Below are 115,343 nucleotides of genomic sequence, written 5' to 3' on the forward strand. Positions count from 1 at the left end.
GCTGCCGCAACTCCGTCTTTGTGGTCCTGAGCGGACAATCTTGAGCGTGCCATATCCACGCTAAGCGACACAGTACACATGTTCGAGAGCGCGGGTTCAGGCCAGGGAGCGGGCGAGGTCACGGCGGGTGTCGTGACACCCGCGCCGCGACCCGGACCCGACGCGCCCGAGCCCGCCGCATCGTCGGTCGAGCCGCTGGGAGCGACGCCGGTGACGGTCGCGGCGAGCGTGGACCTGGTGTTCGCGGCCATGATCGCCGAGCTGCTGGTGCGCCCGTCCGCGACCACCCACACCCCGCCCGCCACACCCCGCACCCCCGGCACCCTGTCCGGCGCCAGACGACGACGCCCACCGGCCTCGGGGGCCCCGGACTGGGCCCCGGGCGGGATCGCGGGCATCCTGGACGCCCACACCCCCGGCATCGACCTGACCACCCTGCTCGACGACCTCGACCCCGCCCACGTGTCCGACACCGCCCTGATCGAGATCATCGCCGCCTGGGAACGCACCAGCTCCTGGGCCGCGGCCCGCCAAGGCGACGCCATCGCCGAGCTCGCCGCCCGCCGCACCACCAGCCGCACCCTGGAGTTCACCGGCGACGAGATCGCCGCCCGCCTGGCCATGACCCGCACCGTCGCCGAAGCCAAGGTCACCCTCGCCCAAGCCCTCACCGCCGCCCCCGAGGTCCACACCGCCCTGACCACCGGCACCATCGACACCCGCAAAGCGATCATCCTCACCGAAGACACCGCCCACCTGCCCCGCGACCACGCCCGCGCCCTGCAAAGCGCCGTCCTGCCCGACGCCGGCGACCTCACACCCCCCGCCCTGCGCAACCGCCTACGCCGCACCGAGCTCACCACCAACCCCGCGGCCACCACCGACCGCCACACCCGCGCCGCCGCCGGTCGCCGCGTCACCCTGACCCCCGCCAACGACGCCATGGCCTGGCTCACCGCCTACCTGCCCGCCCCCGACGCCACCACCATCTACGACGCCCTCACCGCCCTGGCCACCACCACCGCCCCCCGCCCCACCAGCACCAGCAGCACCGGCGGGACCGGGTCAGGTGGCGCGGACGCGCCCGGCGCCCCCGGCGACGACCGAGGCATCGACGCCCGCCGCGCCGACGCCCTCACCGACGTCCTACGCACCGTCCTGGACACCGGCCTGACCCTGACCGGCACCCACCTGGCCACCACCCACCGGCGCCGCCCGCACCTGAACGTCACCGTCGCGGCCACCACCCTGCTCGGCCTGGACAACACCCCCGCCGAGCTCGCCGGCTACGGCCCCATCCCCGCCCACCTGGCCCGCCAGATCGCCACCGACGCCACCTGGCGGCGGATCCTGACCGACCCCACCACCGGCGACACCCTCGCCGTGGGGACCTGCACCTACCGCCCCGGCGCCGACCTGACCCGCACCATCGCGACCCGCGACACCACCTGCACCTTCCCCGGCTGCCGCACCCCCGCCTACCGCTGCGACCTCGACCACCTCACCCCCTACGACCACACCCTCCACCCCGGCAGCGACCACCTCACCGGTCACCCCAGCCATCCACCCCAGACCCGGTGCGAGAACCTGCACACCCTGTGCCGCCACCACCACCGCCTCAAGACCCACACCAACTGGGACGTCTACCGCGACCCCACCACCGGCACCACCCACTGGACCGCACCCACCCAACACCGCTACGCCCGACCCCCCACCCCCGCCGCAAGCCCCACCCGCGCCGCGACATCCGGCGCACCCGGCGCACCCGGCGGCAGCCCGCCAGGATCCGAACCACCCGCCTCCGAACCGCCCGCCTCCGGACCACCGCGCCACGACCTCGGACCACCACCACCGTTCTGACGCGAGAGCCGATCTGCACTTCTGCGCTCTCGCCCCAGCACGGTGAACCAGCCCCAGCACGGTGAACCAGGGAGATCCCAGGACCGGTCACCGTGGGTCAGAACGGGACTTACCCCGCAGGATGACTGATACTCATCGACATGAGTGCACCCTTACCTCGGGAGCCGAGCGCGACGCCCGGCGCCGACGATCCCCGACCTCCAGCACTCTCGCCAGAGGTCTCGGCCACCCCCACGGTGCTCGCGGCAGTGGCCGGAATCCTCGCGGCGGCGACGACCCTCGGCGTCGCACAGCTGATGTCGGCTCTCGTCTCCCCCGACGCATCACCGTTGGTCGCCGTCGGCGGGGCCTTCATCGATGCGACGCCTCCGTGGCTCAAGGACTTCGCCGTCGCGACGTTCGGCACGGCCGACAAGCTCGTGCTGCTGATCGGCATGGGCCTCGTGATCACGGCCCTCGCGGCCCTCGCGGGCGTGCTCGGACGCCGCCGATGGTGGCTCGGGGCCGCGCTGGTCGTGCTCCTCGCCGGGGTGGGCGCCGCCGCTGCCGCACTGCGGCCCGGCGCCGGCACGCTCGCACCGTTGCCGAGCATCGCCGGCGCCGCTGCCGGGCTGTACGCGCTCCGGGCGCTCCTCGCGCGCATCCCCGAACCGGCGCCGTCGTCGAGATCCACCGCCGCGTCGGACTCCTCCGCCGCGTCGGACACCTCCGCCGCATCGACCACCACCCCCGGTGGCTTCGACCGCCGCTCGTTCCTGACCGCCGCGGTGGTCACGACGGCGATCGCCGCCCTGGCTGCGGTCGGCGGTCAGCTCCTCAGCCAGGCCACCCGGACGGTTCAGGCCGCCCGCGCCGCGATCCGACTCCCGGGCGCGGCCCGACCCGCTGCCGCGCTGGCACCCGGGGTGGAGGTGGACGTCGTCGGCGTCACGTCGTTCGTCACTCCGAACGACGACTTCTACCGGATCGACACCGCCCTCCTTGTCCCCCAGGTGGATGTCGAGAGCTGGTCGCTCCGAGTGCACGGCCTGGTCGAGGAGGAGGTCGTCCTGTCGTTCCAGGACCTGCTCGACGCCGAGCTCGTCGAGTCCTGGGTCACGCTCACCTGCGTCTCGAACGAGGTCGGCGGGACCCTCGCCGGCAATGCGAAGTGGCTGGGCCTCCCGGTGCGCGAGGTGCTCGCCCGCGCCCGACCGACGGCCGATGCCGACATGGTGCTCTCGACCAGCTCTGACGGGTTCACCGCCTCCACGCCGCTGGGCGCGCTCACCGACGACCGCGACTCCCTGCTCGCGATCGGCATGAACGGCGAGCCGCTGCCCATCGAGCACGGCTTCCCGGTCCGCATGATGGTGCCCGGCCTGTACGGCTACGTCTCGGCGACCAAATGGGTGGTCGACCTCGAGGTGACCCGCTTCGCCGACCGGCGGGCGTACTGGACCGACCGCGGTTGGTCAGCCGAGGGTCCGATCAAGACCGCGTCCCGGATCGAGGTGCCCCGGCCCGGCGCCTCGGTCTCCGCCGGACGTGTCGCGGTCGGGGGCACCGCGTGGGCGCAGCACCGCGGGATCACCCGGGTCGAGGTCCGGGTGGACGACGGCGACTGGGCGCCCGCCACCCTGGCCACCGAAGCCTCGGTCGACACCTGGCGGCAGTGGTCCTACGCGTGGGACGCGACGGCCGGGGATCACACCCTCACGGTGCGGGCGACGGACGGGACCGATGAGGTCCAGACGAGCCAGACGGCTGCACCCGCCCCCGACGGCGCGAGCGGCTGGCACTCGGTCGACGTGTCGGTGAGCTGACCCGCACGCGGCGCACCGGCACCTCTCAGAGCAGCGACCAGCGTCGGTGCGCTGACCTCGACTCAGAGCGCGGCGCCTCAGAGCGCGACGGCTCAGAGTGCGGCGACTCCGGGCGCGCCGGTCGGCTCGGGCGCTGCCACGTCGCGGACCCAACGCCCGTCCTCGGCCCGGAACCCGACGCGCGCGTAGTAGTCCTGCGGGTCGGCGATGTCGGACGGTGCCACGAGGCGCCGGAAGCCCGCCTGCGCGAACACGCCGCTGCGGCGGTAGACGAACTCGCCCGGGGTGAAGTCGCGGAACCGTTTGGTCACGTAGTCGAGCTCGACCTGCCCGACGCCGTCCCCGGCGTCGCGCACGACGACGACCCCGACCATCTCGTCGCCCCGCAGCACAAGGAAGGCCAACCGACCGGGCACGCCCTGCTCCCACGCGAATCCCGGCTGGAAGGTGCGGATGTCGGCGAGGTTCACCCCGAGCACGTGCGCCAGATACGCATCGGTCGGCTCGACCTCGACGACCTCGTACGTCGCCTCGTCGTGCCGCTCACGCTGCAGCCGGATGAGCCAGTACACGTCGATGATCGCGATCACGCCGTTCATCGCCACGAACGGCCAGATGCTCAGCGCCGCGTTGTACCCGGTCGCGAGCACGGCTCCGACCAGGTTCAGCACCCGGAAACGCAGGACACGTGCTTGGGCGAGGGAGGCGACCACGAGGGCCGAACCCAACCAACCGATGACTTCGAGCCAGACCATGCCAGGGAGCCTAGTCTCGGCGGCTAGCCTGGCCGAGCCCCGGCGACCTCGACGGCGCGCCACGGTGCACGAAGGAGCGAGTCATGCGGGTGGGCATCATCGGTCTGGGATCGATCGCGCAGAAGGCCTACCTGCCGGTCCTGGCGTCGTTGCCGGGGGTCACGCCCGTGCTGGTCACGCGGGACCCCCGCACGCTCGCCGCGATCGGGGACGCCCACCGGATCCCGGACCGGTTCGGGTCGGTCGACGACGCGATCGCCGCCGGTCTGGACGCCGCGCTCGTGCACACCCCGTCGCCCACGCACCCCGAGATCGCCTCGTTGCTGCTCCGTGCGGGCGTGCCCGTCCTCGTCGACAAGCCGTTGGCCACCCGGTACGAGGACGCCCGCGACCTGGTCTCGCTCGCCGCCGAGCTCGACGGCTCGCTGATGGTCGGGTTCAACCGCCGATACGCGCCCGCCTATCGGGCCCTCGCGGACTGGTCGGACGCCGACGTCGTCACCCTCACCAAGCACCGCGCCTCGGCTCCGGGCGTCGCCCGCGACATGGTCTTCGACGACTTCATCCATGTGATCGACACTCTGCGGTTCCTGGTCCCGTCCACCCTCGCCGATCTCGTGATCACCACGTCCGTGGCCGACGACGGCCGCTGCCGCCGTCTCGCGGTCCAGTTCACCGGGATCGACGACCGGCTCGCCGTCGGCGTCATGAGCTGGACGGCCGGGCTGACCGACGAGGTCCTGGACGTCATCGGCGACGGCCGCCGGCGACGGGTCACGGACCTCGCCGACGTCGAGGACCTGGTCGGCTCCGCGCGCCTCACCCGCCGCGACGGCTGGGCGCCCGTGGGCCGGCTCCGCGGCTTCGAGTCGATGGTCGAGACCTTCCTCGCCGCCGCCCGCGACGGTCGCCGTCTGGACCCGACGGACGCCCTCGTGACCCACGAGATCTGCGAGCGCGTCGTGCACCACGCCACCCGGCCGGGGCGTGGTGACGCGGCCGGGCCCGAGTAGGAACGCCGGCGAAGCCTTACAACGAGTGCCGAGGTGTCGATGCTTTAGCCGACAGTCGCACACTTGACGGAAGGTCACCATGGACGCCCGCCGCCGGAACCGCACAGCCGCGGCCACCACCGCGATCGGGATCCTCGGAATCCTCGCCGCCTGCAGCAGCACCGCGCAGGCGAGCCCCGTCGTCGTCGTGCACGAAGCCACCCTGGCGACGCTGTCGAACCTCGAACCTCCCACCGCGGCCGACGTCGCCCTCACCGTGGAGCGGGCCGACGGCACTCTCGTCCAGCTGAGCATCCCGCAGCTCGAGGCACTGCACACGGTCTCCGCCGAGCTGTACGAGCCCTTCCTCGACACCCGGGTGACGTTCCAGGGCGTACCCCTGCGGGATCTGTTCGCGTTCCTCGAGATCCCCGCGTCCGCCACCCAGCTGCACACCGTCGCCCTCAACGAGTACGAGGTCTACCTCCCGGTCTCGATCGCGGACGACCCCGAGGCGATCCTCGCCACCCGGGCCGACGGCGAGCTGATCCCGCTCGACGAAGGTGGACCGACCCGCGTCGTGCTCACCGACGACCACCCCCAGGCACATGACGAGTCCCTCTGGATCTGGAGCCTGAAGATCCTCTCGATCCCATGACCGCCGAGCCATCGCCCAGTGCACCCTCGACCACTGCCCCATCGCCCAGTGCACCCTCGACCACCGCGCCATCGACGATCAAGCCGTCGACGATCAAGCGGGGCGGCTGGTTCCGACACCAGCACGTGTCACCCCTGCAGGCGTTGTTCGGTGTCGGTCTGGTCCTCATCGGGTCCGCGACCCCTGCACTCGTCCTGTGGGACTACTCGGGCCTCAGCTCGACGGTGGAGAGCTTCGGCATCGCGCAGAACGTCACCGGGGTCCTCGCCGACGCGCAGCGCGACACGTTGCTGACGGTCATCGCCCTCGACGCGCTCGAGGAGGACCTGGCGGACGACCAGGCGGACGACGACGGCACGACGATCGGCACCGTCCAGGCGCAGGTCGCGTTCCTCGGTCAGCAGCTCAAGGTGCTCGAGTCGCAGGTCCTGACCTCCAAGAACGCCCCCCGGATCCGCCAGGCCGTGCAGGCCCAGGTCGCGCTCAGTGACCGGCTCGACCAGCTCACCTCGACCGACGACCCGCCCGATCGCGAGGCCGTCCTGGCGGCGCTCCCGGCGATGAAGCAGGACGCGACGCTGGCCCAGAGCGCGCTGCGTGGCCTGTACGGGGAGTACGAGAACGCCTTCTACGGTGACCTCTCCGACCAGCTCGGGGCGGGCCGCGGCCGGCAGGTGGTGATCTTCGGGTTCGCGCTGGTCTCGCTCGCGTTGGGCGCCGGCCTGGCCTGGTCGCTCCGCGCGAGCGTGCGCCGCGACTTCGACCAGGCCTACGACCTGCTCGCCCGGGAGGCGGCCGAACGCACGCTCGCCCAGGACGCTCTCGGGCGCAGTGAACGACTGTTCCGCGCGCTCGTGCAGGAGAGCCGCGACCTCACGCTCATGCTCGACGGCGACCTCCAGGTCACCTACGCGAGCCCGTCCGCGGGGCTCCTGCTCCGCGAGTCCCGGCGGGGGTCGAGCACCACGTCCCTCCTCGATCTCGTGCACCCGAGCGCCGCCGTGTTCGTCGCCCAGGCGGTCCAGCAGTGCCTGACGGAGCCGGGTCGGAGCATCCAGCTCGATCTGCCGTTGCTGCTCGACCCGCCGTTGCCGGTGTCGCCGCAGCTGGACCCGTCGCAGCTGGACCCGTCGCGGCTGGACCCGTCGCGGCTGGACCCGTCGCAGCCGGACCCGTCGCAGGTGGACCAGTCGCAACCGGACCAACCCGGCGCAGCCGGCGTCGTCGCCCCGGACCTCGCGCCGCCCGACCACCACTTCGTCGTGCAGCTGACCAACCTCCTGGACGACCCCGCGATCCGCGGGATCGTCGCCAACGCGCACGACGTCACCGACCGCACCCGCCATGCCGCCGCGCTCGAGCACCTCGCCTACCACGACCGCCTCACCGGCCTGCCGAACCGGCTGAGCCTTGAATGCGACCTCGAGGTGCTCGACGTCCGGTGCTCCGGGGCGACCGTCGTCGTGCTCGACCTCGACGGGTTCCGCGTGGTCAACGAGCGGATCGGCGAGGACGACGGCAACGGCCTGCTGCGCGACCTGGGCCACCGGCTCGCGTTGCTGGCCGACTTCTCCGCCTTCCACCTCGGCGGCGACGTGTTCGCCCTGCTGGGCGCGACGGCACTCGACGGCCCGGCGGTGGAACGCCTCGTCACCGAGGTTCGCCGCCAGGTGGCGGCCGCGGGCACCGAGAAGCACAACCTGCAGCTCAGTGCCGGGATCGGGGTGGCGATGGGGTTGCTCGCGACGGTGCACGGGCACGAGGTGCTCCGGCACGCCGACTCGATGGTCCATCAGGCGAAGCTGCAGGGCGCCGGTCGGCTCGTCGTGCTCGACGAGGCGCGCACCCAGGCCGCGGCCGAACGCAGCGCGGCGGCCGAGAAGCTGTCGCACGCGCTCGAGCGCAACGAGCTCGAGGTCTACTTCCAGCCGATCGTCGACGCCCAGAGCCGGCAGTGGGTCGCGGTCGAGGCTCTCCTGCGCTGGCACTCCCTGGACGGCTTGATCTCCCCCGCGACGTTCATCCCGATCGCCGAGCAGACGCGTCTGATCCTGCCGATCGGCCGCTGGGTGCTTGCCACCGCCGCCCGCGAGGTCGTCCGCGTCCGTGCGATCACCGGGCTGCCGCTGCGCGTGAACGTCAACGTGACGGCGTGCCAGCTGCAGGAGACCGACTTCATCGAGCACGTGCTCACGGTCCTGGCCGAGACCGGCCTCGAGGCCGACGCCCTCGTCCTCGAGCTCACCGAGTCCGCCGTGCTCGACGACCCCGAGGCGGCGGTCACGATGCTGTCCCGAGCACGAGCCGCCGGGATGCATGTCGCGCTCGACGACTTCGGCACCGGCTACTCGTCCCTGAGCCACCTCCTGCAGCTCCCGGTCGACATCGTCAAGGTCGACCGCTCGTTCCTGCGCAACGTGACCACCTCGGCGCGTACCCGGCAGCTGCTGCACGCGCTCGTCGACCTCGCGCACCAGCTCGACATGAGCGTCACCGTCGAGGGGGTCGAGTCCGAGGACGAGAACGCCGCCGTCGTCGAGGCGGGCTGCGACACGATCCAGGGCTTTCTGCTGGCGCGCCCCATGCCGGTCGCGGCCCTGCTCGCCCTGGCCGCGGAGAACCTCGCCCCCCGACCGGTCGGCGCGCTCCCGGTCGGCGCGCTCCGAGGGGTGGGCGCCGACGCTCCGGGCACCCCCAGCCCGTGGTCGTCCCAGGTCCCCGGCCCGGCGACCCCGCGCAGCACCGCCCGGGCTGTCCCGCAACCTAGCGCGTCTCGGGCACCATGAGGATCGAGCCGGACGGGCACTCCGCCGCGCAGATCCCGCAGCCCTTGCAGTAGTCGTAGTCGATCTCGAACCGCTTCCCCGTCCCGAGCTTGATCACCGCGTTGTCGGGGCACACGCCGTAGCAGTTGTCGCACTCGAAGCAGTTGCCGCACGACATGCAGCGACGCGCCTCGTAGGCCGCCGTCTCGGCGTCGAGCCCCTGGACGACCTCCTCGAAACCGGTCGTGCGCCGGGCCGCCTCAAGCCGTGGGCGGACCGCGTGCGGAGCGTCGGCGTAGTACCAGGTGTTGAGCGCGGCGTACTCGGCCAGCGGGGCCTCGTCGGGCTCGACCAGCGCCGTGGCGCGCAGCCAGGCGTCGATCGCCCGGGCCGCCTTGGCCCCGTGCCCGACGCCGACCGTGACGGTCCGCTGGGCAGGCACGGCGTCCCCGCCGGCGAAGATGCCCGGGTGCCCCGTCATGAACGACGAGTCCACCTCGACGGAACCGTTCGTGAGCGTCAGGTCCGAGACGCCGTCGAGCAGCGACAGGTCGGTCTCCTGCCCCAGGGCCAGCACGAGGGAGTCCGCCTCGAGGTCCTCGAACTCGCCGGTCGGCTGCGGGAAGCCGGTCTCGTCGAGCTCCATGCGCTCGACCCGCAGGTGCCCGGCATCGGCGTGCGCGACCGTCGACAGCCACTTCACCACGACACCCTCCTCGATCGCCTCGGCCATCTCGGAGTCGTGCGCGGGCATCCGGTCACGCGTGCGCCGGTAGACGATCACCGACTCGCTCGCGCCGAGCCGCTTCGCGGTGCGCGCGGCGTCGACCGCGGTGTTCCCTCCCCCGTAGACCACCACGCGCCGGCCGAGCAGCGGCGGGTCGCCCTGCGCGACGTCGTGCAGGAGCGAGACGGCGTCGACGATCCGGGCCGCCTCCGCCGCCGGCACGTACGCCCGCTTGCCGATCTGGGCGCCGACCGCGACGAACACGGCGTCGAAGCCCTCGGCGAGGGCCGCGGTCATGTCGTCGACCCGGGTGCTCAGCTCGAGCCGCACGCCGGTGGCCACGATCCGGGCGATCTCCGCGTCGAGGACGTCGCGTGGCAGGCGGTAGGCCGGGATGCCGTACCGCATCATCCCGCCGGGCAGCGGCGACGTGTCCCGCACGGTGACCTCATGGCCCAGACGCCGCAGCTGATAGGCGGCCGAGAGACCCGTCGGCCCCGCGCCGACCACGAGCACCCGCCGCCCGGTCGTCGTCGCGGGCACAGGCAACGCCCAGCCCTGCTCGATGGCGTGGTCGCCCAGGAACCGCTCGACCGCGTTGATCCCGACCGCCTCGTCGAGGAAGCTGCGGTTGCAGGCCGTCTCGCACGGGTGGTAGCAGACGCGCCCCATGATCGCGGGGAACGGGTTGGCCTCCACGAGCGTGCGCCAGGCCTGCTCGTACGAACCGTCCTCCGCGGCGTAGAGCCACTTCTGCGGGTCCTCCATCGCCGGGCACGCGTGCGCGCACGGCGGGGTGAGGTCCACGTACACCGGCCGCTCCACCCGCCAGGCGCCCGTGTGGTTGGCCAGGCTCGAGCCGACGTCGAGCGTGATGGCGAACGGCTTCTCCATCAGAGCACCTCCTCCACAAGTCCGTACCGGGCGATGTTGCGGTCCGCCATCGCCTGCAGCCGGTCGATCACGTCGTCGCGCCGCACCGGCGAGAACAGGTGCTTGTACCGCCCCTGCAGCGTGAGGTACTCCTCGACCGGGACCTGGTGGCGGATCTTGCGCACCGAGGTCACCTCGCCGCGCTCGGCCTCGAAGACCGGGAAGTGCCCGCTCTCCGTGGCCAGCCGCGCGATCTTCACGGTGTCCTTCGACGCCGAGCCCCAGCCGAGCGGGCACGGGACCAGCACGTGCAGGTAGCGCGCGCCGTGCATCCCCATCGCCTTGTCGACCTTGGCCTCGAGGTCACGCAGGTCCGCGACGGTGGCCGTGGCCACGTACGGGATCTCGTGCGCCACCGCGATCCGCGGCACGTCCTTGCCCTGGCCGAACACGTTGCCGGGCTCGTCGCCGACGGCCTGCGTCGTCGTCGTGCGCGCCGCGGGCGGGGTGGCGCCGGAGCGCTGCACGCCGGTGTTCATGTAGCCGCCGTTGTCGTAGCAGATGTAGAGCACGTCGTCGTTGCGCTCGAACATGCCCGACAGGCACGCGAAGCCGATGTCCACGGTCGCGCCGTCGCCGCCCTGCGCGACCACCCGCACGTCGTCCTTGCCGGTGGCTCGCAGCCCCGCCGCCACGCCGGTCGCCACGGCCGGGGCGTTGCCGAACAGCGAGTGCAGCCACGCCACGCGCCAGGAGGTCTCGGGGTACGGGGTCGAGAAGACCTCGAGGCAACCGGTCGCGTTCACGGTGACCATCCGGCCCTGCGCGGCGCGCATCGCGGCGTCGAGCACGTACCGCGCGCCGAGGGCCTCGCCGCAGCCCTGACAGGCGCGGTGACCCGAGGTCAGCGAGTTCGCCCGGCCCTGCTCGGACTGCGCGCTGCGCAGCTCGGGGTCGAGCAGCCGGTTGCCGACGGCGAAGCTGCCGACCTGGTAGAACTTCACACCGGTGGAGCTCATGTCCGCACCTTCCTTAGGTCTGGGGCAGGACGTCGGCGAACCGGTCGACCGGGTGGAGCCGTCGCAGCTCCCGGTCGACGACGCCGGTGTCGAGGTCGAGGAAGGTCAGCGCGGGCAGCTCGTCGCGCACCGCCCGGCCGAGCATCTCCCGCAGCGACGTCGTGGTGATCGGACGCCCACCCAGTCCTGCGATCACGGTGCGCTGGCTGATCTCCGTGCCGGTCAGCGCGATCCGGACGTCGCCGGCGACGATGCCGCCGGCACCCACCGCGAGCGCCCGCTCGATCACGACGACCCGGCGGGCCCCCTGGACCGCAGCGTGGGTGGCCTCGTACGGGAACGGCCGGAAGGACGTGACACCCAGCAGCCCGACGCTGACGCCGTCGGCGCGTTCCGCGTCGATCACGTCCTGCAAGGTGCCGAACACCGACCCCAGCGCGATGACGATCGTCTCGGCGCCGTCGGTCCGGTAGCTCCGGAGGAGCCCGCCCGAGTCCCGGCCGAACTGCGCGGCGAACTCGGCCGCGACCCGGGGGATGACGTCCAACGCCTCGAGCTGGCGCATGTGCGCGAGGTAGCGCACCTCGGTGAACGCCTCCGGTCCGACCATCGAACCGATCGACACCGGGTCGTCCGGGTCGAGCAGCTGACGCGGCGAGTAGGGAGGAAGGAAGGCGTCGACGGCGTCCTGCTCGAGCACGTCGACCCGCTCCGTGGCGTGGGTCAGGACGAAGCCGTCCATGCAGACCATCACCGGGACCGACAGCTCCTCGGCGATCTTGAACGCCTGGACGTGCATGTCCGCGGCCTCCTGGTTGCTGGTCGCGTACAGCTGGATCCAGCCGGAGTCGCGCTGCGACATCGCGTCGCCGTGGTCGTTCCAGATGTTGATCGGTGCCCCGATGGCGCGGTTCGCCACGGTCATGACGATCGGCAGACCCATCCCGGAGGCGTTGTAGACCGCCTCGACCATGTACAGCAGGCCCTGGCTCGCGGTCGCGGTGTACGAACGCGCACCGACCGCGCTCGCCCCGATGACACCCGACATCGCGGCGAACTCCGATTCCATGTTGACGTACTCGCACCCGCGGAGCTCACCGCTCTTGACCATCCGGCTGAGCTCTTCGACGATGTGCGTCTGCGGTGAGATCGGGTACGCGCAGATCACCTGCGGTCGGCTCGCGGCGACGGCGACCGCGACGGCCTTCGAACCCTCAACCTGCTGCAGCATGCGCGGTCTCCTTCACGACGAGCTGGTACGCGGCTTCGGCTGCCGCCGTGTTGGACCGGGCCAGCGGTCCGGCGAAGCGCTCCTCGAGAGCCGCGATCACGCTCTCGAGCGAGATCAGGCCGGTGAGGGCAGCGAAGGCACCCAGCAGCGGGACGTTGGGCACGGGCCGGCCGACGTGCTCCATGGCCAGCTCCGACGCGGGCACGGTCACGAGGTGCCCGGCGGGCAGCGCGGCGGCCGCCGTCCCGAGCCCCAGCTCACCGGGGCTGCGCATCGTGTTCAGCAGCAGGAAGCCGCCCGGGACCAGCCCGTCGAGCACATCGACCCGGCCCAGCAGGGACACGTCCTGGATGATCAGCGCGTCGGGCGCGGCGACCGGTTCGTGCGACCGGATGGGCGTGTCCGCGATGCGGCAGAAGGACACGACCGGGGCGCCGGTGCGCTCCGAGCCGAAGCTGGGAAAGGCCTGCGCGTGGCGGCCGGCACGGAAGGCGGCGACCGAGAGGAGCTCGGCAGCGGTGACCACGCCCTGTCCGCCCCGCCCATGGATGCGTACCTGGAACATGCCGATCACCGGCCCCTTCGCCTCTTCCAGCGAACTCCTCGAGAGTCGGGGCTACGCAGGACCTAGGTCCCTGGGCGAGCGGACGGCACCTCCGGTAAAGACGATCTCCGGTGGGCCAGATCTCACGACTCGGTGGCCGCGAGGTTGATCTCGATGCTCCGGGACCAGGCCGCGATCTCGTCCCAGTCCCGGAAGTCGCCGACCGCAGCACGCAGGGCGCGCACGAGGGCCCGCTCGCCGAACGAGAGCTTCTCCTTGTCGATCCGACCGGCGAAGGTCCGGTGGTCGCGGGCCCCCGTCACCTCGAGCGCGTGCGCCGCGTCGATCGCGTCCTCCGCGGGGGTGAGCGGGTCGCCGATCGGACCGGACGAGAACAGCCACACCGGGCGGACGGCGAGCTCGGGGGCGAGTCGCGCGGTGAAGTCGCGGGCCTCCTTGAGCCAGTGCCCGGCATACACCGCGCTGCCGAGCACGACCACGTCGACCCCCTCGAGGTCGGCCACCTGCTCCGGCGGTCGCACGTCGACGTCGTGCCCCGCCTGGGTGAGATTGCGTGCGATGGCGGCGGCGATCTCCGCGGTCGAGCCGTGCTTGCTGGCGGCCGCGACAAGGATCTTCATGGCTCGGTTCCCCCTCGATTGCTGTGTCCACCACCACGTTCCCAGGTCGCCCGCCGTGGCGCGACCGGCGTGCACCCAGCCTCACGCACGGCCCAGCGTCACACGGCACAAGGTCCCTGGATCCCCCGCAGCGGTCGCCCTAGCGTTGAGCTGTCTGGACCGTGAACTTGCCCGGGAGGTGTCGCGGTGGCCGCCGTCGTGGTCGAGGGTCAGCGCACAAAGGCGAGCTGGCCGCTGCGCCATTTCCGCGGGGAAGCACCGTGACCGGATCGGCCGCTCGACTCGACCTGCTCGTCGCGGCGGCTCGACCCGGACCCCCCGACCAGGTCTGTCGGCACCGGGCGATCCTGGTCGGCGCCGAGGCGCTCGTGGCGCTCGGCGGGCTCGCCGGGACGGTCCAGCTGCTCACGGGCACCGTGACCCCGCCGGTCTCCGATCTCGAACCGCTCGGGCGGTCCACCTGGGTGCTGCCCGGGGTGTGGCTCTTCGCGACGGTGGCCGTCCCCGCCTCCGCGGCCGGGTGGCTGGCCTGGCGCCGCGCGCCGCTGGCCCCGCCCGCCGTGCTCGTCGCCAGCGGCACCCTCGCGCTCGAGCTGGTGGTGCAGATCCCGTTCATCGGGACGAACGTGCTTCAGGCCGTCTTCGGCGCGTTCGCCGGGGGCCTCGCCGGGCTTGCCCTGGACGCCCGGCGGGCGGGCTGGTGGCCCGCGGGCTGGTGGCCGGCGAGCGGGATCGGCTAGTCAGCCGAGGGGCCACGCGACCTCCGTCCTCCAGCCGTCCGGGTCCGCGCGGTCGGGTCCGACCAGGTAGGCCTCACGCGGGTCGTCCCCGAGCCTGAGGTGGTGGTCCTCGACCCACTGCCCGATCGCCCGGTACGCCGTGCCGATCCGGTCGTACCGCCCCTGGTGCAACGTCGTCACGGCCCGCACCGGCGGCAGGAGGCGGGCGGTGACCGCGCGGGACCGGTCGACCGGGAGCCAGGCTCGAACCGGCAGCGCGAGCTCGGCGTCGACGTGGTCGGGATCGAAGCCCTCGCCGTGGTAGATCGTCATGGCCGGAGCAGCGAGCGCGCCGCCATTCCTGCTCACGTGCTGGCGAAGGAGAGTGAAGGCCGCCCCGGAGGCGGCCGGGAGCTCAGGCAGCGCACACCGGACGCGGGTCGAGATGAGGATCATCTCGGGCTTGTCCTCGATCGACAGCGTCCGTCCGGTGAGCGGGCCGAGATCGTCCAGGAGAGCGTCGAGCTCGATCAGCACCTCCTGCCGACGGGCCAGCTCGTCGGTGAGCCGACCCCGGTGCTCGACGAGCCTGGCGCGCACCGCAGCCGGGTCGCCGTCGCCGACGATGGCCCGGACCTGCTCCAGCGGCACGTCGAGAGCCCGGAGCGTCCTGATCGCGTGCGCGTCCGCAGCCTGCGTGGCGCTGTAGTAGCGGCGGTTCGTCGTGGCGTCGACGACGGCCGGTACCAGCAGTCCCTGGTCGTGGTACCGCCGCAAGGTGCGCACCGACAGTCGGCTGACCCGAGAGAAGTCCCCGATCGGGAGCATGCCGCGCATCTGCCAAGAGTAGGTGCGCGGCAGACCCGTCGGTGGGCCGACAGACCGGGGTTGTACCTCTCCCTGCGGGAGGTCGGATGCTGGGTCCATGACCGATCAGTCCGACCATCCTGCACACGGGGTCGCCAGCTCCCGCCTCTCCCCGTCGGTGGAGCCGTTCGCCGGCTTTCGCTCGTTTCGGACCCACCATTGCGTGACGGGTTCGATGCGCCACATGTACCAGCTCATGGGGCGTGACATGAGTGAGGAGCTGCTGCTCGGGCTCGGGGCCGGCGTCGGCTTCATCTACTGGCAGCGCACGGGCCAGCTGCCCTTTCTCGGCGGCAGGGCCAACACTGGACGCCCGAAGGAGGAAGGCCTCGAGCCACTGGCCGGGCGGCGCACCGGAGTAGTCGTCACCCGACACGCCACATCCAGTGCCCGCACGGCGCAGTCCGCGCTGGTCGCGGACCTGTCGGTCGGCACGCCGGCGATGCTGCAGGTGGACATGGGCCTGCTGCCCTACTTCGACTTCCCCGTCGAGTACCACTTCGGCGGACACGTGGTCGCGGTGGTCGGGTATGACGAGCCGGGGCGCACGGTGCTGGTGTGCGACCGCGACACCACGCTGCATCCCGTCTCGCTGGAGTCCTTGGCCGCCGCCCGTGGTTCGCGATTCCAGCCGTTCCCGCCGAAGCATGCGTCGTGGACGTTCGACTTCACCCACCAACGGGCGCCGCGGCCCGACGAGGTCTGGGAGGCGATCAGCGAGGGCGCCAAGGCCATGCTGGAACCACCGATCAGCAACCTCGGCATCCGTGGCATCCGCAAGACCGCCGCGATGCTGCCCCGGTGGCCGTCCCTGCTGGGTGTCGAGCTTCTGCCGGACGCCTGCTTCAACAGCTACCTCATGATCGACGCGATCGGCGGGACCGGTGGTGGCCTGTTCCGCACCATGTACGCCCAGTTCCTCGACGAGGCGGCAGCGATCACGGGCGACCCCGCACTGCCCGCGCTCGCCGCCGAGTTCCGCGTGGCGGGCGACCGGTGGCAGGAGGTGGCCGACCTGTTCCGCACGGCGCACCGGTCGACGGATCCCGCCGGGCCCCTCTCCGAGATCCCACGGCTGCTGCGTTCGATCGCCGACCTCGAAGAGGCCGCCTGGGCAGACCTTCGTGCCCTCGGCCGGGCGTGAAGGCGAGCATTCCGGCCGAGGATGCAGCGCTGCCGGGCGAGGGCGGCGTCGTCGGGGAAGGTCAGCGCTGCCGGGCGAGGGCGGCGCCGCCCGGCGAGGTCAGCGCTGCCGGGAAAGTCAGCGCTGCCGGGAAGGTCAGCGCTGCCGGGCGAGGTTCGAGACGGTCCGCGGCGGCCAGGCCGAGCAGGCGACCCACGCGTTGATCGCGTCCGCACTGAGCTCGGGGCACGCGATCCCCACGTGCCAGGCGTCGTCGAGCGCCTCGGGGGTCGTGGCACCGTCGGCGCGGCCGCCCGAGCGCTCCAGCTCACCCTGCAGGGCGAGCCGGTAGGCGAACCGCAGCTCGCCGGACTGGGACCGCGTGCCCGAGACGGTGATGATGTGGCACCGCAGCGCACCGGACCGCACGGGCCTGCCCGCGTCGACGACCTCGGCGGACCGTCCCATCGACGCGACCAGGATCTCGGCGTGCGCCAGCTCCGGCCGCAGGAGGTCGCTCGTCGCCCACGGGATGCTGACCGCTGTCGCGTCCACGGTCGGCACGAGCCGCGCGACCGTCATCGCGCCACGCAGGTACTCCCGCGCGAAGGCCTCGAAGAGCGGCGTCGGTGCCTCGTCGAGGGCGCCGTACAGGTGCACCAGGCGCAGGTCTCGCCGGCGGGCAAGGCAGGACCCCAGGGCGACGTCGACCACTTCCGCGTCGTCGGCTCCCCCGTCCAGGACGGCCACGACCACCTTGCGGGCCCGGACCCGACGCGGCCGCAAACGCCCGAGCGCCGTCGGTGTCCCGGTCTCGAACCGGACCGACCCGGGACGGCGCTTGGTCGCGGTGATTGCAGTCATTTGCCCAGTAAACGGCGGTCTCTTAAAGGGTGCAAGAGGGACGAAAGTCCTAGCAATGCCGGCTCGCACCGGCACGCGCTCACTGGGGCGTCGGACCACCGAGCGGCACCCGCCAGGTGAGAACGGTCCCACCACGAGGGGCAGCCTCGAGGCGGAGCGAGCCCCCGGACCGCACGGCCCGGGCCTCCATGTTGGCCAGCCCGCTGCGCCGGACCACCTCGCTCGGCAGACCGATGCCGTCGTCCTGGATCTCCACGACGAGCTCGTCGCCGACGCTGATCCGCACGATCGCCGAGGTGGCATGAGCGTGCCGCGCCGTGTTGGCGAGCGCCTCGCGCACAACCGCCACGGCGTCTTCGCCGAGGTCGCGCGGGACGACCGCCGTGACGCCGTCGGTGCGCAGCCGGGGCAGGAAGCCGAGCGGGACGCGCGCCTGGACGACCTCGGCGTCGATCTGGTGGCGGAACCCGAGGCCGTCCGAGCTCGACCTCCCGAGCCGGAAGATCGCCGAACGGATGTCCTTGATGGTCTCGTCGAGCTCGTCGACGGCGACGTCCAGCCGCCGGGCGACGTCGGCCCGCACGTCGTCCTGCGCGATGGCCTGCACCGACAGCCCGATGGCGAACAGGCGCTGGATCACCATGTCGTGCAGGTCCCGGGCGATCCGCTCCCGCTCCTCCAGCACCGCCAGGCGCGCACGGTCGGCCTGCGCGGCGGCCACGTCGAGCGCCAGCGCGAGCTTCTCCGCGAAGCCCGCCACCATCGCGAGCTCGACCAGCGGGCTCGTGGCCGCCCCGTCGTACGGCCACCCGAGCAGCAGGGCGCCGATCCATCGGTCACCGCTGCGCAGGGGGACGGCGAGCAGCCAGGTCGGTCCCGGCCGGTCGAGCGCCGCGCCGTCACCGATCGCCAGCACCGGCTCCGCTCCGCGCAGCGCCACGCCGGGGCCGTCCTCCGGCAGGTCGGCGGCGTGCGTGTACAGCGCGCCGATCGTCGCCCCGGTGATGTCCCTGGCCCAGGCGACGACGGCCTCCACCGCCCGGTCGAGGGGGAGCTCGCCGGTGAGCGCCGCGGTGCTGGCTGCGGCCGCCTCCAACCAGCGCTCGTGCTGCCGCGCGAGCCGGTAGGTGCGCGCGTGGTCGACGGCGACCCCGGCGGCAGCGGCGAGCGCGATGACGGTCTCCTCGTCGCCGGGCGTGAAGTCGAGCACGACGCCGTCGGCCCCTTGCTTGTCGGTGAGGTAGAGGTTGGCGTAGACCTCGCCCGAGGCTCGCACGGGCAGCCCGAGGAACGAGCGCATCCTCGGGTGGTGCGGCGGGAAGCCGACGGCGGCCGGGTGCGTCGCCAGGTCGTGCAGGCGCAAAGCGTGCGGGACGTCCACGAGGTGACCGAGGAGCCCGTGGCCGCGGGGCAGCGCACCGATCGCCTGCCGGGTCGGGGGGTCGATGCCGCGGCTGACGAACTCGCGCAGGGCCCCGTTCTCCCCGAGGACCCCGATCGCGCCGTAGCGCGCACCGGTCAGCTGGCACGCGGCGGTGACCAGCCGTTCCAGCACGATCGCGAGGTCGAGCTCCGAGGAGACCGAGACGATGGCCTCCATGAGGGCGCGCAACCGCGCATCACCGAGCGACTCGGGGGGCGTCGACCGGGGCTGACCGGGCTCCATTCCTCCGAGCATAGGGTCCGCAGGGCCGGCCAGTGGTGACCTTCGACTCTGCCTGGGTGGGCCATTTCGGAGCCACCATCAAGCGATGAGCACCGTTCGGGTCTTCATCCTCGATGACCAGGAGGTCGTGCGCACGGGGTTGAAGCAACTCATCGAGCGGGCCGAGGGGCTCGAGCTGGCCGGGGAGGCCGGCACCGCGGCCGAGGCGGTCGCCCTGATCCCCGCCCACCGGCCCGACGTCGCGATCCTGGACGCGCAGCTCCCGGACGGTTCGGGGATCGAGGTGTGCCGGCAGGTCCGGTCGCTCGATCCGGGGATCCGGGCCCTGATCCTCACGTCGTACGACGACGACGACGCCGTCCTCGCCGCGGTCCTGGCCGGCGCCGCGGGCTACGTGCTCAAGGACATCCGCAATCTCGACCTCGTGGCGCGCATCCGCGCGGTGGCCGCGGGCCGGGCCGTGATCGATCCCGACACCGTCGCCCAGGCGCAGGCTCAGCTCCGCAGCGGTCGCGGCACGCTGCGCGGGATGACCCTGACCCCCGACGAGCGGCGGGTCCTGCGGCTGATCGCCGACGGTCGGACCGATCGCGAGATCGCGGCGCGGCTCACGCTGAGCGGCGCGGCGGTGCGCGGCCACGTCGCGAACGTGCTCGACAAGCTGGGCACCACGCGGGGCAGGTACGGCATCGACGGCACTCCCGCAACGACCAGCACGGCCGGCATTGGCGGCCCGACCGGCACTCCCGCCACTCCCGCCACTCCCGCCACTCCCGCCACGGACGAGACCGTCGAGCGGGCGCGCTAGCCGGCCGCGTGCGGGTACGCCGGTCCGCGGTGCTGGAACGACAGGATGTGCGGGTTCTGGATCACCCCGGCGCGGATCTCCACCGCACGCCGCATCGTCTCGTCGTCGTCCCACACCGCGGGGCCGGCGAGGGCCGAGCCGAGGTACGGGAGCAGCGCCTCGCTGATCTCCCAGCTGGCGGAGTCCCACAGGTAGGACGGGCTGTGATCCACCGCGTAGTAGTGCAGGTCCCGGCCGAGGTCGACCGTCGGCTGCTCGAACGTCGTGGCGTGCGCCCAGCTGAAGCCCATCCCGTCGTCGCAGGAGACGTCGATGATCAGGCTGCCCGGCGCGAACGCGTCCAGGTCCCCGGTGTCGAGGAAGATCAGCGGTGCATCCGTGTCCTGCAGCACGCAGTTGACGACGATGTCGTGCTCCGCGAGGAACTGGGACACCGGGACGAGCCCCGCGTCGGTGAAGGCGCGACCACGCTCAGGCCGCACGTCGTCCCGCTCGAAGTGCACGATCCGGGCCGAGTGGATCGGCGCGCCCACCGCGGTCACGCCGCGATGGGTGAGCACGTCGACGTCGTGCACGCCATGGGCGTTCAGCGCGGTCACCGCGCCGCGGGCGGTCGCGCCGAACCCGATCACGACCGCGCGCAGCCGGCGCCCGTAGTCCCCCGTCGATCCGATGGCCGCGAGCGCGTGCAGCACGGAGCAGTAGCCGGCGAGCTCGTTGTTCTTGTGGAACACGTGCAGGTTGAACGAGCCGTCGTCCGTCCAGTAGTTCATGGCCTCGAAGGCGATCAGGGTGAGCCGCTTGTCGATCGCGAGCTGGGTGAGCGCCGTGTCCTGCACGCAGTGCGGCCAGCCCCACAGGGTCTGCCCGTCGCGGAGCTCGGCGATGTCGCTCAGCAGGGGCTTCGCGAGCACGACGACGTCGCACCGCGCGATGAGCTCCGCCCGCGGGAGCAGCCCCGCGACCAGCGGCACCAGCTGCTCGTCCGGTACCCCGAAGCTCTCCCCGTACCCGCGCTCGAGGAACAGGCGCGCGCGCACGTCCGGCGCGATCCGGTCCAGGTGACGTGGGTGGATCGGCAGCCGGCGTTCGTCGGCCTTGCGCGAGCGCGAGAGGACTCCGAGGCTTCGTTGCTCCACAGGTAGCACCTTACGTTTGGGCGCGCGGTTTCGTCGGTGAAATACCGGCCCAGCCCTTCGGACCCTACTCCCCCCGTTCAACCACCAGTTCAGGTGTCGAACTAAACCGGTTTGACAACCACGGCTCAGAGGGCGTCTACTGAAGTCAGCAACGTCGCTGGAGGTGAAATGCCTGCATCGACCGGGACCTCGCTAAGGACATAGGCGATGCCAGAAATCATCGAGCCCGTCACACAAAAACAAGCCCGCCCCACGATCAATGACGTGGCCACTCTCGCCGGCACGTCGAAGGCGACCGTATCTTTTGTCATGAATGGCCGGCACAATGTCGCCGCCGCCACCCGTGACCGCGTTCTCGCCGCAGCGGCCGAGCTCGGCTGGACCCCCAGCCAGCAGGCCAGGTCGCTGTCGAACTCCCGGGCCTACGCGATCGGGCTCGTCTTCGCCCGCCCGCCGGAGACCCTCGGGTCCGACGCCTTCTTCGCCCGATTCATCGCCGGTGTCGAGTCCGCGCTCGCCGACGCCGACCAGTCCCTGCTGCTCCGGTTCGTCGCCGACCCGGCGGCGGAGCAGGACGCGTACGGCAAGCTGCGCACGCACGGCCGGGTGGACGGGGTGGTGCTCACCGACGTGCGCCACCACGACTCCCGGATCGCCTTCCTCGCGGACCTCGGCCTCCCGGCCGTCACCCTCAACCGCACCGACGCCCCCTCGCCGTTCCCCGCCGTCAGCCTCGACGACGAGCGCGGGACACGGGACGCCGTCGACTACCTCGTCGGGCTCGGGCACCGCCGCATCGCGTACGTCGGCGGACCCGAGATCTACCTGCACTCGACCCGGCGCCGCCTGGCGTGGCAGGGGGCGCTCGAGACGCACGGCCTCGCGGCGCACGTCTGCATCGAGACCGACTTCTCGGCGTCGAGCGGAGCGCGGGCCGTGCACGAGGTCCTCGCGCTCCCCCGCCACCAGCAGCCGACGGCGATCATCTACGCCAACGACTCGATGGCGATCGCCGGCGTCGTGGCGGCCCGCCAGGCGGGGCTCCGGGTCCCCCAGGACCTGTCGATCGTCGGCTTCGACGACGCCGAGCTGTCCGCCCACATCAACCCGCCACTGACCACGATCCGCTCCGACTCCTACGGGTGGGGCCGCACCGCGGCCGAAGTCCTCCTGCAGTTCCTGCACACCGGCGACAAGCCACCCGAGCGGATGCTCCCGCCCGCCGAGCTCGTGATCCGGCAGTCCGCCGGGCCTTGCCTCGGGGGTGACGACTGACCGGACGGCACCACCGCGCAGCCTCTCCTCGGCCACGCGTCTCGCTCTGACGCTTGTTCCTCAAGCGCTCGTCTCACATGAAGGTGCGCAATGAAGCGACCCCTGGTAGTCCTCACCGCCACGCTCGCCGCCGCGGGCATGCTCGCCGCCTGCTCGGGCGGCACCACCACCCCGAAGGGCGCCGACGGCACCGCCGCGAGCGGCCCGATCAAGATCTGGTACTCGAACAACCCCAACGAGGTCGCGTGGGGTGAGCAGGTCGTCGAGGCCTGGAACGCCGACCACGCCGACGAGCAGGTGACCGGCCAGGAGATCCCGGCGGGTCGCTCGTCCGAAGAGGTCATCGGCGCCGCCATCACCGCCGGCAACACCCCGTGCCTCATCTACAACACGGCGCCGGTGGCCGTCCCGGGGTTCCAGAAGCAGGGCGGCCTGGTCGACCTGTCCACGTTCCCCGACGGGGCCGAGTACATCGAGGCCCGCACCGGCGAGGCCGCCTCGCAGTACGTCTCCGCCGACGGCGACTACTACCAGATGCCGTGGAAGAGCAACCCGGTGATGTTCTTCTACAACAAGGCGATCATGACGGCGGCCGGGGTCGACCCCGAGAACCCGCCGCTGGCCACCTATGACGAGTTCCTCGACACCTCGCGCAAGATCGTCGCGTCGGGCGCGGCCACGTACGCGATCTACCCGTCGCCGGCGTCGGAGTTCTACCAGTCCTGGTTCGACTTCTACCCGCTGTACGCGGCCGAGTCCGGCGGCACGCTGCTGGTGGAGGACGGCGCCTCGACGTTCGCCGGCGAGGAGGGCACGGCGGTCGCCGACTTCTGGCGGACGATCTACGACGAGAAGCTCGCGGGCAACGAGCCGTACACCGGTGACGCGTTCAACGACGGCGTCGCGGCGATCGCCAGCGCCGGGCCGTGGGCCGTCGAGTCGTACGGCGACATCGACTGGGGCGTCGCCCCGATCCCCACCTCGACCGGCACGGCCCCCGAGGAGACCTACACGTTCGCCGACTCGAAGAACGTCGGCATGTACAGCTCGTGCGAGAACACCGGCACGGCGTGGGAGTTCCTCAAGTTCTCGACGAGCGAGGAGCAGGACGGCACTCTCCTGGAGACGACCGGCCAGATGCCGCTCCGCGCGAACCTGACCGACGCGTTCCCCGACTACTTCGCGACCAACCCGGACTACACGACCTTCGCCGACCAGGCGAACCGCACGGTCGACGTCCCCAACGTCGAGAACTCGGTCGAGGTCTGGCAGACGTTCCGCGACGCCTGGACCAGCGCGGTCATCTTCGGCGAGGACGAGATCCCGTCCGCGCTGAAGGACGCCGCCGGCACCATCGACGAGCTCGCCGTGAAGAAGTAGGCCGACACCCTCATGTCCACCGGAACTGACGTACGGGCGTCGGGACCGCAGCGCGCAACCGCTGCGGCCCCGGCGCCCGGCGGGCGGCGCCGATCGCGCATCGAACGCGCGCTCGGCCGCCACCCCATGGGACTGCTCCTGGCGGCCCCCTACGCGATCTTCGTCGCCGCGGTGTTCGTCTACCCGCTCGGGCTCGGCGTGTGGATGTCGTTCCACGACTTCTACTTCACCGCCCCCGGCGTGGACGTCGCGAAGCCGTTCGTCGGCCTGGACAACTACGCCACCGTGCTCTCGGACCCGGACGTGCGCGCCTCGTTCGTGCACGTGGCCGAGTTCCTGGTCATCAACGTGCCGCTCACCGTGATCCTGTCGCTGCTGCTCGCCACGGCCCTGAACAGCGCGATCCACTGGCGCGGCTTCCTCCGCGTGTCCTACTACGTCCCGTACATCGCCGCGAGCGTCGCGATGGTCACCGTGTGGATGTTCATGTTCAACTCGGGCGGCATCGTCAACCAGATCCTCGGGCCGCTCGCACCGGATCCTGCGTGGTTGGTCAACAAGGCGTGGGCCATGCCGTCGATCGCGCTGTACGTCACCTGGAAGCAGCTCGGGTTCTTCATCCTGCTGTTCCTCGCCGCGCTGCAGAACGTCCCCAAGGAGCTGAACGAGGCCGCCTCGATGGACGGCGCCACCCGGTGGCAGAGCTTCCGGGCGGTCACCATCCCGGCCGTGCGGCCCGCCACGACGCTCGTGGTCCTGCTCGCCATCATCACGGGGGCGAACCTCTTCACCGAGCCCTACCTGCTCACCGGCGGCGGCGGCCCGAACGGCGCCTCCACCACCCCCGTCTTCCTGCTCTACCAGCAGGGAATCCAGCAAGGAAACCCCGACATCGCCTCGGCGATCGGTGTGCTGCTGGTGGTCGGCGTGCTTCTGGTCACCTACGTCAGCCGCAAGATCACCGAGAGGGACTGACATGACCACCACTCAGAAACAATCCCCGGCGATCCTGAAGAATGATGCGGGAAGCACGTCGGGAAAGCGTCGGTCACGTACCCGCCAGCTGCTCCCGATGGCCCTTCTTCTGGTCGGGGCGGTCGGCTTTCTGTTCCCGTTCTACTACATGATTGTCGGCGCCCTGCAGGAAAAGCGTGACCCGACCCTCGCCGGGGCGCTCCCGTGGCCGTCGAACATGACCCTGAGCAACTTCACCGACATCAACGAGTCGATCGACCTCGGCCGGTCGCTGCTCAACTCGGGGATCTTCACCGGCGCCGTGGTGCTCTGCACGCTCTTCTTCGGCGTGCTGGCCGGCTACGCGCTGGCGACCCTGAGCTTCCGCGGTCGCGGGCTGCTGTTCGCCGTCGTGCTGCTGCTGCAGGCGGTGCCGTTCCAGCTGCTGATGGTGCCGCTGTACGTCCTGCTGGTGCGCGGCTTCGGGCTGGGCGACTCCTACCTGGGCATGATCCTGCCGTTCGCCATCAACTCGGTCGCGGTGCTGATCTTCCGCCAGTTCTTCCTGCAGGTGCCCCGCGAGATGTTCGACGCGGCCCGGATCGACGGGGCCGGCGAGTTCCGCATCCTGCGGTCGATCGCGGTGCCGCTGGTCAAGCCGGCGATCCTCACGGCCGCACTCGTGACGTTCATCGGCCCGTGGAACGAGTTCCTGTGGCCCTTCCTCATCACGAAGGAGCAGAGCCTGCAGCCCCTCGCCGTCGCGGTCGCCAACTTCACGCAGACCGGCGCCGCGTTCCATGACAACCCGTTCGGCGCCATCCTCGCCGGATCCACCGTGCTCGCCGTCCCGGCGGTCGTGCTGTTCATCGTGTTCCAGCGGCACTTCACCGCCACGGACGCCTCCACCGGAGTAAAGGGCTGACCCCATGCGCACTGACAACCTCGTCCCGTACACGCTCACCCGCCTCGGCGTGATCATGACCCCCGAGGAGGGCAACCCCCTCGAGGCCGAGGGGGTGCTCAACCCCGCGACCGGGCACACGCCCGACGGCACGCTGTACCTCCTGCCCCGCCTGGTCGCCACGGGCAACGTGTCCCGGGTCGGGCTGGCCAAGGTCGTCCTCGACGGCGGCGTCCCCGTCGGCGTCGAGCGCGAGGGTGTCGTCCTGGCGCCCGACGCCGGCTGGGAGCGCGGCACCGGCTCGGCCGGGACGGAGGACCCCCGGATCACCTACATCGAGGCGCTCGGGCTGCACGTGATGTCCTACGTGGCCTACGGGCCGCTCGGGCCGCGGCCCGCGCTGGCGGTGTCCGAGGACCTGCGCGAGTGGCGCCGGCTCGGGCCCCTGCACTTCGTCTACCAACCGGAGCTCGACCTCGACCTCAACCTGTTCCCGAACAAGGACGTCGTGTTCTTCCCGGAGCCCGTGCCGGGTCCGGACGGGGTGCTGTCGTTCGCGATGCTGCACCGCCCGATGTGGGACCTGGGCTGGGTCCGCGACGGCGAGGGCGTGCACCTCCCGGCCGGCGTCACCGACGAACGCCCGGGGATCTGGATCTCCTACGTCCCCGTCACCGACGTGCTCGCGGACATCGCCAACCTCGTCAACCAGCACACGAGCACGCTCGTCGCGATGCCCGAGTTCCCGTTCGAGGAGCTCAAGGTGGGCCCCGGGCCGGCTCCGATCAGGGTGCCGGAGGGCTGGCTCCTGATCCATCACGGCGTGCGGGGCATGCTCGTCAAGGGCGTCGACCAGCAGGCGGGCGTCAACTACGCCGCCGGGGCGATGATCCTCGACGCGAACGACCCCTCGAAGGTCGTCGCGCGCACGAGCGAGCCGATCCTGGCGCCGGAGACCGCGGACGAGACGTCCGGAATCGTGCCGAACGTCGTGTTCCCCACCGCGATCGAGGAGATCGACGGCGTCCGCTACGTCTTCTACGGCATGGCCGACAGCAAGATCGGCGTGGCACGCCTCGACCGAGTGGCGTAAGCACTGTCTCAGGGGTTTCGCGCTTCATTCGAGGAGGACCAATCGTGTACATGCTGACGAACCCGTGGCTGCGGTACGCCTGGGGATCCGTGGACCTGCTCCCGGCCCTGCTGCACCAGCGACCGGACGGGCGCCCGGTCGCCGAGATCTGGATGGGTGCGCACGCGGCGCTCCCGTCGTCGATCGAGATCGGCGACCGGGAGGTCGGGCTCGACGAGTTCGTCGAGGGCAGCCCGGACGAGGCGCTGGGGGCCGAGGTCGCGCGGCAGACCGGCGCGCACCTGCCGTTCATGCTGAAGTTCCTGGCCGCGGGCCAACCGCTGTCGCTCCAGGTGCACCCGACCCGCCCCCAGGCGGAGGAGGGCTACCGGCGCGAGGACGCCGCCGGCATCCCGCTGAACGACCCGGCCCGCAACTACCGCGACCGGGAGCACAAGCCCGAGATGCTCTACGCGCTGACCCCGTTCGACATGATGTGCGGCTTCCGGCCGGTCGAGGTCATCTCCGAGCTGCTCAAGGGCCTGCACGTACCGGACCTCGATCCGATCGTCGGGCACCTCGACGCCAGCGACCCCGCCGAGGCGCTGCGCTCGGCGCTGACCGCGCTGCTGACGGCCGAGCCCACGGTCCAGCAGCACGTCACGGCCGCCGTCGTCGCCAGCGCCCTGGCGCACCGCGACGAGCGGCCCGAGTACAGCCTGGTCGTCGAGCTCGCGGAGAGCTTCCCGCACGACATCGGCATCGTCGCGTCGCTGTTCCTCAACGTGCTGCGGGTCGAGCCCGGCGAGTCGGTGTTCATCGGCCCGGGCATGATCCACTCCTACATCCGGGGTCTGGGCCTGGAGCTCATGGCGACGTCGAACAACGTGCTCCGGGCCGGGCTGACCGCCAAGCACGTCGACGCCCCCGAGATGCTGCGGCTTGTGAGCTTCGCATCCGGGGAACCCGAGCGCCTGCGCCCGGCCCCGTCCGGCGGGGCGACCGTCTTCACCCCGCCGGTGACGGACTTCGCCCTGTGGGCGTATCTCCCGGCTGGACCGGACGACTTCGGCACCCGCGTCTCCCTGATCCCCCCGGCGTCGGGCGCCCGCATCGCGGTCTGCTGCGCGGGGCACTGCACGCTGACCTGCGGGGACCAGCGGCTGGTGCTGCAACCCGGCCAGTCCGCCTTCCTCCCGGACGCGGACGGCGCGATCGAGATGACCACCACCGGCACGGTCGCGGTGGCCTACGCGCCCTGACCGGTCGCGGATCGCAGGTCCGCACCAGTTCCGCACGACAGCAGGCCCGCAAGACAGGTGAGGCCCCTCCGCCGGAGGGACCTCGCGTCGCGCACGCCCAAAAAGACAGGTCAACGATGACCGCACGATCGCACGCCACCGCCCGTCCGCGTCCCCATACCCGCACCGTGACCGCCGTGGGGCTCGCCGTCGCGATGCTCGTACCCGCCCTGGCGACGGGCGCCGACGCCGCTCCAGCGGCGCCGGTCGGCTGGGCGACGAGCGACGTCGGCCCGGCACCGGACGGTCAGCTGACCAACCTGGCCCACCTCGACTTCCTCGGGGACACGGTCTCGCCGCCGGCGCTGGCCGGTCACACGACCTACCGGCTCGACACCGAGCCGGACCTCGGGGTGCTGTGGACCTACGCCGACCGGCGCGACGGCGGCGTGTACGAGCGGGTCGGCGGCGGGCCGCACGACACCGCCACCGACACCTGGGCCCAGGGCGCGTTCAACACCGACGACCTGGCCCGCGCAGCGGTGGTGTACCTGCGCCACTGGAAGCTCGACGGCGACACGCACAGCCGGGACGCCGCGTACCAGCTGCTGCGCGCGGTGACCTACATGCAGACGACCGCGGGGGCCGACGCCGGCAACGTGGCGCTGTGGATGCAGCCGGACGGCTCGCTCAACCTCAGCCCGGTCCCGGTGGAGCTGCCCGACCCTAGCGACTCCGGCGAGTCCTACTGGCTGGCCCGCACCGTGTGGGCGCTCGGCGAGGGCTACGCGGCGTTCGCCGTCGACGACCCGGAGTTCGCCGCGTTCCTCGGCGACCGGATCGATCTCGCGCTGACCGCGCTCGAGCGCCAGTCCCTGAGCCGGTACGGGACCTGGGACGTGGCCGACGGCGCCCGCGTGCCGACCTGGTTGATCGTCGACGGCGCCGACGCCACCGGCGAGGCCGTCCTGGGCCTGAGCGCCTTCGTCGAGTCCGCCCCGGCCTCGACGCTGACCACCCGCGCGGCCACGGCGGTCGCCCGGTACGCCGAGGGGATCGCCGCGATGTCCAGCGGTGACTCCACCACCTGGCCGTACGGCGCGATCCTGCCCTGGACGCACTCGCAGTCGATGTGGCACGCCTGGTCCTCGCAGATGCCCGCCGCCCTGGCGCGCGCGGCCGACGCCGTCGGCCGCCCGGACCTGCTGGACGCTGCGGTCACCGACGTGGCCGGGTTCACGCCGTATCTGCTGACCGCCACCGGCCCGATCAACGGGTGGATGCCGTCGCCGTCGGACACCACCCAGATCGCGTACGGGGTCGACTCGCGCGTGCAGTCCTTGCTCGCGGTCGCCGACACGACCGGCCGGCCGGGCCTGGCCCAGCTCGCCGGGATCTCCGCGTCCTGGTACTTCGGCGCCAACCGCGCGGGTGCGCCGATGTACGACCCGGCCACCGGCGTGACCTTTGACGGGCTCAACGGCGACGGCGTCGTCAACCAGAACTCCGGCGCGGAGTCGACGATCCACGGGCTGCTGACGATGCTCGCGCTGGACGCCCACCCCGACGCCGCCGCGACGGCACGGTCCGCGACCTCGCTGGTCGACCTCAACGGGGTGCAGGTGGTCGAGGCCGAGTCCGCGACCCTCAGCGGCGGCGCCGTCACCGCGCCGGCTCCGTCCGCCTGGACCGGCGAGTCGCTCTGGAGCGCCGGCAGCTATCTCGAGCTCGCCACCGGGGCCCGCGCGGCGTGGACGCTGCCGGCCTCCGACCAGCCCCGGGTCGTCCAGGCGGTGGTGGACCTGCACGCCGCCACCCCCACGGGCACCGGTGCCGCGCGGCTCGACTGGTCGACCGGTCGGACCTCGCTCGGGACCGTGGACCCCGGTACCGGCGGCGACCAGGGCGTGACCGAGGCGCCCGGTGCCCTGACCCCCGTCAGCCTGCCGCGCGAGCTGCCGGCCGGCGCCACCGCGCTGAGCGTGGCGGTCCGCCGCGGCGCCACCACCGGTGCCCGCGTGGACGCGCTGCTGCTCAAGCCGCGCGTGTCGCACCTCGTGCTCGACGGCCCCCACGGCGGCACCGCCCTGGTGCAGAACGCGGGCTCGCGCACCGAGGCCGCAAAGGTCGCGCTGCCGGGCGGCGGCAAGGCGACCGTGCGCTCGTACGACGCCACGGGCACGCTTCGCCAGGAGAGGACCATGCGCGGCGCGGTGCTCACGGTCCAGGTCCGGGCGGGCGGGTTCACGGTGCTCACGCGCTGACGCACCGGCGTCCCCCGCCCGGCGGAGTACGGTCGCCTCACTCGGTCCGCCACCCATCCCGGACCCTCTGCTGGAAGAAGAATCGTGACTCGAATCGCTGTGACCGGGGCCTTCGGGAAGGCTGGACGGGCCATCGTGGCGGACCTGCTGGCGCACGGGTACGACGTCACCGCGTCCGACGTCGTCGGGCCGGCGGGGGCCGACAGCCCGCTCGGGGTCGAGATGGTCCATGCGGACCTGACCGACTACGGGCAGGCCATCGAGGTCCTCGCCGGCGCGGACGCCGTCGTGCACGTCGCCAACATCCCCTCGCCCGGGCGCGCGACCGCGCCCGAGACGTTCGCGCAGAACGCGACGATGAACTCGAACGTGTTCCTAGCCGCGCAGCGGCTCGGGCTCGAGCGCGTCGTGTGGGCGTCGAGCGAGACCACGCTCGGGCTGCCGTTCGACGTGCCGCCGCGGTACGCACCGGTGGACGAGGCGCACTTCCCGCTGCCGACGTCCACGTACGCGCTGTCGAAGGTCATCTCCGAACAGCTCGCCGAGCACATCTCCGCCTGGTCCGGGATCCCGTTCGTCGGGCTGCGTCTGTCCAACATCTTCCGGCCGCAGGACTACGCCCAGGTGCCGTCGTTCCAGGGTGACGCGACCCTGCGCCGCTGGAACCTGTGGGGGTACATCGACGTGCGCGACGCCGCCACGGCGTTCCGGCTCGCGCTCGAGGCCGACGTCACCGGGTCGCACAACGTGATCATTGCCGCCGCCGACACGATCATGGACCGCCCCTCGGCGGACCTGCTCGCCGAGGTCTTCCCGGGGGTTGCCCTCACCCGCGAGATCGGAGAGTTCGAGACGCTGCTCGCGATCGACGGCGCCCGCGCGCTGCTGGGGTTCGCCCCCGCGCACTCCTGGCGGGACGAGGTCTAGGCGCTCGACGAGGCCTCGGCACGAGCCTGGGCGCGTCGAGGTCAGGCGCGCGCCGGGGCGTCGTCCGCGCTGACCACGAGCACCGCCACCGCGGTCGTGATCGGGATGGCGAGCACGAGCCCGATCGACCCGACGAGCGTGCGGACCACCTCCTCGGCGATCTCCCCGCTGGTGAGGGTGTCGACGAACGAGTTCTCGAGCATCGCCACCAGCAGGAGCAGGGGCAGGGCGGCCCCGACGTACGCGAAGGCGATCGTGTAGACGGTCGAGGCGATGTGGTCGCGGCCGATCCGCATCGCCCGACCGAAGAGCTCCCGCCGGGACGCCCCAGGGTTCGCCGCGCGCAGCTCCCAGACCGCGGACGACTGCGTGATCGTCACGTCGTTGAGCACCCCGAGCCCGGCGAGGATCAGCCCGCACAGGACCACGCCGCGCAGGTCGACGTCCGGCGCGTACGACGGCAGCATCAGCGCCGACTCGTCGGAGAGCCCGGTCAGGTGCGCCGCGCCGGAGGCCCAGTAGCCGATGCCGCCGGTGACCGCCAGGCCCACGACGGTGCCGAGCAGCGCCGTCGTCGTCCGCGCCGAGAAGCCGTGCGCGACGTACAGCACGACGAACATCACGCCCGACGCCGTGACCAGGCCGACCGCGAGCGCGTTCGAGCCGGCGAGCAGCGCCGGCAGGGTGAACGCGGCGATACCCGCGAGCGCCAGGCCGAGGCCGACCAGTGCGGCCAGGCCCCGCCAGCGCGCGACGGCGACGACGAGCACGGCGTAGCAGATCGCCAGCAGCCCGATCGGCGCCGTCCGGACATGGTCCATGAAGATGTAGGGGCTGCCGTAGCCCGCCGCCTCGGCGATGTACATGACCTTGATCCGGTCACCGGGACCGAGGCCGGCGGCGAGGTGCTCGGGCGGGACCTGGACCTCGACGAGGTCGCCGCCGTCGTCGAGCCGCGCCGTCACGCCGGCGACCCCGTCGGTGATCCCGTCCACCGGGACGCCGACGACCTCGGCGCGCACGAACTGGCTCCCGGACCCCGTCACCGGGATCGTGCCGACGACGGAATCACCGCGCGGCCACAGCGTGACCGCGCCGAGGATCGTCGCGAGCAGGATGGGCAGGAGCGCGGCAGCGAGCAGGAGGCGCACCCGGCGCGACGCGCGCGGGGCGGGGCCGGGGGCGTGGGCATGGGCATGGCCCTCGGGGGCGCGCAGGTCGGTGTCAGACATTGCCGACAAGCATTGCCCGGGGCCGGTTCGCCGGGCCGCAGGCGCGATGGTGTGTCGTGGTCGCGGGCATCCCCGCTCGGGCCGCGGCGATTCGGCATAATCCGTGGTGAACCCACGACACCGCGGAGGTCCCCATGGTCACCAGCCGACGGCACATCGCCCTCGTCGCGCACGACAACAAGAAGGTCGAGCTGTTGCGCTGGGCCGAGTTCAACCGGGGCACCTTGAGCAACCACGAGCTCTACGCGACGGGCACCACGGGAACGATGCTCGAGTACGAGCTGGGCCTGCCGGTGACCCGTTTCCTGTCCGGCCCGATCGGCGGGGACCAGCAGATCGGCGCCCGGATCGCGGAGGGCGTCATCGACATGCTGATCTTCTTCTGGGACCCGCTCGAGCCGCAGCCGCACGACCCCGACGTCAAGGCCCTGCTGCGGATCGGCACGGTCTGGAACGTGCCGATGGCCTGCAACGTCGCCTCCGCCGACCTGATGATCTCGTCGCCGCTGCTCGAGAACGAGTACGAGCGCACCCGCCCGGACCACAGCCCGCGCGCCTGGGACGGCACCGCTCCGGAGCCGGAGATCCCCGAGCCGTCCTGACGGTGCAGCCGCCCGCCCATTCCTCGGCGCGCGGGGGCCATTCATGGTATTGATCCAAAGATCCAAATTCGGGCGTTGATGACATTTCGGGAAAGGCGCTGGACCGGCTGGAGTTTTTGACCCCGTGACTCACATCACGCGCTAAGTTGACTCATAGTTCAGACCCCGCGCTCCCGAAAGAGGCCTCCTCATCAACGTCACCCTGTCCCGGACGATTGCTGTGACCGCGTGCGCCGCCCTGGCCCTGACCCTCGCCGCGTGCGGCGGCGGCAGCGACGACCCGGCCAAGGGCTCCGGCGCCGCGGCGGACGCCCCCGTGGGCCCCCTCGACGAGTACTTCCAGAAGATGTACGGGGGCGGCGGCGAGGCGGCCGACGACGAGAAGATGATGGCGGACTCCAACGCCCAGATGGTGAAGGTGGAGGAGCTGGCCGCGGCCTGCATGGCAGAGGAGGGGTTCGAGTACCTCCCCATCGACTACTCCGCCTCGATGACCCAGGGAATGAGCTCCGACGAGCTCGACGTGGAGTGGGGCACCAAGGAGTTCGCGGAGCAGTACGGGTACGGCGCCACGACCGACCCGGGCGGCTACCAGGCGGCCTCGATGGAGGCGAACGCGGACGGGACCGACGAGATGGTCGACCCCAACCAGGAGGCCGTGGAGGCCATGTCCGAGACCGAGCGGACGGCCTTCTACGCGGCCCTGTACGGCGAGCAGACCATGGACCCGGAGGCCGATCCCGAGGAGATGCAGGAGTACAACTGGGAGACCGCGGGCTGCCAGGGCAAGGCCCAGCACGAGGTCTACGAGGGCGGGCTGGAGGCCGACGCGTTTGCCGGCCTCCAGGAAGACATCACGGCGATGTACGACGCGGTCCAGGCCGATCCGCGCCTGGCCGACGTCAACGCCGAGTGGGCCTCCTGCATGGCCGATGCCGGCTTCGACGGGTTAGCTGCCGTCGGGGACGGGGAGACCTCGATCTACGACGAGGTCAACGTGCTGCAGGAGGGGCTCTACGCCGACGTCGACCCGGCCGTCGAGATGACCGAGGAGCTCAACGCGCAGATGCAGACCGACCTCCAGGACAAGATGGCCGAGATCACGCCGCGCGAGATCAAGACGGCGGTCGCCGACTTCGGCTGCCGCGAGGACGTGGACTTCGACGACGTCAACCAGAAGATCAGCTTCGAGCTCCAGCAGGAGTTCGTCGACGCGCACAAGGCCGATCTCGACGCCTGGCTCGCGGCGACGACCGCGTCGAAGTCCTGACGACGTGCGGCTTCCACGCCTGTCGGGTTCCACCCGCACGATCTGGCTGATGGCCGTCACCGCGGTCATCGCACTGGTGGCCGGCCTCGGCCTGAGCCGCCTGATCACCTCGCCGGCCGAGGCAGCCGCGAACGCCGCGCCTCCGACGGCCGGTCCGATCACGGTCCCGGTCGAGCGACGCGTGCTCGCGACCGACGTCGTGCTGCGCGGTGACGCGGTCTACGAGGACCCGGCGAGCATCACGCTCGAGACCGGCGACCTCGGCGGTCCGGCTGTCGTCACGGGCCAGGTCCCCGAGGTCGGCGCCACGCTCAACGCCGGCGACCTCGTGCTCGAGCTGGCCGGGCGGCCGGTCATCCTGCTGCCCGGCGACCTGCCCGTCTACCGGACGCTGCGCGCCGGGGTGTCCGGACCCGACGTCGTGCAGCTCAAGGCCGCGCTGGTCGCGCTCGGGATCGATCCCGGCGATCCGTCCTCCCCCGCGTACGACGCGGCCACCGCCGCCGGCGTCGCCGCGCTGTACGCCCGAGCCGGCTACCCGGCGCCGTCGGCGGGCGAGGAGGCCGAGCTGGCCCTCGCCGGTGCCCGGGACGCCACGCGGGCCGCCGACGACCAGGTCGCCAGTGCCGAGCGGGCGCTCACTGCGGCCAAGGCCGGCCCCGGTCAGGTCGACCTGGTCACCAAGGACAATCAGATCCGGGTCGCCCAGCGGGCCCTGGCGGACGCCCAGGAGCTCGTCGGACAGGTCGATCCCGACACCGGCCGACCGATGGTCACCGCGAGCGAGATCGCCAACCTCACCGATCAGGTCACCGCCGCCTCGGTCGACCGCGATGCCCTGCTGGCACCGGCGGACACCTCCGAGGAGCGCGCGGCCCTCACCGCCGCCCAGCGCGCCCGGACGGAGGCCGGCACGGACCTGACCACCGCGCAGCGCAACGTCCTGACGCCGCTGCCCTCGAGCGAGATCGTCTACCTGACGTCCATCCCGCGCCGGGTCGACTCCGTCGAGGTGCACCGGGGCTCGACCGTCGCCGGCACCGCGGTGATGAGCGTGTCCGGCGCAGCACTGCAGATCGCCGGCAGCGTGGTGGCGTCCGACGCCGACCTGATCGCCGTCGGGACGGTCGTGGCGATCGCGCTGCCCGGAGGCGACGAGGTGCCGGGCACGGTCGTCTCGATCGGCGCCCCGGTCGAGGGCGCCGACGCCGACGCCGCGGCCGAGAAGGCCGATGCGAACCGCACGCGCGTCATCGTCGTCCCTGCCGAGCTCACCGAGCCGCAGCGCGCCGAGCTCCAGGGCGCGAACGTCCGGATGACCATCCGGGTCAGCGCGACCGACGGCGAGGTCCTCGCCGTCCCGACCGCCGCCCTCACCGCCGGACCGGGCGGGGAGGCCCGCGTCGAGGTTCTCGCCGACGACGGCACCTCGACGCTCGTGACCGTCGAGACCGGCCTGGCCGCGGACGGGTTCGTCGAGGTCACCTCGACGGCGGCGGCGCTCGCCGAGGGCGACCGCGTCGTGGTCGGGGTCACCGGCAGCACGACCGAGGACGAACCGGAGGACGAACCCACGAGCGCCGACTCGGACGCGCCGTGAGCGTGGTCGACCTCCTCGGCGATCCGGTCCCCGGGGACCACACCGAGGAGGCGGGCGACATCCGGGTCGGCGGCACCGTCGCGCCGCCCGTGATCGAGCTGCGGGCCCTGACGCGCACGTTTGCCGGCACCCCGCCGGTCCTTGCGGTGCGCGGCGCCGACCTGCGCATCGCGGCCGGGGAGTACGTGTCCGTGATCGGTCCGTCCGGATCGGGCAAGTCCACGCTTCTGCACATCCTCGGCCTGCTGGACCGCCCGACCTCGGGCGACTACCTGTTCGACGGCGTCCCCACCGGCGCCGCCTCCGACGCCGACCGCGCGGCCCTGCGGGGTGGCCGGATCGGGTTCGTCTTCCAGGCGTTCCACCTGCTGCCCCACCGCACCGTGCTCGACAACGTGCTGCTCGCCACCCTGTACAGCGGCGTGCCCCGCCCCGAGCGTCGACCCCGGGCGCTGGCGGCGCTCGATCGGGTCGGGCTCAGCCACCGGCTCGACTTCCTGCCGATCGTGCTCTCGGGCGGGGAACGTCAGCGCGTCGCGATCGCGCGGGCCGTGATCTCCTCGCCGCACGTGCTGCTCGCCGACGAGCCCACCGGCAACCTCGATGCGGCCACCTCCGGCGGTGTCCTGGACCTGTTCGACGAGCTCCACCGGGACGGCCTCACGCTCGTCGTCATCACGCACGACGCGGGCGTCTCCGCCCGCGCGCAGCGCCGGATCCGGATCGACGACGGCACCCTGACCGAGGTCACCCGATGAGCCGGCTCGAGCCGGCCCGCGTCCGCCGCCCGCGCCTGCGCCTGCCCCACCTCCGCCTGCGCCTGCGCCTGCCGAGCGTCCGCCTGCCGCGCCTCCGCCTGCCGCACCTGCCGCGCCCCGGCCGTCTGCGCCGCCGCGGGTCGGACGCCGCGGCCCTGGGTTCCGCCCGCGACCGGTTCGGGCTGCGCGACCTGATCGCCGAGGCCGCCTACGGCGTGGGCGCGCGACCGGGGCGGCTGGTCCTGACGATCATCGGCACCGTCCTCGGGGTCGGCTCGCTCGTGGTCACGGTCGGCCTCGCCCAGACCGCCGCCGGGCAGATCGCCCACCAGTTCGACGCCGTCGCCGCCACCCAGGTCGTCGTCGAGCCCGCCACCGCCCGCACCCAGGGCGGCAGTCGCGCGATCGGGTCCATCCCGTGGGACGTCGCCGACCGCCTCGAACGGATCGCCGGGGTCGAGGCCGCCGGCGGCATCGCCGCGGTCGACGTCGCCGGCGCCGAGATCACCGCCGTGCCGGTCAACGACCCCTCCGCCGCTCCCCTGGCTGCCCCCAAGGTCCTCGCGACCACCCCGGGCCTGCTCGACGCCGTCCGCGGCACCATCGTCACCGGCCGCTACTTCGACTCCGGCCACGACGAGCGTGCCGACCGGGTGGTCGTGCTCGGCGCCCGGGCCGCCACGCGCCTGGGGGTCAACCGGGTCGACCGTCAACCGTCGATCTTCATCGGTGAGCGCCCGTACACCGTGATCGGCATCATCGACGGCGTCGCCCGGCGCACGGACCTCCTGGACGCGGTCATCCTGCCGGTGGGCACCGCTCGCGTGGACTTCGCCCTGGCCGGCCTCGACCAGGCCCAGGCCACGATCGCCGTCGGCGCCGGGCCGGTCGTCGCCGACCAGGCTCCGCTCGCCCTGGATCCGAACAGCCCGGAGAACATCGAGGTCCAGGTCCCCCCGGACGCCTCGGCCGTCCGCACGAGCGTCCAGGCCGACATCAACGCGATCTTCCTCGCGCTCGGCGCCGTCGCGCTCCTCGTCGGTGGCCTCGGGATCGCCAACGTGACCCTGCTCAGCGTCCGGGAGCGCACCGGTGAGATCGGGCTGCGCCGCGCTCTGGGCGCCAGCAAGGCGGACATCGGCCGGCAGTTCCTGGTCGAGTCCGTCGTGATCGGCCTGCTCGGCGGGCTGATCGGCTCGGCGACCGGCGTCGCCGCCGTCATCCTCGTCTCGCTCGCCCAGGGCTGGACCCCGATCCTCGACACCGTCGTCGTGCTCGGCGCGGCCCTGCTCGGCGGCGTGATCGGCCTCGGCGCCGGGACCTACCCGGCCCTCAAGGCGGCCGGGGTCGAACCCATCACCGCCCTGCGCGGCGGGGCGTGAGTCACAACCCTGCGCGGCGGGGCCTGAGTCACAACCCTGCGCGGCGGGGGGTGAGCTCCACCGGGTAGACCGAGCGCCGCCCGAAGCCCCGGGCGAGGAGTGGTCCGCCGACCCCGAGGACGAGCACGTACGCGCTGGCCAGCGGCCCGATCTCGGTGTAGCCCGCGAGGATCGCCAGGCCGGCGATGAGGATCGAGAACTCGCCCCTCGCCACCAGCGAGACCCCGGCGCGGACCCGGCCGCGCCTGCCCACGCCGTCGCGCCGCGCGGCGTACCAGCCCGTCGCCACCTTCGTCCCGGCGGTCACCACCGCGAGCGCGAGCGCCACGGGCAGCGCGGGCAGCACCTCGGTCGGATCGACCCGGAGCCCGAACGACAGGAAGAAGATCGCGGCGAACAGGTCGCGCAGGGGCGTCAGCACGGCGCGGGCCCGACGGGCCGTCTCGCCCGGGATGGCAAGTCCCACGAGGAACGCACCGACCGCGGCGGACGCGCCGAGCAGGTAGCTGAACCCGCCGACCAGGAGGGTCAGCCCGAGCACGCGGAGCAGGATCTGCTCGTCGTCCTCGTGCTGGATCAGGCGGCCGAGGTGGTCGCCGAACCGGCGGACCAGGACGAGGAGGGTCACCACCACGGCGACGGCCAGGACGGCGCCGGCACCGGCCCGCCCGGGGGTGCCCCCCGCGAGCAGGACCGCGAGCACCGGGAGGTAGACCGCCATCGCGAGGTCCTCGAGCACGAGGACCGACAGCACGGCCGGGGTCTCGCGGAACGCGGTGCGCCCCAGGTCGCTGATCAGCCGGGCCACGATGCCCGACGACGAGATCCAGGTGATCCCCGCGAGCGCGAGGCAGGCCTGCCACGGGAACCCCAGCAGCACGCCCGCCAGGTACCCGGGTGGCGCGTTCAGGGCGAAGTCGACCGCACCGCTCGGGCCGTGCCGGCGCATCGAGGCGGTGAACTCGGCCGCGGAGAACTCCAGCCCGAGCAGGAGGAGGAGCAGCAGCACCCCGATCTCCGCGGTGGTCTCCACGAACGGTGCGGTCGCCGCGACGCTCGCCACGCCGCCGTCGCCGAGGAACAGCCCGGCCAGGACGAACAACGGCACCGGGGACAGCCCGACCCGCCGCGCCGCCGTGCCGAGCACCCCGAGCAGGAGCAGCAGCAGTCCCAGTTCGACGAGGAAGCCACCGACCTCGCCCATCGGGTCAACCGGAGACGATCCGGCGCACGCCGTCGATGGCGGTGTCGGTCCCGATGACGACGAGCGCGTCGTCGCCCAGCAGGATCTCGCTCGGGATCGGCGAGGCGATCACGCCGTCACCGCGCACGATCGCCACGACCGACGCCCCGGTCAGGGTGCGGGCACGAGTGGCGCCCAGCGTCTTGCCCGCGAACCGCGAGCCGACCGGCACGGCCACGGTTGCCGCCGCCAGCCCGGGGATCTCACGGGTGAGGTCGGCGAAGCGTTCGGTGATCCGTGGTGCACCGAGGATCTCCGCGACCGTGTCGGCCTCCTCGCGGGAGAACATCGCCACCGGCAGGGCGGCGTCCGGATCGGCACGCCCGTACCGGACGAACTCGAACCGGCCATCCCGGTGCGCGACGACGCCCATCCGCATCCCGGCCTCGGTGTCGAACTCGTAGCGCACGCCGACACCGGGCAGCAGGATCTCGGTGACGTCCATGGGTCCATCTTGCCGGTGCGGCTACTGCCCCGCAGCCGTCTGGGACGGCCCGTCGCGGTGCCCCACCTCGGCGAGGGCCGCTGCCTCGGGCGCGGCGCGGACCAGCGCGGCGGGCTCCGCCGGGGACAGCGCGGCGGCGTCCACCGCGAGCCCGGCTGCTTCCTCGGCGGCGTCCTCGGCTGCGGACTCGGCGGCGGCTTCGGCGTCCGCTGCGCGGTGCGGTCGGTGGGCGCGCCGCAGGAACACGCCGGGCACGTGCGGCCGCTGCCGGGTCCCGCGCCGCAGCGGGGCGCCGAGGAACTCTCCCAGGGTCACCCCGGCCGCCAGGGAGAGCCCGATCAGCGCGGCACCGAGCATGTTCGCGGCTCCCGGGCCGAGCGCCGACGTCGGCTCGTTGACGAGCTGGAACAGCGCACGGTAGATCGCCATCCCGGGCAGCAGCGGCACGATGCCGCTCACCGAGATCACGATCGGCGGCACATGGATACGCGGCCCGAGCGTCTCGGCCAGGAAGCCGATCAGCAGGGCGGCGACCGCGCTGGCGACCGCCGGGCCGACGCCGATCTCCCGGATCACGAAGTAGACGATCCAGGCGGCCCCGCCCGCGCCGGCCGCCGCGGCGGCCGCTCGGGGCCGCGCGTACTGCGCCATGCTCCAGGCGCCGGAGATCACGACCGAGGCGAGCACCTGGACGACGAAGGAGCCGTTGGCCTGCTGGTTGTCGGTCATCACCAGCTCGACACCGGCCCGGCGAGCGACGTCGAGCACCCCACCGACGCCCACGACGATGCCCAGGGTGAGCACGACGACCTCGAACGTGCGCCCACCGGCCGTGACGGGGAACCCGCTGATGGCGTCCTCGGCGGCGCCGACGAGCGAGGTCCCGGCCAGCAGCACGACGATGCCGGACGCGACCACGAGCGACGGCGGCAGGTCGACGAACCCGACGGGGAGCCGCGGGACCAGGACGTACAGGCCGACCGCGACGAGGGTGGCGATGGCCGCCCCGATGCCCTGCAGGAAGAACGGCGGCAGCCCCCACCGGTCCAGCGCCCAGATCGCCCGGTCGATGACGGCGGTCGTCGCGCCGGCCACGACCGCGACGGCGGGCCCACCACCGAGCAGGACGGCGACCGCGGCCGCGAGCACGGCGAAGAACAGCGTGACGACCCAGCGCCGGTAGGCGTGCGGGGCCTCGACGATCTCGTCCAGCGCGAGGTGGTGCACCTTGAGCCGGCCGAGAGCCTCGTCGATCGGGATGCGCTCGGCGCCGATGTCACGGCTGAGCTGCATGACACGTCCGAGGCGCCCGTAGTCGAGGCCGCTGATGCGCGCCACCCGCATGAGGGTGATCGGGAACGTCCCGGGCCCCCGGTCGTACGAGATCGTGATGGAGGTGAAGGTGACGTCGGCCTGGCACCCGAGCAGCCCGAACGCGCGCGCGGTGCGGTGGATCGCGGCGGTCACGTCGGCGGCCGAGGCGCCGAGGGCGAGCATCGCCTCGCCGAGGCGGAGCGCCAGCTCGAGCGCCCCCTGGACGACGGCCTCGTCCAGCCCCGCGTCGGTCGCGCGTCGACCGACCTGCGCGCTGGGGAGGCGGCCGAGCACCTGCCGGGTGAGCTTTCTGACACCTGCGGCGCCACGCATCCCTCCGGCAACAACCACTGCCTGATTCTAGCCGGGCGTACCGGCCTGGCCGACGCGCGCGATCGCCCGGCGAGAAGGGCGGACACTGGTGGCGTGCCATGGCGATCGGCGACGCGGACCTCGCGCGCGGCGCCACGACGAGAGGTCCTGATCACCGTGATCCTGTGCGTCCCCGTTACCAGCAACGGCCAGGTCGACCCTCGATGGGGCAAGGCCGACCGGGTCGCGGTGGCCGACGTGGTCGACGGCCAGATCGCGACCTGGCAGGAGATCGAGACCTCCTGGAGCCGCCTGCACGACGAGGGCACCCCCGGCTCGCACCATGCGCGGGTGGTCACGTTCCTGCGCGAGAACAAGGTGGAGGCGGTGGTCGCGAACCACATCGGGCAGGGGATGGTGCGGATGCTGGCGACGATGCAGCTGCCGGTGCACCTCGACGCAGCCGGCGACGCGCGCGCGGCGGTGCTCGCGGCGGCCGGCTGATCGGCGACTGGCCGATCGGCCGCCGGCCGGCCGCCGGCTGGTCGGTGGCTGGTCAGGCCGACGACTGGTCGCGCGCCGCAGCGGGCCGGGCCACCCGGGCCCCCGCCATGATCGCGACGACCAGGGCGATCCAGTCGACGACCAGTCCGGCTGCCGCGCTCGACGCGGACGGCAGGAGCGCACCGCAGCTCACGACCACGGCCCCGAGCAGCACGCGGTGCCACCAGTCACGGTCCAGGAGCACCCCGGCCGCGGCCGCGACGAACGCGGCCGCGGCGACCAGGCACAGCACCCCGACCGCCAGCCCGGCCGGCGACCCGGGGGTCGGGCTCACGTCGGCGAACCGCAGCCAACCCGGCTCGCCGAGCCGCCACAGCAGCACGACCCCCACGAGGTGCATCAGGCCGTGGCCTGCCAGCGCCGCGGCCCCCGCCCGCCGGCCGATCATCAGTCGGAGGCGACCGCGTCGAGCACGGGCAGGCGGGCGGCGCGCAGGGCCGGCCACAGGGCGGCCAGGACCCCGACGACGGCAGCCAGCGCGAGCATCGCGGTGAGCTGGGCCCACGGGATGACCAACGTGGTGAGCCCGGAGTCGGCGAACACGGTGGGCATGACCGCCGCGACGCTCACCCCCACGACCACGCCCACCACGGTGCCGAACACCGCGGTCAGGACGCTCTCGATGGTGACGATCCCGGCAAGCTGGAGCCGACCCAGGCCCACGGCGCGCATGAGCCCGATCTCGCGGGTCCGTTCGATCACCGACAGGGCCAGGGTGTTGACGATGCCCAGGATCGCGATCACGATCGACAGCCCGAGCAACGCGTACAAGATCACCAGGATCTGGTTGACCTGGTTGGCGAGCTCGGCGGCGAAGTCCTCGGCGTCGAGCACCGAGAGCACCACGTACGGGGCGGCGACCTCGACGAGGTCGGCCCGCAGGGCCCCGAGCCCGGCACCAGGCGCGGCCGTGACCAGGAGCATCTCGACGGTCGTGTCGGCCGGCCGGATGACCTGGGCGAGCAGGGCGTCGGAGACGATGATCGGTGCGCTGATCATCTGGGTGTCGATGATCGCGCCCACCGGGGCCGTCACCGACCCCGCCTCTGCGGCCAGGGTGACCTGGTCGCCGACCTGCCAGCCGAGATCCTCGGCCGTCGCCTTCTGCACCGCGAGCTCGCCGTCCGCGAGGGTGGCCAACGAACCGTCGGTCACGTCGATGTCGACCGTGCGCCCGAACGCCTCCGGGGGGAGGGAGACCACGATCATCGACTCCGCCGCCGTGGTGGCTTCGCCCGGTCCGCTCACGTGCGCGGAGCCGTAGCTCGCCTCGTCGACGGAGCCGACCGTGGCCAGTCCCCGGACGTCCGCGACGGCACCGCTCGGTACCGCCTGCGTGGCCGACTGCACGGAGAAGTCGGAGATCCAGCCGTCCTCCACGATGGCGCGGGTGGAGGCGGTCGCCGAGGCGGCCAGGACCGAGGCGGCCCCCACCAGGGCCATCCCGATCATGAGCGCGCCGGCGGTGTTGGCGGTGCGCCGCGGGTTGCGGATGACGTTGCCCCGGGCCAGGCGGCCCAGCGGTCTGACCGCCGCGACGAACACCGCGGCGAGCACGCCGAGCGTGTGGCGTGCGATGACCGGTGCCAGCACCAGCACGCCGACCACCAGCCCGCCGGCGCCGAGCCCGAGCATCGTCGCGCCGTCGGTCTCCGGCCGCACGAGCGCGGCGAGGAGCGCGGCCGCACCGGCAGCCACGATGACCGTGCCGGCGATCGCGCGCACCCGCAGGGACTTGTCCGTCGTTGCGACGTCGTCGCGCATGGCCTCGACCGGCGCGGTCAGGGCCGCCCGCCGCGCGGGCAGCGCGGCCGCGACGATGCTCACCACGGTGCCGATGACCAGCGAGATGACCACGGTGCCGGCACTGAGCGGGATGCTCCCGGACAGGTCCATGCCCATCTGCTCGAACGCGATCCGCAGCAGCGAGACCAGGCCGAGCCCGGCCGCGATCCCCAGCGCGGACCCGAGCAGGCCCACGACGGCGGCCTGGATGAGGATCGAGGCGAACACCTGGGACGGGGACGCGCCCACCGCACGCAGCAGGGCGAACTCGCGCATGCGCTGGCGCACCGACATGGAGAACGTGTTGGAGATGATGAACGCCCCGACGAACAGCGAGATCCCGGCGAAGACCAGCATGAACGTCTGGACGAACCCGAGCATGCTCTCGATGTCGGTTCGGGCCTGGTCGCGCATGTAGTCCCCGGACACCGCCTCGGCGCTGCCGGCGGACAGCACGGGGGCGAGCCGGTCGACGAGGCTCGTCTCGGACACCCCCGGGGCGGCGTATACGGAGATCATGGGCACCTGACCGTCCGCCGCGAACACCGCGGTCGCGGTCGGAACGTCGAGGAACACGATCGTCGCCCCTGCCATCGGCGCGCCCATCGAGACGTCGGCGACGACCGTCACGTCGCGCACCTCGCCCCCGAGGACGACCTGGGTGAGGTCCCCCACCGCCAGCCCGGAGGACGCGAGCGTCTCGGACTCCAGGGCGATCTCGTCCGCCGACCGCGGCAGCCGGCCCGCCACGACGGTGACCGAGGGGTCGTCCGGGTCGAGCGCCGTCCCGAAGCTGGGCGCCTGCGTGCTGGTCACGGCGGTGCCGTCGGAACCGACCAGCACGATCGCGCCGGAGATCTCGGGCAGGGCCAGGTCGACCCCGTCGATGTCGGCGAGGGTCGGCGCGAGCGAGGCCGGGATCAGGTTGCGGGTGTCGCCCACGTCGGAGGCGGCCGACAGCTCGCTGCCGCGCACGTACGCATCACCGGTCATCGAGCTGTCGACGATGCCGCTGAAGGTCGAGGACATCATGGTGCGCAGCGAGAACGTGCCCGCCACGAAGGCCACCCCGAGGGTGACGGCGAGGACCGACAGGATGAACCGGACCAGGTGGGCGCGGATCCCGCGCAGGGCCACGCGGCCCATCAGTGACCGACCGAGGTGGCAGCCACGCCCGACTCGTCGTCGGCCGCGAGGTCGTTCGCGCCGAGCGAGCCGAGGACCTCCAGGACCGAGGCCTGGGTCGGGTTGGTGAGCTCGCCGACCAGCAGGCCGTCGGCGAGGAACAGCACCCGGTGCGCGTAGGTCGCCGCCCGCGGGTCGTGGGTGACCATCACCACGGTCTGGCCGAGGTCGTCCACCGACCGGCGCAGGAACCCCAACAGCTCCGCGGAGGACTTCGAGTCCAGGTTCCCGGTCGGCTCGTCGGCGAAGATCACCGCGGGCTTGGCCACCAGCGCCCGAGCGCACGCCACCCGCTGCTGCTGCCCCCCGGACAGCTCGTTCGGGCGGTGGTGCAACCGCTTGGCCAGCCCGACGGCGGCCACGATCGCGTCGAAGTGGGTCCGGTCGACCGGGCGGCGGGCGATGTCCAGCGGCAACGTGATGTTCTCCGCCGCCGTCAGCGTCGGGACCAGGTTGAACGCCTGGAAGATGAACCCGAGCCGGGTGCGCCGCAACCGCGTCAGCTGCCGCTGGTTCATCCGGCCGACGTCCTCGCCGTCGATCACCACGGTGCCCGCGGTGACCGTGTCGAGCCCGGCCATGCAGTGCATGAGCGTCGACTTGCCCGACCCCGACGGCCCCATGATCGCCGTCAGCTCCCCGCGCACGAAGTCGACGTCGATCCCCGCCAGCGCCTGCACGGCGGTGTCCCCGGAACCGTAGGTCTTGACCAGGCCACGCGCGGAGGCGATCACGGACCCGCGTCCGGCCGGTTCGCTGGCGGACCGGCCGTCCGTCTGGGTGTCGCCGGCGAGGAGTGCGGTGCTCTGCGTGGTCATGCTCGTCCTGTCTGACTCGGTGCTGCGCGAGAAGGTGGGCGTTCTGTGGTGCCTTGACGAGCATGTCGAGTGACCGACCCGCACGGCATCGGGGATGGCCCTGACCCGACCCTGATCTCTCCCTGAGTGCGACCTGGGGATTCCCTGTGGGTCATACGTCCCGACCCGAGGATCCCCTACCCGCGGTACAAAGAGCACGGCAATTTCTGCGCGAGGCAATGACGCCGCAACACCTGGGAACGAAAGGGACAGATGGTTCGACGCCCACCCAAACGATGGGAGTATTTGGCGCAGCCCCCCGGTACCACGCCCGCGCGGCCCGGACGTGAAACAGCTGGAGATGACGTGCGAGACCTGGCCCCTGAGATCTGCCGACAGCGACTCGTCGTCGAAGGGCTCTGCCGCGAGCCGATCGACGCCGCTTCGATCACCGCGTACCTGTCGACCCTGTCGAAGACGATCGACATGGTCGCGCTGATGGAGCCCGTGACGCACCAGTCCCCGCTCTACGGGTGGGCCGGGTGGATCCACTGGGAGACCTCCGGCGCGCACTTCTACGCCTGGGACGTCCCCCGCCTGTTCTTCAGCGTCGACGTGTACGCCTGCAAGGCCTTCTCCGCCGCCGCCGTGGTCGACCTGACCCGGGAGTGGTTCGAGGCGACCGACGTGGTCTTCAAAGAGTTCTGATGGCGGCCGAGACCCGGATGTACTTCGGCGCGCAGGGCGCACTGCTCGCCTCCGCCCGGGAGTGCGAGGCCGAGGTGTTCCTGCGGTGGTTCGGCAACACCCGCGAGCAGCTCGACGCGGAGTACGGCCCGTACGAGGACAGCTCCGTCTTCCTCGTCATCGCCGACTCCCACGACGAGGTCCTCGGTGCGGTCCGGCTGCTCGTCCCCGGGGGCGCGGCCGGGCTCAAGACGCTCACCGACATCGGCGACGAGCCCTGGGGTGTCGACGGGACGCGCGCGAGCGCCGCGGTCGGCCTCGACCTCGGGACCACCTGGGAGATCGCGACCCTCGGGGTGCGGCGCGGCACGGCGGCGAGCGGGCTGCGGCTCTCGCTCGCGCTCTACCACGGCCTGATGACGGTGGCCCGCGCGAACCGGGTGACCTCGTTCGTGGCCATCCTGGACGAGCGGGTCCGCCGCCTGCTGGGGTCCGTCGGGATCGTGATGCGCGCGCTGCCGGGAACGAGCACGGCGGCCTACCTGGGCTCGGCGTCGAGCACCCCGGTCTTTGCGCACTTCACCCCCATGGTCGAGAACCAGCGTCGCCAGTTCCCCGACTCCTACCGCCTGGTCACCCTCGGGATCGGCCTCGACGGCGTCGCGGTCCCGAGCCTGGCCGGCTTCCGGCTGGGTTCTCGTGGGTCCGCGGCTCCGGTCGGGCAGCCGGTGGCCTCTCCCCTGGCCGTCCTCGCGGCGCGATCAACCCTGGTCGGGCGCAGCTGACCAGCCGGTCCCTCTGCCCCGGGTCCGTCCGGGCTCCGACCGGCGCGCCGTGCCGGGAACGGCATCGAGCCCGTCGAGGCCGGGGACTCCGTGCTCGGCGCACCAGCGCCGCACCCAGGCCGCCACCTCGTCAGCAGGCATCGGCCGGGCGATCTGATACCCCTGGAAGACGTCGACCCCGAGCGGGATCAGCTCCGCCGCCGTGGCCGCATCCTCGACGCCCTCGGCGACCAGCCGCAGGCCGAGTGCGTGCGCCATGTGGGTCGTGGTCTGCACGATCATCCGGCTCCGCTCGTCGGTGACGACCGTGGAGACGAACGACCTGTCCATCTTGAGCTCCTGCACCGGCAGGTCCCGCAGGTAGGCCAGCGACGAGAACCCGGTGCCGTAGTCGTCGATGGACACCTGGACGTGGTGCGCGCGCAGGTCGTACAGCGCCTCGCGCGCCCGCTCGGGGTCCGACAGGAACGAGTCCTCGGTCACCTCGATGAGGATGCTGTCGCCCGGCAGCCCGGCATCGTCGAGCGCCTGGAACAGCACCGGCAGCAGCTGATCGCCGATGAGCTCCGGCGGGGCGCAGTTCATCGCCACCCGGAACGTGAACCCCAGGTCCACCCAACGACGGGTGTCGGCCAGCATGCGGCGCAGCACCGTCTCCGTCACCGCCGGCATCAGACCGGACCGGCGAGCGTCCGGCAGGAACGCGATCGGCGAGAGCAGCCCCTCCGTGGGGTGCTGCCAGCGGACGAGCGCTTCCATGGCCACCACCTGGCGGGTGCGCGCGTCCACCTGCGGCTGGTACCAGACGACCAGCTGGTCCTCGGCGATCGCCTGGCGCAGGTCCTCGCCGCGCCGCAACCGCTGCCGCGAGAAACCGTCCTGGGAGGTGTCGAAGTGCAGCACCCCGGCCCGGGAGTGCTTGGCCTCGTACATGGCGATGTCGGCCCGGCGCAGCAGCTCGGTCGAGGAGGTGTCGGCCGCTTCCCGGACGGTGATGCCCACCGAGGCATCGATCGAGAGGTCGATCGAGTCGACCCGCAGCGGGGACTGCAGCACGACGCGCACCAGCTGCGCGATCTCGAAGAACCGGAGCTCGTCATGACCGGGAGCGAGCAGGGCGAACTCGTCCCCTCCCAGCCGAGCGACCAGGACGTCCGGGTCGAGCGCAGCCCGCATCCGGTTCGCCAGGGTCTTGAGGACCTCGTCACCGACGGCGTGGCCCAGGCTGTCGTTGATGTCCTTGAAGCCGTCGAGGTCGAGCAGCATGAACCCGAGCGGAGACCCGTCCCGCAGGGCCTCGTCGGCCGCCGCGAGCAGGGCCCGGCGGTTGGGCAGCCCGGTCAGCTCGTCCGTGAGCGACAGCCGCATGGCCTCGGCCGCCCCCTGCGCCTCGCGCAGCGCGAGCATCATGCGCGCCCCGGCGCTCACGAGCGTGACGATCGCCGGCAACATGATGTAGATCCCGATCCCGCCCGGAGGGTGCAGGACGAGCACGGTGACCGCGAGCGCACCGGCGACGGGGAGCACCCCCATGTTCTGGCGCTCGATGGGGCGGGCCACGATCGGCGTCGGGCACGAGATCGCCCCGCTGACGATGGCGATGAAGCTGAAGCCCCAGATCGCGTCGAGCAGGAGGCTCGAGGAGTACGAACCGGCCGAGAGGCTGGAGATGAACGTGGTGTCGGCCGCCGCCAGACCGAGGAAGCCCGCAGCCAGGGTGAGGGTGCGTCGGGAGTGATCACGCATCCGCAGCATCATCTGGGCGAGCACGAGGGTGGCCAGGATCAGGTCGATCAGGGGGTAGAGGATCGCGAGGAGCAGCTGCAGACCGCCCCGCGAGAACGTCCCGGACAGCGGGGTGAGGAGCGCGAAGCCGGCCAGGCAGATCGCGGCCCCGCAGACCACGGCCGCCTCGAGCCAGACCGCGGCCGTCGGCAGGCGTCGGCGGGGCACGTCGAGCAGGAGGAACGCCGCCATCCCGAGGTACGAGGCCAGGTAGAGGACCTCGCCGGGTGCGGGGAACGTCACCGCCGTCACTGCCTGGCTGGCGCTGACCATCGCGGCGCCGCCGGCCCACAAGGCGATGCCCGCCGCCAGGAAGAGGAGCGAGAGCCGCCGGCTCGGGTGGTGGACGGCCGCGACGAGCAGGCGCACGAACTGGGCGACGAAGAAGAGGGTCAGCGTGATCGCCACAGCCGATCGGACCTGGCTGCTGTCCTGAGAACCGGGCAGGGAGAGGATCCACACGGAGCCCACCCCGACGATCCACCAGACGGCGGCACCGAGCCCCCGGATCGTCCCCGCTGCGGCCGAACGGGGAGCGACGCCTCGTGGGGCCATCGACAACTCCCTAGTCTGCGGCCTTCTGCGAACCAGGCTCGAGCGGTCGACGCGACTGCGGCAACCATCATTCACATCGGTATGCGAACCGTCGACTTGAGCCTTCGCCCGCGACGTTCGCGCCGCGAGCCTACCTGCGGACCGACTCAGGTCACCCGCGCGTCGATTCGACCAGGTCGGCCCGCCGCCGGCGGCGATCGGCCTGTTCCGCCGGATCCGGGACGGGCACGGCCGCGAGCAGGGCCCGCGTGTACGCGTGCTGGGGCGCATTGAGGACCGCGGCGGTCGTGCCGACCTCGACGAGCCGCCCGGTACGCATCACCGCGACATCGTGCGCGACGAGGTCGATGACGGCGAGGTCGTGGCTGATGAACAGGCAAGCGAAGCCCATCTCGGTCTGGAGCTGCTGGAACAGGGCCAGCACGGTCGCCTGGACCGACACGTCGAGGGCACTGGTCGGCTCGTCGGCGATCAGCAGGTCCGGCCCCAGCACGAGCGCCCTGGCCAAGCTGACGCGCTGCCGCTGGCCGCCGGAGAGCTCGTGCGGGAAGCGACGGGCGAAGGACGCGGGCAGCTCCACCGCCTCGAGCAGCTCCGCCACCCGGCGTCGGCGGGAGGCGTCCGACCCCACCGCGTGCACCGAGAGCGGTTCGGAGATGGCTGCCCCGACGCTGGACCGCGGGTTCAGCGAGGCCGACGGGTCCTGGAACACGAACCCGAACCGCCGACGCAGGTCCCGCAGCACCCGGGGCGAGGCGGTCCGCAGATCCGTGCCGAAGACCTCGATGCTGCCGCTCACGGCCGGCACCAGGCCCACCGTGGTGCGCCCCACCGTCGTCTTGCCCGATCCGGACTCGCCAACCAGGCCGAGCACCTGGCCGGGCGCGATGGTGAACGAGACCCCGTCGACCGCGCGCAGACGGGGGGCCCCGAGCCGACCGGCGAACTCCACCACGAGGTCGCGGACCGCCAGCGCCGGGATCGAGGGCGGCACGACGACGGGCGGACCGGGAACGGAGGTGACGACCGCCGGGCCAGGAGCGGCTGCCACGGCGGCCGGGCCGGGATCGGCGCTCAGCGACCGGCCCTGGCCCAGGTGCGGGACCGCGGCGAGCAGCCGGCGCGTGTACGGGTGCGCGGGAGCAGCGAAGATCTGCGCGACGGAGGCCTCCTCGACGACCTCGCCGCGGTACATCACCACGACCCGGTCGGCCAGGTCGGCGACCACGCCCATGTTGTGGGTGATCAGCACGATCGCGGTGCCGAGGCGGTCGCGCAGGTCGCGCAGCAGCTCGAGGATCGCAGCCTGGACGGTGACGTCGAGAGCCGTGGTCGGCTCGTCGGCGATGATCACCTCGGGCTCGCACGCGATTGCGATCGCGATCATGACGCGCTGCTTCTGTCCGCCCGAGAGCTGGTGCGGGTACGAGTGGATGCGGCTGGCCGCGTCCGGGATGCCCACGAGCTCGAGAAGCTCGACGGCGCGGGCGCGGGCGGCGCGGCGGGACATCGGCCGGTGCACGCGCAGGGCCTGCACGACCTGCCAACCCACGGTCCGGACCGGGTCCAGCGAGGTGGCGGGCTCCTGGAAGATCATCGCGATCCGGTCCCCGCGCACCTTGCGCATCGACTCCCCGCGCAGGCCGGTGAGCTCGACGCCGTCGAGCTGGGCCGACCCGGCGACGGTGGCCGTGCCGGGCAGCAGCCCGAGCAGCGCGCGCGAGCTCACCGACTTGCCGGACCCCGACTCCCCCACCACGGCGACGATCTCGCCGGGGGCGACGGTGAAGCTGACCTCGCGCACGGCGCGCACCGGGCCGGCGTCGGAGGCGAACGTGACCGAGAGCCGGTCGAAGGCGAGCACGGGCCGGGCCGGGCCGGTCGAGGCGGTGGGGACGGCGGGCACGGTCGGGGCGGTCATCGACCGGCCTCCTCGGTCAGCGGGGCCCCGGCGGCGAGGCCGTCGGGATCCGGGTCGAGCGGGCTGTCGTGGGCCTGGCGGGGTCCGCCGTCGGCCACGCTGGGGGCGTCGTCGGCCACGATCTCGGCCTCGTCCGCCGTGGTGGCACCCCCGCCGCGGGTGCGGAGCATCGGGTTGAGGATGTCGTTCAGGCTCTCCCCCACGAGCGTGACGCCCGTGACCACCAGGACGATGGCCAGGCCGGGGTACACCCCCGTCCACCAGATGCCGTTCGAGGTGTCCGACAGCGCCTTGTTGAGGTCGTACCCCCACTCGGCGGCCGACGACGGCTCGATGCCGAAGCCGAGGAAGCCGAGCCCGGCCAGGGTGAGGATCGCCTCGGACGCGTTCAGGGTGGCGAGCACCGGGATGGACTGCGAGACGTTGGGCAGCACGTGCCGGAAGATGATCCGGCGCGGCCTCGCCCCGGTGATCCGGGCGGCGTCGACGAACGGCTCGTTCTTTACCGACACCGTCTGGTTGCGCACCACCCGGAAGTACTGCGGCACGAACACGACCGTGATGGACAGGGCCGCGGCGAAGATCCCGCCGAGCGGGGTGGACCGCCCGTTCGTGATCATGATCGCGACCACGATCGCGAGCAGCAGCGACGGGAACGCGTACAGCGCATCGGTCACGAGCACCAGCGCGCGGTCGACCTTGCCGCCCACGTACCCGGACACGACCCCGAGCGGGACACCCACGAGCAGGGAGATCGACACGGCCAGCACGATCACCGCGAGCGCGGTGCGGGCCCCGAAGATCACCCGGGACAGCACGTCCTGGCCACCGACGGTGGTGCCGAACCAGTGCGCGGCCGACGGCGGCTGCTGGGTGCCGAACACGACGCCGTCGGCCCGGTCGACGTTGAACCCGTACGGAGCGAGCACGGGTGCCAGCACCGCCACCACGACGAATACGGCAATGATGGTGAGCCCGGTCAGGAGCATCCCGCGCTGCAACCCGTGGGTCGAGCGCAGCAGCGCCATCCCCGGCAGGCCCCGACGTCGGGTGGGTGCCAGCGGCGTCAGGCCGCTGGTCTCGGTGACGACGATCGCGGTCATCAGTACCTCACCCTCGGGTCGACGAGCGCATTGACGACATCGATCAGGAAGCTGGAGAAGGCCACGACGACGGCGATGGCGGTGACGATGCCCTGCACGGCGACGAAGTCGCGCGCGAGGAGGTACCGCGAGAGCACGTAGCCCAGGCCCTGCCACTCGAACGTGGTCTCGGTGAGGATCGCCCCGCCGAGCATCATCGCGATCTGCATGCCCATCACCGTGACGACCGGCACCATCGCGTTGCGGAAGGCGTGCTTGCGCACCACGACCCGCTCGGAGACCCCGCGCGCCCGCGCCGCGGTGACGTAGTCCGTCCGCATGGTCTCCAGCAGGTTGATCCGGATCAGCCGGATGAACACCCCGGCGGTGAGCAGGCCGAGCGCGAGCGCCGGCAGGATCGCGTGCTCGAGGACGTTGAGGATGTACCCGGGGTCCCCGTAGAGGATCGCGTCCACGATCATGATGTTCGTCTTCGGCGTGACGTTGGTCAGGGCGATCTCGACCGAGGCCGAGGCACGGCCCGACGCGGGCAGCCAACCGAGGGTCGCGGAGAAGAGCAGCTTGAGCAGCAGCCCGACGAAGAACACCGGGGCGGCGTAGACCAGCACGGCGAACAGCCGGATGCTCACGTCCGGCAGCCGGTCGCGGTAGCGCGCGGCCAGCCGGCCGAGCGGGAGCCCGATCGCGAACGCGACCAGCAGCGCCCACATGGTGAGCTCGAGCGTGGCGGCGCCGTTGGTGACCAGCACCTCGCTGATCTCGCGGCGGTCGGTCAGCGCGGTCCCGAAGTCCCCGCGCACGAGGCCGCCGAGGTACTCCGCGTACTGCTGCAGGATCGGCCGGTCGAACCCGGCGGCCGCCTTGCGCTCGGCGAGCTGATCGGCGGACAGCCGACCCCCCTGCGACGCGGTGATCGGGTCACCGATGACGCGCATGAAGAAGAACACGACGGTGACCAGGATCAGCACCGTCGGCACGATCAGGGCAAGCCGCACCAGCAGGTACCGGACCAGCGGCGACCGCACCAGCGGACCGCGCGGAGCCCGCGCGCGGGCTACGTCGGTGGCGGGAGGTGCGGGCGGGGCGGGGGGGACGACGGTGACTGCCATGAGATCCGTTCGTGTCAGTGCGGGTCCGCTCGAGCGCGCTGCGCCCGCGGCCAGAACCGTGAGCGGGGGCCGCAACGAGCACGGCCCCCGCCCACGTCGTGGTGCGTCAGCTCTTGCTGAGGACCGAGTACCGGAACTGGAACGACGCGTTGAGCGTGTCCTGCACCCCGTCGACACCGTCGGCGGCCACGGCCACCTGCGAGCCCTGCAGCAGCGGCACGGTCGGGAGGTACTTCTCGGCGAGCTCCGTCTGGATCTTCTCGATCGTCGCGGCGCGGGTCTCCGGGTCGGCGTCCGTGCGCTCCGAGGCGAGCAGCGCGCTGATGTCGGCGTTCTCGAAGTGGTTGCCGAGGAAGTTGTCCACGTCGAAGAACGGCGTCAGGTAGTTGTCCGCGTCCGAGAAGTCCGGGAACCAGCCGAGCTGGTACGCCGGGTACGCGTCGGCCGTGCGCTCCTTGGCGTACGTGACCCACTCGGTCGACTCGAGCTGGACGGCGAACAGCCCGGTGGCCTCGAGCTGACGCTTGAGGGCGTTGTACTCGGCGTCCGAGCTCGTGCCGTAGTGGTCCGGGTTGTACTGCAGGTTGAGCGCGACCGGCGTGGCGACCCCGGCGTCGGCGAGGACCTTCGTGGCCGCGTCGACGTCGGGCTTGGTGCCGTAGATGTCCTCGAACGGCGTGGCCGCACCCGGCAGGCCGGACGGGACATAGGAGTACAGCGGCGTGTAGGTGTCCTTGTAGACCTGCGTCGCGATCTCCTGGCGGTCGATCGAGTACGCGAACGCCTGCCGCACAGCGAACTTCTGCTCGGGGGTCTCGCCCGGCTGGGTGTTGAGGTTGAACACGACGTACCGGATCTCACCGCCGGGACCGCTGATGACGTTGACGCCGTCGGTGGTGCCCAGCGACTCGATGTCGGTCGGGGTGAGGCTGCGCGTGGCGACGTCGATCTCGCCGCTGGCGATGTCGAGCTTGAGGTTGTTCGAGTCCGCGTAGTACTTCAGCGTGACGCTGTCGTTCTTCGCCGCACCCTGCACGCCCGCGTAGTCGGCGTTCTTGGTGAAGACCACGAGCTCGTTCTTCTTGTACGACGAGATCGTGTACGGACCGGCGAAGGCCTCGGCCGCCACGATCGCGTCGTCGTCGAGGAGCGCATCGGCCGGGAACGTCTTCTCGTCCACGATCGGCCCCGCCGGGGAGGCGAGGATCTGCGGGAAGGTCTGGTCGTTGGCGCCCTTGAGGGTGAAGGCCACGGTCGTGTCGTCCACGGCCTCGACCGACTCGAGGTTCGTGAGCAGCGACGACGGGCCGTTCGCGTCGGCGATCGCGACCTGGCGGTCGAAGCTGAACTTGACCGTCGAGGCGGTGAGCGGGTTGCCGTTGGCGAACGTCAGGCCCTCCCGCAGCACGCAGGTGTAGACGGTGTCGGAGGTGTACTCGCAGCTCTCGGCCGCGTCGGGCGCGAGGTCGGCCCCACCCGGCTCGAAGCTCATGAGGAACGGGAAGACCTGGGTCTCGACGTTGAACGAGCCGTTGTCGTAGGAGCCGGCCGGGTCGATCGCGGTGACCTTGTCCGTGGTGCCGACCAGGATCGAGGCGCCTGCGGCGTCGTCCGATCCGCCGGTGGCGGCATCGTCCGTGCGTCCGGCGCCGCAGGCGCTCAGGGCCAGTGCGGCGACGGCGGCCGTGGCGACCGCGCCGACAAGGCGGTGCGTGCTGTTCTTCACAAGGATCCTCTCGGGGGATGACACAGCCCTACCCGGGCTCAGGAGGTCGGCGCGGACGCCGGTGACGGGAGTCTGGCAGCGTTTTGTTACTCCCGCGTAACTTTTCGGTCACTCTGCGGTCACGGCCCGTTCACCACCGTGCAAGATCCGGTGTCCACCATATGAGATTCTGCGCAGCGAGCCGGCGCAGTCGGCGATCAGACGGCGCGGGGCCGCACCAGCGAGGCCGCGCGTCGGGCCCCGGCGCGGGCCACCTCGACGTCGACGTCGTGCACGAGGGCGACGCCCATCCGGCGCCGTGGGAAGCTCTCGCCCTTGCCGAACAGGCGGATCTCGCTGTGCGGCACGCGCAGCGCGTCGTCGACCGCGTCGAACACGAGGCCGGACGCCTCGACCCCGCCGTAGATCACCGCACTGGCCCCCGGGCTCTTGAGCGCGGTGTCCACCGGCAGGCCGAGGATCGCGCGGGCGTGCAGCTCGAACTCGTTCTGCCACTGGGTGACCATCGTGACCATCCCGGTGTCGTGCGGCCGCGGGCTGACCTCGTTGAACCAGACCTGCTCACCGGAGACGAACAGCTCCACGCCGAACACACCCTCACCGCCGAGGTTCTCGGTCACGGCTCGCGCGATCTGCTGCGCGCGTTCGCGGGCGACCGGCGGCATCGGGTGGGGCTGCCAGCTCTCGACGTAGTCGCCCCCGACCTGCCGGTGGCCGATGGGTTCGCAGAAGTACGTCCCCACCTCGCCGTCGGCGCCCCGCGCCCGGACGGTGAGCTGGGTGATCTCGTAGTCGAAGTCGACGAACGCCTCGACGATCACGCGCCCGCCGGCGACCCGGCCGCCGGACATCGCGTGGTCCCACGCGGCCCGCACGCCAGCGGCGTCGTCGATCCGGCTCTGCCCCTTGCCCGAGCTGCTCATCACGGGCTTGACCATGCACGGGTACCCGATCCCCGCCCCCTCAGTGCCCGCGCCCTCAGTGCCCGCGCCCTCAGTGCCCGCGCCCTCGATCGCCGCGGTCAGCTCCGCCAGGGTGTCGCAGAACCGGTACGGGCTCGTGGGCAGGGCGAGGGTCTCGGCGGCGAGCCGACGGATGCCCTCACGGTCCATCGTGAGCCGGGTGGCCCGGGCCGTCGGGACCACACGCACGATCCCCTCGGCCTCCAGGTCGGCGAGCACCGCGGTCGCGATCGCCTCGATCTCGGGCACCACGACGTCGGGCCGCTCGGCGAGGATCAGCTCGCGCAGCTCGGCCGGGTCGCTCATGTCGATCGTCCGGGCGTGGTGCGCCACCTGGTGACCAGGCGCCCGCGAGTACCGATCGACGGCGATCGTCTCCACCCCGAGGCGCTGCAGCGCGATCACGACCTCTTTGCCGAGCTCACCTGCCCCCAGGAGCATCACGCGCGTGGCCGACGACGAGTAGGGGGTACCGAGGGGCTTCATGGAGGTCACCCTCCCACGCGGTACCCGGCTAGCATTGCCCGAGGCCGACGCAGCGGTCGCCCTCCCCCGCACGACTCCGCCACCGTTTCGCACCACTCAGCAACCGCGCCCCGCAGTCGATAGGACGGCCGTGCCCGCTCCGAGTTCTTCCTGCGCCGGCATGGACCCCCTCGTGCGTTCGCCGGACGCGCGAGCCGCGTGGCACCTGCTCGACGCGCTCGAAGCGCCGACCTGCACCGTCCGGGCCGACAGCGAGATCGTCGAGGGCAACTCCGCCTGGCGGCAGTTCGCGAGCCAGAACGGCGGACACCCCGCCACGACGAGCATCGGCAGCAACTACCTGCAGGCGTGCGACCAGGCGATCGACGGCCCGGGCGCCGTCGGCGCGCGGCACGTGGCCACCGGGCTGCGCGCCGTCCTGGCCGGCGACGCGGAGCGCTACCAGAGCGAGTACCCCTGCCACGGCGACGGCGAGCAGCGCTGGTTCAGCGTCCGGATCGTCCCGCTCGAGGTCGACGGCGGCCCCGGGGCGCTGATCAGCCACGTCGACGTCACGGCGATGCACCTCGCGCAGGACGCCCTCGCCCACCAGGTGCTGCACGACGCCCTCACGGGGCTCCCCAACGGCGCTCTCCTCGCCGACCGGCTGGGCCAGGCCCTCGTGGACAGCATCCGCGGCGACCGTGGGGTCGGGGTCGCGTACATCGACATCGACCACTTCAAACGGGTCAACGACAGCCTGGGGCATGCCGCCGGCGACGCGCTGCTGGTGCAGGTGGCGCGGCGGCTCACCAGCTGCATGCGCGCGGGCGACACGCTCGCGCGGTACTCGGGGGACGAGTTCGTCGCCGTCTGGCGCGACGTCGCCTCCGACGAGGACGCCGCCATCCTCGGCGGTCGGCTCGCCCGGTCGCTCACGGCTCCGTTCGAGATCGGGGCCGCCTCGGTCAACATCACCGCGAGCGTCGGGGTCGTCGTCGGGCAGCCCACGCAGACGGGTGACGAGCTGATGCTCGCGGCGGACGCGGCGATGTACGACGCGAAGAGCCGCGGCCGCGGCCGGGTCCGCGTGTTCAGCGCCGAGCTGCGCGACCACCCGGGGGACGACCTCGCCACCGAGGTCGCGCTGCAGGCAGCCCTGTCCCGCTCCGAGCTCGTGCTGCACTACCAGCCGGTCATCGACCTGTGGACCGGTCGGGTGGTCGGGGTCGAGGCGCTGGTCCGCTGGCAGCACCCCGAACGGGGACTGCTCCCGCCACGGCACTTCATCCCGACCGCCGAGCTGAGCGGGCTGATCGTCCCGCTCGGCCGCTGGGCGCTGGACCGCGCGTGCCGCGACGCCGCAGCGATGACCGGACCGGCCGCCGGGCTCGACGTCGCGGTGAACCTCTCGGCCCGCCAGCTCACGCATCCGGACGTCGTGCGGCACGTGCGCGACGCGCTGGAGAGCAGCGGCCTCGACCCTCGCCGCCTCATGCTCGAGGTGACCGAGTCCGCCGTCCTGGAGGACGACGAGGTCGCGGCGGTCGCGCTCGACACGCTGTCCGCGCTCGGGGTGCGCATCGCGATCGACGACTTCGGCACGGGTTACAGCTCCCTGCTCTACCTGCGCCGGTACCCGATCGATGCGCTCAAGCTCGACCGCGCCTTCGTGTCCGGCCTGACGACCAGCCCCGACGACGAGGCGATCTGCGCCAGCGTGGTCAGCCTCGCGCACGCCGTCGGGGCCACCTCGATCGCCGAGGGGGTGGAGACCGTCGGGGAGTACGCCGCCCTGCGCGGCTACGGGTGCCAGCAGGCCCAGGGCTTCCTGTGGTCCCCCGCCGTGCCGATCGAGGAGCTCGCCGAGGTCGTGGTCGCGTGCCACCGGGTACCCCGACCGGCCCGGACCCGCCCGCACCTGCCGCACGCGACCCCACCTGCGCCCGACGTGGCTGCGCACATCGCCAGCCTCCACCGGGACGGCGCCTCGCTGCAGACGATCGCCGCCGCGCTCAACCGCGCGGCCCGCTCCCCCCAGCTCGGTGGCCGCTGGACGGCGAGCACCGTCGCTCGCCACCTCGCGGGCTGACCTGCCGTGGCGTACATCGGCCTCGACCTCGCATGGGGACGCAACGCCCGCACGGGCCTGGCCGCGCTCGATCCGGCCGGCCGGCTGACCGCGTCCGGCGCGGTCCGGACCGACGACGAGATCGCGGCCTTCGTCGCCGAGCACGCCCCGGGAGAGGTCGTGGCCGCGATCGACGCGCCGCTCGTGGTGCCGAACCTGACCGGCCGCCGGGTGTGCGAGGCGCTCGTCGCCCAGGAGTTCGGTCGCTATCACGCCGGGGCGTACCCGGCGAACCGCTCCCGGCCGTACTTCGACCCACCGCGCGCCGCCACGCTCGCGGAGCGCTTCGGCTGGGACGTGGACCCCGGGACGACCCCCTTGTCCGGCTCGTCCGTCGCGATCGAGGTCTATCCGCACCCGGCGATGGTCACGCTGTTCGGCCTCGCCACCGTCCTGCCGTACAAGGCCAAGCCCGGGCGCGACGTCGGCTCGCTGCGGGCCGCGTTCATCCTGCTGCTCGACCACCTCGAGCGCACCTGTGAGGACCCCCTGCAGCTGTCGCGATCCGCGCGGTGGGCAGGGCTGCGCCGCGCCGCGGCGACCGCCGAGCGCAAGAGCCAGCTCGGGGCGATCGAGGACGAGGTCGACGCGATCCTCTGCGCCTACCTCGCGTGGCTGTGGGGCCGCCAGGACCGGCGCATGCGGGTGCTCGGCGACGTCACGGGCGGCTACATCGTGATTCCGGGCACCGCCCAGGTACCGCCGGCGCCAGCGCCGCGAATGCCGCGGATCCCGTTTCCTCAACCCGGGGCACCTCCTGCCGATACAGGGGATAACCAGTGAACTGATCGGAGTTCCCGAGCTGAAAGTGAGCGATGGTGCTGCACGACCCCGTCGGCCTTGCCTACGCCGCGGCCGCCGTCGTCTTCGGCTGGATCGCCCGCCTCACCTGGGCGCGCCGGGCCCACAACCCGGCCCTTGCCAGCTCCCTGGTGGTGGTCATGCTGGGGCTCGGGGCCTCGTGCGTCGCCAACGCGATCGCGGTGTCGAGCGCGAACGAGCAGACCGCGGCGATCGCGACGTTGGCGATCCTGCCCACCGCCGGCATCGCGGCCGGCGCGTTCTTCTGCCTCGGACTGAGCTGCGCACAGCCGCAGTGGCGGGCACACCGAACCCTGCTCCTCTGGCTGCTGATCGAACCGGTCGCGATCACCGCGGCCGTGGTGACCAACCGCTGGCACGAGTGGGTGTACGCAGGCCCGGGCGCCACCGACCTGACCGGGTCGGCCGCCTGGCTGCACGGCTCGGCGTACTGGTCGCACACGGGGTACTGCTACGCGATGTTCGGTGCCGGCTGCGTGCTGATCGCCTGGGGGTGGTGGACCGCCCCGGCACCCTTCCGGCGGCAGCGGCTCGCCTTCCTCCTCGCCGCCCTGATCCCGATCGCCGCCAACGTGGCCTACATCGCGAGCGGGTTCGACGAGGACGTCGATCCCACCCCGTTCGGGTTCGCCGTGACGGGCGCGATCATGGCCTACGCGATCTTCCGGCAGGAGCTGTTCACCCTGTCGCCCGTGGCGCGCGCCCTGATCGTCGACCAGATCGGCGACGCGGTGATGGTCGTCAACCCCGCCGGCCGCATCGTCGACCTGAACATCACGGCGTGCGCGCTCGTCCGGGCGGTGCACCCGCAGGCACCGGACGACCTGATCGGGCTGAGCGCCGAGGGGTACTGCGGCGAGGCCCACGGCTCGGACCAGTCCTCGACCGAGCTCGTCGTGGACCTGCCGGGCGGCCGGACCGAGTTCCAGGTGCGCTCGTCCCCGCTCCTCGACCGGCGCGGGAGGCTGCTCGGGGAGGTCCTCGTCGCGCGTGACGTCACCGAGGCGCACGCCCAGGAACGCCGCCTGATCGCCGCCAACACGCGCCTGATCGCCCAGGTCGAGACCATCGACCGGCTCCGCGCGGACCTCGTCGAGCTGTCCAGCCGGGACCCGCTCACCGGGCTGCACAACCGGCGCTACATGGTCGACCAGTTCGGGCAGATGGTCACCGCGGCCGAGCGCACCGGGGAGCCGCTCGCGGTCGTCCTGCTCGACATCGACCGGTTCAAGGCCATCAACGACGTGCACGGCCATCTTGCCGGGGACGACGCCCTCGTCGCCCTCGCGCAGCGGATCCGGGCCCGGGCCCCGGCCGACGCGCTGGTGGCCCGCTGGGGCGGCGAGGAGTTCTTCGTCGCGCTGCCCGGCACCGACGGCGCCTGCGGACTGGCGTTCGCCGACGACGTCCGCAGCCTGTGCGCGCAGGACGGCCTCCCCATCGCCGGGCAGGCGATCCCGTGCACCCTCAGTGGCGGGGTCGCCACCTACCCCGAGTCGGGCGTCACCCCCAACGAGCTGTTCCACGGTGCCGACCTGGCGTTGTTCGAGGCCAAGGACGCCGGTCGCAACACCGTGCGGCTGCACGTGCGCTTCACCGGGCCCACGCTCGACAGCCTGCTGCCGCAGACCTGAGCCGCTCCCCCGCTGCGACGGTGCTCGCGCGCAACTTGCCGCGCAACTCGCCGCGCGACTCCCGCGCGCGCCGCGGGTCCGGCGGAGGCACGATGGAGTTCTAGCCGCGTCCTCGTCCACCAGGCGAAGGAGCCACGATGAGCACCCGAGCCGACGTCCCCGTCGCCCAGCCGACCTATCGGATCCGCACCCTGAACCTCCCCCCGGTCGTCGGGCACGAGGCCTACGTGCGGCGGGTGCTCGACCAGCCGCTGACCTATCCGACCTTCCTCGAGCTCAGCGGGGTGGCGCGCCATCTCGGGGTGACCACGGAGCTCAAGGACGTCGTCGACTACTTCGCCACCCCCGCGGGCCACACCCCGCCCGGCTTCCGGATCGCCTGGGCCGTCCAGTCCGGCGGGCTGCTCGAGGCCGACCTCGTGCGCGACCTGTCCTACGACGTCGACGGCGCGCTGCGCCCGACCAACCTGCTGTTCTCGGCCGACAGCGCCAACCCGTACGAGATCGCGCCGATCGCCGGGCTCGTCGCGAACCTGACGTGCAACCCGGGGATCATCTACGACCTGTTCCTCAAGAACCCCGCGGCGAACGTCGGCGGGGTCTTCAAGGACCGCGACGAGGTCATGGCCGAGATCGGCCGGATCCTCGGCCCGGGGTGCGACATCAGCGTCGAGCTGAACAACCCGTTCGACCCCGACTTCGCCCGCATCATGGACGAGGTCGACAAGTTCCGCGAGATGCTCTCCCGCTGGCGGATCGTGATCAAGGTCCCGCACACCGGCCCGGTCAACGCGGACAACGTGGGCCAGCTGCTCTCGAGCGACAAGCACCTCGACCAACGCTGGTGGGAGCCCTCGACGGTCGACGCCTTCCGCGGGCACAACCTCGCCCTCCGACTGCGCGAGCAGGGCATCCGCGTCAACTTCACCCTGATGTTCGAGCCGTACCAGGCCCAGCTCGCGCTGCAGGCCCGGCCGTACTTCATCAACGCGTTCATCCGGCACCGCCTGATGCAGTCGACCCGGTTGGCGGACCTGCTCGACGACTTCGCCGCGACGGAAGACCCGAGCGTGCTCGCCTCGCTGCGCACCTACCTGATCCAACAGGACTACCTGGCCCGCACGGACACCGACTTCGACCTCACCGAGGCGCGGCAGATGGCTGAGCAGATCGTGGCCTACCGGCAGGTGCGGAGCGCCGCGGGGGTGGACGGGCTCGACGCCGTCCGGCACAACCTGCGCGTGCTGCGCTCGGCCAACCTGCCCGACACCCGACTGATCGTGTGCTCGATGGAAGGCCCCCGGAACTACCCGGAGATCGACCGGCTGCTCGCCAGCGACGAATTCGCGGACATGAGCCGGCGACTGGTCCTCACCGCCGAGCCGGGCTACCTCGCCCGGTTCACGTCGACCAACCAGGTCGTCAGCTATCAGCGCCGCTTCATGACGGCCGCCCAGGGCCAGAGCTGACCCCGGGCGGCGTCGTCACGGTGCTGTTCCAGCCGGCGACGTTGTTCCGGCCCGTTCAGAACACCCGGTAGGCGATCTCCGCCGGCGCGTCCAGCAGCGCGTCGATCTCCGGGTCCAGCCGGACCAGGGTCAGGGACGCCCCGGCCATGTCGAGCGACGTGCAGTACTCGCCGACGTAGCTGCGCCGCACTGCGATGCCCCTGGCCGCGAGCTTCTCGTGGGCGATGCCGAACAGCAGGTACAGCTCGCTGATCGGGGTGCCGCCGAGACCGTTGATCATCAGGGCCACGCTGTCCCCCGAGGTGTACGGCAGGTCGGGGACGACGGCGTCGAGCATCTCGTCGACGATCTCGTCGGCCGAGACGAGCTTTGCCCGACGGCGGCCGGGCTCGCCGTGGATCCCGACGCCGACCTCGATCTCGTCCGCGCCCAGGTCGAACAGCGGCGAGCCCTTGGCCGGCGGGGTGCACGCGGTCAGGGCGATGCCGATGGTCCGGGTCACGGAGTTGACCTTCTCGCCGATCCGGACGACCTCGTCGAGATCGGCCCCCGCCTCCGCGGCGGCGCCGACGGCCTTCATGACGAAGAAGTTGCCCGCAACCCCGCGCCGGCCGACCGTCCAGGTCGAGTCCTCGACCGCGACGTCGTCGTTGATGAACAGCGTCTGGACCTTGATGCCGTCCGCGGAGCTCATCTCCTGGGCCATCTCGAAGGCCATCTTGTCGCCGGTGTAGTTGTTCACCAGCAGCAGCACGCCCTTGTCGGAGGCGAGCAGCTTGACCGACTCGTACACGTAGTCCATCGGGGGTGCGGCGAAGACGTCACCCGGGCAGGCGCCGTCGAGCATCCCCTTGCCGACCGTCATCACGTGGGCCGGCTCGTGCCCGGAGCCCGAGCCCTGGATGATCGACACCTTGTCCTGCCGGGGCGCGTCCGCGCGCATGATGAGGTTGTACTCCGGGACGTACCGCAGGGTGTCCGGGTTGGCGAGCGCGATGCCCCTGAGCATCTGGGGGACGAACTGCTTGGGGTCGTTCACGAACTTCTTCACCGCTACCTCCACGACGTTGTGATGGGTGGGTTGGTCGAACTGTTGAGCTGTTGAGCTGTCCTTGGTGGGGCCGGGCTAGCCGGCGCGTGCGGCCTCACGTTCGGACCACTGGTCGGCGATCCGCTCGATCAGGACCGCGACCGCGACGGCACCCGCGTCGGGTGAACCGATGCTGCGCTCGCCGGTGTAGCTCGCGCGCCCGCGCCGGGCCTGCATCACGGTGGTCGCCTCGGCCGCCGCGCGGGCCGTCACAGCGGCGGAGTCGAGGACGGCCTGCGCGCGCAGACCCTGGGCGACGAGCGTGGCGACGTCGTCGCGCACCGGGACCAGGGCGTCGAGGAGGGTCTTCTCCCCGACCTCGGCCCCGCCGCGCGCCTTGATCCCCTCGATCGCCGCGGAGAGCATCTCGACGGCCGCGGGGCCGTCGATCACGTCCCGACTCTTGGCCACCGTCGCCGCGCGCAGGAACGCGGTCCCCCACAGCGGCCCGGACGTCCCGCCGATCCGGCCGGCGATGATCATGGCGACCTTCTGCAGGAACGTCCCGGCGTCGGAGCGGTCGAGGGTGTCCCACTGCTCGAGGACGATCTCGAACCCACGAGCGAGCGAGTACCCGAAGTCGCCGTCGCCGACCACCGAGTCCAGATCACCGAAGTAGATCTCGTTCTCCACCGCGCTCTGGGCGATCACCCGCACCACGAACTCGACGTCGCCTACGTCTGCGGCCATGCGTCTCACTCCTTCAGGGGGGCTGATGAGCTCAGGTGGCTGATTCGTTCACGGGCTGATGAGCCGGGTCAGGTGGGACAGGCGGACCTCGTCGCCGACGTCGAGCCGGTGCGGATCGGAGATCACCTGGGTGAGCTCGTCGGGCGCGTCACCGAGCGAGGAGACCACGAGCGCCGCGCCGGTGAAGTCCTCGTCGGCCGTGTAGGTGCTCACCGTGACGACGGTCGTCAGGCCGGCCGCGAGCGCGGCGGCCAGGCCGTTCGCACTGTCCTCGATGACCACGGCGTCGGCCGCGTCGATGCCGAGCCCGCGCAGGGCGAGGAGGTAGATGTCCGGTGCGGGCTTCTTGCGTTCGACGGCGTCGCCCGCGAAGACCGCGAAGTCCGCCGCCCGCGCCGCGCCGACGGTGTGCTCGAGCACCGCGCGCACCGAGGGCTCGGCCGAGGTCGAGGCCACCGCGAGCAGCCACCCGGCGGCCGCAGCCTCCTCGACCAGCCGGGCCACGCCCGGACGGCCCGGCAGCTCGCCGGCGGCCACCTTCGCGGTGTACTTGCCCGTCTTGATCCGGTGCCAGACGGCGATCATGGCCCGTTGCCCCTCGGCATCGCGGGGCAGCCCTTCCCGGACGACGAACTCGGGGGTGAGCAGGCTCGCCATCCGCTCCTTGCCGCCGCCGATGGTCACGTACCGGGCGTAGTCCTCGTCGGTCCACCGCACGTGCAGACCGACCTCGGCGAACGTCTCGTTGAACGCCGGGAGATGGCCGTACCGCTCCGTGTCGGCCAGGACGCCGTCGCAGTCGAAGATCAGGGCCGGGCTCATCGGGCGGCCGCTGCCTGGGCCCGGCCGGCCGAACCGAACATCTCCAGGTGCTTGGCGACCTCGGCCGTCACGGCCCGCGAGATGTCGGCGAACATCGATGGCGGGTCCCACCTCCCCGCGGCCTCGGCCTGCCGGGTGTGGTCGAGCGCCGCCCGCATGTACGCGAGCTTCAGGCCGGTCGAGATGTTGATCTTGGACACCCCAGCATCGATGAACGCCCGGAAGTCGCGCTCGCCGAGCCCGGTGCCGCCGTGCAGCACGATCGGCCGGTCGGACAGCCGGGCGAGCGCGCGGACCCGCTCGGGCAGCAGCACCGGCGAGCGCGTGTAGGCGCCGTGGGCGGTCCCGAGCTGGGGCGCGAGCAGATCGGCGCCGGTGCGTCCCGCGACCGCCGCGAGCTGCTCGACCGAGTAGGCGTGCAGGGCGGTGTCGGAACCCACACCGTCCTCGACGCCGATGATGTTCTCGATCTCGGACTCGACGTCGACCCCCGCGGCGTGCGCGAGGGCGACCACCTCGGCGGTCTCGGCCTCGGCCGCGGCCAGGTCGCGGTCGGAGGCGTCGAAGAGCACCGAGGACCACCCCGCGGCGACCACGTCGGCGATCAGGGCGCGATCGGGGCAGTGGTCGAGGTGCAGGGCGACCGGGACCGGCGCTGGTCCGGCCGCGGCCCGGAACATCGTGGTCATGAGGTCGACGCCGATCGACCGGGCGGTCTTGACCGAGACCTGCACGATCAGGGGTGCCGACAGGTCCACCGCAGCGGCGATCGCGGCCCGCAGGCTCAGGTCGTCCAGGATGTTCACGGCGGCGACGCCGTACCCGTTCGCCTGGCCGTGCCGCGCGAGCTGGACCGTCGACTCGATCATGTATCGATTGAACGCCCTGACGGCCGGAACCGCCCGCGCAGAACGGCCGGGCAGGTCAGACGGCCGGGCAGGTCAACCGGCAGGCCGGGTCAGACAGCCGGGTCAGACGGCAGGGCAGGCGAGCACGACCTCGGCCGGCATGCCCTGGATCCAGGCCCGACGGCGGCTCGGGTCGGGGCGGCGCTGGGGTGACCTCAGCAACGTGCGGAGTCTGGTCATGGTTATCACTTCTCCCCCGAAGGGCCCCTCGGAGAACCCTCCTGCTGCCACGGTACGCCGAGGTCGGCGAGCCGGCCCGATCGGCAGGACGGCCGGGTCGCGGGCGAGGCGAGGGACCGGTGGGGCCGCTGGTTCAGGGCTCCGCGGTGGCCGAGATGAGCTCCAGGAGGGCGCCGAACAGGTTTCCCGGGAGGTCGAGCGCGTGCAGCGCGGACAGCCGCGCGGTCGGGGTCGCGGCGTCCATCGCGGCCATCGCGCGGGCCTTGTCGTCGTAGGCGATCTCGGCGTCGTCGAGCAGCGCGAACACGTGCGCGACGACGTCGGGACCGGCCAGCCGGACCCCCTCGACCACGAGCTCGAGGCCGGCGGTCAGGTCGACCGTGCCGACCTCGACGACGGTGCTGATTGTGCCGACCGAGCCGACCGTGCCGACGGCGACCGTGCCGACGGGTCCCGCCGCCACGACGTGGACGTCCGCCTCGGTGGGCCCGGCCACCACCCGCGCGTTCCGGACGCCGCTCACGCCGACGAGCTCGACGGTGAGCGTGCGCCGGGTGGCCACCCCCGGACCGGTCGGCGGGGCGATCCGGAGCACGGCACGCAGCCCGTCGACGGCGTCGTCGTGCCAGGTCGCCGTGATCGCGGTCTCCTGGCGGTCGGCGACCGCGGGGTCGCCCCGGCCGTCGTCCTCGAGCAGGACGCAGCCGCCGTCGGCCCGCGGGAAGACCCTCAGCACGAGCGCCTCGGGGTTCGCGCCGGCGTCGGCCGTCGGGTCGGCGGCCAGCGGCACGACCGCCCCGGCGCGCGCGAGCACCGGCATCTCGGCCACGGTCCGGTGCAGGTTCAGCCACCGGTCGCCGTCGTACCGGCGGCCGGTGAAGAAGTCGAACCACGTCCCCTCGGGCAGCCAGGCCGTGACCTGCCCCCGGTGGGAGCGGCGGTCGACGGGGGTGGTGATCGGTGCGACGAGGAGGTCCGGGCCGAACAGGAACTGGTTCGGGACCTCGTACGCCCCACCCGCGCCGGGGTGGTCGTGGTACATCGGCCGGACCGGGGCGATCCCCTCAGTGCGGGCGACCCACATCGCGGTGTAGAGGTAGGGCACGAGCTGGTGGCGCAGCCGCAGGAAGGCCGCCATCGTCCGCTCGGCCTCGGCGCCGAAACGCCACGGCTCCTTGGAGTTGAACGGGCTGATCGTCGAGTGCAGCCGGTTCACCGGCGAGAAGACCCCGAGCTGGAACCAGCGCGTGGTGAGCTCGACGTCCCGCGCGCCGCCGAGGTGGCCGCCGATGTCGTGGCTCCACCAGAAGTAGCCGACGTTTGCGGCGGTCGCGGTGAAGTACGGCTGGAAGTCGAGCGAGGCCCAGGTCGCGACCGTGTCGCCGGAGAACCCGACCGGGTAGCGGTGGCTGCCCAGGCCGGCGTACCGGGACAGGATCAGCGGGCGGCGCCCGGCGCGGGCCGCGTCGTCGTGGTGCACCCGGTTGAGCATCCACAACGGGTCGAGGCCGGCCACGCGCGAGTGCGTGCCGGACTGCCAGTCGAGCCACCAGAAGTCCACCCCGATCTGCTCGTGCGGGTGGTGCAGCCGGGTGAGGTAGGCGCGGACGAACTCGCGCGAGGTGATGTCGAACGCGATCTCGAGCCCGTCGGCCGGGTCGAGCCCCAGGTCCCGCGCGACGTCGGCGTACGCGTCCTCGTGACGGCGCACGCCGTCGGCCGGGTGGACGTTGAGGGTGACGCGCAGGTCGCGGTCGTGCAGGTCGGCGAGGAACGCCGCGGGATCGGCGAACACCTCGGGGTCCCAGGTGTACCCGGTCCAGCCGCTTCCGAGCGACGGGTCGATGTCGACCAGGTGCCAGTCCATGTCCAGGACCGCCACCGAGAGCGGGATGCCGCGGTCCGCGAACGTGTCCATGAGCGCGAGGTACTCGTCGGCCGAGTACCGGTGGTAGCGGCTCCACCAGTTCCCCAGGGCCCAGCGCGGCAGGAGCGGGCTCGGTCCGGTGAGCCGGAAGAAGTCCCGCAGCGCGCCGGCGAAGTCGCTGCCGTAGCCGAAGAAGTACAGGTCCTGCGCGCCCCCGGCGCGCGGGGCGAACCACCCGTCGTCGGTGAGGCGGACCGAGGTCGAGTCGTCCACGACGGCGTAGCCGTGCCGCGACAGCAGGCCCGGCTCCAGCGCGACGGCGCCGTCGACGTCGTCGAGCGTGCGGGCGGTGCCGCCGAGGTTGCTCTGGCGGCCGTCCTGCCAGTCGACCGGGTCGCCGTGGTGCCACGTCGTGCGGTGCGCCCCCTGCGAGCGGACCCGCATCGACACCGCGAGCCCGGCGCCGCTGAACGGGCCCTTGTCGTAGCGCAGGTGCAGGTGCTCGGTCCACAGCTCCAGCGTGTCGTCGGTCTCGGCGACCGTGAACGCGGGGACGTCGAACCGGCGGCGGACGACCAGCTGCGTGGGTTCGTCCGTGAACGCGCCGTCCGGCGTGATGGCGCCGCCGTTCGGCGCGCCGCTGTGCTCCAGCCGCAGCAGCCGGCTGGTCAGGACCGTGATCCGGAACCCGTCCCCCTGCACGACGGCGAGCGGGTCGGCCTGGGACGGGGACGCGTCGATGAGGGGCACGGCCCCAGCCTCCTCCTGCTGGCCACCCGTACGGTGGAGCCGTGAGCGAGCACCTCTCCACCGGCGACCAGGTCCCACCCGTGACCGCCGCCCGGCTCGGCGCCCAGGGCCTCGCGGGGCCCCCGTCGCACGACCCCGTCACCGTCGTGCGGCGGCTGCTCGCCGTCCAGGCCCAGGACCTCCGCGGCGCTCGCCTGGCGATCCGCACCCGCTCGACGGGGCTGACCGCCGACGACGTCGACCGCGCGCTGACCGACGACCGGTCCCTGCTGATCACCTGGCTGAACCGCGGCACCCTGCACCTGATCGCGGCCGAGGACTACTGGTGGCTGCACCCCCTGACGACCCCGCAGCTCGCCCGGGCGAACGCGCGGCGGCTCGAGCAGGAGGGGGTCAGCCCCGCCCAGGCCGACGCAGGCGTCGACGTCGTCCGCGAGGCGGTGGAGACGGCCGGGCCGCAGACCCGCGCCCGGCTGCGGCAGCGGCTCGACTCCGCCGGCATCCCCACCGCCCGACAGGCGCTCGTGCACGTGCTCATGGCCGCGACCCTGCGCGGGGACATGGTGCGCGGCCCGATGGTCGCCGGCGAGCACGCCTTCGTCGCGGCGCGGGACTGGCTCGGCGCGCCCCCGGAACCGCTCACGAGGTCGGCGGCGCTGACCCGGCTGGCCCGGCGCTACCTCGTCGGGCACGGGCCGGCGGACGCGCGCGACCTGGCCAAGTGGGCCGGGATCACGCTCGGGGACGCCCGGCTCGGCCTGCAGGGTCTGGTCGCCGAGCTCGCGGACCGCGACGATGGTCTCGTCGACCTGGCCGACCGGGCGCCGACCGGCGAGCTCCCCGGGCCCCGGCTGCTCGGTCCGTTCGACCCGCTGCTGCTCGGGTGGGTCTCGCGCGCGGCGATCGTCGGCCGGCACCAGCACGTCGTCACGACGAACGGCCTGTTCCGCCCGGTCGCGCTCGTCGACGGGCATGTGGTGGCGACGTGGGGCCTGGCCGGCGGCGTGGTGTCCGTGCGGCCGCTAGAGGTTCTCTCCCCCGCCGTGGCGAGCGCCCTGGACCGGGAGGCGACCGACGTGCTGCGGTTCGTCGCGGGGAAGTGCACCGTGACCTGAACGTCCGGTGCCGTCGCGCTCAGCCGTCGAGGGCGGCGCCGACACCCGGGATCTGCTGGCGGTACCGCTCCAGGAGGTCCCGACCGACACCGACGGAGTCCACCAGCGGGTGCAGCGCGATTGCCTTCCACGCGAGCGTCGCCGACCGGTTCACGACCGCCTCGATGGTGAGCTGCTCGACGGCCTTGACCGTCTGCAGCAGCGCCAGCATGTGCCCGCCGACCGGCGCGATCCGGTGCGGGTGCACTCCGTCGGCGTCGACCGTGCACGGCACCTCCACGACCGCGTCGGCGGGCAGCCCCGGCACCACGTCGCCGTTGCGGACGTTGAGGATCATGGTCGAGCGCCTGCCGGTGGCCAGCGCGGCCATGAGGTTGAGCGCGACCTGCTGGTAGCCGCCGTCCTCCAGGTCGGCCTCCTCGCGGGCGTGCTCCTGGCCCTTCGGGCGCCCCTCGGCCATGTAGGTCGCCTCGCGCTCGTGCTTGGTCCGCTCCCACAGCTCGAGGGCGTGGCCGGGTTCGGCCGCGGCCCGACCGTAGAAGTCGGCCTGCTGATGCAGCAGGAACTCCCCGCGGGTGGACTCGCTGAACCGGATCCGCGTCACCGCCTCGCGGTTCGCGTAGTAGTAGTAGAGGTACTCGTTGGGCAGCGCCCCGAGCGCCTGCACCCAGTCCAGCCCCATCAGGCGGGCCTCCTCGATGCGCACCAACCGGGCGGGGTCCGCGAGCAGCTCCGGCAGCCGGTCCCGGCCGTCGACCTCCATCGAGCGCAGCCAGCCGAGGTGGTTCAGCCCGACGTAGTCGAACGTGTCCACGACCGGCGAGCCCGTGATCGCGACCGCGGCCCGGCGCAGCAGCCCGATCGGGGTGTCGCAGATCCCCACGACGCGCATCCCCAGGACGCGCCGCAGCGCCTCGGTGACGATCCCGGCCGGGTTGGTGAAGTTGATGAACCAGGCCTCGGGCGCGAGCACCTTGACCCGCTCGGCGATGGCGAGCATCACGGGCAGGGTCCGGATGGCGTAGGCCAACCCGCCCGGTCCGGTGGTCTCCTGGCCCAGCACGCCGAGGTCCAGGGCGATGCGCTCGTCGAAGGTCCGCCCCTCGGCGCCGCCGACCCGGATCGCGCAGAACACGAAGTCCGCCCCGGTGACGGCCTCGTCGAGATCGGTGGTCGCGGTGACCGTGGGTGCGAACGTCCGGCCCTGCTCGAGCTGGGCGATGACGGCCCGGATGGCCCCCAGGCGCGAGGGGTCGGTGTCGTACAGGACGAGCTCGTCGATCCGCACGACGGCGTCGTCGGCCGCGATCGCCTCGAACACCTGCGGGACCCGGAAGCCGCCGCCGCCGAGGAGAGTGAGCTTCATACCGTGATGACCTCCGTGCCGACTGCCCGATACGTCGCCAGGGTCGCGGGGTCCGCGCGCTGGTTGGTGACAAGGACCGCGATGCGGTCCGGCCCGCAGACGGGCAGCAGCCCGGTCCCGGGGAACTTGGTGCGGTCTGCGAGCAGGATCGTGCGCTCGGCCGCGGCGAGCATGGCGCGCTTCACCGGGACCTCGATGCCCGTGGTGTCCATCACGGCGCCGTCGGCCCGGATCCCGGAGCCGGACAGGAAGCAGATGTGGGCCCGGAGCTGGCCGAGCGCCTGCTCGGTGAGCATCCCCACGAGCGAGAGGTAGTTGTTGCGCAGCACCCCGCCGAGCACGATGAGCTCGATCGAGTCCTCGTCCCGGAGCTCGTCGACCACCGCCAGGCTCGAGGTGATCACCGTCAGCCGCCGTCCGCGCAGGTGGTGCGCGAGGCGCGCCGTCGTGGTCCCGATGTCGATCAGCACGACCGAGTGGTCCGGCACGAGCGTGGCGGCGTGGGCGGCGATCTCGTCCTTCTCGGCGCTGGCCTGGTGGGAGACCTCGCGGAACGCGACGGCATCCGGCTCGACCCGGCTCCCGCCGCCGCGAACCCGGCGCAGGAGGCCGTCTTCGCTGAGCAGGTCCAGGTCGCGCCGGATGGTCGACGCGCTGACCCGGAGCTCTCCCACCAGGGTCTGGACGGAGACTTCACCGTCTGCGCGCAGCTTCGAGAGGATCGCGTCGTGACGCGTTGAGCTGAGCACAAAATGACGCTAGCACGCAAAATGCGTCATCTTCAGGCATTCTCGTCCGTCGTGGGTCGCCTTTACTTCGGCCCTCTTCCGTGGAACTCTTCGCATACGCGAACAGGCTTTGCCACTTTGGTGCAGTTTGCGTCATTGCACGCGTCGAGCAGGAGATTCGGTGAGCAGCGCAGGGTCGGACGGCGGAGCGGACTTCGACGTCCTCGTGTCGGGCATGGTGTTCCTCGACATCGTGTTCACCGACCTCCCCCGCGCGCCCACCCCCGGCACCGAGGTCTGGACCGGCGGCATGGGCTCCTCCCCCGGTGGCATCGCGAACCTCGCCGTGGCCACGGCCCGGCTCGGCCTGCGCACGACCTTGGCGGCCGGCTTCGGCGACGACGGCTACGCCGACTGGTGCCGGCGCGTGCTCGCCGACCAGGAGGGCGTCGACCTGAGCCTGTCCCGGACCTTCGAGCACTGGCACACCCCGGTCACGGTCTCCATGGCCTACGACGGCGACCGGGCCATGGTCACGCACGGCCATCCCAACCCCGTGGGCCCGGCCGAGATGATCGGGATCGCGCCGCGCACCCGCGCCGTCATCGTCGAGCTCGAGGACGAGCCGTGGTGGCTGCCCGCCCGGGCCGCCGGCGCCCTCGTGTTCGCGGACGTGGGCTGGGATCCGAGCGGGGTGTGGGACCGGCGGGTCCTCGACCAGCTCAACGGCTGCCACTGCTTCATGCCGAACGAGGTCGAGGCGCAGGCCTACACCCGCACCGCGACGCCCGAGGCGGCCCTCGCCGCCCTCGCGGACCGGGTGCCGCTGGCCGTCGTGACCGGTGGCGTCCGCGGCGCCATGGCGGTGGACGGCTCGACCGGGGAGCGCGCGAGCGTCCCGAGCGTGCCGGTGACCGCGATCGACCCCACCGGCGCGGGCGACGTCTTCGGTGCCTCGCTCGTGGTGGGCACGCTCGCCGGCTGGCCGCTCGAGCACCGGCTGCGGTTCTCCGCGCTGTGCGCCTCGCTCGCGGTCCAGCAGTTCGGCGGTGCGTTGGCCGCACCCGGGTGGGGAGACCTCGCGGACTGGTGGTCGACCCTCACCGCTGCCGCGACGGCGGGCGACCCACGCGCTCGCAGCCTGCGGGACGACTACGGCTTCCTGCCGGACGTCCTACCCTCGGAACCGGCCAAGGCGATGCGGCGCGCCGAGGCCACGATCGCCCGACTCTCGGACCTCGACCAGCGCAGGTCCGATGCGCACCACGATTGATGGAGGACGAATGAGCGTTTCCCCGGTACGGCTCCTCGCGGCCACGGTGGCAGCAGCGGCCCTCGCGCTGACCTCCGGCTGCGCCCCGGGAGCGAACACCGCCGAGCCGTCGGCCGCCTCCTCGGGTCCGGTCTCGGTGGACGTCGCCGCGATGGGTGAGATCACCCTGACGGTCTGGGACCAGGAGGTCCGCGGCAGCCAGAACGACGAGATCGAGGCGCTCAACGCGGCGTTCCAGGAGAAGTACCCGAACATCACGATCGACCGCAACGCGCAGTCGTTCGACGATCTGGCCAAGACCCTGCGGCTCGCGCTGTCCGGCTCGGACGCGCCGGACGTGGTCGAGGCCAACAACTCCCGCAGCCAGATGGGCGCGTTCGTCGAGGCCGGTCAGATCGTGTCCCTCGAGCCGTACGCCGAGGCCTACGGCTGGCGCGACCGCTACCCCGAGTCCGTGCTCGGGCTGTCGTCGTACTCGGCCGACGCCACCACGTTCGGCTCCGGGAACCTGTACGGCCTGCCGCAGATGGGCGAGATCGTCGGGGTCTACTACAACAAGGCCAAGCTCGCCGCGCTCGGCCTGGCCGTGCCGACGACCTGGGCCGAGTTCACCGACCAGCTCGCGGTCGCCAAGGCCGCCGGCGAGACCCCCCTCGCGCTCGGGGACCTCGAGAAGTGGCCCGCCATCCACGTCTTCGGCCCGATCCAGGGCGCGCACACGCCCGCCGACCAGGTCCGGGCCCTCGCCCTGGGCAACCCCGGCGGCGACTGGACGGACGCCACCAACACCGCCGCGGCCACCGAGCTGAGCGAGTGGGTCTCGGCCGGCTACCTCAACGAGGACGTGCTGGGCTCGAAGTACGACGACGTCGTGGCCCGGTTCGGCGAGGGCACCGGGGTGTTCCTGCTCGCGGGCTCGTGGAACACCGCGGCCCTGGACCCGGTGATGGGTGACAACCTCGGGTTCTTCGCCCCGCCGCCGGCCGTGGCGGGCGACGCGCCGTCGACCACCGGCGGGACCTCGCTCCCGTTCACGGTCACCAGCGCGTCCGAGCACCCCGACGCCGGCGCGGCCTACATCGACTTCCTCACGTCCGACGACGCGATGAAGGTCCTCGCCGAGACCGGCAACCTGCCCGTGCTCGGCAGCGCCGCGCTCGCTCCCACCAGCGGCGGCGGCAAGGACGTCTACGCGGCCTACGAGCTCGTCACCACCGAGGGCAACCTCCTGCCGTACCTGGACTACGCGACCCCGACGTTCTCCGACACCCTCGGCGCGGCGTTGCAGGACCTGCTCGCGGGCAAGCAGACCCCCGAGCAGTTCACCCAGACGCTGCAGGCCGACTATGGCGCGTTCGTCGGCGAGTAGGACCGGCGGTTCGGCGAGGCGTGGTGGGACGACCCACCACGCCTCGCGGGGCCACGGCCCCCTCACCCCGTACCTGTTCATCCTGCCGGCCTTCGCGATCTACGGGGCGTTCCTGCTCTTCCCGCTGGCCCGCTCCGCGCAGTTCTCCCTGTTCGCGTGGGACACCGTCTCGCCCGCGGTCTTCGTGGGGTTCGACAACTACCTCGACCTGGCGCGCGACGACGTGCTCCGGAGCTCGTTCGGGCACGCGTTCGTGCTGATCTTCTTCTACGCGGTCCTGCCGCTGGGCGTCGGGCTGGTCCTCGCGGCCATCCTCAACCGGGCGAAGGTCCGCGGAATGGCGTTCTTCCGGACCGTGGTCTTCCTGCCCCAGGTGATCGCGATGGTCGTCGTCGCGGTGGCCTGGACCCGGCTGTACGCGACCGACGGCTCGATCAACGCGCTGCTCGACCTGGTCGGTCTCGGCGAGTGGTCGCGCGCCTGGCTGGGCGACTACCTGTTCGCCCTGCCCGCGGTCGGCCTGATCGGCTCGTGGGTCGAGACCGGGCTGGTGACGATCCTGCTGCTCGCGGGCATGGGCCGGACCCCCCAGGACCTGTACGAGGCGGCCCGCCTCGACGGGGCCGGAGCCGTGCGGGAGTTCTTCGCGATCACGCTGCCGTCGGTGCGCGGTGAGATCGCCGTCGCCCTCACCCTGACGATCGTCGCGGCGCTCAAGACGTTCGACCTCATCTACATGACCACGCGCGGCGGGCCGGGCAACAGCACCACCGTGCCGTCCTACCAGGTCTACTACCAGGCCTTCCAGCTCGGGCAGGTCGGCACCGCGGCCGCCATCGGGGTCACGTTGACGGCCCTGATCTTCGGCATCAACGCAGGTCTCACCCACCTCGCCGACCGGGCCACGTCGTGATCTCCCGGGGCGAGCGGTCCGCCCACTACCTGATCCTCATCGTGTTCTCGATCGCCGCGCTGTGGCCCGTGGTGACCATCCTCGCGAGCGCGTTCGGACCGGCCGGCGCCGATGCCGGCCCCGGGGTGGCGGGGCTGCACCCCGAGAACTTCGCCACCGCCTGGCGCGAGGGCCACTTCACGCAGTACATGACCAACTCGGTCCTGGTCTCCGCCCTGGTCGTGACCCTCGCCGTCATCTGCTCGGTGCTCGCCGGCTACGCCTTCGGGACGATGACGTTCCGCGGCAGCGGGGTGCTTTTCTACCTGTTCCTGCTCGGGATCATGGTGCCGGCCGAGGCGATCGTCGTGCCGCTGTTCTTCGACCTGCGCCAGCTCGAGCTGATCGACACGATCTGGGCCGTCGCCCTGCCGCAGGTGGCCCAGTCGATCGCGTTCGGGACGTACTGGATGCGGACGTACTTCCGCTCGAGCAACCGGTCGATCGCCGAGGCGGCCCGGCTCGACGGCGCCGGCAGCGGCCAGTCGCTGTGGCTCATCGAGCTCCCGATCGCTCGCCCGGCCATCGTGACCCTGGTGGTGCTGGTGTTCATGTGGACCTGGAACGAGTTCCTCATCCCGCTGGTCATGTCGCCGAGCGGGAACATGCGCACCGCACCGCTCGGGCTGGCGTTCTTCCAGGGGCAGTACTCGACGAACACCGCGCTGATGGGAGCGGCGGCCGTGCTGGTCGCGCTCCCGGTGCTGGTCGTCTACCTGTTCCTGCAGCGGCACTTCATCCAGGGCATGGTCGACGGCGCGGTCAAGGACTGAGCGCGCGCCTCAGGGCGCCGGCGGCAGCGAGGGCGTGGGTGCGGGCGTCGGCGGGTCCGTCGCATCCGGCGAGTCCGGCGCGTCCGTCGCGGGCGCGGTCGCCGAGCCCGCGGTCGACCCGACGATCGCGGGCGCCTTGGCGAACGGCCGCGGCGGGGTCCGCGGCATCGCTGCCTCGATCGGCTGCAGAAGACCGGTGAGGGCGTCGTACTCCAGCTCGCTCGCCGGGAGCCCGCTGAGCGGGTACACGTTCCACCGTTTGCGCCCGTCGTCGTCGCTGCCCGGCAGGAAGGACCACTGCTCCGCCACCCCGGGCAGGGACCAGGACTGCTGGCCCTCGTCGTAGGTCGTGCGCACGGCGCGACCGCGGTCGTCGAAGATCTGGACCTCGCTGAGCGGGTTGCCCGCCGCGTCGTACACGAACAGGTTGCTCACGAGCATGCCGTCGACGACGACGCCGTTCTCCGGCCGGACGATCGCCGGTGCGTCGAGGTACACCGGGTACGCGCCGGTCCCCGCCAGCCGCCGCGCGACCGTGTCGTCGGCCGAGACGAGGGTCGGCAGCAGGACCAGCACGGCGAGCAGGTTCACCGCCGCCGTCGCGCGCCGGGACCACGTGCGGGTGTGCCCGACGCCGCGGCCCACCTGGACCGAGGCCACCACGCAGGCCCCCAGCACCAGCCAGCCCGCAACGGTGCGCGGCACGAAGTGCTGGTCGCCGGGCTGGGTCAGGAAGTCCTGGACGGCGCCGAGCACGACGAACACGACCCACCCCCGCACCAGCCACCACACCGGCCGGAGCGAGACGACGAACGCGGCGAGCGCCTGCCAGGTGGCCGACGACCTCATCGGCGCGCTCGCGTCGCGGACCCGGCCCACGACCGAGCCCTGCAGACCGGACGCGACCGCCGCGAAGGTGTCGCGGACCGGCCGCCGTCGGGCAGGCTGCGCGGCGGGCTCCAGCCCGGCCGCCGATCGCAGCTCGGCCGCGTACTCGGCGGCCGGGCCGAAGCGCTGGGTGAGGTCGATGATCGAGCTCCCGGCGGCGCCGTCGACCGACGCGCCCGCGGGTCGACCGATCGGGATCTCGCCGGTGGCCACCGCCCCGCGCGGGTCCTCGAGGGCCTCCGCGAGATCCGCCTCGAGCCCGTCGGTGAGGTCGTCGACCTGGTCGGGCGACAGGTCGGCGAGCTCGGACCGCACGGCCGCGGCGTAGGCCCGCACGTGGGCGAGCAGGATGGCGGCGGTCATCGAGCAGCTCCTTCGGTCTCGAGCAGGGCGGTCATCGTGGCGGCGAACTCGCGCCAGTCCGCGCGCTGGGCCTCGAGCATCGCTCGGCCCTGCGCGTTGATGCCGTAGTACTTGCGGTGCGGTCCCTCGTCGGACGGCACGACGTAGCTGGTCAACGCGCCGGAGGAGTACAGCCGGCGCAGGGTCCCGTAGACCGAGGCGTCTCCGACGTCGCGCAGTCCGGCGGCGCGCAGCCGGCGCACGACGTCGTAGCCGTACCCGTCCTCGCCCGCGACGACGGCGAGCACGGCGACGTCCAGCACGCCCTTGAGGAGCTGGGTCGTATCCATCTGACCTCCCAGGAATCCCGGCGATCGCCGCCGGTGGTGCGGGGTGCCGGTCCCTCCGACCGGCACCCGCACGGCGCACACTACTCCAGAATGCACGGTACCGGTCAGCGCAAAGTAGCGCGTGTCGCGCACCTGCGTCACGAAGGGGCCGGTGGACGCACCCCTAAGGTGGCACCATGAGCGCGAGCGCCACCGTGGCCGAGCCATTGGTGCACATCCGGAACTTCCGCATGGACTTCGGCACCCAGACCGCGGTGCGAGACCTGTCGTTCGACGTGTTCGCGGGCGAGACCTTCGGCTTCCTCGGCAGCAACGGGTCCGGGAAGACGACGACCCTGCGGGCCCTGCTCGGCATCTACCAGCCCACCGCCGGGACGCTGCACATCGCGGGGAAGGTCTTCGAGCCGCGCGACGGTGCCCGGCTCGGCTACCTGCCGGAGGAACGCGGGCTGTACAAGAAGGAGTCCGTCCTCGACGTCATGGTCTACTTCGGCCGGCTCAAGGGCCTCGGGCGCGCGGGCGCCACGCAGTGGTCACGGTCCTACCTGGAGCGGGTCGACCTGGCTGACAAGGCGGACGTCCGGCTCGACAAGCTCTCGGGCGGGCAGCAGCAGAAGATCCAGCTCGGCGTGACCATCATGAACAGCCCCGAGCTGCTGATCCTGGACGAGCCCACCCAGGGCTTCGACCCGGTCAACCGGCGGCTGCTGATGGACATCATCGAGGAGCAGAAGCGCGCCGGCGCGACCGTGATCATGGTGACCCACCAGATGGACGAGGTGGAGCGCCTGTGCGACCGCGTCATCCTGCTCAAGGACGGCACGGCCGAGGCGTACGGCACCGTCGAGGAGGTCCAGGACCTCTACGGGGGCACCGTCGTGCGCGTGCGCTGCGCCGGACTGCTGCCCGCCTCCGACCTGTTCGACGTCGCGCGGTCCGACGGCGACCTCGCCGACCTGGCTCCGCGAGCCGGGGTGGACGAGGCGCAGATCCTGGCCGAGCTCGTGCGGCACGGGGTCCAGGTGCGCAGCTTCACCACGGCCCGGACCTCGCTCGAGGAGATCTTCCTGCGGGTCTACGGCACCCCGAGCGAACCGGTGGGGGTCTGACCGATGGCACAGCACAACCTGAGCACCGTGATCGGCTTCGAGTTCCTCCGGGTGGTGACCAAGAAGCGGTTCTGGCTCACCTCGCTCGCCGTCCCGCTCGCGCTGGCGGTCGTCTTCGCCCTGGTCTTCCTCAGCAACGCGGCCACGAGCGAGACGGCGCAGGCCCAGGCGGACACCCAGCTCGTCGTCACCTACACCGACGACTCCGGCCTGATCACCGACGCGGTGGCCGCGGCCTTCGGCGGATCCGAGGCACCCGACCCCGCCGCGGCGATCGCGGCGGTGAAGGACGGGACGGTCGATGCGTACTTCGCCTATCCCGCGGACCCGTCGACGCAGCCGATCCGCGTCTACGGGGTGGACAAGGGGATCTTCGAGAACGGCGCGTACGCAGCCGTCGCGACGCAGATGCTCGTCCTGGCCGCGCAGCAGGAGATCGACGCACCCGAGCTGGCCGCGGTGGTGCAGGGCGACGTGACGGTCACGTCCGAGACGTACCGCGACGGAGTGGTGTCCGGGGGCTTGGACGGGGTCATCCCGCCGTTGCTCTTCCTCGTGGTCTTCTACGTCAGCATCATCCTGCTGGGCAACCAGATGCTGAACAGCACCCTCGAGGAGAAGGAGAACCGGGTCACCGAGATGATCCTCACCACGATGAACCCGACGACGCTGATCGTCGGCAAGGTGCTCTCGCTGTTCATGGTCGGGCTGGTCCAGATGCTCACCTTCGCGGTGCCCGTCGTCGTCGGCTACCTCTTCTTCCGGTCCAACCTCAACCTGCCCGACGTCGACCTGTCCCACCTGAGCTTCGAACCCGGCGCCATCGTCGTGGGCACCCTGCTGCTGCTCGGCGGGTTCATCCTGTTCACGGGCACCCTGGTCGCCATCGGCGCCATGGTGCCGACCGCGAAGGAAGCCGGCACCTTCTTCGCGCCGCTGATGATCATGATCTTCGTCCCGTTCTACGTCGTGAGCCTGATCGTCAGCGACCCGCGGTCGTTGATCGTGCAGGTCTTCACCTACTTCCCCTACACCGCCCCGGTGACGGCGATGCTCCGCAACAGCTTCGGGTCCCTGTCGGCGCTCGAGTCGGGCATCGTCATCGTCGAGCTGTTCGCCCTCGGTTTCGTCGCGCTGCGCCTGGCGGTCTACCTCTTCCGCTACGGCTCGATCGCCTACTCCAAACGGCTCTCCCTGCGCGACACGCTCCGGCGCAGTCGCGCCTGAGGAGGCGGGCCGCACCCGAACGCTCATGGTCGGCGCGCAGGAGTCGATCTGACGGGTGCCAGCGGGGGAACGTGTGTGCACCCGGGTGCGGGCGCCCACGATATGGCCGTGGCCGCAGCACCCCCGGCGGCCTGTCAGAATGCTTGGTCAAGCCCGACTGAGAAGCGGGCGCCACGAACGTCGCACCACGAAGTTCACGTACTGGAAGTCCCGCTGACACGGGGGGCGGCCGGGCTAGATTACTGTTGCAAGGGCTTGCAGAGAATTGCGAATGTGAGCGCCACCATCGGTCGGTCGCACGCGGCTCGACCTCGGCTCGCCCGTGCAGCAGTGCCAGCTCGCCACCCGCCCTCACCCTGACGAGTCGGCATGCTCGAAGCAAAAAGGAGTCTTACCGTGCGCGCTGCAACACCCCGTCTGTCGTCCGCACCGCGCCCGGCCGCCGTGCCGACACCCGGCGCCATGCCGCCCGACCCGCGCGCAGGCTCCACCGCGATCCCGACCGAGGCCCTGGCCCGGCTGGGCATCCCCGCCACGTACGTCGACGCGCTCGGCCAGGTCCAGACCCCGCCCGCGCCGACGCTGACCGCGCTCGCCGCGGCGATCGGTTCGAGCCAGAGCGCCGAGCACCCGCTGGTGTGCGTGCCCGGCCAGCCGTGCGACGACCTCGTGGGCGATCTGCGCGACCTGACCGGGATCACCCTCGAGGGGCCGGATGGCATCGCCCCGGCTCCGGGCTACTACCACCTCTTCACGCCGGACGGCCGACGCCGGCTCGTGATCAGCGCCCCCGACCAGCTCCCCCAGCCGGCCCGCGGTTGGGGCTGGGCCGTCCAGCTGTACGCCGCCCGCTCACGTGCTTCCTGGGGCATCGGCGACTTCGGCGACCTGACCACGATCACGCGCGCCGCGAGGGACTCCGGCGCCTCCACCGTCCTGATCTCCCCGGTGCACGCGGCCGCGCCGGTGCCCGAGCAGCAGTCCTCCCCCTACTCCCCCACGTCCCGGCAGTGGCTCCAGCTGCTGCACATCGCCGTCGGCGACGCCCCCGGTGCGGCGGAGGTCGACCTGTCCGACCTCGCCCACGCCGGTCGGGCCCTGAACACCGTGCGCAAGATCGACCGCGACACCGTCTGGGTCCTCAAGCGCACGGCGCTCGAGCGCATCTGGGCCGCCACCCGCGACCACCTGCCCGCCGAGCACGACGCCTGGGTCGCCGAACGCGGCCAGGACCTCACCCGGTTCGCGACCTGGTGCGTGCTGGCCGAGAACTACGGCACGAGCAACTGGCAGGAGTGGGACGAGGCCGACCAGCACCCCGACACGTCCCTCGAGTTCGCCGCCACCCACGCCGAGCGGGTCGCGTTCTACGCCTGGGCCCAGTGGATCGCCGACTCCCAGCTCGCCGCGGCCTGCGCCGCCGGCGGCGAGGTCGACGTCGTCGTGGACATCGCGGTCGGGTTCGACTCGTGCAGCGCGGACGCCTGGGCGAACCAGGACCAGGTCTGCTTCGCCTTCGAGGTCGGCTGCCCGCCGGACGGCCACAACATCGACGGTCAGAAGTGGGGCCTGCCGCCGATCAACCCGGTCGCCCTCGTCGCCACCGACCTCGACCTGTTCATCAAGATGGTCCGGGTCGCGCTGCGGCACGCGGGCGCACTCCGGATCGACCACGTCATGCAGCTGTGGCGGCTGTTCTGGGTCCCGTCCGGCGGGTCGGCGACCCAGGGCGCGTACGTGAACTACCCGACCGAGGCGATGCTTGCGGTCCTGCGCGTGGAGGCGAGCTGGTCCGGCGCGTGGGTCGTCGGCGAGGACATGGGCACGGTGGCCGACGGCGTTCGCGAGACGATGGCCGACGTCGGCATGCTGGGCTACCGGGCCGCGCTGCGCCTGCCCGTCGACAAGTTCCCCGAGGCCGTCATGGGCGCCTCGTCCACCCACGACCAGGCCACCATCGCGGGCACGCTGACCGGGTCGGACACCGCGGACCTGCGCGCGATCGGCAAGCCGTCCAACTTCGAGGCGCTCGAGCAGGTCCGGCGCGAGCTGGCCGCAGCGGCCGGCATCGACCCGGACGGCCCGATCGGCCCGGACGAGGTCCACCGCGCGATCCTCGCCCAGTACCGCCGCCTGTCGGCCTGCAAGGCGCGGGTCGTGCTCGCCTCGCTGGACGACGTCGGGGCGGTGGCCGAACGGCCGAACATGCCCGGAACCGTGGCCCAGTGGCCCAACTGGTGCCTCAGCCTGCCCCGGCCGGTCGAGGACATCCTCGCCGAGCCGCTCGCCCGCGACCTGGCCGACGTGCTGGGTGCGCGGTGCACGCAGTGACCGCGGGCACCCCGACAGGCCGCCTCCGCGTCGTCGTCGCGACCCCGCTGACCGACACGCTCGGCGCGCTGATCACGACGCTCGAGCCCCGGATCGACCTCGTGTGCGAGCAAGACCTCCTGCCACCGATGCGGTTCGCCGGTGACCACGACGGCGATCCCGGCTTCACCCGGTCCGCGCCCGAGCAGGCCCGCTTCGACGCGCTCGTCGACTCCGCCGAGGCGCTGTACGGCATCCCCGACACCGACCCGGCCGCACTGGCGCGCACGGCGCGGGCCAACCCGCAGCTGCGCTGGGTGCACACGATGGCGGCCGGCGGCGGCGGCCAGGTGCGGGCCGCGCAGCTCACGGCCGAGGAGCTCGATCGGGTGGCGTTCACCACCTCCGCCGGTCCGCACAGCGGCCCACTGGCCGAGTTCGCCCTGTTCACCGTGCTCGCCGGGGCCAAGTCGCTGCCGCGCCTGCAGGCCCAGCAGGCGGCCCGGGACTGGAGCGGGCGCTGGACCATGCAGCAGATCGACCAGATGACGGTGCTCGTGGTCGGCATGGGCAACATCGGCCGCGGCGTCGCTGCGCGCTTCGCCGCGCTCGGTGCACGCGTGGTCGGCGTCGGCCGGCACCCCGTCACCGTGGCGGGGGTCGCGGAGATCGTCCCGCCCGCCCGGCTCGGCGACGTCGTCGGGCACGCCGACGCGATCGTCAACACGCTGCCCGGCACGGACAGCACCTACCGGATGATCAGCCGCGACGTGCTCGCCCAGGTGAAGCCCGGCGTCATCGTCTCCAGCGTGGGACGAGGCAGCGTCATCGACGAGGACGCGCTGATCGAGGCGCTGCGCGACGGGCGGGTGGCCTTCGCCGGCCTCGACGTCTTCGCCGTCGAGCCCCTCGCCCAGGACAGCCCGCTGTGGACGATGCCCAACGTCGTCATCTCCCCGCACACCGCTGCGCTGGACGACCGCGAGGACCGCCTCATCGCCGAGCTGTTCGCCGCCAACGCGACGCGGCTGCTCGACGCCGCCCCGCTCATCAACCGCGTCGACACCGTCGACTTCTACTGATCGCGTCGCCGGCGATGGCCTCGTCCGCGCGCCCGTCGTACCCGCCCATCGTGGTCATGGGTGTCTCGGGATGCGGCAAGTCGACGGTCGGCGAGGCGCTGGCCGACCGGCTCGGGCTCGAGTTCGCCGATGCCGACGCCTTCCACAGCGCGGCCAACGTCGCCAAGATGGCCTCGGGCCGACCCCTGGACGACGACGACCGGGCGCCCTGGCTCCTGTCGATCGGCGCCTGGCTGGCCGCGCACGAAGAGACCGGAGCCGTCGTGGCCTGCTCCGCGCTCCGGCGCCGGTACCGCGACGCGCTCCGCGCCGGGGCGCCGTCGACGGTCTTCGTGCACCTCGCCGGCGACCCGTCCGTGGTCGCCCGGCGGGTCGGCGACCGGCCCGGCCACTTCATGCCCGCGTCCCTCGTCGAGTCCCAGCTCGCGACCCTCGAGCCGCTCGAAGCCGACGAGGCGGGACAGTCGCTCGACTTCAGCGCACCGGTCGCGGCCATCCTCCTCGCGGCCGTCAGAACGCTAGACGGCACATAGGACTCGGCCGGACGAGCCGACCACCATGGCGAAATCGTCTATCTGTGCCGAGAGAGTCCATCGAGACGGACGATCTCGGCACGGAAGGACTACCTCGCGGTCACGTCCTCGTGGGGACTGCGCGGCTGCGTCCGCGCGGTCGTCAACCGCTGACGCGGATGCCTTGGCGCCATACTGCGGCGGTCAGGGCGACCCCGGGTCGGTAGGCGAGGTGCGCCACCGACGGCGCGGCCAGGACCTGGAGGTCGGCCCGCCCGCCCACGCGCAGGGAGCCGACGGCGTCGGGCCCGTGCTCGCGACCCACCGCCCGGGCCGCGCCGCGGGTCGCGGCCCACACGGCCTCGGCGACGGTGAGCCCCATCTGCAGCACGGCCGTGGCGACGCAGAACGGCATCGAGGTCGTGTACGAGGTGCCGGGGTTGCAGTTGGTCGCGAGCGCGATGCTCGCGCCGGCGTCGAGCAGGGCCCGGGCGGGGGCGAACGGCTCGCGGGTGGACAGGTCGCACGCGGGCAGCAGCGTGGCGACCGTCGAGGACGACGCGAGCGCCTCGACGTCGGCCGGGGTGAGGTAGTTGCAGTGGTCGACGCTCGCGCAGCCCAGCTCGACCGCGAGCGCGACCGCGCCGCCGAACCCCAGCTGGTTGCCGTGCAGGCGCAGCCCGAGACCGGCGGCCCGCCCGGCGAGGAGGACCTCGCGCGACTCGTCGACGTCGAACGCGCCGCGCTCGCAGAACGCGTCGACGAAGTCGACGTACGGGCGTACCGCGGTGAGCATCGGGCCGGTGACCAGGTCGAGGTAGTCGCGCCGGTCGGCGTCCGGCGGCACGACGTGCGCGCCGAGGAACGTCACGACGTCGGCCACCTCGGCCGCGACCCGCGCGGACCGCGTCTCGGTCTCGAGGTCGAGGCCGTAGCCCGTCTTGGCCTCGAGGAAGGTCGTGCCCTGCGCCTGCGCCTCGCGTCGCAAGGTCGAGGCGGTCGCCGTGAGCTCGGCGTCGGTCGCCGCCCGGGTCGCGCGCACGGTGGCGTGGATCCCGCCGGCCGCGTAGCGCTGCCCGGCCATCCGGGCCTCGAACTCGGCCGACCGGTCACCGGCGAACACGACGTGGGTGTGGGTGTCGACCCAGCCGGGCAGCACGGCGCGACCGGCGACGTCCGTGCGGCGGTCCGCGGCCGGCGCGCGCGACGCCGGGCCGATCCAGGCGATCCGACCGGCCTCGAGCACGACGGCGGCGTCGGTGAGCCGCGCGTGGTCGTCGTCCTGGGTCGTGAGCTCGCCGATGCCGGTGATCAGCTCGGAGGTCATCGGTGGGCTCCTGGGTCGAGCAGGGCGAGTGCGTCGTGGAGCATCGTCGCAGGGTCGGACGACGTCGTGGGGTCGTCGGGGCGCACGAGGCGTCCGCGATCGGCCACGATCGCGCCGTGCACGACGACGCGGCCGACGTCGGCCGCGGTGGCCACCAGGGCCAGCTGGTCGGGCGCGCAGCCGGTGGTCGTGGCGGTGTCGGTGCGGACCTCGACCAGGTCGCACAGGTCGCCGACTCCCAGGCGCCCCGAGCCCAGCCCGAGCGCCGCGTAGCCGTGGGCCGTGGCCGCCTCGAGGACCTGCGCGGGGGCGAACCGGCCGCGCCGGCCCGAGGCGAGCCGTTCGCCCATCTCCAGGTCCCGCATCTCGCGGAACGGGTCGACGACGGCGTTCTGGTCCGAGCCGAGCGCGATCCGCGCACCCGCCCGGGCCAGGTCGCGCGCCCGGCCGATCCCGTCGCCGAGGTCGGCCTCGGTGGTGGGGCACATCACCACCGTCGCGCCCGCCGCGCCGATGAGCGCGACGTCGTCGTCGGTGAGGTGCGTCGCGTGCACGAGCGAGACCCGCGGGTCGAGCACCCCGAGCCGGTCGAGCAGGCCCGTCGGGGTGAGGCCGTAGGCGGCGAGGCAGTCCGCGTTCTCCTGCGGCTGCTCCGAGACGTGCAAGTGCAGCGGCACGTCCGCCGGCAGGCCGGCCAGGATCTCCCGGATCGCGGCCGCGGGCACCGCGCGCACCGAGTGGACAGCGGCGCCGAGGGTGATCCGGCGGTCCGGGTCCTCGCCGAGCGCAGCGCGCAGCGACCGCCACCGACGCAGCCACGCCCCGGCCGAGATGTCGCCGAACGCCCGCTGCTCGGGGGCCAGCGGGCGACCGATCGGTTCGCCCGCTCCGCCACCGACGGCCTCGATTCCGGCGGTGAGGTAGCAGGTGTCGAGGAGCACGAGCCGGATGCCGACCTCGCGCGCCGCCGCGACCAGCGCGAGCTCCATCGCGTGCTCGGTCGGGTACGGCGAACCGTCGGCGCGGTGGTGCACGTAGTGGAACTCGCCGACCGCGGTCCAGCCGCTGACGAGCATCTCGGCAAAGACGGCCCGCGCCAGCGCCTGGTACCGCCCGGGGTCCAGCGCGCCGGCGACGCGGTACATCGCCGCGCGCCACCGCCAGAAGTCGCCGTCGTCGGCGCTGTCGTGCGCGTGGGTCCGGCCGCGCAGCGCGCGGTGGAACGCGTGCGAGTGGGCGTCGGCCATCCCCGGCACGACCGCGCCCAGCCGGAGGTCACCGGGTGCGGCGGCGACGTCGCGGGTCACGCGCGCCAGGCGCCCGTCGGCCCCGACCTCCAGGCGCACCCGGGGCACCGGGACGCCGTCGAGCAGGAGGGTCGCGCACCAGAAGGTCGAAGCAGTCGCCGAGGTCACCGCCGTATCCGAGGTCACCGCCGTATCCGAGATCACCGCCGTAGCCGAGGTCACAGCAGCGTCCGCGCGAGCATGCCGTGGGCGACCAGCACTCACTCGCCCTCCCACATCGGCACGCGCAGCCCCCGCTCCCGGGCGACGTCGGCCGCGCGCTCGTACCCCGCGTCGACATGCCGCATGACCCCGGTGCCGGGGTCGTTCACGAGCACCCGGGCGATCTTCTGCGCCGCGAGGTCGGTGCCGTCGGCCACGATCACCTGCCCGGCGTGGATGCTGCGGCCGATCCCGACGCCGCCGCCGTGGTGGATCGAGACCCAGGTCGCCCCGGACGCGGTGTTCAGCAGCGCGTTCAGCAGCGGCCAGTCGGCGATCGCGTCCGACCCGTCCGCCATCGCCTCGGTCTCCCGGTAGGGCGAGGCCACCGAGCCGGCGTCGAGGTGGTCGCGCCCGATGACGATCGGCGCGCTCAGCTCGCCCGAGGCGACCATCTCGTTGAACTTCAGCCCCGCCAGGTGCCGCTCCTGGTAGCCCAGCCAGCAGATCCGCGCCGGCAGCCCCTCGAAGTGCACCTTCTCGCCGGCCTTCGTGATCCACCGGCGCAGCGGCGCGTCGTCGGGAAACAACTCCAGGATCGCCGTGTCGGTGGCCGCGATGTCCGCCGGGTCCCCGGACAGGGCGACCCAGCGGAAGGGTCCCTTGCCCTCGGCGAACAGCGGCCGGATGTAGGCCGGCACGAACCCCGGGAAGTCGAACGCGCGCTCGTACCCGCCCAGCTGCGCCTCGGCCCGGATCGAGTTGCCGTAGTCGAACACCTCCGCGCCGGCGTCCTGGAACCCGACCATCGCGGCGACCTGCTTGGCCATCGCCGCCCGGGAGCGCACCGTGAAGCCGTCCGGGTCGGCCGCGGCCAGCGCCTTCCAGTCGGCGACCGACACCCCCTCGGGCAGGTAGGCGAGCGGGTCGTGCGCCGAGGTCTGGTCGGTGACGACGTCGATCGGCACCTTGCGGGCGAGCAGGTCCGCGAACACCGTGGCGGCGTTGCCGACCAGCCCCACCGACAGCGGCCGGCGGTCGACCTTCGCCGCCAGCACCCGCGCCACGGCGTCGTCCAGGTCGTCCGCGAGCTCGTCGAGGTAGCCGTGGTCCAGGCGCCGGCGCAGCCGGGTCTCGTCCACGTCCACGATCAGCACGACGCCGTCGTTCATCGTCACCGCGAGCGGCTGCGCCCCGCCCATGCCGCCCGCGCCACCGGTCAGGGTCAGGGTGCCGGCGAGGGTCCCGCCGAACCGCTTGGCGGCCACGGCCGCGAACGTCTCGTACGTGCCCTGCAGGATCCCCTGCGTCCCGATGTAGATCCACGACCCGGCCGTCATCTGCCCGTACATCGTCAGACCCAGCGCCTCCAACCGGCGGAACTCGGGCCAGGTGGCCCAGTCCCCCACCAGGTTCGAGTTCGCGATCAGCACCCGCGGCGCCCACTCGTGCGTGCGGAACACCCCCACCGGCTTGCCCGACTGCACCAGCAGCGTCTCGTCGGACTCCAGCGTCTCGAGCGTCCGGACGATCGCGTCGTACGCCGCCCAGCTGCGCGCCGCCTTCCCGGTGCCGCCGTACACGACCAGCTCGTCCGGGTGCTCGGCCACCTCCGGGTCGAGGTTGTTCATCAGCATCCGCAGCGGCCCCTCGGTCTGCCAGCTCTTCGCCGTCAGCTCGGTCCCGCGGGCGGCCCGGACGGGGCGGGGTTCATGGGCTGCTGCCATCGGAGGTGGCCTCTCTGGTCGGGTCCGTGCGGGTGCATCAGAACAGGTCGCCCGCGCCCGCGGTCGCGGCGGCGAGCACGTCGCCGCTGCGCACGGCGTCGGTGACCAGCTCGATCTCGGGCGACAGGAACCGGTCGGTGCCAGGCCCGGCGACGTCGCGCCGCACCCGGGCGAGGACCGCCCCCGTGCCGGCCGCCGGGAGCAGCGGCGCGCGGAGGTCGAGCGCCCGGGACGCGGTCATGATCTCGATCGCGAGCACCCGGGTCAGGCCGTCGATCGCGGTGCGGAGCTTGCGGGCGGCGGCCCAGCCCATGGACACGTGGTCCTCCTGCATCGCCGACGACGGGATCGAGTCCACCGACGCCGGCACCGCGAGCCGTTTGAGCTCGGACACGATGCCCGCGGCGGTGTACTGCGCGATCATCAGCCCCGAGTCGACCCCGACGTCGTGCGCCAGGAACGGCGGCAGGCCGCCGTTCCGCGCCGGGTCGAGCATCCGGTCGGTGCGCCGCTCGGACATGCTCGCGACGTCAGCGACCGCGATCGCGAGGAAGTCGAGCACGTACGCCACCGGGGCGCCGTGGAAGTTGCCGTTCGACTCCACCCGCCCGTCGAGGGTGACCACCGGGTTGTCGACGGCGGCCGCCAGCTCGCGGTCGGCGACCATCGCGGCGTGGTCGATGGTGTCCCGCGCCGCGCCGTGGACCTGCGGCGCGCAGCGCAGCGAGTAGGCGTCCTGGACCCGGGTGCACCCGGGGCCACGGTGGCTCTCGACGATCGGGGACCCCGCGAGCAGGTGGCGCAGGTTGGCGGCCGAGGCGCGCTGGCCGGTCTGCGGGCGCAGCGCGGCGAGGTCGTCGGCGAACGCCGCGTCGGTGCCGAGCAGCGCCTCGACGCTCATCGCGGCGGCGATGTCGGCCGAGGTCACCAGGGCGCGCAGGTCGTGCAGCGCGAGGCTCAGCTGGCCGAGCATGCCGTCGGTGCCGTTGATCAGGGCGAGGCCCTCCTTCTCCGCCAGCACGACCGGGGTGAGCCCGGCCGAGCGCAGCGCGTCGCCGGCGGGCAGCAGGGTTCCGGCCGCGTCCCGCACGGTGCCCTCCCCGATCAGCGCGAGCGCGCAGTGCGCGAGCGGGGCGAGGTCGCCCGAGCAGCCGAGCGAGCCGTACTCGCGGACCACGGGCGTGATCCCCGCGTTCAGCATCCCGGCGTAGGCCTGCGCGGTGGCCAGCCGCACGCCGGTGCGGCCCGTGGCGAGGGTCGAGAGCCGCAGCAGCATGAGCGACCGGATGGTCTCGCGCTCCACCTCGGGCCCCGACCCGGCCGCGTGCGACCGCACCAGGCTCTGCTGGAGCTGGGCCCGGCGGTCCGGGGCGATGAACTTCGTGGCCAGCGCGCCGAACCCGGTCGAGATCCCGTAGTGCGGCACGACGTCCGTCGCGAGGACGTCGATCACCTGTCGCGATGCCGACACGGCCGCCTGGGCCGCGGGGTCGAGGGCGACGAGGGCGCCGAACCGGGCGACCGCGACGACGTCGGGCACGCTGACCGGACCGATGCCCACCGTGACGGTCGGCTGGGCGGGGGCTGTGGGCATGCCTCTATCTGACTCCATGCGAGCACCGTTCACGAGGGGTTTGCCGTCGCGAGTGCGTGCGGGCCGTCGCGGTCTGCGCCGGAGTGAGAGCGATCAGACCGGCACGTCAGACCAGCACGGCCCCGGGGCCGCTGTCGATGACGGAATCGTCGATGAGGGCATCATCGATGACGGTGAGCGCCTCGGGCGGCCCGGGGCGGCCGAAGAACCACCCCTGCGCGTAGTCCACCCGCAGGGCGGTCAGCGCCGCGCCGTCGGCCGCGGTCTCGATCCCCTCGGCGACCACGCGGCTGCCGTTGCCGTGGGCGAACTCCACGAGCGCGGCGACGAGGGTCGACAGGACGGGGTCGGTGCTGATGCCGTCGATGATGCTGCGATCGAGCTTGAGCACGTCGGGCGCGCACAGCACGATGTGCCGCAGGGACGAGAAGCCCGCCCCGACGTCGTCGATCGCCAACCGCATCCCGGCCGCGCGCGGGCCGGCCAGGGCCGCGCGCAGTGCGTCGTAGTCCTCGACCCGGTCGTGCTCCGAGAGCTCGAGCAGCACCCGGCCCGCCGGCAGCCGGGCCAGCAGCTCCGCACAGGCCGGCGTCAGCAACGTCTTCGGCGAGACGTTCATCGCCACATAACCCGTCACCCGGGCCAGGTGGTCGGCGGCCCGTTCGAGGGCGAGCAGCTCGAGCTGGTCACCGAGCCCGACGGAGTGCGCCTCGGCGAAGACGACGTCGGGTGCCTTGCCCCAGTCGGCGGGGAAGCGACTGAGGGCCTCGGTGCCGACCCGGCCCCCGGTGGCGAGGTCGACGATCGGCTGGAGCACGACGGTGGGGCCGCCCGCCAGGATCACGGGGCCGAGCCGCGCCTCGATCTCGGCCCGCCGCGCGGCGGCCACGACGCCCGGCTCGATGATCACGGCCGCGGCCGAGGCCAGCACCTCCATGAGGGCCTTGTCGCGCGTCGTCAGGCCCTTGTCCGTGGTCAGCCCGGTGGCGCAGAACGTGCCGTACAGCGAGCCGTCGGTGAGCCGGACCGGCACGGAGACGTAGCTGCGCAGCCGGGGGAACCGGGCCGCCGGCAGCGCCATCGCCGCCGGGTACGCCCGGACGTCGCCGATCACGGCGGGCAGCCGCCCGTCCAGGATCGCCTGGCAGAACGTCGTGGCCTGCGGCAGCTTGACGCCCTCGCGGAACACGAACGGGATGCTCGAGTCGACGACCTCGAGGTGCTGGGTGGTCCCGTCCATCCTGGTCAGGAAGGCGACGGAGAGGCCCAGAGCCTCCTTGGCCGTGCGCAACAGCTCAGCGACCTGCTGCTCGGCGTCCGAGCGGTTGCTCCCCATGGTCCGACTCCCCCTCCGGCGCGCGTGCGGCGAAATCTGCGCCGCCATGCCAGGTAGATCGACCGATCGGGGGTCGGCGTGAAGGATCAGAACGACCAGGCGCAGGCCTTGCGCCGATCCCGCCCGGTCCGTAATGTACAACCACATGGTTGCACAACAGATGGAGCGGTCGGCTGCGGACCAGATCTTCGCCGCCCTCGCCGACGCCACCCGTCGGGACATCGTCACCCGGGTCCTGCGCGACGAGTCATCCGTGACCGCTCTCGCGCGGCACTACGCGATGAGCTTTGCCGCCGTGCAGAAGCACGTCGCCGTGCTCGAGCGGGCACGTCTGGTGACGAAGACCCGGCACGGTCGGGAGCAGATCGTGTCCGGCGACGTCGCAACCATCCGCGCGGCCGCCCGGCTGCTCGGCCAGTACGAGGAGATCTGGCGCGGCCGGATCGGTCGGATCGACGAGATCCTCGCCGCACCAGCAGAAGGAGAGACGCCATGACAGTCATCAGCACCACGCCAGACACCGCGACCCTGACCATGACGATCGTGGCCGACCTGGCCGCCCCGCCGAAGCGCGCCTGGCAGGTCTGGGCCGACCCGCGCCAGCTCGAGCGGTGGTGGGGCCCGCCCACCTGGCCCGCGACGTTCGTCACGCACGACCTCGTCGTCGGCGGCGGGTCCAGCTACTACATGACCGGGCCCGACGGGGAGAAGGCGCACGGGTGGTGGCGGTTCCTGGTCATCGACGAGCCGCACACCCTCGAGTTCGAGGACGGGTTCGCCGACGAGGAGGGCACCCCCAACCCGTCGATGCCGGTCATCGTCGGACGGGTCGCTCTGACGGAGGCCCCCGGCGGCACACGCATGACCATCGTCTCGACGTTCGCTGACCTCGAGCAGATGGAACAGCTGGTCGCCATGGGCATGGTCGAGGGCATGACGGCGGCGATGGGTCAGATCGACGAGATCCTGGCCGCCGGCTGACCGCGGGAGCTCAGTCCGTGCCGAGGACGTAGGTCTGGATCGCGATGACCGCGGCCCCGCGGGCCCACTGTGCCCGCGCTCAAGGACCGCCAGGGCATCGACGACACCGCGGTCTCGCTCATCGTGCTCCTGGTGTGCGCGGCCGCCGCCGCGGGCTCGGTCGCCGCCGAGCAGCTCGCCACCCGGCGAGGCAGCCGGACCGCGGTCGTCCTCGGCCTGGCCACGCAGGCCCTCGCGGTCGCGCTGATCGCGACGAGCGGCGCGCCCGTCGCGTTCGTCGGCGGGTTCGCGCTCTACGGCCTCGGCCTGGGCATGGTGGACGCCGCCGCCGGGATCCAGGGCGTGCTCGCGCAGCGGATCCTCGCCCGGCCCGTCATGTCCTCGTTCTTCGCGTGCTACACCGCTGCGGCGATCGTCGCGGCGCTCGCCATGTCTGTCCTCGCCGCCCGGCCCGGGTCGACCGCCTGGGCGCTCCTGGCCGCCGGCGCCGTGCTCGCCGCGACCGCGCTGCTCGGGCGGAGCCGGCTCGTCGCGCCCGGCCCGGCCGCCCCGGTGCCCGGCTCTGCCGTCCGGGCCGTGGCGGTGCCCGGCTCCGCCGTCGGGGCCGTGGCGGCCCGCGCCCCGCTGCCGCGCCGGGGGATCTGGCTGTTCGGCGGCGTCGTGCTCGTCGCCTTCGTCGCCGACTCGGCGGTGAGCACGTGGAGCTCGATCTACCTGGACGACACCCTGCACGCCTCGGCGGCCGTGGTTCCCCTCGGCTACGCGGCCTACCAGGCGGCCATCCTGGTCACCCGGCTCGTCGCGGACCGCTGGGCCCACCGCTCGGGCCGGGCCCGCGTCGCGGCGGTCGCCGCCGTCGTCGGTGCGCTCGGCTTCCTCCCGGTCGCCGTCCTCCCCCTCCCGCTGGCCGCCATCGTCGGCTTCGCGCTGGTCGGCGTCGGGGTGGGGGCGCTCGTCCCGCTCGCCTTCTCCGCCGCCGGCGAGCTCGACGACCGGGTCGACGAGGTCGTGGCCCGGGTGAACCTGTTCAACTACGCCGGGGCCGTCCTGGGGGCGGTCGTGGTCGGACTCGTCTCGAACGGTCCGGGCCTGGCGATCGCGTTCCTGCTGCCGCTCGTGCTGCTCGCGTCGGTGGCCGGGGTCGCGCGCCGGTTCGCGCCGGCCGCGCTCACCGGCACCCGCGGTCAGCTCGGCCACCCCCTGGGCGCACGAGGCACAGAATGACCTCGCACGTCTGCGAGCCTCGGGAGCACCGGTGGGTCCCAGGTCGACCGAGGTCACTGCCCGCCGGGTGAGACCAGGCCCGTCTCGTAGGCGAGCACCACCAGCTGCGCGCGGTCGCGGGCACCGGTCTTCATCATCGCGCGGTTGACGTGCGTCTTGGCGGTCGACGGGCTGATGTACAGCCGCTCGCCGATCTCGATGTTCGACAGGCCGCCACCGACGAGCTGGGTGACCTCGCGCTCGCGATCGGTGAGGTCCGCCATCCCGGGGACCTGCTGCCCGGAGGCGGGATCGGGGCGGTTCAGGACGCGTTCGATGAGCGCCCGCGTCGCGATCGGAGACAGCAGCTGGTCCCCGGCGGCGACCGTGCGGATGGCATCCAGGAGTGCGCCGGGGGCGACCCCCTTGCCGAGGAAGCCGCTCGCTCCGGCGCGCAGGGCCGCCACGACGAGCTCGTCGGTCTCGAAGGTCGTCAGGACCAGGACCTTGACGCCGGCCAGCGCGTCGTCGGCGGTGATCCGGCGGGTGGCCTCGATGCCGTCCAGGTCCGGCATGCGGATGTCCATCAGGACGATGTCGGCGCGGCTGGTGCGGGCGCGCGCCACGGCTTCGGCGCCCGTGGCGGCCTCGGCGACGACCTCGATGTCCGGTGCCGAGTCGAGCAGGAGCCGGAAGGTGGCCCGGAGCAGGGCCTGGTCGTCGGCGAGCAGGACGCGGATCGTCATGGTGCGGCTCTCTCGATGCTCGGGACGTCGGGGACCGGCTCGGCCTCGGCGGGGATGGTGGCGCTGACGAGGAAGCCGCCGTCGGCCCGGGGTTGGGCGCGGACGCTCCCGCCGGCGGCGAGCGCGCGTTCCCGCATGCCGATCAGGCCGTGCCCGGTGCCCGGCCCCCGGTGCCCGGTCGGGACCCCGGTGGCGCGGTCGTTGGCCACGCTCAGCTGCAGCTCACCGGCGCCCCAGTCCAGGGTGACCGCAGCCGGGGCACCCGGGGCGTGCTTGGTCGCGTTCGTCAGCGCCTCCTGGATGATGCGGTACGCGGCCAGGTCACCGCGCGGCGGCAGGTCGAGCGCCTCGCCGGTGACCGCGAGCCGGACGTCGCTGCCCGCCGCCCGGAACCCGCTCAGGAGCTCGTCGAGACGTTCGAGGCCCGGCGTCGGCCGCAACCCCCCGGCCGCGTCGGGGTCGCCGTCGGCGGCGTCGCCGTCCTGACGCAGCAGCCCGACCGTCGCCCGCAGCTCGTCCAGGGCCCGCCGGGTGTGCTGCGTGAGACCCCGCAGCGCGTCGGCGGCCGCCTGCGGGTCGGTGCGCACGAGGTAGTCGGCCACGGCCGCCTGGGCGTTGACCAGGGTGAGGCTGTGAGCCAGGACGTCGTGCAGCTCGCGGGCGATCCGCAGCCGCTCACCCTCGACCTCCCGGCGGGTGTGCTCCACCCGCTCGCGCGCCTCGCGCGCGAGGCGCTTGCGGCGGCCGGCGACCATGGTGCCGATCGCGGTGGCGAGCACCACGAGGTTGAGCAGCATGACGATGTCGGTCGCCAGCAGCGTGATCGGACGCGCCACCAGGCTGACGCCCAGCAGCACCACCGCGGCCAGGCCCCCGGCGATCCAGGCCGTGCGACGCGACGTCCGGGTCGCCAACGTGAAGGCCGCGACCATCGTGGCCACCGGCACCGGTTGGTAGGCCGCCAGCGCGATCGGCGTCTCCAGGTCCGGGGCCACGAACGGCACCAGCGCGAGGTGGAGCGACTCGACCACGACCGTGGCCACCAGGACACCCAGCGGCCATCGGGTCCGCACGACCAGCGGCAGCCACGCGAGCACCGAGAAGATGAGCAGGGGTGCCCCGGGGAACTCCTGATGGCCCTGACGCTCCGTCACGGCGACGAGCATCAAGATCAAGGTCCCGACCGTGACCGCCACGTCGCCCCGGCTGGGACGCCCGGCCCGCGCCGACCCGGTGGCTGCGGTCCGCCCTCCGGCGGGCAGCGTTCCCGTGCGTGGATCCATCGTCACCGCTCCCGAGGTGTTTCGGCGTCGTCCGCCGGCCGGCCGACAGCGTACGGGGCGCCCTGACGGACCCGCGCAGCGACAGTAGTACCCGCTGCACATCTGGGTCCCGTCGCCCAACGAGCATCGCCGTGCGGACCTGCCCGCGTCGTCGGCCGCTCGCGGTCATGCCACTACCGCACCTGCGGTAGTGGCACCGCCCCCTCGGGTGGACGACGACGGCGCCCCTCCTGCCCGAGGCTGGGAGCCGTTGCCCTCGGCCGTCCTGGCCAGGCCGTCGCCCCTGGGTGCGTCGTCGACGAAAGGCCCGTGCGGTGGATGGTGTGAACGAGCTCGTGCTCGCGAGCGTGTCGGGGCCCTGGGTCTACCTCGCCGTGTTCGCCTGGGTCCTGATCGACGCGTTCTTCCCGCCGCTGCCGAGCGATGTGGTCGTGGTGGCGCTGACCGCCCTGTCGATCTCGACGGGGGTCCCGCACACCTGGGCCCTGGCGCTCGTGGCGGCCCTCGGCGCGATCGCGGGGGACAACATCTCCTACGAGATCGGCCGCCGGATCGGCGTCGAACGGTGGCGATGGATGGCCGGCCGGCGCGTGCAGCGCGCGATCGAGTCGGCGCGCACGAGCCTTCTCCGTCGCCCCGTCGTGCTGATGCTGACGTCCCGGTACATCCCGATCGGTCGCGTGGCGGTCACCATGTCGGCCGGGGCGACCGGCTTCCCGCGCCGGCGGTTCGTCCCGCTCTCGATCCTCGCCGGCACGACCTGGTCGGCGTACATGGTCGGCGTCGGCGCGCTCGCGGGTACCTGGTCCCAGGACAATCCGCTGCTCAGCGTCGGACTCGCCATCACGATCGCGATCGTGGCCGGGGTGCTCCTTGATCGAACCTTTGCGCATTCGGCCAAACAACGGGACCTGCGGCGCGTAAGTTCACGAGTTGAATCACCGGCTGATTCACCGCCGGAAAGGGCGATGTCCACGAGCTGAGCCCACCGCACCGCACCGCGCACCGCCCCCGCAGAAGGAGAACCGCATGGCTTTGTCACTGTCCGTCGATTCTTCGGGGTCGACGACGGCGGTTGCGACGTCCCGACCCCGATGGTGGCGTGAGCTGTCCTTCGTCGGCGTGATCTACCTGGCGTACTCCCTGATCCGCAACGGGGCACCCGAGCAGGTCGCCCGCGCCCAGGACAACGCCCGGTCGATCGTCCACCTCGAGCACCTCTTCGGCCTGGACGTCGAGCACGGGATCAACGCGTTCGTCGCGTCGCTGCCGGCCCTGGCGATCCCGGCCAACTACTACTACGCGACGCTGCACCTCGCGGTCACGATGTCGGTGCTGGCCTGGCTGTATGCCGTGCGCTCGCCGGAGTACCGCCGCGCCCGGAGCGTCTTGCTGACCATGACCCTGCTCGCTCTCGTCGGGTACTGGCTCTTCCCGCTGGCGCCGCCACGTCTCATGACGGGCGGCGACTTCGTGGACACCGTGCGCTCCTTCAGCACCTGGGGCGTGGCGCCGTCGGCCCCGATCTCCACCGCCTCGAACCAGTACGCCGCGATGCCGTCGATGCATGTCGGCTGGGCCCTGTGGTCCGGGATCACGCTGGCGCAGCTCGCCCGCACGCCGCTGCTGCGGGGGCTCGGTGCGGCCTACCCCGCCACCACCCTCCTGGTGGTCGTCGCGACCGGGAACCACTTCCTTCTCGACGCGGTGGCCGCCCTCGTGCTGTTCGTCGTGGCCATCGTGATCGTCGACGTCGCGGGTCGTGCCCGCTTCGGCCTGTCCCCCGCCGTCCGCCAGCGCGACGGGGCTCTCCCGGCCGCTCCGAGCGACCGGCCGATCGAGGCGTTGGCGAGCAGTCGGCGAGTGTGACGCGGCTCATGTGCCGCACCTGCCCCGGAGCCCGGCCCGGACCTCGCTACAATTGAGGTCGCATTGCGGCCCGGTCTACCAGACCGGGGTCTGCGTCCGACTCTCCAGATCGGCATCTTCAGGTTCACCGAGGCCCCATGGCCTCCCGGTGGCAGGCGTGTGCGGCGAATGACCGATCGACGTCGCTCGGTACCTGGATGAGAGGGCGATCACCTATGTCAACGACACTCACCGCTACGGATGCGGTCTCGACGAGCGACGACGGCTACATCCTCTCGTCGAGCGAGGACGACGCCCCCGCCCCCGTGATCTCGTCAGCCGGGGCGACGGGCGATCCCGTCAAGGACTACCTCAAGGTGATCGGCCGGGTCCGGCTGCTCAACGCCGTGGAAGAGGTGGAGATCGCCCAGCGGATCGAGGCGGGGCTCCTGGCCGAGCACCTGCTCGCGAGCGAGGCGAGCTTCAAGGACGCGACGAGGCGCGAGCTGCAGGTCATCTCGGCCGATGGCAGCAGGGCAAAGAAGCACCTCGTCGAGGCGAACCTTCGCCTGGTGGTCTCCATCGCCAAGAAGTACACCGGGCGGGGAATGCTGTTCCTCGACCTCATCCAGGAGGGGAACGGCGGCCTGATCCGCGCGGTGGAGAAGTTCGACTACACCAAGGGTTTCAAGTTCTCCACCTACGCCACGTGGTGGATCCGGCAGGCCATCACGCGCGGCATGGCCGACCAGGCACGCACCATCCGCATCCCGGTGCACATGGTCGAGATCATCAACAAGCTGGCCCGCGTCCAGCGGCAGCTGTTCCAGTCCCTCGGCCGCGACCCCCTGCCCGAGGAGCTCGCCGCCGAGCTCGACATGACCCCCGAGAAGGTCATCGAGGTCCAGAAGTACGGCCGTGAGCCGATCTCGCTGCAGACCCCGCTCGGGGAGGACGGCGACAGCCAGTTCGGTGACCTCATCGAGGACTCCGAGGCGGTTGTCGCGATCGACGCGGTGAGCTTCGCGCTGCTGCGCGACCAGCTGGGCCAGGTGCTCGACACGCTCTCCGAGCGCGAGGCGGGTGTGGTGACGATGCGGTTCGGACTCACCGACGGCCAGCCCAAGACCCTCGACGAGATCGGCAAGGTCTACGGGGTCACCCGCGAGCGCATCCGCCAGATCGAGTCGAAGACGATGTCGAAGCTGCGCCACCCGAGCCGGTCGCAGGTCCTGCGCGACTACCTCGACTGACGCGACGGAGCGCCCGCGTCTGTGAGTCAGATCACAGGCACGGGCGGTGACTATTGCCCTGCCGGCCGGGATGGGTTGCTGACAGGGCCGGACGTCTCCGCGCCCTGCACCCAGCCGGAGGTACCTCGTCGTGCGGAAATCCAGGTCCCCCAGGGGCATCGCGGTGCTCGCGGTCGTGAGCGTCGCAGCGGCGGGCTGGCTCTTCTGGCCGCTGCGCCCGCCGCGCCGCGTCCCCACGGACGTCCGTCGCGGCGAAGTAGCCATGTGAATCCTCCAGCCGCTGAGCTGGTCGGGGTGCGGGTGGAGTACCCGTCGCCGCAGGGCCAGGTCGTGGCGCTGCGCGACGTGTCGTTCACCTGCCCGGCCGGGACGTCGACGGCGTTGACGGGCCCCACCGGCAGCGGGAAGTCGACGCTGGTGGCGGTGCTGTCGTTGCTGCGCCGGACGACGTCGGGCACGGTGCGGATCGGTGGCCATGACACCGCCGGGCTGTCCGGCCGGGAGATCGCGGGCCTGCGCTCGACCAAGATCGGCGTCGTGCTCGCGTCGTTCCACCTGGAGACGTCCCTGACCGCGGCGCAGAACGTGATGATGCCCTGGTTCTTCCGGGCCCGCCGCGCGCCCCGCCGCGAGGCCCAGCTCCGGGCCGTCGAGCTGCTGGACGCCCTGGAGATCGGGGACCTCGCGGACCGGAGCCCGCACACGATGACCGGCGGCCAGCGGCACCGCGTGGCGATCGCGCGGGCCCTGTTCAGCGATCCGGCGGTGTTCCTGGCGGACGAGCCGGCCGACCACCTCGACGAGGACGCCGCGACCGAGGTGGCGACGTTGCTGCTGTCCCTCCCGAGCCGGTTCGGCACCGCCGTCGTGCTGGTCACGCACGATGAGGCGATCGCGGGGCGTGCCGACCGGCGGGTGGACCTGGTCGGGGGCGAGATCGCGACGCCTACCGGGTCTGCCCCACGGCTCGCACCCACGACGACGTCGTCATCGTGGTGAACTCGGTGACCGTGGGGGTGTCGATGCGCAGCGCCTCGGACCGCAACGTGACGTTCTCGGTGCCCAGCAGCTCCCCGGTCGAGGGGCTGACGATGAGCACCCGGACGGTCGCATCGGGGTCGCCGGTCGCCGGGGGGATCGCCACCGCCACCCCGGGCCGCCCGGCCCGATCGGTGGTCGAACCGAGGTAGCGCACCCCCGGTTCGTCCGCGAGCACGGTCCACATCGCGGCCGTGAGGTCGTCGGGGGCGGCGTGCTGCTCGAGCACGCTGAGCACCGAGCCGACCAGGCACATCGCCCGCCACGAGTCGTCCTGCGCGCACGGCAGGCCGGCAGCCTGCTGCAGCAGCTCGGTCTGGAGGGCGGCGGGGTCGCGGGGCAGGCGGTCAGTCAGGGTCGCGTCGAGCGAGGCGGCGGGGAGCTCGTCGGTGCTGAGCAAGCCCGCCGCCGACTCGATGGCGGTCGTGGACAGATGCCCGTCGACGTCGAGCGGGGCGCCGCGACGCTGGGTCTGGCGCGCGGACCCGTCCGGCGCGATCCACAGCTGGGTGATCGTGGGGAACAACGCCGTCACGCTCACCTCGGCCCCGTCCACCTCGAGGTACCAGCCGGCGGATGCGACGTACTGCACCGATCCGGGGCGGTCCTGCGCCGGCTGCGCCCGCGCCGTCGACGCCAGGTCGGTCAGGGCGGACCGCGCGCTGGGCGCACGTCCGGACGCGACCGCGGCGGGGTCGCCCGCGCTGTACGTCAGCGCAACCGGCGCTCCGGCGGTCGCCTGCGGCACGACGGCAGCCTGGTAGCCGACGACGATCGCGACGGCGGCGGCCGCAGCCGCGCCGAGCTGCCACGCCCGGGGTCGGCGCCGAACCGGCAGCGGGACCGGGACCGCGCCGATCTCCTCGGCTTCCGCCGCCACCAGGATGCGCGCCAGCAGCCGCTCGGTGTCCTGCGGGGTCGCGGCATAGCGGGCGGGAACCGACGGGACCAGGTGGTGCGCGGTCATCAGCTCGCGAAGGGCTGCGACTTCCTGGGCTGCGACGTCGTTGCCGGCGCGATCATCCGATGACATGGTCGCTCCGTCCTTCGGCCGCGAGGAGCCGGCGCAGTCGTCCGCGCGCCTTGGTGAGCCGGCTGGTCACGGCCGTGGCCGAGCACTGCAACGCCTCGGCCACCTCGAGGGTGGTCAGCCCGGCCAGCACAGCCAGCTCCACCGCGTCGCGCTCGGCCCTCGGCAGCAGGTCGAGCACGCGCCGCGCCTCCTCGATGGAGGCGAGGTCGTCGCCGGGATCGGAGAGCTCGATCACCGCGGTCGCCACGACGCGCGACGCGACCCGGAGGTGCCTGTCCCGGTCCCGCAATGCGTGCGCCAGCTTGTGCTTGACGATCCCGTACACCCACCCGCGCCGCCGGGACGGATCCGCGGGCGCGTCGTCCCACCGCCGCCACACCACCACGAACGCCTCCGCGACGACGTCGTCGACGATCTCCGGTCCACCCCGGCGCAGGACGAAGTGTCGAAGCTCCGGGTGCATCGCCCGGAACAGCGCGCTGAAGTCCGCCGTGCGCTGCTCGCTCGCCGTTGCACGGTCGCTCAGCAGGCCGTCGTGGTCAGCACCTTCACCGAGAAGCTCGCCAGCGCCACCTGAGACTTCTGGGTCCCGGGGGCGAAACACGATGACGACCCGCCCCCTCCGGCAGCCGAATACACCCGCACCGCGAAGCCGGTGCGGTTCCACAAGGATCTTGCCCCAGTCACGCCGCCGACGTTGACCAACGACTGGCTGGATGTGCTCCAGAAGGAGCCGGCGTACAGGGCCGAGCTCCACAGGCAGAACGTGCCCGACGCGCACTGGGACGAGCTCATGGGGCCCACGAGGTCGACGCCCACGGCGGTGGCCGAGGGCGAGGGCGCGACGAGGGACAACCCTGGCAGCAGGCTGAGCAGGAGGACCCAGCGGACCGGGTGGCGGCGAGTCTCGGAGGCGGTGTTCATGCACCGCTCATCCCCGCCCCGCACCACGTTGTCAGCCGCGGGGACGTGGTGTTGCTCACACCCGCGGCGGGTCGTTGGGGATCAGCACGACGGCGTCGATGACGACCGACCCGCCGGTCGGTGCATCGAGGATGAGGAGGTCGCCGGCCGCACCGGCCCGCGGGTCCGGCACCGCAGCGAAGCGTCGCTGCGCCCGGAGGTACGCCGGGACGAGCACGGCGACGGCGCCGACCCAGGCGAGCGGGTTGCCCCACACCACCCCGTTGAAGCCGAACGCGGCGCCGAGAACGATGGCCGCACCGACCCGCATGACGAGCTCGATGGTGCCGGTGAGCGTCGGGACGAAGGTGTAGCCGAGGCCCTGCAGAGCCCCGCGGATCACGAAGAGGACGCCGAGCAGGACGTAGCAGGCACCGTTGACGTAGAGCAGGTACGACGCCATCGAGACGACCCGCTCCTCCCCCGGCCCGACGAACAGCTCGATGAGCGCGCTGCCGGCCGCGATCAGCACGGCGCCCAGCAGCATCCCGCCGAGCACGGACATCCACACGCTCTGCACGAGGCCCTGCCGGATCCGGTCGGGCCGCCCCGCACCGTGGTTCTGGGCGACGAAGGTCGAGACCGCAAGTCCGAGCGACTGGAGCAGGGCGACGGCGAGCCCGTCGACGCGGGCGGCGGTCGTGTACGCGGCGACGGCGTCGGCACCGAGGCTGTTGAGCCGCACCTGCACCGCGAGCGCACCGATCGCGATGATCGACATCTGGAACCCCATCGGCAGGCCGAGTCGCAGGTGGCGCGCGAGGTCGCCGCGGGTCACCCGCCAGTCCTCGCGCTGCGGGTGGAGCACCGGGACGCTGCGCCACACGTACACCAGGCACAGGGCGACGGAGGTGGCCTGCGAGACGACCGACGCGAGCGCCGCGCCACCGACCCCGAAGCCGAGCCCGCCGACAAGTGCGATGACGAGCCCGATGTTCAGCACGCAGCTGAGGGTGAGGAACACCAGCGGGGTGCGGGAGTCCCCGATCGCCCGGATGATCGCCGCGAGGTAGTTGAAGGCCATCATCGTGCTCGCGCCGAGGAAGCTGACGACCGCGAACGTCGTCGCCTGCGGGATGAGCGCTTCCGGGGTGCGCAGCAGGCGGAGCGCCGGCGCGGCGAGCAGCGGGGCGAGCACGGTCAGGAGAACGCTCGCCACCGCGGTGAGCAGGGTGCCGGTCGCCACGGAGCGGCGCACCGCTGCACCGTCGCCCGCGCCGAACGCCTGCGCCGTCGGGATCGCGAACCCCGACGTCATGCCCCAGGCGAAGCCGAGGAGCAGGAACAGCAGGCTCCCCGTCGCGCCGACCGCGGCGAGGGCGTCGACCCCGAGCACCCGCCCGACGACGATCGCGTCGACCACCTGGTAGAGCTGCTGGACGACGTTGCCCACGAGGAGCGGCACTGCGAACGAGAGGATGACGCGCCACGGAGGTCCGGCGGTCAGAATCTTGGCCATGGTGGTGCGGGTCCTCGGGAAGCGATGGGTGGCGGGCGGCGTGGGGCTCGTCGAGCGGGACCGGCGCGACTGAATCGTATCGTTACGACTCGCCTCGGCGCGAAGCAATTCCCTGGTCCCTCACGCGCCGGGATCCACCGCGGCCGTCACCCGCCGCCACCGTCCTCGGACTCAGGTGCCGGGGGGCACGGGCACGACCCGAAAGACCGGGAAGTCGGCCGCGATCGCCTCGAACGCCGCGACGGGTTGGTGCCGGTCGACCGGGATGTGCGGCCGGCCGCCGGGGACCTTCTGGACGTAGCGCCTGATCACCGCCGCACGCTCCGCCACCGGCACCTCGACGAGGGTGACTCGCCGCGCCCGCCCGCGTCGCAGGGTTGCGGCGCCCGCCGCGGCGCGCACGTTGGCCACCCAGTGGCACTCACCGAGCATCGACACGAGGTACCACTGGCCACCGACGTCCGCCATGCCCAGGGGGAACCGGGTCATCCGACCGGTGCGTCGCCCCGGGACCTCGAGAGTGACCCAGCGCCTGGGCAGCAGTCCGAGCTGGTGGACCACGGCCCAGAACCGTGCGAACCGGCGGGCCGTCCCGTTGCCGTGCCGTCCGAGATACATCGCGCGCAGCCGGTCGTCCTGACGCCCCATGGCCACCTCCCAGTGTCGGGCCCATCGTGCCGCACGCAGCGCGCCCACCTCGTCCGGGACCCGCTGACGTCGCGCGCGCACCCGCCTGGTCAGGACCTGGGGGCGGCGCGGAAGCCGGGCGAGGCGGTGTCGGCACGGTATGACAGGATCGGCCGATGCCAACCGAGGAGCCGGACGGGTCCGGTGGCGGCGGCTCGGGCAGCGAGCCGTGGCGCGACGTCCTGCGCGGCCTGGTCGCCCACGGGACCGCGCAGCACGGCCTGCGGGCCCGCGGGTTGGGGTTGGGGCTGCAGTTCGAGCTGCGCGAGCTCACGCCGCACACCCGTGAGCGGTGGAACGGCCCCACCTCGCGGACGGCCGGGCCGCGAAGCGCCGCGCGACCGCCTGCCGAGGAGACCGCGGGGAGCAACCGGGCCCCGGTCGGAGGCCGCGGCGAGTACCGGCTCGGCGTGCGCCCCGTCGTGCGCTCCGAGCGGGGCTGGACGCGGAGCAACGTCACCTGGTCGAACATCGCCCAGATGCTCGGCCGGCTCGACCTGGACCCGGAGCAGCACCGCTGGTTCTGCCAGTTCGGCGCCCTGCACCGCGCGGCCGGCCCCGCCCTGCCCGGCGCTGATCTCGCGTGGGTGTACCTCGACGAGTTCGTCAACCCGGTGCTGTGGGACCTGCTCACCCAGGCCCAGGCGATCGGCATCGTCTTCGTCGGCTCGGGCTCCGGCGCCACCGTGCGGGTGGCCGACGGCGCACGCCTGGGCCTCGACGCCGCCCGATCGGAGCGGGGCATCCGGGTCAGCGCCCGGCTCGAGATGGACGGCGCGCCGGTCGAGGTGCGCGACGGCCACGCGATCGGTGCGCACGGGATCTACGTCGTCGACCTCGAGCGGCCCCGTCAGATCGTGCTGGCCCCGACCCTCGAGGCGCTCGGCGCGCCCCAGCTCGCCCTCCTCGGTGTGCGGGGCGGTCGCACCGTCGCGGACGCGCTGAGCGAGGGAGTCCTCGTGCCGGGCGACCGCGCGGAGGAGTTCCTGCACGAGCACCTGCCGGCCCTGCGGGCCGGGTTCGACGTCGGCAGCGTCGACGGCACCGTGTCCCTGCCCGCTGCCGCGCCGCCGACACTCGTGCTGACCGCGCGGTACTCCCCCGGTCACACGCTCGACCTTGCCTGGCACTGGGACGGGCACGCGCGCTCCGGGCCCACGCCCGACCCGCGCGCCGTCGTGCCTGACGGCATGCTGCCGGGTGCCTGGTGGCCGGCGCAGGACGGGACCGACCTCCCCCGACCGGTGACGCTGCACGACATCGAGGCCGCCGAGTTCGCGGCCACCGACCTGCCCCGCCTCGCGGCCCTGCCCGGGGTGCGGGTGGACACCGTCGGCACCCCGCCGAACTATCGCGAGCTGCTCGGCACCCCGGTGCTCACGGTCACCGCCCAGCCGACCGAGACGAACGACTGGTTCGATCTCGGTGTGAGCGTCACGGTCGACGGCCGCACCATCCCGTTCGTCCCCCTCTTTCGCGCCCTCACGAAGGGTCGCCGCAAGCTGCTGCTCGTCGACGGCAGCTACCTGGCCCTCACCCATCCCGCGCTCGGGCCGCTGGCCGCACTCATCGCCGAGGCCTCGGAGGTCGCCGAGTGGCACACGGGACCACGGATCAGCCGGCATCAGACCAGCCTGTGGGCGGACCTCGTCGACCTCGCCGACGAGGCGATCCCGGCCCCGCAGTGGAGCGAGCTGCTCGCGGAGGCGGGCGACCGCGCACCCCGGTCGACGCCGCTCCCCGCCGGGCTGCACGCCGAGCTGCGTCCCTATCAGGCCGAGGGGTTCAGCTGGCTCACGTTCCTGTGGCGGCACCAGCTCGGCGGGATCCTCGCGGACGACATGGGGCTCGGCAAGACGCTGCAGTGCCTCGCGCTCGTCCAGCACGTCGCCGAGCAACGGCCGTCCGGTGAGCCGCGACGCCCCTTCCTCGTGGTCGCCCCCACGTCGGTCGTGCCGAACTGGGTGTCCGAGGCCGCCCGGTTCACCCCCGGTCTGACCGTGCGGCGGCTGTCGGCCACCGACGCCGCGAGCACGACGTCGGTGGCCGAGGCCGCCGCGGGCGCTGACATCGTGGTCACCAGCTACGCCCTGCTGCGGCTCGACTTCGACGCCTACCAGGCGCTCGCCCAGGGCAGCGGGTGGGCGGGGCTCATCCTCGACGAGGCGCAGAACGTCAAGAACGCCTCCGCCCGCACCCACGAGTGCGCGCGTGACCTGGCGGTGAGCTTCACCCTGGCCGTGACCGGCACACCGATGGAGAACTCGCTCACCGAGTTGCACGCCCTGTTCTCGCTCGTGACCCCCGGGCTGCTCTCCTCCGCCCGGAGCTTCGGCGAGCAGTACGTCCGACCGATCGAGGGCGTGCGCGCCGGGATCACGACCGGCCCCGGCGCCGGCAGCGCACCCGCCGACGTCGCCCAGCTGCGCACGGTGCGCCTGGATCGGCTCCGAGCGCGGATCCGGCCGTTCCTGCTGCGCCGCACCAAGGACCTCGTCGCGGCCGATCTGCCGGACAAGCAGGAGCAGACCCTGACCGTCGAGCTGGCCCCGGGGCACCGCCAGCTCTACGACCTGCACCTGCAACGGGAGCGCCAGAAGGTCCTGGGGCTCCTGGACGACCTCGATCGTCAGCGGTTCATCGTCTACCGGTCCCTGACCCTGCTGCGGATGCTCGCCCTCGACGCCTCGCTGATCGACCCGGACCACGCCGACCTGCCGTCCAGCAAGCTCGACGCCCTGCTCGACCAGCTCGCCGACGTCGTCGCGGAGGGACACCGCGCGCTGGTGTTCAGCCAGTTCACGTCGTACCTGAAGCTCGCCGCCGCCCGCCTCACCGCCGCCGGCGTCCCGTTCACCTACCTCGACGGGTCGACCGTGCGACGCGCCGACGTGATCGACGACTTCCGCGCCGGCACCGCACCGGTCTTCCTCATCAGCCTCAAGGCTGGCGGCACCGGGCTGAACCTCACGGAGGCCGACTACGTCTTCCTGCTCGACCCGTGGTGGAACCCCGCCACCGAGGAGCAGGCCATCGCCCGCACGCACCGCATCGGCCAGCACCGCAACGTGATGGTCTACCGCCTGATCGCCGCGGACACCATCGAGGAGAAGGTGGTGGCGCTCAAGGCGCGCAAGGCCGCACTCGTGGACGCCGTCATCGACGACGGCGACCTGTTCAGCTCCGTGCTGACCGCGGACGAGGTGCTCGAGCTGCTGGCGTGAGCACGAGCAGTCAGGGCATCACGTCAGAGGCGATCCGGAGCGCGGTCTCGGTGCGCTCGGAGTCCGTGCCGCCGAGGTCATCGGCGCCCTTGTTCGCGACCAGGATCGTCATGATGGCGACCCGGGCCCGGAGGCGGTCCTCGAGGGTCGCCCCGGGTGGCGTGCAGGCACGCCACAGCTCGTCCTTGTAGCGGTGCACGATCTCCACCGTTCCGGGCAGCGCCCCGAGCGAGAGCTCGTTCTGCTGGACGCACCGCATCAGGTCACCCACCCCGCCCTGGGTCAGCAAGGCGAGCCGGCGCAGCATCTCCAGGCGACGCTCGCGGGTGGACGGCTCGGAGTGCACCCAGCCGACGAGGTCCGTGATCGACTGCCCGACGTCATTGACGAGGCTCTCGAGGATGCTCTCCTTGGTGCGGAAGTGGTAGTAGAGCGCCGCCTTGGTGACGCCCAGGTCCTCGGCGATCTCCCGCAGCGAGGTCTTGTCGTAACCGTCGTTCGTGAACCGGGACAGCGCCACCCGTTGGATCTCGGACCGGGTGTCGCCACGGCGCCGCGTCTCCGCCGCCATGGGGCTTCTCCTCCTCGTGTAGCTGCTGAGCACTCTCGTGAAACTGCCACGCAAACTTACTTGACGACCGGCTAGTTCCAGCCGTACGGTTCCAGAATACAACTTGCCGGCTGGCAAGCAAGTAGGTCCGCCGCCCCCGGGCGAGAACGCGTGCCCCCGGTACGCATCGAGCGTCGCCGCTCCCCCATCCTCCCGTCAGGAAGGTCCTCCGATGGACACCACTCTGCCCCAGACCGGGGCGCGCCCCGCCCCCGCCGCCGACCCGGCGCGTCCCGATCCCCGCCGTTGGTGGGGACTGGCGGTCATCTCCCTCGCCCAGCTCATGGTCGTGCTCGACATGACGATCGTGAACATCGCCCTGCCGTCCGCCCAGGCGGACCTGGGCATCTCCGATGCCGACCGGCAGTGGGTGATCACGGCCTACACGCTCGCGTTCGGCGGGCTGCTCCTGCTCGGCGGCCGCATCGGTGACCTGATCGGTCGCAAGCGCGCGATGATCATCGGCCTCATCGGCTTCGCCGCCGCGTCGGCGATCGGCGGCGTGGCGGCCACCGGCGCGCTGCTGCTCGGGGCGCGGGCCCTGCAGGGCGTCTTTGCCGCCCTCCTCGCACCCGCGGCGTTGTCGCTGGTGAGCGTCACGTTCACCGAACCGCACGAGCGCGCCCGCGCCTTCGGCATCTACGGCGCCATCGCCGGTGGTGGCAGCGCGGTGGGGCTCATCCTCGGCGGCCTGCTGACCGAGTACCTGGACTGGCGCTGGTGCCTGCTCGTGAATGCCCCGATCGCCATCCTCGCCGTGCTCGGCGCCAGCGCGTTCCTGCACGACCAGCGCAAGGAGGCCGAGACCCGTCTTGACGTGCTCGGCGCGGTGCTGGCCAGCGGCGGCCTCCTGGCCATCGTCTACGGCCTGAGCGAGGCGGAGCAGCACGGCTGGACCTCGGGGTTCGTGCTCTCGCTGCTCGCGGGCGGGCTGGTCCTGCTCGCCCTGTTCGTCGTGGCCGAGACCCGGGTGGCCCACCCCCTGCTGCCGCTGCGTGTGCTGCGCGACCGCAACCGCGCCGGCGCGCTGCTCAGCGTCGGCCTCACCACCGTCGGCATGTTCGGCATGTTCCTGTTCCTGACGTACTACCTGCAGGTCACGCTCGGCTACTCGCCCGTGCGCACCGGGCTCGCCTTCCTGCCGCTCACCGCCGGGATGATGACCGGCGCGGTCGGGATCGCGGCCCGGCTGCTGCCCCGGGTGCCGGCCCGGATGATCATGACCCCGGGGCTGCTGGTCGCGGCCACCGCGCTCATCCTGCTCACCCGGATCGAGGTGGACTCGAGCTACGTGACGCACGTCCTGCCGTCGATGGTGCTGCTCGGGATCGGCATGGGTTCGACCTTCATGCCGGCGATGAGCACGGCGACCTTCGGCGTCGAGCCACGAGACGCCGGCGTGGCCTCGGCCACCGTGAACACCGCCCAGCAGGTTGGTGGGTCGATCGGGATCGCGCTGCTCAACACGGTCGCCACCTCGGCCACAGCGCGCTACCTCACCACGCACGGCTCGGATCCGCTGGCCCAGGCGGCCGGCGTCGTGCACGGGTTCTCCGTCGCGATCTGGTGGGCCGTCGCGTTCCTGCTCACGGCTGCCGTCGCAGCAGCCGTCCTGATCACCGCGCGTCCGGCTGCGGTGCGGGCCGCCGACGACGGCGCGGCCACCTCGGCCGAGCCCGTCGCGGTCCTCGTGTGAGGGCGCGGGGTGGGCGTGCGCGCCCACCCCGCCCCCGCTGGATACCCATGGGGGTATAGTTCGGCACCGGTTGACCAACGAGGAGGACAAACGTGTGCCGTGCCGTGAGCTGCAGGACGTGCGGAAAGACGACGTGGGCGGGCTGTGGTCAGCACGTCGACCAGGTCATGCGCGGGGTCGCCCGAGCCGACCGGTGCCAGGGGCACGAGAACGAGGTGTCGACACGGACCGGGTTCTTCTCCCGGCTCTTCGCCCGAAGCTGACCGCGCTCAGGCGTCGGCGGACGCCGCCGTCGCCGTGACGGCGTCGTCGCGCGTCCGGACCGCAAGGCCCGGGATCGCGCGACCGAAGGCCACGAGCCGGTACACCGTGTAGCCGGCGAGGCCGAGGCTGACGACCGCGAACAGCGCGACGACCACCGGGTTCGTCACGGGCCACGCGAACCAGATCGTCGCGAACAGGTAGCCGAGCCCGAGCCAGAAGCAGGACCCGATCAGCCGGAATGTCGGCGTCCAGCCCATGATGTACGCCTTCATGAGCACGTCGGTGAGCCAGCTGCCGCGCACGGGTAGCAGCGACATCGCCTTCGACGTGATCGTCAGGGGCCCGATGGCCTCGGTGGAGCGCGACGTCCCCGAGAGCGCCTCACCGGCGTAGCTCGGGCGCAGCGACCGGGCGAAGTACACGAACGACAGCGCAGCGAGCGGCCAGGCGGTGAGGGCGAACATCCCGACGATCCAGCCGAAGAGCAGCGCGAGCGGCGGGCCGAGCAGGACGACGACCAGGATGAGCTTGAGCGGGTTCGCCTGGAGGTCCACGATGCCGGCGGCGGCCGAGAGCGGCGTGTCCGCCAGCCCGATCGGATGGCGGTCGGAGAGGGCGATGGGCAGCGCGGCGGCCATCGCCAGGATGATGAGCCAGAGCGCGACCCAGATCGTGCCCATGGCGAAGTAGCCGAAGGGCCGCAGGATCAGCCGCGACACCGGCAGGCGCTCCCCGGGCTGCAGCGTGCGGGCTGGCCCGCGCACCGCGCTGATGACCGATCCCCAGCCGACACCCGCCAGGATCGCGCAGACGCCGATGAGGATGCCGTACATCGCGCCGCCGGCGACGGTGTCGTCCACCTCGTAGTTGCGGTACGCCACCCCGGTCGACCAGAGCACCGCGAGGGTGACGAGCGCGGCCGTGAAGACGGCCCCGGCGAGGCCGAACATGAGCAGGGTGGAGTGGTGCCGGACGCGGGCACGGAAGGCCGCCCGGCTGGCGCCACCGATCGGCAGGTTGGACAGCAGGCCGATGCCCCCGACGAGGATCGCGAACACGCCGGCAGCCAGCGGGACCACCGACCCCGCGCTCCACGCCCCCGGACCCGCCAGGACCCAGCCGGCGCGATCGGCCCCGCCGCCGAGTCGACCGGGCATCGGTGAGCCCTGCGCACCGAGCCAGACCAGATACAGCCCGACGACGACGGCGGCGCCGCGCAACGCGAGCCCGAAGGGCGGCATCGGCCCCTCGTTCGGCGCCTTCTCCCGCGACCCGCGCGACGCGGTATCGCCCGGCGGGACGTCCTGGTCCGGCCGTGCGCGGTGATCGGTTGCCATGGTGACTCCTGGTGCGGGAAGGGTTCGCGACGGCTCGCGCGCAGCGAACACGCACCTCAGACCGCTAGGGCGCACAAAGGTTAACCGACCGATCCGCCAGCGGCGGCCCGTCTGGTTGGCGCGGCGGACGCGGGAACAGCGGCGTGACGAGCCGGTCTTCGTCGAGCCGGTCCAGCCGCGCGGGTTCCGTCTCGCGATCGCTAGGCTCGCCCCAGGTCCACTCTCCCAAGGAGGTCCGGCATGCCGCTGACCTGCATGCCGTCGACCTGGCCCCGGCGGAGGACCGCGTGAGCGGCGGTGCGCCCTCCGGTGCGCCCTCTGCGGCGGGCCCCGCCGTCGGGAACGGACCGCCGGGAGAGCAGCGGGCCCTCATCGAGTCGATCGTCGGCGCGGGCGTCCTCGGCCTCCTCGCGCTCGGCTGGGGCGTCGTGGCGCAGTCGCGCGTCCTTCTCTTCGACGGCGTGTTCGTCCTGCTCGGCATCGTGCTGTCAGCCCTGTCACTGATGGCGGCACGCGCGGCGGGCTCCGCTCCCACCGCACGGTTTCCCTTCGGCAAGCGGGCCGTGACACCGCTCGCGATCGCCATCCAGGGCGCAGCGCTGCTCGGCACGCTCGTCTACGCGGCCGCTGACGCGGTCGCCATCGTGATCGCCGGCGGGTCAGACGTCGCCGCGACCACCGTGGTGATCTACGGGCTGATCTCGATGGTGAGCTCGTACGGGTTGAGCCGTTGGCTGTCTCGCCGGGCACCGAGATCCGAGCTCGTGACGGCCGAGGTGGTGCAGTGGCGGGCCGGCGCTCTGCTGAGCCTCATGTACGCGGTGGGCGCGGGACTCGCGCTCGCCCTCGGCCTATGGGTCCCGGAGGAAGCCCTGCGCTACCTCGACCCCGGCCTGGTCCTGCTGGCGAGCGCTCTCCTCGCGCCGATACCGCTGCGCCTGCTGCGGGCGGCGGGGCTCGAGCTCTTGGAAGCGGCACCCCCGGCCGAGGTGACGGCTGCGCTCGGCGCCGCTATCGCCGCCGTGAGCGCGGAGTTCGGTCTCGATGCCCCGTTCGTCCGCGCAACGAAGCTCGGCGAACGGCTCTACGTCGAGGTGGACTTCGTCGTGCCCGCGGGGGTGTGGGACGTCTCCGGAGAGGATCGTGTGCGGCGGGGTCTCATCAGCCGGCTCGAGCCGCTCGGCTACGAGCTGTGGGCCAACGTCGAGCTCACCACCGATCCCGCGCTGGCCACCTAGGGCGCTCGCAGGCTCACCGGCCGATCCGGCAGGTGGCACATCGGCAGCCCTACGGGTGCGCCGGCTCCGGGGGAACCCGTGCCGGGTAGTTCGCTACGAGGTCGGTGTCGGCACCGATGACCCCGAAGGCCGCCGCGCCGCCGGGAGCGCCCAGCGGTTCGCTGCGCCCGGGCAGCGGCTCGTCGAAGAAGAGCGCGTTGTCGGCCAGGAACGGGCCGAACGCGCTCGGCAGGTCGTCCTCGTAGAAGATGGCCTCCACCGGGCAGACGGGTTCGCACGCACCGCAGTCGATGCACTCCGTCGGGTTGATGTACAGCGATCGTTCGCCCTCATAGATGCAGTCGACCGGGCACTCCTCGACGCAGGCTCGGTCCAGCACGTCGATGCACGGCGCGCCGATCACGTAGGTCATCGCACTCCTCCAGCTGCCTCCGGTGCGCGACAGGGTGAGGTCCAGCGCCCTTCGCGGGGACGGCGGCGCGCCTCAACCGAAGAAGGGCAGGGGCCCGTCGAGGCGACGCCGCCGCGATCAGTTTATACGACTTTTCTCGTATTAACTCAGTCGGTCACGGCGAGGATGCCGTGGGCGCCGCGCTCGGCGTCGACCATGCGGTGCGAGACGAACGGGTAGTGGCCGGCCTCGGGCATCACGAGCTCGACGAACCCGCCCTGCGCGGGCTGCAGCCCGAGGACCTGCGCCCCGCCGGTCTCTCCTGCCCCGGCGCGCGGGCCGCCGAGCTGGTAGGCACCCTCCAGGAAGACCGTGTCGAACTGACCGCCCACGACATGGAAGGCCGAGGACCGGTTGGGCCCGGCGTCGAGCACCCAGATCCGGACCCGCTCCCCCACCCGCGCGGTCAGGGGCCGGCGGTCGTACTGGTTCGGGTACCCGTTGAACGCCACCGCGTCCGGCGACTCGGCGGCGATCAGGGCGGGGTCGGCGATGTCACCCTGCGGCCCGAAGTACTGCTCGGACTGCACCAGGACGTACTCCCGGTCCACCGCCGGCAGGTCGGGCGGGTCGATGATGACCGCCCCGAACATCCCGTTCGCGATGTGCAGGGACATCGGCATGGTGGCGCAGTGGTACATCCAGATCCCCGAGCGGGTCGCGGTGAACCGATAGGTCAGCTCCTCCCCCGGTTCGATCGTGCGCATCGGCCCGTCGGGGGCGAGCGCACCGGCGTGGAAGTCGATCGAGTGCCCGATGCTGCCGTCGTTGACGAGCGTGATCTCGAACATGTCCCCGACCCGTCCGCGCAGCACCGGCCCCGGCGCGGTGCCACCGAACGTCCAGATCGTCTGACGGACCCCCGGCGCGACCTCGGTCTCGACCTCCTCGACCACCAACCGCTCGCGGTGCACGGTCGGCTCCGCCGCGGGGGCGAGCACCGCGTCCCGCAGGGCGGCGTCCGGGCCGGGTTCGGCCTGCAGGTCCAGGTCGTCACCCGCAGAGTCAGCACTCGCCGCATCACCTGCATCACCGGCGTGGCCCGCATCGTGCTCGCTCGCGGTCGACCCGTCGGCGCTGCCGCCGAGGACCACCACGTCGAAGACCATCCCCATCTGCCGGTGCCCGGCGATGGAGCACCACCCGGCCAGGTCGCGGCCGACGACGCCGACCTCGACCCGTGTGGTCGCGTGCGGCGCGAGTCGGCCCGAGCCGCCGCCGGAGTCCAGGACGAGATCGTGCACGCTGGCGTCGGTGTTGGTCACCACGAGCACAAGCTCGTCGCCGGCCTGGACCTGGACCGAGGACGGGACGAAGCGCATGTCCCGGGCCTCGACCGCGATCTCGACCACCGTGCCGGACGGCTGGACCCCGTCGGCCGCTGCGGCCCCCAGACCGACGCTCGCCGGGTCGGCCGCGATCCCCGCCACCACCACCAGGGCGAGGGCCGCCCCGGCCGCGATCGACTGGCCCCGACGCCCCCGACGCCGCCCCACCTGTTCGGCGGGCACGGCGGCCGGCCCACCGGGCGGCCCGACGACGGGCATCGGCCCCGCCGGCCGCGGCCGGCGGGAGACCACGGCCACCCGCACGAGCAGCACCGGGGTCCAGATCAGGGCGCCGAGCACGAGCATGGACGCCCCGACGCGCAGCAGGCTGGGGCCCGGGAGCAGGCACAGCGCCAGGCCACCGTTGACCAGGACGAGCCGCGCGGGACCGCCCCGGTCGGCGATCGCATTCGTGGCCCGGACCACCGCGGGGCCGCCGCCCAAGATCATCGGCACGAGATAGCTGAGCGACCCGAGCAGCACCTGCGCCGCAAAGCCGACCGCGAGCGGAGCGAGCAGCGCCCCGACCCGGACCTCGGCAGCCGGCCAGCTCGCCGCGGTGGCCAGCATGACCGTCCACGAGAGCACGGATCCGCACAGCCACACCCACGCGGCGGCCACGGACCAGGTCGCGAACGACGACGGCGCGCGGCGCCGGGCCTCGCCGACCAGCGGCGCAGCCGTACGGGCCAGCCCCGACGCATAGAGGCCCACGCCCGCCGCAGCGAGCCCGAGCATGCCGGTCGCGGCGCCGGTCACGACCACGGCCAGCCCCGATCCCAGGGCGACCAGGCCCTGTCGGGCGGCCCGCTCGGCACCGGGTTCCACCCGCACGCGGAGCATCGTGGGC

At 72.5% G+C, this 115,343-nt stretch carries 96 protein-coding genes and 1 pseudogene (1 of these 97 running past the window's edge); 49 read left to right on the forward strand and 48 right to left on the reverse strand.

The features are described 5' to 3' along the window. Window positions 1-78 precede the first annotated feature (78 nt). Window positions 79-1,860, forward strand: a complete 1,782-nt coding sequence (locus EUA98_RS20415; RefSeq protein WP_130100615.1) for an HNH endonuclease signature motif containing protein — start codon at window positions 79-81, stop codon at window positions 1,858-1,860. 140 nt (window positions 1,861-2,000) lie between these two features. Beyond that, window positions 2,001-3,665 carry a molybdopterin-dependent oxidoreductase gene (locus tag EUA98_RS00010; RefSeq protein WP_130100616.1) on the forward strand — a complete coding sequence of 555 codons (1,665 nt, stop codon included), beginning with the start codon at window positions 2,001-2,003 and terminating at the stop codon, window positions 3,663-3,665. A gap of 92 nt (window positions 3,666-3,757) precedes the next feature. On the opposite strand, the gene EUA98_RS00015 is transcribed toward EUA98_RS00010, so the two are convergent. Next, window positions 3,758-4,420 carry a hypothetical protein gene (locus tag EUA98_RS00015; protein WP_130100617.1) on the reverse strand — a complete coding sequence of 221 codons (663 nt, stop codon included), beginning with the start codon at window positions 4,418-4,420 and terminating at the stop codon, window positions 3,758-3,760. Window positions 4,421-4,503: 83 nt separating this feature from the next. Here EUA98_RS00015 and EUA98_RS00020 point away from each other — a divergent pair, with 83 nt between their 5' ends. From EUA98_RS00020 to EUA98_RS00030, 3 genes are all read left to right on the forward strand, one after another. After that, window positions 4,504-5,433 carry a Gfo/Idh/MocA family protein gene (locus EUA98_RS00020; RefSeq protein ID WP_130100618.1) on the forward strand — a complete coding sequence of 310 codons (930 nt, stop codon included), beginning with the start codon at window positions 4,504-4,506 and terminating at the stop codon, window positions 5,431-5,433. Window positions 5,434-5,512: 79 nt separating this feature from the next. Further along, on the forward strand, window positions 5,513-6,070 hold the full coding sequence (locus tag EUA98_RS00025) for a molybdopterin-dependent oxidoreductase (protein WP_130100619.1): 558 nt from the start codon (window positions 5,513-5,515) through the stop codon (window positions 6,068-6,070). 125 nt (window positions 6,071-6,195) lie between these two features. Then, window positions 6,196-8,856, forward strand: coding sequence for a putative bifunctional diguanylate cyclase/phosphodiesterase (locus EUA98_RS00030; protein ID WP_130100620.1), 2,661 nt, complete (start codon window positions 6,196-6,198; stop codon window positions 8,854-8,856). Here EUA98_RS00030 and EUA98_RS00035 read toward each other — a convergent pair. From EUA98_RS00035 to EUA98_RS00055, 5 genes are all read right to left on the reverse strand, one after another. Then, the gene (locus tag EUA98_RS00035; protein ID WP_207218910.1) at window positions 8,834-10,456 is read right to left on the reverse strand and encodes an NAD(P)-binding protein; all 1,623 of its coding nucleotides are present in this window, start codon (window positions 10,454-10,456) and stop codon (window positions 8,834-8,836) included. The two genes, EUA98_RS00030 and EUA98_RS00035, sit on opposite strands and share 23 nt — an antisense overlap. Beyond that, window positions 10,456-11,454, reverse strand: a complete 999-nt coding sequence (locus tag EUA98_RS00040; protein WP_130100621.1) for a thiamine pyrophosphate-dependent enzyme — start codon at window positions 11,452-11,454, stop codon at window positions 10,456-10,458. The genes EUA98_RS00035 and EUA98_RS00040 overlap by 1 nt, the downstream gene beginning before the upstream one ends. 13 nt (window positions 11,455-11,467) lie before the next feature. Beyond that, on the reverse strand, window positions 11,468-12,685 hold the full coding sequence (locus EUA98_RS00045) for a pyruvate ferredoxin oxidoreductase (protein ID WP_130100622.1): 1,218 nt from the start codon (window positions 12,683-12,685) through the stop codon (window positions 11,468-11,470). Next, on the reverse strand, window positions 12,669-13,250 hold the full coding sequence (locus EUA98_RS00050; protein ID WP_130100623.1) for a 2-oxoacid:acceptor oxidoreductase family protein: 582 nt from the start codon (window positions 13,248-13,250) through the stop codon (window positions 12,669-12,671). The genes EUA98_RS00045 and EUA98_RS00050 overlap by 17 nt, the downstream gene beginning before the upstream one ends. 122 nt (window positions 13,251-13,372) lie before the next feature. After that, on the reverse strand, window positions 13,373-13,870 hold the full coding sequence (locus EUA98_RS00055; RefSeq protein ID WP_130100624.1) for a flavodoxin domain-containing protein: 498 nt from the start codon (window positions 13,868-13,870) through the stop codon (window positions 13,373-13,375). A gap of 260 nt (window positions 13,871-14,130) precedes the next feature. On the opposite strand from EUA98_RS00055, the gene EUA98_RS00060 reads away from it, so the two are divergent. Then, a complete protein-coding gene (locus EUA98_RS00060) occupies window positions 14,131-14,610 on the forward strand; it encodes a hypothetical protein (protein WP_130100625.1) in 480 nt (159 codons plus the stop codon). On the opposite strand, the gene EUA98_RS00065 is transcribed toward EUA98_RS00060, so the two are convergent. Beyond that, entirely contained in the window at window positions 14,611-15,426 is an 816-nt protein-coding gene (locus EUA98_RS00065) for a MerR family transcriptional regulator (RefSeq protein ID WP_165372655.1), read from the reverse strand. A 193-nt stretch (window positions 15,427-15,619) separates the two neighbouring features. Here EUA98_RS00065 and EUA98_RS00070 point away from each other — a divergent pair, with 193 nt between their 5' ends. Next, window positions 15,620-16,600: a BtrH N-terminal domain-containing protein gene (locus EUA98_RS00070; RefSeq protein ID WP_165372656.1), complete on the forward strand. Its 981-nt coding sequence runs from the start codon at window positions 15,620-15,622 to the stop codon at window positions 16,598-16,600. Window positions 16,601-16,735: 135 nt separating this feature from the next. On the opposite strand, the gene EUA98_RS19630 is transcribed toward EUA98_RS00070, so the two are convergent. Continuing rightward, window positions 16,736-17,443 carry a hypothetical protein gene (locus EUA98_RS19630; protein ID WP_165372657.1) on the reverse strand — a complete coding sequence of 236 codons (708 nt, stop codon included), beginning with the start codon at window positions 17,441-17,443 and terminating at the stop codon, window positions 16,736-16,738. Between the two features lie 79 nt (window positions 17,444-17,522). Further along, window positions 17,523-19,109, reverse strand: a complete 1,587-nt coding sequence (locus tag EUA98_RS00080) for a GAF domain-containing sensor histidine kinase (RefSeq protein WP_165372658.1) — start codon at window positions 19,107-19,109, stop codon at window positions 17,523-17,525. Window positions 19,110-19,194: 85 nt separating this feature from the next. On the opposite strand from EUA98_RS00080, the gene EUA98_RS00085 reads away from it, so the two are divergent. Next, complete coding sequence (locus EUA98_RS00085; protein ID WP_130100629.1) at window positions 19,195-19,917, forward strand: response regulator; 723 nt, start codon at window positions 19,195-19,197, stop codon at window positions 19,915-19,917. On the opposite strand, the gene EUA98_RS00090 is transcribed toward EUA98_RS00085, so the two are convergent. Then, window positions 19,914-21,056, reverse strand: coding sequence for a N(5)-(carboxyethyl)ornithine synthase (locus EUA98_RS00090; RefSeq protein WP_130100630.1), 1,143 nt, complete (start codon window positions 21,054-21,056; stop codon window positions 19,914-19,916). The two genes, EUA98_RS00085 and EUA98_RS00090, sit on opposite strands and share 4 nt — an antisense overlap. Window positions 21,057-21,263: 207 nt before the next feature. Here EUA98_RS00090 and EUA98_RS00095 point away from each other — a divergent pair, with 207 nt between their 5' ends. The 8 genes from EUA98_RS00095 (at window position 21,264) to EUA98_RS00130 (ending at window position 31,073) form a co-directional block, all read left to right on the forward strand. Further along, window positions 21,264-22,331, forward strand: coding sequence for a LacI family DNA-binding transcriptional regulator (locus tag EUA98_RS00095; RefSeq protein ID WP_130100631.1), 1,068 nt, complete (start codon window positions 21,264-21,266; stop codon window positions 22,329-22,331). Window positions 22,332-22,421: 90 nt separating this feature from the next. Beyond that, a complete protein-coding gene (locus tag EUA98_RS00100) occupies window positions 22,422-23,711 on the forward strand; it encodes a sugar ABC transporter substrate-binding protein (protein WP_130100632.1) in 1,290 nt (429 codons plus the stop codon). A gap of 126 nt (window positions 23,712-23,837) precedes the next feature. Continuing rightward, complete coding sequence (locus EUA98_RS00105) at window positions 23,838-24,686, forward strand: carbohydrate ABC transporter permease (protein WP_242511104.1); 849 nt, start codon at window positions 23,838-23,840, stop codon at window positions 24,684-24,686. Between the two features lie 97 nt (window positions 24,687-24,783). After that, a complete protein-coding gene (locus EUA98_RS00110; protein WP_242511105.1) occupies window positions 24,784-25,590 on the forward strand; it encodes a carbohydrate ABC transporter permease in 807 nt (268 codons plus the stop codon). Window positions 25,591-25,594: 4 nt separating this feature from the next. Continuing rightward, window positions 25,595-26,662 carry a glycoside hydrolase family 130 protein gene (locus EUA98_RS00115; protein ID WP_130100635.1) on the forward strand — a complete coding sequence of 356 codons (1,068 nt, stop codon included), beginning with the start codon at window positions 25,595-25,597 and terminating at the stop codon, window positions 26,660-26,662. A 50-nt stretch (window positions 26,663-26,712) separates the two neighbouring features. Continuing rightward, window positions 26,713-27,903: a mannose-6-phosphate isomerase, class I gene (gene manA, locus EUA98_RS00120; protein WP_242511178.1), complete on the forward strand. Its 1,191-nt coding sequence runs from the start codon at window positions 26,713-26,715 to the stop codon at window positions 27,901-27,903. 116 nt (window positions 27,904-28,019) lie between these two features. Next, a complete protein-coding gene (locus EUA98_RS00125; protein ID WP_130100637.1) occupies window positions 28,020-30,146 on the forward strand; it encodes a hypothetical protein in 2,127 nt (708 codons plus the stop codon). 84 nt (window positions 30,147-30,230) lie between these two features. Further along, entirely contained in the window at window positions 30,231-31,073 is an 843-nt protein-coding gene (locus EUA98_RS00130) for an NAD-dependent epimerase/dehydratase family protein (RefSeq protein ID WP_130100638.1), read from the forward strand. 41 nt (window positions 31,074-31,114) lie between these two features. Here EUA98_RS00130 and EUA98_RS00135 read toward each other — a convergent pair whose 3' ends face one another. Then, window positions 31,115-32,305, reverse strand: coding sequence for a YibE/F family protein (locus EUA98_RS00135; protein WP_130100639.1), 1,191 nt, complete (start codon window positions 32,303-32,305; stop codon window positions 31,115-31,117). A 134-nt stretch (window positions 32,306-32,439) separates the two neighbouring features. Here EUA98_RS00135 and EUA98_RS00140 point away from each other — a divergent pair, with 134 nt between their 5' ends. The 5 genes from EUA98_RS00140 (at window position 32,440) to EUA98_RS00160 (ending at window position 37,917) form a co-directional block, all read left to right on the forward strand. Continuing rightward, window positions 32,440-32,907 (forward strand): methylglyoxal synthase, encoded by a 468-nt coding sequence (locus tag EUA98_RS00140; RefSeq protein ID WP_130100640.1) that lies wholly within the window; start codon window positions 32,440-32,442, stop codon window positions 32,905-32,907. A gap of 220 nt (window positions 32,908-33,127) precedes the next feature. Then, on the forward strand, window positions 33,128-34,177 hold the full coding sequence (locus EUA98_RS00145) for a hypothetical protein (protein ID WP_130100641.1): 1,050 nt from the start codon (window positions 33,128-33,130) through the stop codon (window positions 34,175-34,177). A gap of 49 nt (window positions 34,178-34,226) precedes the next feature. Next, window positions 34,227-35,777, forward strand: coding sequence for an efflux RND transporter periplasmic adaptor subunit (locus EUA98_RS00150; RefSeq protein ID WP_130100642.1), 1,551 nt, complete (start codon window positions 34,227-34,229; stop codon window positions 35,775-35,777). A gap of 59 nt (window positions 35,778-35,836) precedes the next feature. Beyond that, the gene (locus tag EUA98_RS00155; RefSeq protein WP_207218917.1) at window positions 35,837-36,535 is read left to right on the forward strand and encodes an ABC transporter ATP-binding protein; all 699 of its coding nucleotides are present in this window, start codon (window positions 35,837-35,839) and stop codon (window positions 36,533-36,535) included. Further along, the gene (locus tag EUA98_RS00160; protein WP_242511106.1) at window positions 36,532-37,917 is read left to right on the forward strand and encodes an ABC transporter permease; all 1,386 of its coding nucleotides are present in this window, start codon (window positions 36,532-36,534) and stop codon (window positions 37,915-37,917) included. The genes EUA98_RS00155 and EUA98_RS00160 overlap by 4 nt, the downstream gene beginning before the upstream one ends. A 28-nt stretch (window positions 37,918-37,945) precedes the next feature. On the opposite strand, the gene EUA98_RS00165 is transcribed toward EUA98_RS00160, so the two are convergent. From EUA98_RS00165 to EUA98_RS00175, 3 genes are read right to left on the reverse strand one after another with little or no spacing between them, the layout of a single operon-like run. After that, window positions 37,946-39,121, reverse strand: a complete 1,176-nt coding sequence (locus tag EUA98_RS00165) for a cation:proton antiporter (protein ID WP_130100644.1) — start codon at window positions 39,119-39,121, stop codon at window positions 37,946-37,948. Between the two features lie 4 nt (window positions 39,122-39,125). Then, window positions 39,126-39,605: a cation:proton antiporter regulatory subunit gene (locus tag EUA98_RS00170; protein ID WP_130100645.1), complete on the reverse strand. Its 480-nt coding sequence runs from the start codon at window positions 39,603-39,605 to the stop codon at window positions 39,126-39,128. A 21-nt stretch (window positions 39,606-39,626) separates the two neighbouring features. Then, entirely contained in the window at window positions 39,627-41,270 is a 1,644-nt protein-coding gene (locus EUA98_RS00175; protein WP_130100646.1) for a threonine/serine exporter family protein, read from the reverse strand. A gap of 75 nt (window positions 41,271-41,345) precedes the next feature. On the opposite strand from EUA98_RS00175, the gene EUA98_RS00180 reads away from it, so the two are divergent. Then, on the forward strand, window positions 41,346-41,735 hold the full coding sequence (locus EUA98_RS00180) for a NifB/NifX family molybdenum-iron cluster-binding protein (RefSeq protein ID WP_242511107.1): 390 nt from the start codon (window positions 41,346-41,348) through the stop codon (window positions 41,733-41,735). Between the two features lie 52 nt (window positions 41,736-41,787). Here EUA98_RS00180 and EUA98_RS00185 read toward each other — a convergent pair whose 3' ends face one another. Genes EUA98_RS00185 through EUA98_RS00195 form a run of 3 tightly spaced genes read right to left on the reverse strand, consistent with a single transcriptional unit; the run spans window position 41,788 to window position 45,583 of the window. Continuing rightward, the gene (locus tag EUA98_RS00185; RefSeq protein ID WP_130100647.1) at window positions 41,788-42,183 is read right to left on the reverse strand and encodes a hypothetical protein; all 396 of its coding nucleotides are present in this window, start codon (window positions 42,181-42,183) and stop codon (window positions 41,788-41,790) included. Beyond that, window positions 42,183-44,726 carry an ABC transporter permease gene (locus EUA98_RS00190; protein WP_130100648.1) on the reverse strand — a complete coding sequence of 848 codons (2,544 nt, stop codon included), beginning with the start codon at window positions 44,724-44,726 and terminating at the stop codon, window positions 42,183-42,185. The genes EUA98_RS00185 and EUA98_RS00190 overlap by 1 nt, the downstream gene beginning before the upstream one ends. Further along, a complete protein-coding gene (locus tag EUA98_RS00195) occupies window positions 44,726-45,583 on the reverse strand; it encodes an ABC transporter ATP-binding protein (protein WP_130100649.1) in 858 nt (285 codons plus the stop codon). Before EUA98_RS00195 ends, EUA98_RS00190 begins: the two co-directional genes overlap by 1 nt. A gap of 345 nt (window positions 45,584-45,928) precedes the next feature. Between EUA98_RS00195 and EUA98_RS00200 the strand changes: the two genes are divergently transcribed. Both EUA98_RS00200 and EUA98_RS00205 read left to right on the forward strand, forming a co-directional pair. Next, complete coding sequence (locus EUA98_RS00200) at window positions 45,929-46,270, forward strand: S-adenosylmethionine decarboxylase (protein WP_130100650.1); 342 nt, start codon at window positions 45,929-45,931, stop codon at window positions 46,268-46,270. Next, complete coding sequence (locus EUA98_RS00205) at window positions 46,270-47,034, forward strand: hypothetical protein (RefSeq protein WP_130100651.1); 765 nt, start codon at window positions 46,270-46,272, stop codon at window positions 47,032-47,034. Before EUA98_RS00200 ends, EUA98_RS00205 begins: the two co-directional genes overlap by 1 nt. Here EUA98_RS00205 and EUA98_RS00210 read toward each other — a convergent pair. The 6 genes from EUA98_RS00210 to purT form a co-directional block, all read right to left on the reverse strand. Next, complete coding sequence (locus EUA98_RS00210) at window positions 47,011-49,374, reverse strand: putative bifunctional diguanylate cyclase/phosphodiesterase (protein ID WP_165372659.1); 2,364 nt, start codon at window positions 49,372-49,374, stop codon at window positions 47,011-47,013. The genes EUA98_RS00205 and EUA98_RS00210 overlap by 24 nt on opposite strands. A 151-nt stretch (window positions 49,375-49,525) precedes the next feature. Further along, window positions 49,526-51,295 carry an ABC transporter ATP-binding protein gene (locus tag EUA98_RS00215; RefSeq protein WP_130100653.1) on the reverse strand — a complete coding sequence of 590 codons (1,770 nt, stop codon included), beginning with the start codon at window positions 51,293-51,295 and terminating at the stop codon, window positions 49,526-49,528. Beyond that, window positions 51,292-52,398, reverse strand: coding sequence for an ABC transporter permease (locus tag EUA98_RS00220; protein WP_130100654.1), 1,107 nt, complete (start codon window positions 52,396-52,398; stop codon window positions 51,292-51,294). Before EUA98_RS00220 ends, EUA98_RS00215 begins: the two co-directional genes overlap by 4 nt. Next, complete coding sequence (locus EUA98_RS00225; protein ID WP_130100655.1) at window positions 52,398-53,507, reverse strand: ABC transporter permease; 1,110 nt, start codon at window positions 53,505-53,507, stop codon at window positions 52,398-52,400. The genes EUA98_RS00220 and EUA98_RS00225 overlap by 1 nt, the downstream gene beginning before the upstream one ends. 106 nt (window positions 53,508-53,613) lie before the next feature. Next, window positions 53,614-55,233, reverse strand: a complete 1,620-nt coding sequence (locus EUA98_RS00230; RefSeq protein ID WP_130100656.1) for an ABC transporter substrate-binding protein — start codon at window positions 55,231-55,233, stop codon at window positions 53,614-53,616. A 197-nt stretch (window positions 55,234-55,430) separates the two neighbouring features. Next, a complete protein-coding gene (gene purT / locus EUA98_RS00235) occupies window positions 55,431-56,681 on the reverse strand; it encodes a formate-dependent phosphoribosylglycinamide formyltransferase (protein ID WP_130100657.1) in 1,251 nt (416 codons plus the stop codon). A gap of 172 nt (window positions 56,682-56,853) precedes the next feature. Here purT and EUA98_RS00240 point away from each other — a divergent pair, with 172 nt between their 5' ends. The 4 genes from EUA98_RS00240 to EUA98_RS00255 all read left to right on the forward strand — a co-directional run bounded on the left by EUA98_RS00240 (window position 56,854) and on the right by EUA98_RS00255 (window position 62,716). Next, on the forward strand, window positions 56,854-58,752 hold the full coding sequence (locus EUA98_RS00240) for a putative bifunctional diguanylate cyclase/phosphodiesterase (RefSeq protein WP_165372660.1): 1,899 nt from the start codon (window positions 56,854-56,856) through the stop codon (window positions 58,750-58,752). A 6-nt stretch (window positions 58,753-58,758) separates the two neighbouring features. Further along, window positions 58,759-59,574 carry a DUF429 domain-containing protein gene (locus EUA98_RS00245; RefSeq protein WP_130100659.1) on the forward strand — a complete coding sequence of 272 codons (816 nt, stop codon included), beginning with the start codon at window positions 58,759-58,761 and terminating at the stop codon, window positions 59,572-59,574. Window positions 59,575-59,609: 35 nt separating this feature from the next. Next, window positions 59,610-61,247: a histidine kinase N-terminal 7TM domain-containing diguanylate cyclase gene (locus tag EUA98_RS00250; protein ID WP_165372661.1), complete on the forward strand. Its 1,638-nt coding sequence runs from the start codon at window positions 59,610-59,612 to the stop codon at window positions 61,245-61,247. A gap of 137 nt (window positions 61,248-61,384) precedes the next feature. Next, complete coding sequence (locus EUA98_RS00255) at window positions 61,385-62,716, forward strand: transaldolase family protein (RefSeq protein ID WP_130100661.1); 1,332 nt, start codon at window positions 61,385-61,387, stop codon at window positions 62,714-62,716. A 55-nt stretch (window positions 62,717-62,771) separates the two neighbouring features. Here EUA98_RS00255 and dhaK read toward each other — a convergent pair whose 3' ends face one another. The 5 genes from dhaK to EUA98_RS00280 form a co-directional block, all read right to left on the reverse strand. After that, complete coding sequence (gene dhaK / locus EUA98_RS00260; RefSeq protein WP_130100662.1) at window positions 62,772-63,767, reverse strand: dihydroxyacetone kinase subunit DhaK; 996 nt, start codon at window positions 63,765-63,767, stop codon at window positions 62,772-62,774. Between the two features lie 75 nt (window positions 63,768-63,842). Further along, the gene (gene dhaL, locus EUA98_RS00265) at window positions 63,843-64,496 is read right to left on the reverse strand and encodes a dihydroxyacetone kinase subunit DhaL (RefSeq protein WP_130100663.1); all 654 of its coding nucleotides are present in this window, start codon (window positions 64,494-64,496) and stop codon (window positions 63,843-63,845) included. Between the two features lie 48 nt (window positions 64,497-64,544). Further along, window positions 64,545-65,318: an HAD-IA family hydrolase gene (locus EUA98_RS00270; protein ID WP_130100664.1), complete on the reverse strand. Its 774-nt coding sequence runs from the start codon at window positions 65,316-65,318 to the stop codon at window positions 64,545-64,547. Next, on the reverse strand, window positions 65,315-66,187 hold the full coding sequence (locus tag EUA98_RS00275) for a class II fructose-bisphosphate aldolase (RefSeq protein WP_130100665.1): 873 nt from the start codon (window positions 66,185-66,187) through the stop codon (window positions 65,315-65,317). The genes EUA98_RS00270 and EUA98_RS00275 overlap by 4 nt, the downstream gene beginning before the upstream one ends. A 352-nt stretch (window positions 66,188-66,539) precedes the next feature. Continuing rightward, window positions 66,540-69,023, reverse strand: a complete 2,484-nt coding sequence (locus tag EUA98_RS00280; RefSeq protein ID WP_130100666.1) for a glycoside hydrolase family 31 protein — start codon at window positions 69,021-69,023, stop codon at window positions 66,540-66,542. Window positions 69,024-69,064: 41 nt separating this feature from the next. On the opposite strand from EUA98_RS00280, the gene EUA98_RS00285 reads away from it, so the two are divergent. Next, on the forward strand, window positions 69,065-70,138 hold the full coding sequence (locus EUA98_RS00285; protein ID WP_130100667.1) for a winged helix DNA-binding domain-containing protein: 1,074 nt from the start codon (window positions 69,065-69,067) through the stop codon (window positions 70,136-70,138). A 19-nt stretch (window positions 70,139-70,157) separates the two neighbouring features. On the opposite strand, the gene EUA98_RS00290 is transcribed toward EUA98_RS00285, so the two are convergent. Both EUA98_RS00290 and EUA98_RS00295 read right to left on the reverse strand, forming a co-directional pair. Further along, the gene (locus EUA98_RS00290; RefSeq protein WP_130100668.1) at window positions 70,158-71,504 is read right to left on the reverse strand and encodes a 6-phospho-beta-glucosidase; all 1,347 of its coding nucleotides are present in this window, start codon (window positions 71,502-71,504) and stop codon (window positions 70,158-70,160) included. Next, complete coding sequence (locus EUA98_RS00295; protein ID WP_130100669.1) at window positions 71,501-72,253, reverse strand: DeoR/GlpR family DNA-binding transcription regulator; 753 nt, start codon at window positions 72,251-72,253, stop codon at window positions 71,501-71,503. Before EUA98_RS00295 ends, EUA98_RS00290 begins: the two co-directional genes overlap by 4 nt. A gap of 160 nt (window positions 72,254-72,413) precedes the next feature. Here EUA98_RS00295 and EUA98_RS00300 point away from each other — a divergent pair, with 160 nt between their 5' ends. Genes EUA98_RS00300 through EUA98_RS00315 form a run of 4 tightly spaced genes read left to right on the forward strand, consistent with a single transcriptional unit; the run spans window position 72,414 to window position 76,599 of the window. Further along, a complete protein-coding gene (locus tag EUA98_RS00300) occupies window positions 72,414-73,505 on the forward strand; it encodes a PfkB family carbohydrate kinase (protein WP_434063460.1) in 1,092 nt (363 codons plus the stop codon). A gap of 10 nt (window positions 73,506-73,515) precedes the next feature. After that, on the forward strand, window positions 73,516-74,874 hold the full coding sequence (locus EUA98_RS00305; RefSeq protein ID WP_130100670.1) for an ABC transporter substrate-binding protein: 1,359 nt from the start codon (window positions 73,516-73,518) through the stop codon (window positions 74,872-74,874). Further along, window positions 74,852-75,787: a carbohydrate ABC transporter permease gene (locus tag EUA98_RS00310; RefSeq protein ID WP_130100671.1), complete on the forward strand. Its 936-nt coding sequence runs from the start codon at window positions 74,852-74,854 to the stop codon at window positions 75,785-75,787. Before EUA98_RS00305 ends, EUA98_RS00310 begins: the two co-directional genes overlap by 23 nt. Beyond that, a complete protein-coding gene (locus EUA98_RS00315) occupies window positions 75,784-76,599 on the forward strand; it encodes a carbohydrate ABC transporter permease (protein ID WP_130100672.1) in 816 nt (271 codons plus the stop codon). The genes EUA98_RS00310 and EUA98_RS00315 overlap by 4 nt, the downstream gene beginning before the upstream one ends. A gap of 9 nt (window positions 76,600-76,608) precedes the next feature. Here the strand turns inward: EUA98_RS00315 and EUA98_RS00320 are convergent, their stop codons facing one another. Beyond that, window positions 76,609-77,850 carry a hypothetical protein gene (locus tag EUA98_RS00320; RefSeq protein ID WP_130100673.1) on the reverse strand — a complete coding sequence of 414 codons (1,242 nt, stop codon included), beginning with the start codon at window positions 77,848-77,850 and terminating at the stop codon, window positions 76,609-76,611. Beyond that, window positions 77,847-78,179 (reverse strand): PadR family transcriptional regulator, encoded by a 333-nt coding sequence (locus tag EUA98_RS00325; protein ID WP_130100674.1) that lies wholly within the window; start codon window positions 78,177-78,179, stop codon window positions 77,847-77,849. The genes EUA98_RS00320 and EUA98_RS00325 overlap by 4 nt, the downstream gene beginning before the upstream one ends. A gap of 176 nt (window positions 78,180-78,355) precedes the next feature. On the opposite strand from EUA98_RS00325, the gene EUA98_RS00330 reads away from it, so the two are divergent. From EUA98_RS00330 to EUA98_RS00350, 5 genes are all read left to right on the forward strand, one after another. Continuing rightward, a complete protein-coding gene (locus tag EUA98_RS00330; RefSeq protein WP_130100675.1) occupies window positions 78,356-79,288 on the forward strand; it encodes an ABC transporter ATP-binding protein in 933 nt (310 codons plus the stop codon). Window positions 79,289-79,291: 3 nt separating this feature from the next. Then, window positions 79,292-80,515 (forward strand): ABC transporter permease, encoded by a 1,224-nt coding sequence (locus EUA98_RS00335; RefSeq protein WP_130100676.1) that lies wholly within the window; start codon window positions 79,292-79,294, stop codon window positions 80,513-80,515. 396 nt (window positions 80,516-80,911) lie between these two features. Continuing rightward, window positions 80,912-82,846 (forward strand): 4-alpha-glucanotransferase, encoded by a 1,935-nt coding sequence (gene malQ, locus EUA98_RS00340; RefSeq protein WP_130100677.1) that lies wholly within the window; start codon window positions 80,912-80,914, stop codon window positions 82,844-82,846. Continuing rightward, window positions 82,843-83,907: a D-2-hydroxyacid dehydrogenase gene (locus EUA98_RS00345; protein ID WP_207218911.1), complete on the forward strand. Its 1,065-nt coding sequence runs from the start codon at window positions 82,843-82,845 to the stop codon at window positions 83,905-83,907. The genes malQ and EUA98_RS00345 overlap by 4 nt, the downstream gene beginning before the upstream one ends. Window positions 83,908-83,921: 14 nt before the next feature. Next, window positions 83,922-84,440: a gluconokinase gene (locus EUA98_RS00350; protein ID WP_130100678.1), complete on the forward strand. Its 519-nt coding sequence runs from the start codon at window positions 83,922-83,924 to the stop codon at window positions 84,438-84,440. Window positions 84,441-84,582: 142 nt separating this feature from the next. Here EUA98_RS00350 and hutI read toward each other — a convergent pair whose 3' ends face one another. From hutI to EUA98_RS00375, 5 genes are all read right to left on the reverse strand, one after another. Next, the gene (gene hutI, locus EUA98_RS00355) at window positions 84,583-85,746 is read right to left on the reverse strand and encodes an imidazolonepropionase (protein WP_130100679.1); all 1,164 of its coding nucleotides are present in this window, start codon (window positions 85,744-85,746) and stop codon (window positions 84,583-84,585) included. Further along, a complete protein-coding gene (locus tag EUA98_RS00360) occupies window positions 85,743-87,179 on the reverse strand; it encodes a formimidoylglutamate deiminase (RefSeq protein ID WP_242511112.1) in 1,437 nt (478 codons plus the stop codon). Before EUA98_RS00360 ends, hutI begins: the two co-directional genes overlap by 4 nt. Window positions 87,180-87,253: 74 nt before the next feature. Next, the gene (gene hutU, locus EUA98_RS00365) at window positions 87,254-88,921 is read right to left on the reverse strand and encodes a urocanate hydratase (RefSeq protein WP_130100680.1); all 1,668 of its coding nucleotides are present in this window, start codon (window positions 88,919-88,921) and stop codon (window positions 87,254-87,256) included. 37 nt (window positions 88,922-88,958) lie between these two features. Next, window positions 88,959-90,515 (reverse strand): histidine ammonia-lyase, encoded by a 1,557-nt coding sequence (gene hutH / locus EUA98_RS00370; RefSeq protein WP_130100681.1) that lies wholly within the window; start codon window positions 90,513-90,515, stop codon window positions 88,959-88,961. A gap of 106 nt (window positions 90,516-90,621) precedes the next feature. Beyond that, window positions 90,622-91,851 (reverse strand): sensor domain-containing phosphodiesterase, encoded by a 1,230-nt coding sequence (locus EUA98_RS00375; protein WP_130100682.1) that lies wholly within the window; start codon window positions 91,849-91,851, stop codon window positions 90,622-90,624. Between the two features lie 145 nt (window positions 91,852-91,996). On the opposite strand from EUA98_RS00375, the gene EUA98_RS00380 reads away from it, so the two are divergent. The 3 genes from EUA98_RS00380 (at window position 91,997) to EUA98_RS00390 (ending at window position 94,056) form a co-directional block, all read left to right on the forward strand. After that, complete coding sequence (locus EUA98_RS00380) at window positions 91,997-92,347, forward strand: ArsR/SmtB family transcription factor (protein WP_130100683.1); 351 nt, start codon at window positions 91,997-91,999, stop codon at window positions 92,345-92,347. Then, the gene (locus tag EUA98_RS00385) at window positions 92,344-92,832 is read left to right on the forward strand and encodes an SRPBCC family protein (protein ID WP_130100684.1); all 489 of its coding nucleotides are present in this window, start codon (window positions 92,344-92,346) and stop codon (window positions 92,830-92,832) included. Before EUA98_RS00380 ends, EUA98_RS00385 begins: the two co-directional genes overlap by 4 nt. Before the next feature lie 69 nt (window positions 92,833-92,901). Beyond that, window positions 92,902-94,056, forward strand: coding sequence for an MFS transporter (locus EUA98_RS00390; RefSeq protein WP_130100685.1), 1,155 nt, complete (start codon window positions 92,902-92,904; stop codon window positions 94,054-94,056). A gap of 53 nt (window positions 94,057-94,109) precedes the next feature. Here the strand turns inward: EUA98_RS00390 and EUA98_RS00395 are convergent, their stop codons facing one another. Continuing rightward, the gene (locus tag EUA98_RS00395) at window positions 94,110-94,781 is read right to left on the reverse strand and encodes a response regulator transcription factor (protein ID WP_130100686.1); all 672 of its coding nucleotides are present in this window, start codon (window positions 94,779-94,781) and stop codon (window positions 94,110-94,112) included. Then, window positions 94,778-96,064, reverse strand: coding sequence for a sensor histidine kinase (locus tag EUA98_RS00400; RefSeq protein WP_165372662.1), 1,287 nt, complete (start codon window positions 96,062-96,064; stop codon window positions 94,778-94,780). The genes EUA98_RS00395 and EUA98_RS00400 overlap by 4 nt, the downstream gene beginning before the upstream one ends. Before the next feature lie 323 nt (window positions 96,065-96,387). Here EUA98_RS00400 and EUA98_RS00405 point away from each other — a divergent pair, with 323 nt between their 5' ends. The 4 genes and pseudogenes from EUA98_RS00405 to EUA98_RS00420 all read left to right on the forward strand — a co-directional run bounded on the left by EUA98_RS00405 (window position 96,388) and on the right by EUA98_RS00420 (window position 100,164). Further along, on the forward strand, window positions 96,388-97,047 hold the full coding sequence (locus EUA98_RS00405; RefSeq protein ID WP_242511114.1) for a DedA family protein: 660 nt from the start codon (window positions 96,388-96,390) through the stop codon (window positions 97,045-97,047). Between the two features lie 46 nt (window positions 97,048-97,093). After that, window positions 97,094-97,933, forward strand: coding sequence for a phosphatase PAP2 family protein (locus EUA98_RS00410; RefSeq protein ID WP_130100689.1), 840 nt, complete (start codon window positions 97,094-97,096; stop codon window positions 97,931-97,933). Between the two features lie 281 nt (window positions 97,934-98,214). Further along, window positions 98,215-99,165: pseudogene (locus tag EUA98_RS00415) on the forward strand (RNA polymerase sigma factor); the annotation flags it as partial. Between the two features lie 264 nt (window positions 99,166-99,429). Beyond that, window positions 99,430-100,164, forward strand: coding sequence for an ABC transporter ATP-binding protein (locus EUA98_RS00420; protein ID WP_165372663.1), 735 nt, complete (start codon window positions 99,430-99,432; stop codon window positions 100,162-100,164). Here the strand turns inward: EUA98_RS00420 and EUA98_RS00425 are convergent. From EUA98_RS00425 to EUA98_RS00445, 5 genes are all read right to left on the reverse strand, one after another. Then, a complete protein-coding gene (locus EUA98_RS00425; protein ID WP_130100692.1) occupies window positions 100,112-101,236 on the reverse strand; it encodes a CU044_5270 family protein in 1,125 nt (374 codons plus the stop codon). The genes EUA98_RS00420 and EUA98_RS00425 overlap by 53 nt on opposite strands. Continuing rightward, the gene (locus tag EUA98_RS00430) at window positions 101,223-101,840 is read right to left on the reverse strand and encodes an RNA polymerase sigma factor (RefSeq protein ID WP_255424246.1); all 618 of its coding nucleotides are present in this window, start codon (window positions 101,838-101,840) and stop codon (window positions 101,223-101,225) included. The genes EUA98_RS00425 and EUA98_RS00430 overlap by 14 nt, the downstream gene beginning before the upstream one ends. Beyond that, window positions 101,759-102,160, reverse strand: coding sequence for a peptidase inhibitor family I36 protein (locus tag EUA98_RS00435; RefSeq protein WP_130100694.1), 402 nt, complete (start codon window positions 102,158-102,160; stop codon window positions 101,759-101,761). Before EUA98_RS00435 ends, EUA98_RS00430 begins: the two co-directional genes overlap by 82 nt. Before the next feature lie 55 nt (window positions 102,161-102,215). Next, a complete protein-coding gene (locus EUA98_RS00440) occupies window positions 102,216-103,658 on the reverse strand; it encodes an MATE family efflux transporter (RefSeq protein ID WP_130100695.1) in 1,443 nt (480 codons plus the stop codon). 171 nt (window positions 103,659-103,829) lie between these two features. Then, window positions 103,830-104,306 carry a nitroreductase/quinone reductase family protein gene (locus EUA98_RS00445; protein WP_207218912.1) on the reverse strand — a complete coding sequence of 159 codons (477 nt, stop codon included), beginning with the start codon at window positions 104,304-104,306 and terminating at the stop codon, window positions 103,830-103,832. Window positions 104,307-104,461: 155 nt separating this feature from the next. Here EUA98_RS00445 and EUA98_RS00450 point away from each other — a divergent pair, with 155 nt between their 5' ends. Then, complete coding sequence (locus EUA98_RS00450) at window positions 104,462-107,569, forward strand: DEAD/DEAH box helicase (protein ID WP_242511116.1); 3,108 nt, start codon at window positions 104,462-104,464, stop codon at window positions 107,567-107,569. Window positions 107,570-107,579: 10 nt separating this feature from the next. Here EUA98_RS00450 and EUA98_RS20420 read toward each other — a convergent pair whose 3' ends face one another. Then, a complete protein-coding gene (locus EUA98_RS20420) occupies window positions 107,580-108,140 on the reverse strand; it encodes a TetR/AcrR family transcriptional regulator (protein ID WP_130100696.1) in 561 nt (186 codons plus the stop codon). Window positions 108,141-108,351: 211 nt separating this feature from the next. On the opposite strand from EUA98_RS20420, the gene EUA98_RS00460 reads away from it, so the two are divergent. Continuing rightward, window positions 108,352-109,875, forward strand: a complete 1,524-nt coding sequence (locus EUA98_RS00460) for an MFS transporter (protein ID WP_130100697.1) — start codon at window positions 108,352-108,354, stop codon at window positions 109,873-109,875. A 92-nt stretch (window positions 109,876-109,967) separates the two neighbouring features. Further along, window positions 109,968-110,138 (forward strand): DUF8730 family Cys-rich protein, encoded by a 171-nt coding sequence (locus EUA98_RS20685; RefSeq protein ID WP_491562667.1) that lies wholly within the window; start codon window positions 109,968-109,970, stop codon window positions 110,136-110,138. Between the two features lie 6 nt (window positions 110,139-110,144). On the opposite strand, the gene EUA98_RS00465 is transcribed toward EUA98_RS20685, so the two are convergent. Next, on the reverse strand, window positions 110,145-111,476 hold the full coding sequence (locus EUA98_RS00465; RefSeq protein WP_130100698.1) for a hypothetical protein: 1,332 nt from the start codon (window positions 111,474-111,476) through the stop codon (window positions 110,145-110,147). A gap of 287 nt (window positions 111,477-111,763) precedes the next feature. Here EUA98_RS00465 and EUA98_RS00470 point away from each other — a divergent pair, with 287 nt between their 5' ends. Further along, entirely contained in the window at window positions 111,764-112,714 is a 951-nt protein-coding gene (locus EUA98_RS00470) for a cation efflux transmembrane domain-containing protein (protein WP_130100699.1), read from the forward strand. Window positions 112,715-112,763: 49 nt separating this feature from the next. Here the strand turns inward: EUA98_RS00470 and fdxA are convergent, their stop codons facing one another. Then, window positions 112,764-113,126, reverse strand: a complete 363-nt coding sequence (gene fdxA, locus EUA98_RS00475) for a ferredoxin (protein WP_130100700.1) — start codon at window positions 113,124-113,126, stop codon at window positions 112,764-112,766. 146 nt (window positions 113,127-113,272) lie between these two features. Beyond that, window positions 113,273-115,343, reverse strand: partial view of a multicopper oxidase domain-containing protein gene (locus tag EUA98_RS00480; protein WP_242511123.1) — the 3' portion only. 566 nt of this gene lie beyond the right edge of the window; 2,071 of the gene's 2,637 nt are visible here — the last part of the coding sequence; its start codon lies beyond the right edge, outside the window; the stop codon is at window positions 113,273-113,275.

Origin of the sequence: Pengzhenrongella frigida, from assembly GCF_004168625.1 — a bacterium.
Taxonomy (GTDB): domain Bacteria; phylum Actinomycetota; class Actinomycetes; order Actinomycetales; family Cellulomonadaceae; genus Pengzhenrongella; species Pengzhenrongella frigida.

Excerpts from the sequence above, each read along its gene's own strand:
- EUA98_RS20415 (WP_130100615.1), top strand. The coding sequence starts at position 79 with ATGTTCGAGAGCGCGGGTTCAGGCCAGGGAGCGGGCGAGGTCACGGCG.
- EUA98_RS00010 (WP_130100616.1), top strand. The coding sequence starts at position 2,001 with ATGAGTGCACCCTTACCTCGGGAGCCGAGCGCGACGCCCGGCGCCGAC.
- EUA98_RS00015 (WP_130100617.1), bottom strand. The coding sequence starts at position 4,420 with ATGGTCTGGCTCGAAGTCATCGGTTGGTTGGGTTCGGCCCTCGTGGTC.
- EUA98_RS00020 (WP_130100618.1), top strand. The coding sequence starts at position 4,504 with ATGCGGGTGGGCATCATCGGTCTGGGATCGATCGCGCAGAAGGCCTAC.
- EUA98_RS00025 (WP_130100619.1), top strand. The coding sequence starts at position 5,513 with ATGGACGCCCGCCGCCGGAACCGCACAGCCGCGGCCACCACCGCGATC.
- EUA98_RS00035 (WP_207218910.1), bottom strand. The coding sequence starts at position 10,456 with ATGGAGAAGCCGTTCGCCATCACGCTCGACGTCGGCTCGAGCCTGGCC.
- EUA98_RS00040 (WP_130100621.1), bottom strand. The coding sequence starts at position 11,454 with ATGAGCTCCACCGGTGTGAAGTTCTACCAGGTCGGCAGCTTCGCCGTC.
- EUA98_RS00045 (WP_130100622.1), bottom strand. The coding sequence starts at position 12,685 with ATGCTGCAGCAGGTTGAGGGTTCGAAGGCCGTCGCGGTCGCCGTCGCC.
- EUA98_RS00050 (WP_130100623.1), bottom strand. The coding sequence starts at position 13,250 with ATGTTCCAGGTACGCATCCATGGGCGGGGCGGACAGGGCGTGGTCACC.
- EUA98_RS00055 (WP_130100624.1), bottom strand. The coding sequence starts at position 13,870 with ATGAAGATCCTTGTCGCGGCCGCCAGCAAGCACGGCTCGACCGCGGAG.
- EUA98_RS00065 (WP_165372655.1), bottom strand. The coding sequence starts at position 15,426 with ATGCGCGGCATGCTCCCGATCGGGGACTTCTCTCGGGTCAGCCGACTG.
- EUA98_RS19630 (WP_165372657.1), bottom strand. The coding sequence starts at position 17,443 with ATGACTGCAATCACCGCGACCAAGCGCCGTCCCGGGTCGGTCCGGTTC.
- EUA98_RS00080 (WP_165372658.1), bottom strand. The coding sequence starts at position 19,109 with ATGGAGCCCGGTCAGCCCCGGTCGACGCCCCCCGAGTCGCTCGGTGAT.
- EUA98_RS00085 (WP_130100629.1), top strand. The coding sequence starts at position 19,195 with ATGAGCACCGTTCGGGTCTTCATCCTCGATGACCAGGAGGTCGTGCGC.
- EUA98_RS00095 (WP_130100631.1), top strand. The coding sequence starts at position 21,264 with ATGCCAGAAATCATCGAGCCCGTCACACAAAAACAAGCCCGCCCCACG.
- EUA98_RS00100 (WP_130100632.1), top strand. The coding sequence starts at position 22,422 with ATGAAGCGACCCCTGGTAGTCCTCACCGCCACGCTCGCCGCCGCGGGC.
- EUA98_RS00105 (WP_242511104.1), top strand. The coding sequence starts at position 23,838 with ATGGGACTGCTCCTGGCGGCCCCCTACGCGATCTTCGTCGCCGCGGTG.
- EUA98_RS00110 (WP_242511105.1), top strand. The coding sequence starts at position 24,784 with ATGGCCCTTCTTCTGGTCGGGGCGGTCGGCTTTCTGTTCCCGTTCTAC.
- EUA98_RS00115 (WP_130100635.1), top strand. The coding sequence starts at position 25,595 with ATGCGCACTGACAACCTCGTCCCGTACACGCTCACCCGCCTCGGCGTG.
- manA (WP_242511178.1), top strand. The coding sequence starts at position 26,713 with ATGCTGACGAACCCGTGGCTGCGGTACGCCTGGGGATCCGTGGACCTG.
- EUA98_RS00125 (WP_130100637.1), top strand. The coding sequence starts at position 28,020 with ATGACCGCACGATCGCACGCCACCGCCCGTCCGCGTCCCCATACCCGC.
- EUA98_RS00135 (WP_130100639.1), bottom strand. The coding sequence starts at position 32,305 with ATGTCTGACACCGACCTGCGCGCCCCCGAGGGCCATGCCCATGCCCAC.
- EUA98_RS00140 (WP_130100640.1), top strand. The coding sequence starts at position 32,440 with ATGGTCACCAGCCGACGGCACATCGCCCTCGTCGCGCACGACAACAAG.
- EUA98_RS00150 (WP_130100642.1), top strand. The coding sequence starts at position 34,227 with ATGGCCGTCACCGCGGTCATCGCACTGGTGGCCGGCCTCGGCCTGAGC.
- EUA98_RS00160 (WP_242511106.1), top strand. The coding sequence starts at position 36,532 with ATGAGCCGGCTCGAGCCGGCCCGCGTCCGCCGCCCGCGCCTGCGCCTG.
- EUA98_RS00165 (WP_130100644.1), bottom strand. The coding sequence starts at position 39,121 with ATGGGCGAGGTCGGTGGCTTCCTCGTCGAACTGGGACTGCTGCTGCTC.
- EUA98_RS00170 (WP_130100645.1), bottom strand. The coding sequence starts at position 39,605 with ATGGACGTCACCGAGATCCTGCTGCCCGGTGTCGGCGTGCGCTACGAG.
- EUA98_RS00185 (WP_130100647.1), bottom strand. The coding sequence starts at position 42,183 with ATGATCGGCCGGCGGGCGGGGGCCGCGGCGCTGGCAGGCCACGGCCTG.
- EUA98_RS00190 (WP_130100648.1), bottom strand. The coding sequence starts at position 44,726 with ATGGGCCGCGTGGCCCTGCGCGGGATCCGCGCCCACCTGGTCCGGTTC.
- EUA98_RS00195 (WP_130100649.1), bottom strand. The coding sequence starts at position 45,583 with ATGACCACGCAGAGCACCGCACTCCTCGCCGGCGACACCCAGACGGAC.
- EUA98_RS00205 (WP_130100651.1), top strand. The coding sequence starts at position 46,270 with ATGGCGGCCGAGACCCGGATGTACTTCGGCGCGCAGGGCGCACTGCTC.
- EUA98_RS00210 (WP_165372659.1), bottom strand. The coding sequence starts at position 49,374 with ATGGCCCCACGAGGCGTCGCTCCCCGTTCGGCCGCAGCGGGGACGATC.
- EUA98_RS00215 (WP_130100653.1), bottom strand. The coding sequence starts at position 51,295 with ATGACCGCCCCGACCGTGCCCGCCGTCCCCACCGCCTCGACCGGCCCG.
- EUA98_RS00220 (WP_130100654.1), bottom strand. The coding sequence starts at position 52,398 with ATGACCGCGATCGTCGTCACCGAGACCAGCGGCCTGACGCCGCTGGCA.
- EUA98_RS00225 (WP_130100655.1), bottom strand. The coding sequence starts at position 53,507 with ATGGCAGTCACCGTCGTCCCCCCCGCCCCGCCCGCACCTCCCGCCACC.
- purT (WP_130100657.1), bottom strand. The coding sequence starts at position 56,681 with ATGAAGCCCCTCGGTACCCCCTACTCGTCGTCGGCCACGCGCGTGATG.
- EUA98_RS00255 (WP_130100661.1), top strand. The coding sequence starts at position 61,385 with ATGAGCACCCGAGCCGACGTCCCCGTCGCCCAGCCGACCTATCGGATC.
- dhaL (WP_130100663.1), bottom strand. The coding sequence starts at position 64,496 with ATGGCCGCAGACGTAGGCGACGTCGAGTTCGTGGTGCGGGTGATCGCC.
- EUA98_RS00270 (WP_130100664.1), bottom strand. The coding sequence starts at position 65,318 with ATGAGCCCGGCCCTGATCTTCGACTGCGACGGCGTCCTGGCCGACACG.
- EUA98_RS00275 (WP_130100665.1), bottom strand. The coding sequence starts at position 66,187 with ATGATCGAGTCGACGGTCCAGCTCGCGCGGCACGGCCAGGCGAACGGG.
- EUA98_RS00290 (WP_130100668.1), bottom strand. The coding sequence starts at position 71,504 with ATGAAGCTCACTCTCCTCGGCGGCGGCGGCTTCCGGGTCCCGCAGGTG.
- EUA98_RS00305 (WP_130100670.1), top strand. The coding sequence starts at position 73,516 with ATGAGCGTTTCCCCGGTACGGCTCCTCGCGGCCACGGTGGCAGCAGCG.
- EUA98_RS00310 (WP_130100671.1), top strand. The coding sequence starts at position 74,852 with ATGGCGCGTTCGTCGGCGAGTAGGACCGGCGGTTCGGCGAGGCGTGGT.
- EUA98_RS00320 (WP_130100673.1), bottom strand. The coding sequence starts at position 77,850 with ATGACCGCCGCCATCCTGCTCGCCCACGTGCGGGCCTACGCCGCGGCC.
- EUA98_RS00325 (WP_130100674.1), bottom strand. The coding sequence starts at position 78,179 with ATGGATACGACCCAGCTCCTCAAGGGCGTGCTGGACGTCGCCGTGCTC.
- EUA98_RS00330 (WP_130100675.1), top strand. The coding sequence starts at position 78,356 with ATGAGCGCGAGCGCCACCGTGGCCGAGCCATTGGTGCACATCCGGAAC.
- EUA98_RS00335 (WP_130100676.1), top strand. The coding sequence starts at position 79,292 with ATGGCACAGCACAACCTGAGCACCGTGATCGGCTTCGAGTTCCTCCGG.
- EUA98_RS00350 (WP_130100678.1), top strand. The coding sequence starts at position 83,922 with ATGGCCTCGTCCGCGCGCCCGTCGTACCCGCCCATCGTGGTCATGGGT.
- hutI (WP_130100679.1), bottom strand. The coding sequence starts at position 85,746 with ATGACCTCCGAGCTGATCACCGGCATCGGCGAGCTCACGACCCAGGAC.
- hutU (WP_130100680.1), bottom strand. The coding sequence starts at position 88,921 with ATGGCAGCAGCCCATGAACCCCGCCCCGTCCGGGCCGCCCGCGGGACC.
- hutH (WP_130100681.1), bottom strand. The coding sequence starts at position 90,515 with ATGCCCACAGCCCCCGCCCAGCCGACCGTCACGGTGGGCATCGGTCCG.
- EUA98_RS00375 (WP_130100682.1), bottom strand. The coding sequence starts at position 91,851 with ATGGGGAGCAACCGCTCGGACGCCGAGCAGCAGGTCGCTGAGCTGTTG.
- EUA98_RS00380 (WP_130100683.1), top strand. The coding sequence starts at position 91,997 with ATGGTTGCACAACAGATGGAGCGGTCGGCTGCGGACCAGATCTTCGCC.
- EUA98_RS00385 (WP_130100684.1), top strand. The coding sequence starts at position 92,344 with ATGACAGTCATCAGCACCACGCCAGACACCGCGACCCTGACCATGACG.
- EUA98_RS00395 (WP_130100686.1), bottom strand. The coding sequence starts at position 94,781 with ATGACGATCCGCGTCCTGCTCGCCGACGACCAGGCCCTGCTCCGGGCC.
- EUA98_RS00400 (WP_165372662.1), bottom strand. The coding sequence starts at position 96,064 with ATGGATCCACGCACGGGAACGCTGCCCGCCGGAGGGCGGACCGCAGCC.
- EUA98_RS00410 (WP_130100689.1), top strand. The coding sequence starts at position 97,094 with ATGGCTTTGTCACTGTCCGTCGATTCTTCGGGGTCGACGACGGCGGTT.
- EUA98_RS00425 (WP_130100692.1), bottom strand. The coding sequence starts at position 101,236 with ATGTCATCGGATGATCGCGCCGGCAACGACGTCGCAGCCCAGGAAGTC.
- EUA98_RS00435 (WP_130100694.1), bottom strand. The coding sequence starts at position 102,160 with ATGAACACCGCCTCCGAGACTCGCCGCCACCCGGTCCGCTGGGTCCTC.
- EUA98_RS00440 (WP_130100695.1), bottom strand. The coding sequence starts at position 103,658 with ATGGCCAAGATTCTGACCGCCGGACCTCCGTGGCGCGTCATCCTCTCG.
- EUA98_RS00445 (WP_207218912.1), bottom strand. The coding sequence starts at position 104,306 with ATGGGGCGTCAGGACGACCGGCTGCGCGCGATGTATCTCGGACGGCAC.
- EUA98_RS00450 (WP_242511116.1), top strand. The coding sequence starts at position 104,462 with ATGCCAACCGAGGAGCCGGACGGGTCCGGTGGCGGCGGCTCGGGCAGC.
- EUA98_RS20420 (WP_130100696.1), bottom strand. The coding sequence starts at position 108,140 with ATGGCGGCGGAGACGCGGCGCCGTGGCGACACCCGGTCCGAGATCCAA.
- EUA98_RS00460 (WP_130100697.1), top strand. The coding sequence starts at position 108,352 with ATGGACACCACTCTGCCCCAGACCGGGGCGCGCCCCGCCCCCGCCGCC.
- EUA98_RS00465 (WP_130100698.1), bottom strand. The coding sequence starts at position 111,476 with ATGGCAACCGATCACCGCGCACGGCCGGACCAGGACGTCCCGCCGGGC.
- fdxA (WP_130100700.1), bottom strand. The coding sequence starts at position 113,126 with ATGACCTACGTGATCGGCGCGCCGTGCATCGACGTGCTGGACCGAGCC.